The following is a 113,618-nucleotide window of genomic DNA, read 5'->3' as shown; positions in this document are numbered from 1 at the left end:
GTAGTAGCGTTCGGCGCCGGGATGGAGCGGGATCGGCACGGTGGAAAGCGCGTTGCCGAGCTGAATGCGCTTGGCCTCGGGTGGACCGTTGTCGAAGACGGCACGGGTGTTCTTGTGCCAGAGCGCCTTGGCGATGCCGAAGACGGTGTCGTCGTCCACCTTCGAGGAGACGACGAACAAGGCGCCGGTGGCGATGGTGGCGACCGGCTGGCTCACACCCTTATAGGCGTCCTGGGGGATCGTCGCCTCGGTGAAGAAGGGCTGGGAGGCGCGCAAGGCGTCGATCTCCGGGCCGGCGATCGGCACCAGGCGCACCGGCAGGCGCTGGGCCAGCTCGGCGATGTCGGCCGTGGGCACGCCGCCGACCTGGAACAAGGCATCGAGCTCGCCCGCCAGCATGCGATCCAGGGATTCGCCCACGCGCAGATAGCTCGGCTGCAGGGACGCTTCCTCGATGCGAAAGGCTCTCAGCACCATCTGCGCATCGACGAGCGTGCCCGAGCCGGGCTCGCCCAGGGACACGCGCTTGCCGCGGAGATCGGCCACCGTGTTGATCGGGCTGTCGGCGCGCACCACCAGATGGACGAAATCGGCGTAGAGATTGGCCACGGCGCGCAGCTCATGAATGGCGCCGGCCGGCGTATAGAGGCCGGCGCCGTAATAGGCCCAGAAGGCGATGTCCGCCTGGGTCAAGCCGCCATCGAGCTGGCCCTTGCCGATCTTCTCGACATTCTCCACCGAACCGGCGGTGGCCTGCGCCACCGCGATGAGGCCGGGCACGCCGCAGCTGCCGCCGCGCTCGCACTCGCGGCTGCCGGGGGGATTGGAGATGGCGCCGGCCAAGAGGCCGCCGATGGCGAAATTGGCGCCGCCGATGGGGCCGGTGCCGATGCGGAAGAAGCGGATGTCCTGGGCCGAGACGGCAAGCGCCGGGAGCCAGAGGGCAGCGAGGACGAGAAGAAGCCTTGCCCGGACCCGAGGCCTCTTGCCTGCGCTCGCCCTATTCGCGCCTGCCATCAGGAGGAGCCCCGTGATCGCTGTCCGGCATGATCAGACCATGTGAACCACTCTAACAGATTATTTGCCGATGGCATCCTCGGTGGGGCGATCGAGAGGCGATTTTCCGCTAGCGATCCCGCTCTCAATCGGGACGGTTGGCGAGCTCGACCAAGACCTCGGCCAGCACCCGGGCGCCGGCGGCGAGGTCGGACGGTGCGGCGTTCTCGATCTCGCTATGGCTGATCCCCTTCTCGCAGGGCACGAAGATCATGCCGGTCGGGCAGCAGCGATTGAGATAGATCGAGTCGTGGCCCGCGCCTGAGAGCATGCGCATCGCCGGCAATTTGAGGCGCCGGGCCGCGGCTTCGACCAGGTCCGGCACCAGGCCGGAGAAGTGTACCGGCTTGGTGGCCGAAGTCTGCTCGACCTTGACCCCGCAAGGCCCCTTCGCCGCTTCGCAGATCCGGGCCACACCGTCGCCCAGACGGTCCAGGACCGAAGGCTCGGGGTGGCGGAAGTCGACGGTGAAGATGACGCGGCCGGGAATGACCGCGGGTGCATTGGGCGTCACCACGAAGCGCCCGATGGTGAAGCGCACCACGTCTTCGGGGTCATGGAAATGCCGCTCGAGCGCGGCGGCCATGCGGATGGCGGCGAGGAACGCATCCTTGCGCAACGCCCGCTTGACCGTGCCGGCATGCCCGTCCTCGCCGGTGACCTCGATGAGGAAACGGCGGGCGCCCTGGATGACGGTGACGATGCCGATGGTCTTCCCCACCGCTTCCAGCTCCGGTCCCTGCTCGATATGCGCCTCGACGAAGGCCGAGAGCGGGAATCCAAGCGCGCGGTCGGCCGCCATCGGCACCGCGCGCCTGGTCTCTTCGATCGCGGTCGCGACGCTGACGCCGTCATAGTCCTTGGCGGCGAGCGCATCGGCCAAGGGTGTGGCGCCGGCGAACACGCTGGAGCCGAGGCAGCCCAGCTGAAACCTGGATCCGCCCTCCTCGCTGGTCCACACCGCCGCTTCGATCGGCCGACGGGTCTTGATGCCCGCGCGCTCGATCGCCTCCATCGCTTCCAAGGCCGCCAGCACCCCATAGATGCCGTCGAACTTGCCGCCGGAGGGCTGGGTGTCGGTGTGCGAGCCGCTCACCACCGGCAGCGCCGTCGCCTCGCTCCCCTCGCGGCGCACGAAGAAATTGCCGATGGGGTCGATGGCGCTGGTGAAGCCGATTGCCGCACCCCATTCGGCTAGGAGCGCCCGGGCCCGGTTGTCGTCGGAGGTGAGGGCCGGACGCCGGACCCCGCCCTTGGGCGTGGCGCCCAGCTTCGCCATCTCCATGTGCCGGCGCCAGAGCCGCGCCTCGTCCACCAGGGCGGCGGCGCGTCCTTCGAGCTCAGTCGCGGAGTCCATCGTCACCTCCTCGATCACACTCGAGCATCATGGACGCTACACCGCCAGCGTCAACCGGCAGCAGCTAGCGGTTGATGGCTTGGCCGGCGACATGGCCGAGCCACACGGCGACCAGGCACAGCACGACCGAATAGAGAATATTGGCGCCGGCATAGAGCCATTCGCCGTCGCGCACGAGGTTGAGCGTCTGCAGGCTGAAGGAAGAAAATGTCGTATAGCCGCCGCAGATTCCGACCATGACGAAGATACGCAGGGAGGGATCGAGAATGAAGCGCCCCTCCGGCAGCCCGAGGGCGCCGAAGAGGCCGATGACGAAAGAGCCGGTCACGTTGACGATGATGGTGCCCCAGGGGAAGGTTTCGCCGAACTGGGAGGCGATGAACCCCGAAGCCCAATAGCGCGCCGTGCCCCCCAAGGCGCTGCCGAGCGCCACCCAGAGATAGTTCATGTCCTTCCGACTCTCCGCTGCCGCCGTCCTCTGCCGGCATCGCCTACTTGATCACGATCGCAGCCGAAGCCGCTAGCCATCTGCATCGGCCGGCGGTCGAGAGCCAGGGCGCGCAACCGAGCTTCCTAGGGCCGTCTGGAAATCCCAACCGCAGGATGCTAAGTCTTGGCGTGATGGATGGGGATGGAGTTCCCCGATAACTGCCTAGAGAGGCTGATGACTCCTACCGCGCAAGATGGCGGAGGGAGGTCGATGACGACCCGCCAAGCCGGCGGGTTTTTTGTGGCCCGCCGCCCGAAACGGATGTGAGGTCACCATGACTCAGATTTGGACCCAGGCTGCGCTGTGGCTCGGGCTGGCGCTCGTAGCGACGCTCATATCCATTTGGCTCAGGATCGCGACCGCGCTTTCCGAGATCGTCGTCGGCACCATCGCGCAGCTCATCATCGGGGCGGCGATCGGCGCCGCCATCCTCGGCACGGACGAGACCTGGATCAGATTCCTCTCCGGGACCGGAGCCATCGTGCTCACTTTCCTCGCCGGCGCCGAGCTGGACCCGGTTGTGTTCCGAGCGCGCTGGAAGGAGGCCGGGGCTATCGGCTTCATCAGCTTCCTTGCACCCTTCCTCGGCTGCACGGCGGCCGCGCGCTACCTCCTCGGCTGGGATCCGATAGCGAGCTGGCTCGCCGGTGTGGCCATGTCCACGACCTCGGTCGCCGTGGTGTACGCGGTCATGCTCGAATTCGGCTTCAACGCCACCGACTATGGCAAGGTCGTGCTGGCGGCATGCTTCATCACCGATCTCGGCACGGTGCTGGCGCTCGGCCTCATCTTCGCCCCGTTCACGCTGAGGACGTTGATCTTCCTTGCCGCCGTCATCGCCGCGCTGGCGATCCTGCCGTGGTTCACCACGGAGTTCTTCCGGCGCTACGGCGGCCGCCCCTCCGAGCTCGAAACCAAATACCTCTTGCTGCTGCTGTTTGGACTGGGGGCGCTGGCGACCTGGGCCGACAGCGAGGCGGTGCTGCCGTCTTATCTCATCGGCATGATCCTCGCCGGCAGCGTCGGCAAGGACCATATCCTGATCCGCAGGCTCCGGACCTTGTGCTTCGGCTTCCTGACGCCGTTCTACTTCATCCGCGCCGGCTCGTTCGTCTCCCTGCCGGCTCTGATCGCGGCACCTTCTGCCTTCCTGGTGATGCTGGTCGTCAAGCTCGCGACCAAGTTCGTCGGCGTCTATCCGACCGCGCGGGCTTTCGGATCGCCTCGCCAGGAGGGCATCTACACGACTTTGATGATGTCGACCGGGCTTACCTTCGGCACGATCTCCTCGCTCTTCGGCCTCGCGCACGGCATCATCGACCAATCGCAATATTCGGCCTTGGTCGCAGCGGTGGTCGCCAGCGCCGTCGCACCGACGCTGATTGCCAATGCCTTCTATTTGCCGAGGCATCTGCTGCCGGCTGGCGTCGAGGATGAAGCGGCTTCTTTGCCGACTGCGGCGACGGCGACAGCAACGGCCGAGCTCGGACAAAAAGCGGATTAGCGCCGGCACCTTCCCGGGAGGAAACGATGCAGATTCCCAAGGACGCGGTCTTGCTCAGGATCTTCTTCGGCGAGAACGATCGCTTCGAGCATCAGCCCCTCTACGAAGCCATCGTGCTGAAGGCGCGCGAGGTGCATCTCGCCGGTGCCACCGTGCTGCGCGGGCCGATGGGCTTCGGCCATTCCAGCCGGCTCCATACCGCGAAGATCATGCGGCTATCCTACGACCTGCCGATCGTCGTCGAGATCGTCGACACCGAGGCCAAGATCAGGGGATTCCTGCCGGTCCTCGACCGGATGATGCAGAGCGGGCTGGTCACCTTGGAGAAGGTGCAGGTGCTGCAATACGGCAAGGAAGGGCTGAAGGAGCGCGCCGGCCTCGCCTCCTAGGGTTTGGCCAACGGCCGGACTTCGGATCAACCCTTCCGACGGCGCTGCGCCGTGCGGCGCACATTCTCGATGAGGATGGCAAGGCAGCCGAGAAACAGGATCGCCGCCATCGCCTCGGCGCCGAGCGGGGCTCTTGGCGCCAGCAGCCCGACCACGGCGAGCCACACGAGCAAGCCCACGGCGAGGCTGCCATCGTCGACGAAGAGACCGAGGAGCTCGCTGAGCCCGGCCAAGAGGCTAGCCATGGCGGGCGCTCCCCGAACCCAGGGTTCGCGCCTCCGGCTCGGCCGGCGCCGAGACGATGCGCCGGGCGAGCGCCACCGAGCCCAGCGCCACCGCCAGCAGGACCAGCGCCAGGACCGGGATGACGAGATCGTCGCCGGGCCAGGAGAGGCCCATTCCCTCGCCGACCCAGAACGTGCCGAAGGCGGAGATCAGCACGCCGACGGCGAATTTAAGGGTGTTCTCCGGGATCCGTGCCAAGGGCCGCGCCAGCATGATGCCGACGACGACCACCAGCAGGCAGGCGGCCAAGGCGCCGAGGCTGGCGGGCACGAGCAGCTGGCCGAAGGCGCCGACCGCAATCACGATGAACACCACCTCGAGCCCTTCCAGCATAGTGGCCTTGAAGGTGGTGACCACGGCCACCGCATCCCAGCCGGCGATCCGGCGCACGCGCTCGGCGCGCAGGAGGCTGGTCTCCTCGGCATAGGCCGCATCCTCGTCATGGAGGGCCACGATGCCGGAAGCCCGCAAGATCGCCTTGCGCAACCAGCGCATGCCGAAGAGGAGCAGCAAGGTGCCGACCAGGAGCTGCAGGAGCGACAGCGGCACCGAGGACAAGGCCGGACCCAAGAGCAGCACGATGAGGGCGAGCGCCGCGAGGCCGCCGGCCGCACCCAGGAGCGCCGGCGGCCAGCCGCGCACGGTGCCGACCGCCAAGACGATGGTGAGCGCCTCCACCGCCTCCACCAGCGAGCCTAGAAAGGCGGTCGCCACCGCCGGCCCGACGCTCAGCCAATCCATCGTTGCCTCCGCTATGCTGCTTGGCCGCCGCCGCCCGCAGCCACTATCAAAGACGATAAAGACATGACGAAGTTGCCGGTTGCCGGCAAGATCGACGATCCGTCGACCTTCCGCCACTGACATCAAGCCGCACTTGCAAGCTCCGGGGGAAATTCAAGTTGCGGAGGAGACCGAAAAGTGGTGCGGTCTCCGTCGGTGCGGCCGTCCAGACCGTCCAACGGGGGAATCCCGGTTGGCATGAAACCGAAAAGCCCTTGATTTGGGTTAATGCTCGAAGGGCCGAGTCGGATCCCAATTTATAAAGACAGATCCTTCCGGGAGTTGGCCAATGACGACGGTCAAACAGCTGCTCGATCAGAAAGGTCACAAGATTCATTCAATCCACAAGGGCGCCACGGTGTTGGATGCCATCAGGAAAATGGCGGACAACGACGTGGGCTCATTGTTGGTGATGGAGGGAGACAAGCTCATCGGCCTCGTCACCGAGAGACACTATGCTCGGAATGTGTTCCTGAAAGGGAAGTCCTCCCCGACGACGATGGTCGAAGAGATAATGCAAACTCATGTCCTCGTTGCGCGGCCAGAACAAACCGTTGAAGAATGCATGGCCGTCATGACCAAGAATCGCGTGCGTCATCTTCCCGTGGCTGATGGGTCGAAAATCGGCGGCATCGTTTCAATCGGCGATCTGGTCAACAGCATCATCGCCGATCAGAAATTTGTCATCGATCAGCTTGAGCACTATATCCGCAATTAGACGTATGACGGCGAGCCGGCCGTCTACGGTCGGCTCGGGCCAGGCGACGGAAGCCGAGCTTGTCCACCCGGACCGGCTGCACATGAGCCAATGGGGCTATCGCTGCCTCGCTCGGCAGCTCGTGGGCGCGATCGAGGCGGCGCTCGGTTGAGATACGCCCCTCTGTGTCGCTTCGGGGACTTTGGGGAGGTCAGCCCAACGCCCAAGCGAATGCCCCGGGCGGGCGCCAATACCCCGGGTTCCGGCCCGGTTTTGTTGCCCCAAGCCCGGTCTCCAGGCTTGCCTTAAGCCCGTCCCGCCGCTATAACCCTGCGCTCCGTCGCGACCGGGCTCATAAATCGGGCATGCCTGGCCGATGTGTTGCGGCTCTCCGGGGAGGTCCCGGAGGGGGTGGTCCCCACCCCCTCCGACAAGTCCACCCCCAGGCCGCCTCCAACCCCAGAGAAAGGGTTTGAAATGCCCAAGATGAAGACCAAGAGCGGCGCCAAGAAGCGCTTCTCGATGACCGGCACTGGCAAGATCAAGCTCAACCCGTCGCGCAAGCGCCATGGGCTCAGCAATCGCCCCCAGAAAATGAAGCGCCAGGCGCGCGGACCGGAAGTGATGAGCGAGCGCGACATGCCGCGCGTGCGCAAGTTCTTCCTGCCCAACGGCCTATAGCCGGGAGAAGCTGCCATGGCACGCGTCAAACGGGGTGTGACCGCCCACGCACGGCACAAGAAGGTCCTGAAGCTGGCCGAGGGGTTCCGCGGCCGCAATGCGACCAACTATCGGATCGCGCTGGAAAAGGTTGAGAAGGCGCTGCGCTATGCCTATCGCGACCGGCGCAACCGCAAGCGCGACTTCCGCGCGCTGTGGATCCAACGGATCAATGCCGGGGTTCGCGCCCATGGCTTGACCTATTCGAAGTTCATGGCGGGCCTGAAGCAGGCCGGCATCGAGCTCGACCGCAAGGTGCTCTCGGATTTGGCGATCCGCGAGCCGGCCTCGTTTAAGAGCTTGGTGGAACAGGCCCAGGCCGCTCTCGCCCAACCCGCCTAGCCGGCGGATCCTTCGAGCAAGCGACGAGAGGGGCCGCCTCACCGGGTGGCCCCTTTTTCGTGACGAGGATCATGGAGATGAAGCAACAGGTGGAAGAAGCCAAAGCCGAGCTCTTGGCCATGGTGGCCGAGGCCGGCGGGCTCGATGCCCTGGAGGCGGTCCGGGTGGCCGCCCTTGGCCGCAAGGGCCGCATCACCCAGCTGATGAAAGGCCTGGGCGGGCTCGAGCCCGATGCCAGGCGCGAAGCGGGCCAGGCCTTGAACGAGCTCAAGGACCAGATCGCCGAGGCGCTGGCCAAGCGCCAGGCCGCCCTTCACGGCCAGGCGCTGCAATCGAAGCTGGCCCAGGAGCGCGTCGATGTGAGCCTGCCCGCTCGCCCGGCTTCGATCGGGCGGCTGCATCCCTTGAGCCAGACCCTGGAGGAGCTCATCCAGATCTTCGGCGCCATGGGCTTCACCGTTGCCGAAGGTCCGGATATCGACGACGACTTCCATAATTTCACCGCGCTCAACATCGGCCCGCATCATCCCGCCCGGCAGATGATGGACACCTTCTATCTGCCGCCGAACAAGGTGGACGGCCCGCCGATGGTGCTGCGCACCCACACCTCTACGGTGCAGATCCGCACCATGACCACGGTGAAGCCGCCCATTCGCATCATCGTGCCGGGCCGGGTCTATCGCAGCGATTCCGATGCCACCCACTCGCCCATGTTCCACCAGGTCGAGGGCCTGGTCCTGGACGAGTCGACGCATCTCGGCCATTTGAAGGGCTGCCTCACCGATTTCCTCCGCGCCTTCTTCGCCATGGAGGATTTGCCGGTGCGCTTCCGGCCGAGCTACTTCCCCTTCACCGAGCCCTCGGCGGAGGTGGATATCGGCTGCTCGCGCAAGGGCGGCGAGCTCAAGCTCGGAGCCGGCGGCGACTGGCTGGAGATCCTGGGCTCGGGCATGGTGCATCCGAAGGTGATCGCCAATTGCGGGCTCGACCCCGCGCGCTATCAGGGCTTCGCCTTCGGCATGGGGATCGACCGCATCGCCATGCTGAAATACGGCATCCCCGACATCCGCAGCTTCTTCGATGCCGATCTCCGCTGGCTCAGGCAATACGGCTTCGTGCCTTTGGATCCACCCAGCGTTCCCGGGGGGCTGGCCAGATGAAGTTCACGCTTGCCTGGCTCAAGGCCCATCTCGAGACCAAGGAAACCGCAACCAGCATCGCCGACGCGCTGACCCGGCTCGGCCTCGAGGTCGAGGGAGTGGAGGACCGCGCCGCCAAGCTCGCGGCCTTCACCGTCGGCCATGTGATCGAGGCGAAGCCGCATCCCAATGCCGACCGGCTCCGGGTCTGCCTGGTCGACACCGGCCGGGACAAGGTGCAGGTGGTGTGCGGCGCGCCCAATGCCCGCACCGGCATGAAGGGCGTGTTCGCGCGCGCGGGCACGGTCATTCCCGCCACGGGGCAAGTGCTGAAGGCCGGCGTGATCCGCGGCGAGGCCTCCGACGGCATGCTGTGCTCGGCCTATGAGATGGGCCTGTCGGAGGATCACGAAGGCATCATCGACCTCCCGGCAGATGCGCTCGTGGGCGAGCCCTTCGCCAAGTTTCTGGGCCTGGATGATCCGGTGTTCGAGGTCGCGGTCACGCCCAACCGCGCCGACTGCCTCGCGGTCCGCGGCATCGCCCGGGATCTGGCGGCGGCCGGGCTCGGGATCTTGAAGCCCATCGATCTCGCCCCACCGGCCGTCGGCTCGAGGGAGGGCGGCTTCATGAGCCCCGTGCAATGGCGCATCGATCCCGCGGCTCTCGGCGGCTGCCCCTTGGTGGTCGGCCGCCTGGTGCGTGGGCTGAAGAACCGGCCGAGCCCGCGCTGGATGCAGGAACGGCTGACCGCCATCGGTCTCCGCCCGATCTCGGCCCTGGTGGACATCACCAACTTCGTCACTTTCGATCTCGGCCGGCCGCTGCATGTGTTCGATGCCGATAAGCTCGAGGGCGGCGACCTCACCATGCGGATGGCGCGGGCAGGCGAGCGCATGGCCGCCCTCAACGGCAAGACCTATGAGCTCGATCCATCGATGGTGGTGATCGCCGACCGCCGGACCGTGCAGGGGATCGCCGGGGTCATGGGCGGCGAGGCATCGGGCTGCACCGAGACCACCACCTCGGTCTTCATCGAATCCGCCTATTTCGATCCGATCCAGGTGGCGCAAACCGGACGCAAGCTCAATCTCCTCTCCGATGCCCGCTATCGCTTCGAGCGCGGCGTCGATCCGACCTCGCCCTTCTGGGGTGCCGACATCGCCGCCAAGCTCGCGGTCGAGCTCTGCGGCGGCGAGGCGAGCGAGCGGAGCGTTGCCGGCGCCGAGCCGAGCTGGCGCCGCAGCCTCGGCCTCCGCGTCGGGCGCGTGCAGAGCCTGGGCGGCATCGAGGTGCCGGCTGAGGAATGCCGGAGCATCCTTCGCTCCCTCGGTTTCACCGTCAAAGGCGAGGGCGAGGATCTCACCGCCGAGCCGCCGTCATGGCGCGCCGACGTGGAGGGCGAGGCGGATCTCGTGGAAGAGGTCGTGCGGGTCCACGGTCTCGATCGCGTGGCACCCGTCTCCTTGGCCCCGCCTTCGGTGATCCCGCCGCCGGCGATCAGCATCCAGCAGCGCCGGGCCATCGTCGCCAAGCGCGCCTTGGCCGGCCGCGGCTTCATGGAGGCGGTCACCTTCTCCTTCATGCCCGCGGCTGCGGCACGGCTCTTCGAGGGTGCGGGCGCGGCGCTCACGCTCATCAATCCCATCAGCGCCGATCTCGACGTGATGCGGCCTTCGATCCTGCCGAACCTGCTGGCGGCGGCGAAGCGCAACCTCGACCGGGGCTTGGGCGGGAGCCAGGGCGATCCGGCCTTGTTCGAGGTCGGCCCGCAATACGCCGACAGCACGCCCATGGGCCAGGCGCTCATCGCCGCCGCGATCCGCGTGGGCCACGTGGGTCCGCGCCATTGGCAAGTACCGCAGCGCGCGGCGGACGCCTTCGATGCCAAAGCGGACGCGCTCGCAGTCTTGGAGGCGGTCGGCGCGCCGGTGGAGAATCTGCAGGTCTCGACCGATGCGCCCGGCTGGTACCATCCGGGGCAGTCGGGGGCACTCCGGCTCGGGCCCACGGTGCTGGCCTGGTTCGGCATGCTGCATCCCAGCATCATCGAGGCCTTCGATTTGAAGGGGAAGGCGGCCGCGATCGAAGTCTTCCTGGCGAAAGTGCCGACGCCGCGTGGGCGCGGCACGGCGCGGCCGGTCTTGAAGCTGTCGGCGTTCCAGCCGGTGGAGCGCGACTTCGCCTTCGTGCTCGATGCCGCGGTCGCCGCCGATCAGGTGGTGCGCGCGGCCAAGGGGGCCGAGAAGGGCCTCATCAGCGATGTGCGCGTCTTCGACCTCTATGAAGGCGACCGCCTTGGACCCGGCAAGAAGTCGCTGGCCTTGTCGGTGGTGCTGCAGCCGACCGGGGCGACCTTGACCGAAGATGAGATCGAGGCGGTGGCGGCGAAGATCGTCGCCGCGGTGGCCAAGTCGACCGGCGGGGTCTTGCGGACATGATAGACGGATTGCTTTCGACCCACGGGATGAGGGCCTCATGCCGAGCTTGTCGAAGCATGAGGCCGGTTGCGGTCGCTTGTCTCCGACCCTACCTGTCATGAGCCGATGACCGACCTCGCGCATATCCGCAACTTCGCCATCATTGCCCATATCGATCACGGCAAGTCGACGCTCGCCGACCGGCTGATCGAGCGCTGCGGGGCGGTGACCTCGCGGGAGATGCGCGAGCAGATCCTCGATTCCATGGACATCGAGCGCGAGCGCGGCATCACCATCAAGGCGCAGACCGTCAGGCTCGCCTACAAGGCCCGGAACGGCGAGGACTATGAGATCAACCTCATGGACACGCCGGGCCATGTGGATTTCGGCTACGAGGTCAGCCGCAGCCTGGCCGCCTGCGAGGGCTCGATCCTGGTGGTGGATGCAACCCAAGGGGTGGAGGCGCAGACCCTCGCCAATGTCTACAAGGCGATCGATGCCAATCACGAGATCGTGCCGGTCCTGAACAAGATCGACCTGCCCGCCTCCGAGCCCGAGCGGATCAAGCAGCAGATCGAGGACGTGATCGGGCTCGATGCCTCGAACGCACTGTTGATCTCGGCCAAGACCGGCGTCGGCATCGACGACGTCTTGGAGGCGATCGTGCATCGGCTGCCGGCGCCGACCGGCGATGCCTCGGGGCCGTTGAAGGCGCTCCTGGTCGATAGCTGGTACGACAGCTATCTCGGCGTCGTGGCCCTGGTCAGGGTCAAGGACGGCACGCTTAAGACCGGCATGAAGGTCCGCATGATGGCGACCGGTGCGGCCCATCAGCTGGACCGTGTCGGCATCTTCTGCCCGAAGCTGCAGCCGACCGACATGCTGGGGCCGGGCGAGATCGGCTTCATCACCGCGGCAATCAAGACCGTGGCCGATTGCCGCGTCGGCGACACCCTGACCGAGGATCGTCGCCCGGCCGAGGCACCGCTGCCCGGCTTCAAGCCGAGCGTGCCGGTGGTGTTCTGCGGCCTCTTCCCGGTGGATGCCGCGGACTATGAGAATCTCCGCGACAGTCTGGCCAAGCTCCGTCTCAACGATGCGAGCTTCGCCTTCGAGCCGGAGACCTCGGTTGCCTTGGGCTTCGGCTATCGCTGCGGCTTTCTCGGGCTGCTGCATCTGGAGATCATCCAGGAGCGGTTGCACCGCGAGTTCAACCTCGACCTCATCTCCACCGCGCCCAGCGTCGTCTATCGAGTCAATTTGAACGACGGCATCACGCTCGAGCTGCACAACCCCACCGACATGCCCGATCCCGTGCGCATCCGCTCGATCGAGGAGCCGTGGATCAAGGCCACCATCTTCGTGCCGGACGAGTATCTCGGCTCGATCCTGACCTTGTGCACCGACCGCCGCGGCCAGCAGATCGACCTCACCTATGTCGGCAACCGCGCCATGGTGGTCTATCGCCTCCCCTTGAACGAGGTGGTGTTCGACTTCTACGACCGGCTGAAGTCGGTCAGCCGCGGCTATGCCAGCTTCGACTATCAGATCGACGGCTACCAGGAGGGCGACCTCGTCAAGCTGTCGATCCTCGTCAATGCCGAGCCGGTGGATGCGCTCGCCATGATCGTGCACAAGAACCAGGCCGATGCCCGCGGCCGGGCGCTGTGCGAGCGCTTGAAGGACCTGATCCCGCGCCAGCTGTTCAAGATCGCGATCCAAGCCTCGATCGGCAGCCGCATCATCGCGCGCGAAACGGTGAGCGCCTTGCGCAAGGACGTGCTCGCCAAATGCTATGGCGGCGACGTCAGCCGCAAGCGGAAGCTCCTGGACAAGCAGAAGGAAGGCAAGAAGCGGATGCGCCAGTTCGGCAAGGTCGAGATCCCGCAATCCGCCTTCTTGGCCGCCCTCAAGATGGGCGACGGCTAGGATGTCCCAGGATGGGAGTGCCTAAGGGATGGGACCGCGGGACGAAGGCAACCACTTGATTTTGCAGCAATAATTTTTAGGCCGCGGAGCATCCCCGGTCCCGGCGCCGGTGGCGCTCAATCGAAGATGCGGCCGCGCCGCCGGCGCTCGCGCCGGCCCCGGGTCAACAGCAAGAGGATAGCCCCCGGCAGGCCCAAAACCAGGGCCGCCGGCTGCAGCAGGACATAGTTGGTCACCACCGGATCCCAAAGCCAGGGCGAGAGGTAGCGCTGGGTTATCGCTTGGACGAGGTTGAGGCTGCCGCGGTCGAGCCGATACCAAAGCTCGCCGGTGGCAAGGAAGCGGAATTCTCCGGTCCAGCCCCAATCCCAAGCGCCCACCGCAAGCAGCGCCAGAGCGAAGATGACAAGAAGCCAACCGAGGAGCCGGAAGATCCGCCGCACGCATCCTCCCCAGCCGGTCCCGAACGGGCCGGCATTTCTGGGTAATCTATAGCACAGATTAGGAAATTCGGTTCAGGGATGGGTTAACGCGGGGGCGCAGGGAGAGAACCGGGCGGCGGTGGCGAGCGAGCGTTGCACCGGCCCGCTCACTTCGGTAGGTTCCGCGGTCTTGACGGAGAGATGGCCGAGTGGCTTAAGGCGCACGCTTGGAAAGCGTGTGTACGGGAAACCGTACCGTGGGTTCGAATCCCACTCTCTCCGCCAGCCTTCAGCTCCTGCGGAGTTACGGCTGGCGTGCCAGCCGGAAGCGGCCTGCCCACCGTAGCCTTGGCGAAAGCGGTGGCGCGCTTAGTTACTGCTATCTTCACGACAACGTCGCCCCTGCGGTGCTCCGGCTGGCAAGCCAGCCGGAGCGGAGCAGGAACGAAGGCTGCCCGCCGAGGTCCCCCATTGCCTTGGCGAAGGGGGGGCGACGACAGGCTCCCATGCGTCTGCCTCCTCGATCGCGCCCTTCCGTCATCCGGTCATCGGATGCCGGTGCCGCATCAAGGCTTGCTCAGACCGCCTTCAAATTCTCTGCGGAGGATTTGCCGCGCTTGGGGTCGCGCTGCTCCTCGTAGGAGATTTTCTGGCCCTCATTGAGCCCGCCCAGGCCAGCGCGCTCCACCGCCGAGATATGGACGAAGACATCCTGTCCACCGCCATCCGGCTGAATGAACCCAAATCCCTTGGTGCTATTGAACCATTTAACTGTGCCGACCGGCATTCTTGATCTCCGAAAGTTGGATGACGCCACAACGGGAGTGCATGGCAGGCCGCAGACTAGCGGAAATGTTGCCTTCTGTCCCATTAATGCCGGCCCGGCGGCATCGGGCGGACCGATCTATGCGAGATCGCCATATTGGAGGGATCGGATCGCGAGCCTTACCCGCCGCCAAAACGAGGCGCCGTCGTTCTCCGAGGCGTCGGCATGGAGCTTGGTCCGCTGTTCGGCCTCGTCGACGGCTTCCGCCGGCCCAAAGCGGTCGACGAACTCGCGGGCGACGGCGAGGACATGCTGGACATCTTCCATAGGAGATAGTGGCACGGTTTCAGCGACAAGGCGGAAACGAATCCGTGGCTTTCCAAGGAAACCTTGCTCCGGTCCACGGGGCTGGGCGGTCGCCATGCGCGCAAACGTTCCCTCGCCCGATGGCATCGCGGTGCGGGAAGAATACTGTGACCGTTGACCTCATTCATACCAAGGGTGCGCTCCAACGCCAGGACGACCATCAATGGGTTGTAAACGGCACGCCCCGCTCGGGAGCTCCCGAGCGGCTAGAACGCATGCCCGCGTAGGTCGGCGAAGCTCACGAGCTTCTGGCGATCTTCGTCCCACAGCGCCAGCGCGGGGCTCAGCAATGCCGAGCGCAGCGTCAGGATCGGGGTCGCGCGCAACTCCGGGATGCCGTCATGGCATTCCTGCAAGCGGTAGTTCGGCACGCGCGGGTTCAAGTGGTGCACGTGATGAAAGCCGATATTGCCGCTGAACCACTGGAGCAGCTTCGGCAGGCGAAGGTATGAGGAGCCCCTGAGCGACGCGCTGGTGGTGCTCCACTCGGGTTGGCGCGCCCACAGCGCATGCTCGAAGCGGTGCTGCACGGAAAACAGCCACACCCCGATGATCGAAGCCAGCGCCATCACCGGCACTTGCACGAGCAGCACCTGCCGGAATCCAAGCTCGAGGCCGAGCGCGATGCCGACGGCGCCGATCGCAAGATCCGTCCAGTAGACCGAGCGGCGATCGCGTTTCCAAGTCTTCGGCGTGTCGAACGGGACGCGATAGAGCAGCAGGAAGACGAGCGGCGGCAGGACCAGATTTGATATCGCGCGATGCCGTGTCAGGCGATAGAGCCAGCGATGCCGCCAGGTCAGCGCCCGATATTCCCCCACGGTGAGGCAGGTCGAGTAGATATCGCTCCCCGCCAGCCGTAGATCGAGATTGTTCCAGCTCCGGTGATGGCCGGCGTGCTGACGGCGCCAATTCCTGTAGGGCGTCAACGTCATGACGCTGCAGATCGCGCCCACGAGGTCGTTGAGGCGCCTGGTCTTGAAGAATGCGCCGTGGCCGCAATCATGCTGGATGATGAAGATGCGGACCAGGAATCCGGCGGCGGGCACCGACAAGGCGAGGGTGAGGGCGTAGGAGATGTCCAGCGCGCGATACATGAGGGCGCAGGCGAGGACGAACAGTCCGATCGAAGTCGCAAGCTGCTGCAGGCTGGCCCGCGGGTCGCTTTGCTGATAGTCGGCAACCCGCGCCTTCAAATGGCCATCCATTAGGTCTTGGCGGCCTCGTGCTCCGCCACCGGCTGGCGGGCGCCGGCGATCGAGCGCAGCACCGAGGCGCGGAGCGAGTCGGCGTCGAAGCCGGCGGCATCGCAGGTCCAGCGAAAATCGCGCCCATTGTCGTGGAACCAGGTGCGGGCTTCATCCTGCGCCCGCCGGCGGCTGCGCGGATCGCCGACCGCGGCGATGCTGCCGGCCGCGTCCTCATAGGCTCGGTGAATGACGGCACACCATAGTTGTTGCTCGGAACGCGATTCCATCGACCCCCCAGCTCTACACAGGAGCAGTAGCACGCCCCCCCATGCCGCGTCTGGTCTATTCAGGAGAAAACCTAGGTTCTGCTCGGTCGGCGAACGATGACAATGGCTTGAGGGCGCCGGACCGGATCGCGTCTCGGTTTGATCGGCCATGCCCAATTGGCTAACATTGCTCCATGGTCGTACGAGAAATCGAGTTCGGGGATTTGCCGCCCAGCCCGGGCTTCGTCGAGCGCGCGTTGGCGATCATGGGCTTGGAGTATCGTGCCAGCGTTCGCGGGCCCTCGCGCCTGAACGGCAAGGTCACCGGCTGCTTCGTCAGGTTCGAGTCCGAAGCCGACGCGGATAAATTCCTGAAGGCCTGGAGCGGCTTTCTCGAGCTTAGGAAGACCGGCCCGCTGGCGGGCTTCGGGCCGGCCTTTTCGCCTGTTCCGCCAAAGCCATAGAATCGGCCCGGAGCAGCGGCTCGCCGAGCTAGCCCCTAAGTCCGATCCCGCCAGAGCGACCGCGCCAGCACCAGCCACTTGCCGAGGATGCGGCCCTTGAAGTCTGCCTGCCCATGGCTTTGGGCAAGCGGCATTCTGCCGTCGCCCTCATGCTCCCGAGCCCTGGTGCGCATCGCGGCTCGGACGGCGCCAAGGTCGAGGGCTGTCGGCGCTTTCAAGGCATTGATGGTGGGCGGAGCGAAACGGGCGTAGCGACACGTCATGACGCGACCCCCTTCTAAGGTGCTTCAGCATGCATGGAGAAAAGAGGCGGCGCTGTGACCTATGTCACAGATGCTGCTGATGACCAGCACGCGCGAAAGCGCCATCCCCTGCGCGGGAATTTATCGCTCCCAATACAATTCCGGGGGTCGGATTTAGGAGGGAGTGGTCCCCGTCGGGGACGGCCGCGCCGGATCCTGCCGGCGCGGCGTTGGGGACGGAAGGACCCGTCCCCAACCGTCCCGACCCTCCTCGAGGCTCCCCCGGACGGCGGCCTGTATTTCTTAGGAGAAATGCGGGGCTAGTCCCTCGGCCAATGTCGGATAAACTTCCGGGCGGCCTTGGTCGGATTTTTTGAAAAGGCGGCGGATGGTCCCGGCGCTCGAGCTGCAGGAAGTGGTGCGGCGGTTCGGCTCGGTCACCGCGGTCGATCGGGTCAGCTTGCGCGTGGCGCCGGGCGAGTTGATGGCGCTTTTGGGACCAAGCGGCTGCGGCAAGACGACGACCCTGCGCATGGTCGCGGGCTTCGAAGAGCCGGACGCAGGCCACGTGCTGATCCAAGGTGCGGAGGTCACCGAGGATCCGCCCTACAAGCGCGACACCGGCATGGTCTTCCAGCAATACGCGCTGTTCCCGCATATGACGGTTTGGCAGAACGTGGCCTTCGGCCTGCGCATGCGGGGCGTGCCGAAGGACGACTGGCAAGCTCGGGTCGGCGAGGCCTTGGCTCTGGTATCGCTGGCCGGCCTCGAGGTGCGCTATCCGAGGCAGCTCTCCGGCGGCCAGCAGCAGCGCGTGGCGCTGGCGCGCGTGCTGGTCATCCGCCCGCAGCTGCTGCTGCTCGACGAACCCTTGAGCTCGCTCGACGCCAAGCTGCGCCAGGAGATGCGCCTCGAGCTGAAGGCGATTCAGCGCCGCGTCGGCATCACCGCTCTCTTCGTCACCCATGACCAGGAGGAGGCGCTGTCGATGGCCGACCGGCTGGCGGTGATGAACCACGGCCGCATCGAGCAGGTGGGAACGCCGGTGGAGATCTATGAGCGGCCGCGGACCCTGTTCGTCGCCGGATTCATCGGGCAGAGCAATTTCTTCGCCGGACGGATCGTCGATCCAGGAACCGGCGACGGTGCGGCCGTGCTGGAGAACGCCGAGGGAAGGCGTCTCCATGCCGGCAATCCCCTGGGCCTTGCCGGCGGCAGCCAGGCCGTGCTCTCGGTCAAGGATCAACGCACCCGTCTCAGCCCATCGCCGGCGCCGGGCCATGCCTTCGCCGCCACCGTCGAGTCCGTCGCCTATCTCGGCACCGCTATCCAGTATGTGTGCCGCAGCAACGGGCAGGCGGTGATGGCGCTCGTGAGCAACGACGGACAGAGCGCGGTTCTCAGTCCCGAAACCAATGTATGGATCGATTGGCAGCCGCGCGACGCCGTCTTGCTGCCGGAAACTTGAACGCTCGAACAAGAAGGGAGAGTGGCTCATGTCTCGCTCGAACCAAAAGAGGATCGCCAGGCGCACCTTCCTCAAGGCCTCCGCCGCGCTCGCCGGCATGCTCGCCGCCCCGCGGCTGGCCTTCGCGCAACTGCGGCAACTGTCGATCATGATCAATGCCGGCCAGTACCAGGATACGCTGACGCGTCTCGTCATCGAGCCGTTTCAGAAGAAGTTCAACGCCAAGGTGCTGGTGACGCCGGGAAGCAGCGTGGAGATGCTGGCGAAGCTCCGCGCCGAGAAGGCCAGCCCCAGCGTCGATCTGGTGGTGATCGCCGAGGCCGTCGCCGTCACCGGGCGGGCCGAAGGCATCTTCGAGAAGATGGACCGCGCGAAGATCGCCAACATGAAGGATGTCGATCCAAAGGCGCTCAATCCCGACGGCTTCGGCTTCGCCTCGCTCTACGCCACTGCCGGCATTCTCTACAACACCGAGAAGGTGAAGCCCGCGCCGAAGACTTGGAAGGACATGTGGAACCCCGCCTACAAGGGCGGCATCATGGGGTTGCACGACACCGCCGGCACCACCGGCGTGCAGTTCCTGGTGCAGGCGGCACGTATGAATGGCGGCTCGGAGAGCAATATCGAGCCGGGATTCAAGGCGCTGGCGGAGCTGAAGAAGATGGGTGCCTTCGTCCATTCAGGAAAACCAGCGGAGATCACCAACCTGTTCCTGACCGACGCCATGCTGCTCAGCCCCGGCATCGAGAACAGCTTCGCCAAGACCTTCGCCGAGAAGGACAAGCGCTACAGCTTCGTGCTCCCCGAGGACGGCTTCTTTCCGATCCCCTACACGGTCGAGATCGTCACCAAACGCAAGGGCGGCGACCTCGTCTATGACTTCATGAACATGCAGGTCGACGCCGAGGCGCAGAAGGGTTTCATGGAGTCGATCCTGATGACGCCGGTCAACAACAAGGTCGCGATCCCGAAAGAGCTCGCGGGCCTGGTGCCCACGCCCGACAAGGCGCTGGTGTTCAACTGGGCGATCATCGCCCAGAACCGCGCCGCCTGGCAGGAGCGGTTCAACAAGGAGATCGCCGCCTAGCCTTGGCGCACCCCGCCGCCAAGCGACGAGCGGCCGGCATCGCGCTCGCGCTGCCGTCCGCCGTCGCTCTCGGCCTCTTTTGCGTGGCGCCGCTGCTCTATCTCGGCCGCTACAGCCTCTTTGTCTACGATCCGGCCGATCCGCTCGCCCGCGGGGTCACGCTCGCCAGCTACATACGGTTCCTGACCGATTCCTACTATCTCGGCGTGCTGGCGCAGACGCTCGCCATCGCGTTCTCCGTCACCCTTGCGGCGTTGGTCCTGGGATTTCCCGTCGCCTACGGGCTGGCGCGGCAGAAGTCGCGCTGGCGGGCGGTCTGCCTGGTGCTGATCATCAGCCCGCTCTATGTGAGCGCGGTCGTGCGCGCCTATGGCTGGCTGGTGATCCTCGGCGACGGCGGCCTCATCAACAATCTCCTGATCTGGCTCGGCGTCGTCCAGCGCCCGATCCGCATGATGTTCACGTCCTGGGCGGTGGTCGTGGCGCTGACCGAGGTGGCGTTGCCCTTCATGATCCTGACCTTGGCCTCGACCTTGCAGAAGATCGACCCGATGCTGGAGGAGGCGGCGGCCAATCTCGGTGCCCGGCCCTGGCGCGTGTTCAAGGAGGTGATTTTGCCCTTGAGCATGCCGGGGATCATCGCCGGCTCGATGCTGGTCTTCATCCTCGCCGCCGGATCCTATGCGACGCCGGCGCTGATCGGCGGCAGGCGCGTGAAGATGCTGGTGACCGAGGTCTATCAGCAGATGACCGCGATCTACAACTGGCCCTTCGGGGCCGCGGTGTCGTTCATCCTCCTGATCCTGACCCTGCTCTGCGTGGCGGGCTTCAGCCGGGCGCTGAGCGATCGCTGGCGCATCGAGGCCGGGCGATGACGCGGGGGCGGCGGCTCTTCCTCGCGGCCAACGTCGCGATCTACGCCTTCATCCTGTCGGCGGTGGTGTTCGTCATCCTGCTGTCGTTCAGCCCATCGGGCATCTTCCGCATGCCGCCCGAAGGCGTCTCGCTGGTCTGGTATCGCAAGATGCTCGCCTATGAGCCGTTCTGGGACGCCATGACCCTGAGCTTGATCGTGGCTGTCGGTGCGACCGCGACGGCGATGCTCCTGGGCCTGCCCGCGGCACTGGCGCTGGTGCGCTACCGCTTTCCCGGACGCGATCTCCTGGCCGCCATGCTGATGGCGCCTATCGTCGTTCCGGCGATCATCCTCGGCGTCGGGCTGCTCATGCTCTACACGCAATTCTTCATCGAGAATTTCGACCTCGCCATCAACGGCACGGTGATCGGCCTCCTGATCGGCCATGCCATCGTCTGCCTGCCCTGGATCGTGCGCGTGCTCATCGCCGGCCTGCAGGGGCTGGAGCGCGACGTCGAGGAGGCGGCGATGAATCTGGGAGCACGGCCGCTCTCCGTGTTCTGGCACGTGACCCTGCCGCTCCTGCGCCCGGCGATGCTTGCCGCCGGCATCTTCGCCTTCATCGCATCCTTCGGGAATCTGGAGATCTCGCTGATGCTGAGCGTGCCCGGCACCAGCACCTTGCCGGTGGTGATCCTGATCTACCTCGACAACTACAACGACCCGTCGGTCGCGGCGCTCTCGACCTTGATGATCCTCGGCACCGCCGGGGTGATCGTGCTGGCCGATCGCTGGTTCGGGCTGGCGAAGCTGGTGTGAGGCGAGCCAGGGCGTAAGCGACCCGCGACCTCCACTCTCAAGACTGATGCGTTTCACCAATGGCGGGCATTGAACCGCATAGCCCGCGTCCGGCGACAGCACGCCATACAGCAGACCAACAATGGCGCCTACGACGGCTCTTTGCCCAAGGCGGTACTCATTGCAATTGCCGCGTGGGGCGATCCTGTCAGGCTGCTACACATCTGTGCCGCGCATGGACGTTTGTGACTGCTTTTGCAGCAACTGCTATTCACTATTGGCGGTGGATGCTATTGTTCACCACTCAACATTTTGGGGTGCGGGCACGACTTCAACGACATAGGGAGGGGGTAGGCCAATGGTTGAGTCTCGATCCGGAGTGATGATTACAAAACTGTTCGAGAATGACTCCGTGCGGGTTGAGAAGATCGCATTGAAGGCCGGTGCACGCACCGGCTTCCACGGGGATGGCATTCCCTACACCATGATCGCCTGCACTCCTGGGAGAACAGTCAGGTTCGATGAACAAGGGAAGTTCCTCGAATTGCTGTATTTGGAGCCAGGCTTGCAGTGGCGAAGAAGCGCCAGCTTCGCTCATGATGTCATGAACGTCTCCGATGGCGACGTTTTTATGCTCAAGGTCTTCGATAAACGGGCCGTTCGGAAGAAGAAGGCATCGCGAGGCAAGCGGCCGTAGCGCATCGCGTCGGACAGTCCTTTTCAAGCTATCGCGCGATTACGGACTTCTGCGGCTCGTTGCTGCCATAGCGGCATTTGCAGCTGGTCGAGCTCCACGCATGCCGTCTCGGCATAACGCCGAGCCTCGGCTCCGTCGCCGAGATCGAGCATGCAGTAGGCAAGCTCGACCGCGCAAATAGCCGCCAGGGGACGCATCGATGATCTGCGTGCCAGATTTTCGGCCCTAAGCATTGCGCTGCATGCCTTGTCGGCATCCCCCATCACCTCTCGAAAGAGGCGGCCGCGAAAACAAAGCGTCCAAGCCAACGAGCCGCGCTCCCGCTGCTGCTCGGCAAGACGTACCGCTTGCTCGGAAATCGCCAGTGCCGCCGGCCCGTCATTGAGCTTGGACCGACACTCGGCGAGAAACGCGAGGCGCAGCGGCTGTTGCGACAACACGCCGATGGCGCTTGCCTGGGTTACGCCCCGGTCGAGCCATTCCGCCGCGGCGGGTATGTTGCGTGCCAAGAGTTGCGCAAAGCCGAGGAATCCGGCCGTGACGGTCGACATCGTGACGTTTCGCAGCTTCGAAAAGCGTGCATGGGCGTCGGTCAACACATGGACCGCCCGACGCGGCTCGCCGCGCAAGAGAACGCAATATCCGAGCGACAGCCTTGTCATCGCCTCTGCGAATGTTTGCCCCGTCTCGTCGGCGACTCTTCTGATCTCCTCGGCGTGCGCCAAGGCTGAATCGAACTGGCCGACCTCCGCCAGCGATCGCACCAGATAGCTTCCTGCAAGGATGAACAGCGGCGCGTTGAGTCCGAACCGCTCCTGCCGCTCGGTGTCGACGAGATCAAGCAATCGCCCGAGTCGCCGGTTGGCTTCCGCATAGAACCCGAGATCCATAAGGACGAGCGCGTGGTGATATTGCGCAGGTATCGCTATTGGTCGGCTTCGACCCCGGGCTAGTCGCAGCGCGCGGCGCCCGTGCGTCAGAGCGCGCCGACAATCTCCGCTCGTCCAGAATGCGTGGGTCAGATAGGAGGCCAACTTGGCGCTCCTGTCGATGTCTCCGAATTCCGCCGTGATCGCCTCAGCATCCGCCAACGTCTTCAGGATCTTGCTTACCTCGCCCACAAGGAGGAGCGCGTTACGGAGGTCGAAGCATAGGTCGATCCGCAGCCTGTTACGATCGATCCCCGGCGGAGCGAGCGAGCACACCTGCAAGGCATCCTCCAGGAGCTGTGCCGCCTCCCGGTTGGAGGAGCGCGCATAGGCGATGCCGGCCGCCTGGCGCAGGTAGACGGCGCACTTGTCCCACACTTCGCCCCGGCGGGCGTGCTCGGCCAGGCGTTCAGCAACTTCCGCTGTGCGCGCTTCGTAGAGCTGCTCCATTGCCGCGAGGATCTGGCGGTGGAGCGTCCGACGCTCGCTGCGCAACAGCCCCGCATAGGCCACCTCTTCAATGAGGGGATGCTTGAAAAAATATTCATCCCCGGAGCCGGCTTGGGACTGGACGATGAACCCTCCGAAGACGAGCGGGTCGAGCAGAGAAGGCCAATTGGACTTGCCCAATACGATCTCTAGGAGCGTCGTGCTGAAGTTCGCGCCGATCACCGAAGCGCACTGCAAGAGCCGCTTGTCGGCTGGAGGGAGCTGATCGATGCGCGAGGAGAGCATCGACTGTATGGTGTGCGAGATTTTCACCCGCTCGAGCGGCGCGGAAAGAATGGTGCGTCCATCGGCTGTTACCAGGGCGCCGCTGTCAGCGATCGATCGCACGCTTTCTTCAATAAAGAGCGGGTTTCCGGCGCTTCGCGTGAGAACAAGTCGCTGGACCCCGGCGAGGCTTGGGTCGGTTCCGAGCAATGCCTCGATGAGTGCCCGCGCGTCATGGAAGGGCAAGGTCTCAATCGAAATCTCGTGCGCCCGCAATTGGCCTCGCCAGGGATTGCGGCATTCCGGACGGAAATTCGTGAGAATCAGAATCGGCGTGTTGGGGAGAGCTTGAACAAGCCGGTCGAGCAGCACGACGGTATCGTCAGACGCCCATTGGAGATCTTGCACGACGACGGCCATTGGACGCGTCAGCGCTGCGGGAGCGAGCAACGTGGGCAGCACGTTGCGCACGGAATCGCGCCGGAGCGGCGGGTCGAGGCCGTGCCAATCAAGATCCCCCTCCGCAAGCCCGAGAATGGACAGTATGGCTGCAGTCGTATGCGCATCCTGCGGAGCCGAGGAGCGTTCGATGCCGATCGCTGGACGGATCGCTTCAGCGGAATGCCCGTCGCGAATCCCGTAGAACGATCTCAAGAGCGCAGCCACCGGCGCAAGGTTGGTCGTCGCCCCGTGCATCGTGCAGTACGCCTCGACGATCCGCCAGTTGCGCCTGCGGAGGTCGGTGACGATCTCATGGACAAGACGCGACTTGCCGGTGCCAGGCTCTCCGACTATTGCCCACAGCTCGCCCGCGCCGACGGCCACTCTGTCTGCGGCGGCCAGCAACGCGCCCGCTTCCCGGTCTCTGCCCACGAATGGGCTCAAGCCGCGACTGATTGACAGTTCGAACGGCGTTGCAACCACATCCGCAGCGAGCGGTTCGAATATCTCGATTGGATCCACCAGACCCTTCACATGGATCGATCCGAGCGAACGCATCCTGATGAAGCCCGCGACTTGCCGTGCCGTCTCGGCGGAGATGCGGATGGTACCCGCGGGCGCGAGCGCCAGTATTCGAGCGGCGACATGCACGGTGCGACCAACCGCGTCGTACTCAGTGTGAATGTCCGTGGATACGGAGTGAACGACGACCTCGCCGGAATCCAGGCCGATATGCATTCGAATGCGCGCGCCATAGATGGGTTCCAACCGATGGTTCAGCTCGTCCAAGGCCCGCAGGATCTGGAGTGCCGCGGTCGTCGCCTTTACCGCGTGCTGCTCCAGCGAGGCCGGCGCGCCGAACAGCGCCATCACGCCGTCACCGAGGACGCGATTGATCGTCCCGCCATGGCTATGAACGACCGCGGTGACCGCTTCGATGGTGCGGTCGAAGATTGCGCGAGCATCCTCGGGGTCGCTGTCCTGAATCATGGCGAGCGAGCCGGCGATGTCGGCGAACAGCACCGTTACATGCTTGCGCTCGCCGGATTTGCCTCTGGCGCCCTCCGTGTCCACCTCGGGAAGGACGAGAAAGGCTCCGCACGCAACGCAGTGCCGGAATCGACGAAGATTGCTGGACCCGCAGTGCCGGCACCGCGTTAGACCGGCGCCACATCGGCTGCAAACGTCTTCTGCCCCCGGCGGGTTCTCGTTGCCACATGCTGGACACTGCATCTGCCGGCTGAGGGCATTGTCCATGATTTCAGCATTGTAGAACCTCGAAACGGACATTGCACGGTCTGCAAAATGAGGAATGGCCGCGATTCCCTCAGTGGTCTGGTTGCTTGCGGCTACAAGACTATCCGCCCCCGCAGTACCGGACCTGTGAACTGCTTCACAGGTCCTTGGGCCTCGAATGCGCTACGAGGCAGCTGGTCCCCAAGCCGACGATTTGGTCGCATAGAGGAGGATGCAGCGATGGCGCACGTTAAATCCGCATTTTGGTGGAACAGTGTCGCCCTACGGGCCGAGATCGATTGCCGAGTGCGCGTCAAGGACAGTCATTTCGAGCAATGCAAAAGACAGTGTACTCCGCAAGTAAGCGGGCAATCCAATCTCCCGTTTGATACGGAGCAGGCCTCGGAAAGCGCACGAGACCTCCTGGAGAGGACGATTGATAGCCTCTCGCTTGGCGTCCTCCTCGTCGGCGAAGGAGGGCGTGTCATCATTCTCAATTCGGCGGCAGAAGCTCTCTTGGCCAGCTGTGACGGGCTCATGCTGCTGGGGCAGACCCTGGCGGCAACCCGGCCATTTGAGGACGAGATGATGCGGCAGGAAATCGCCAGGACGCTGACCCGCGAAGATCGATGCGCCGGACCCTCCTATACGGTCGCCACGGCCTCACGGCTATCGGGGATGGCGCCATACCTGCTCCTCTTTGCTCCACTTGAGCGCGGCTTGACGGCTGCCGGCCCGAGCGAATCCGCCACTCTCATTGTGATAGAGGATCCGGAGCAGCCGTTACCCGACCTCTCGCAACAGCTTCGTGTTGCCTTCCAAATCGTCGAGGGCGGGTCCGAGGTTGTCACCCAAATCATGGAAAGCCATGGCTTGAGCGACGTGGTGGGGAGCCATGGAGCGCGGATCCGAACCATACGCGCGCTCGTGAAGGCCCTCTACGCGGGTACAAACGTTCCTCGCTAACCTCGTGGGAAAGCGTCAGCGAGGCCTACGCTAAGGCCCGAATCCAATCCTTGACGGCGTGCGCAAGTCGTCGTCGAGATCCCCCAGATTTGCCGGAAGGGGCAATCTTGAGGTAGATCCTTGGCATGACTGGTACTGCCAAGGACCATCGTCATATTCTCGAATCTCACGGGCTCTTTGGTGGCCTTTCGAGCGCTGAGCTCGACAGGGTTCTGAGTTTTGCTCGCATCGAAACCCATCGGGCCCGCGAGACGATCTTTCTTAAGGGATCACCCGGGCGCGGTCTCTTGGCGGTGCTCAAGGGGCGAGTTCAAATTCGGGCGCCCGGCGTCGATGGGCGTGAGGTGACTCTCAACATTATCGATCAGGGCGAGGTCTTCGGCGAGATTGCGCTCTTGGACGGCAGAGAGCGGTCCGCTGACGCAGTAGCTATGACGAACTGCGAGCTCCTCGTCATCGATCGGCGCGAGTTCGTCCCATTTCTGAAGCAGAATGCCGAGATTGCATTGCGTTTGATGGCAGTGCTCTGCGACCGCCTTCGGCGTACGACCGAGCAGGTGGAGGATCTGCTTTTCCTGAACCTCGCATCGCGGCTGGCGAAAAAGCTGTTGAGCCTCGCTGCGGGTGGTGACCGACACAAGAAGGGCGTCACGCTCAAGCATAAGCTCTCCCAGCGAGAACTCGCGAATCTCGTTGGCTTCTCCCGGGAGAGTGTCAACAAGCAGCTCGCCGCCTGGCAAAAGAGCCAGCTTATTTCTATTGCCGACGGAAACATCACGCTCCTGGACGAGACTCAACTACAAGGCATCGCGGATAGCCCCGACTAGATTTTGTGACGCGAGTCTCTGAATCGCCGCCAGATTTTCGTACCTGGCACGTGAGTGGGGCAAAGTGAGGGGGATGCGCTCCACCAGGTTGTGCTACAAATCTCTGCTCTGGCGGACGGCAACTTGCGACTGCGAGCTGCCGACCTTGGTGCAGTGTCCGTTCGTGGCACTTCAGCGACATTGCGAGACGCATGAATGAAGGTCGCTTCCAACCTGGAAGCGGTCATTGGCGGCCAGGTTGGCCAGTGCCCGCTTACGCGTTTACGCCCTACTCGGCCGCCGCCGCCCCGGCATAGACCGGCACCACATAGGGGCCTTCGGGAATGACGGCCACGCCGGGATCGCCGCTGCGCTCGATGCTGGCGCTGATTGCGCTTTCGAGCGATTGGATCGTCTCCACCCCGGTGATCGACAGCTCCTGGGGGCCGAGCCCGGCGGTGTAGAGCTGGATGCGGCCGCGGCGCATCGGCTTCAGCTGCATCTCGGTCTGCCACTCGTCGATGTCGGCCAGCGACTTCGCCGTCAAGGTGGCCAGGAAGCGGTCCGGTCCGAGCTCGACCAGGCGCTTCTGCGCTTCGCGGAACTCATCCGAGCCGAAGCCTTCCGAGCATTCCGAGGCGATGATGAGGGTGCCGCCGGGCGAGAGAATGTCGAGCGGCGTCACCATGCCCTTGACCGTCTGGTAATAGGTCTTATCCAAGGGATAGCCCGCGGCCGAGGTCAGTACGGTGCCGAACCGGCGGTCGATCGGGATGCGGGTCGCTTTCTCGACGAAGGCGACGGCGGAGAGGTGGCTTTCGATGATCTCGCCGAAGGAGACGAAGGCGAGGTTCCGCTCTTCGTCGATCACGGCATTGAGCGCGTAGATCTCCCCCAGCATGCCCATGATCTCGAGCTGCTCCTCATGCAAGGGGTTGCCCACGAGATTGCACTGGATCGCCAGCGGGTCTTCCATGAAGCGCGCGGAATGGAAGGTGCGGATGGTGGTGTGGTGCGCCACGCCGGGGGCGACCACCTTGCGGCCGCCGGACCAGCCCGCCATGAAGTGCGGCTCGACCAGACCGGTGGCGATGCGGAGATCGGCCAGCGCGAAGCGGCGGTCGATCTTGACCGGCGTCTTGCGCTTGGACGTGGTGCCGAAATCCACATGCGCGCCATCGTCGCGGGCGTCGTGGTTCACCACCTGGACGGTCTTCATGACCCAGGGATCGCCGACCAGCTCCTCCAGCTCCGCCCCCTCGTTCGGACGGTGCAATCCGGTTGCCACCAGGACGGTGATGCCGGCGGCCGGAATGCCGGAAGACGTGAGATCCTCGATCATCGGCCTGAGGAACAGGTGATTGGGGACGGGGCGGGTGATGTCGCAGATGAGGATGCAGGCGCTGCTGCGGCCGGCGGCGAGCGCCTTCAATGGCCTCGCACCGATCGGCCGATCGAGCGCGCCGCGGATGGCGGCTTCGGGATCGGGCAACCTCGGCAATTGCCGCTTGCGAATGACATGCACGTCCGAGTTCGCCGGCAAGGCGACGGCGAGCTGCGTGCGACCGAAGGCGATCTCGATCTTGGCGCCCATCAACCCTCACTCCTCGCCCAATCGGCGGCACGAAGTGCCCGAAGCGCCGCGCAGGCAGCACCATAGCCATTGTCGATATTAACGACCGGCACGCCGGGCGCGCAGCTCGCCAAGGCGGCATGAAGCGCGGTTTCGCCGCGATTGGCAACGCCGTAGCCCGATGAGGTGGGAACGGCGATGACCAGGCCCGGCACCAGCCCGCCCAGCACGCTGACCAAGGCCGCATCCATGCCGGCGACCGCGATCACCACGGGGTGACGGACGATCTCCGGCACGCGCTCCAGGAGCCGCCACAGCCCGGCGACACCGACGTCATAGACCTCGCTCGCCTTGACGCCGTGATAGAACAGGGTGCGGACCACCTCGCGGCAGACGGCCATGTCCGACGTGCCGGCGCCGACCACGGCGACCTGACCGATCTTGCCGAGCGGCGCCACCGGACCGAAATAAGCCGTGCCCGACAGCGCCTCGTAGTCGAGGTGCCGGCGCGTCTCCTCCGGCAGCAGGGCGAAGACCGCCGGCTCGAGCCGGGTCAAGAGCATGCTGCCGCCACGCTCGGCCACGCGCTCGAGGATGGCAGCGATCTGGCCCACAGTCTTGCCCGAGCAGAACATCGCCTCATCGAAGCCGAGGCGGCTGGTGCGATCGAAATCGAGGTTGATGCCGGTCTCGGTCATGAGTTGGGTTCGGTCATCGGCCGATCGGGGCGGGAGACGGCCGCAAGAAGGCGCTGCCCATGCGATAGGCCTTGAAGCCCACGGGGCGGTCGCCGCCGCGGGCGCGGGCGATCGCGCCGACCGCGGCTGCGAGGGTCTCGCGCTCGGCCGTCGGCAAGCTCTCGAGGCTCGTTTGGTCGAGCTCGATCACCAGACCGGAGCGGCGCAGACGGCAGCGCACGGTCGCGGCGCCGAGCCGTGCGGCAACGAACCTCTCCACCGCGTGCACCAGCGCCAGCTCCTCCGGGTCGATGGCGATTCCGGTCTCGATCCGGCTGGAAAGACAGGGCGAGGCCGGCAGCTCGGCGATCGGGCCGAGCTCAAGATGCCGGGCGATGGCGCGCACGCCCGCCTTGTCGATACCGATCTCGACATAGGGATGGCGCACGCCATGCTCGACGGCCGCCTTGAGGCCGGGGCGCCAATCGGCGAGATCGTCCTGATTGGTGCCGGAGAGAATGACGGCGTCGGTCGCCGCCGCAATGCCGCCATAGAGATTGGTCTTGCAATAGAAGCAGCGGTCGGCGGGATTGGCGCGGTAGCGCGGATCGGCGAATTCGCCGGCATCGAGGACCTCCAGGTGCCAGCCCTCGCTCAGAGCCAGCGCCCGCACGCGTTCGGTCGCTTCCGGGGGCACCGCCGGCGAGACCGCATGCATCATCGTGGCGCGCCGGCCGAGCCGGCGATGGGCAAGGGCGGCCAAGGTCGTGCTGTCGACGCCGCCGCTGACGGCGACCGCGACCGGAGCGAGGTGCTCCAACAGCGTCTCTAACGCCGCTGTCCGTCGAGCCGCCTCAGGCATCCCGGTCCTCCTCCCGGGCCAGCGCCACCCGCTCGATGCGCCGGCGTCGCCCCACGCGGTCGCTATGGTCGCCGGAGGTGGCGGCGATGTCATCCATCTCCGCCTTGGCGGTGACCCCTCCGCCTGGGCGCTTGGCGCGCTTGACCCGGATCGATCTGCCCTCCCCGTCGCCGACCGACGCAGTCTCGCGTTCGAGCGCCCGTCGCCTGACCCGCTCCAGCCTGACCCCGATTGTCGTCGTCTCGGCGAAGCAGCGCTCGGCGACCGCATCGAGCGAAGCGGCCTCGGCCAGCACCCGGATAGAGGCGACCAGCCGCCCCTTCTTGCCGAAGGCGGGCGCCTGCAGCACGTCGAGCACGCCCGGAAAGCCGCGCAGGCGATCGAGGCCGATCGCGAGATCTTCCGGCGTCTGGTCGTCCACCTCGAAGCTGAGAACGCCGATCTCCTGATCGGGCGCGTGGCCGGCCGTCTCGTCCAGCACCAGCACGCGAAGCACGTTGCTGATCCCCTGGAACCGCTTGGTGCCGAAGCCGTAGCCGACGCGCTCATGGCGGAAGATGCCGTGCGGCAACCGGGGCGCCGGCGCCAGATGCCGAAGGATGGCGGCGCCCGTCGGCGTCACCCGCTCGCCCGGGCGGCCGTCATCGAACACGGCGAAGCCCTGGAGCAGCAAGGCCACGGCCGGCGGCGGCACCGGCAGCTCGCCATGCCGGGTCTGCACCCGGCCGGAGCCGATCGGCAGGGGTGCGAGCGACCAAGTGCCGGCGCCGGCCCGCTCGATGAGGAAGGCGGCGGCGGCGATGTCCACAATCGAGTCCCAGGCGCCGATCTCGTGGAAGGCGACGTCGTCGACGGCAAGCCCATGCACTTTTGCCTCGGCTTCCGCCAGGACTTGGAAGATCAGGAGCGCGCGCTGGCGGATTGCGGCGGGAAGCGTTGAGCTCTCGAGGAAACGGCGAATGTCGCGGAAGGGACGATGCGTGTGTGCGTGGTCATGATTGGGGCCGTGGTCATGAGCGTGCGCGGCGGCGGAATCCGGCAGCGTCACCTCGAAGCGGGCGCCTGAGAGCGTGCCGTCGTCGAAGGTGACCAGCCTTGCCGCCACACCCTGGGGCAGCGCCAGGCCGGCCAGCGCCTCCATCAGCGTCTGGCGATGCTCCGGCAGGGCATTCAGCATCGCGGCCGCGAACATGTCGCCGGCGATGCCGCCCACGGGATCGAGGTGGATATGCAGGCCCATGCTTGCCTTGGCCTTCGCCGGTTTCCATCCAGAGAGGTGAGTGCTACATCATACTCGCCAGGCGGAGCTTGCCTATGCATTCCTCGGTTCCGCAGCCTCGCAAAGAACCCAGGCCCGGAGGGCGATGATGGCGATCGAAAAGCGGGTTTTCGGCCGCACCGGCCATAGCAGCTCGGCGGTCATCTTCGGCGCCGCGGCGCTGGGAAAGGTGGACCAGGATGTGGCCGACCGGGTGCTCGATCTCCTGATCGAGCATGACGTCAATCACATCGATACCGCGGCCAGCTACGGCGATTCCGAGCTCCGCATCGGGCCCTGGATGGGCCGGCACCGGGATCGCTTCTTCCTCGCCACCAAGACCGGGGAGCGGGACTACCAAGGCGCGCGGGACAGTATCCGCCGTTCGCTCGAGCGGCTGAGGACCGACCGCATCGATCTCATCCAGCTGCATGCGCTCTTCCACCCCGACGAATGGGAGCGGGCGCTAGGGCCGAAGGGTGCCTTGGAGGCCTGCATCGAGGCGCGCGATCAGGGATTGGTCAAGCATATCGGCGTCACCGGCCATGGCTGGACGGTGGCGGCCATGCATCGCCGCAGCCTGGAGCGCTTCGACTTCGACTCGATCCTGCTGCCCTGGAACTGGTTCGCCGCCCAGCACCAGACCTATGCGCCGGATTTCGAGCGGACGGTCCAGCTCGCCGGTGAGCGCAATCTGGCGGTGCAGACGATCAAGGGTGTCGCCAGGGGTCCCTGGGCGGCGGGAATCAAACGCGACCGCAACACCTGGTATCAACCCTTGGAGGCGATGGACGACATCCGCCCCGCCGTCCATTGGGTGTTGAGCCGTCCCGGCGTGTTCCTGTTGTCGGCGGGCGACGTGGCCCTCTTGCCGTCGATCCTGAAGGCGGCGGCGGAACCGGTGGTGAAGCCGTCCAACGAGACCATGGCGGCCTTGAGCCAGCGCACCGGGCTCGCCTCCATCTTCGGGATCTGACCGCCGCCCGGATGCAGGCCATGGCACAAGGCACGTGCAGCCGGTTGGGTGTGGCGATCACCACGCCGTCGGGCTTGACCTCGGTCAGCATGGAATCGAGATGGTCGAGCCACGGAACGCCCTCAGCGGCGGCCAGCTCCTTGGCGCCCGGCGCGGGATCGACGATGGCGACGAGCGCCGCATTCGGCTCGGCTTGAATCCGCGCCACATGCTCGCGGCCGATCAGGCCGGTGCCGACGACGGCGATGCGTGCGGGTCCGGCCATGGTGCGGCGTCCTCGTTCAGGCTTCGACGTAGCGGAGTGCAGTCCCCCGACACCTTTAGCAGAATGCGACCGCCCTTCGCACGCTCGAGCAGCTACAGGGCGTTGATGCGATCGAGCGCGCCCTTGGGCCAGTCTTTGGACAGATCGGATTCGAGATACATCTTTTGCGCGCGGGCGCGGAACGCGGCGACGTCGGGGGTATAGACCTCGAGGCCTTGGCTCTTGAAGAAGGCGGCCAGCTCGCCCTCTTCCTTCTTGATCTGCTCGGTGCTCCAGTCGGTGGCCTTGTCGGCGGCGGCTTGAATGCGGGCCTTCTGTTCGGCCGACAAGGTCGTCCACATCTTGTTCGAGATCGAAAACAGGTTGTAGCCGACCTGGTGGCTGGTGAGCACGATCTGCGAGGTGACCTCGTAGAACTTCATCAGCTTGTCGGCCGGCAACGGATTGTCCTGGGCGTCGATGGCGCCGGTCTGGAGGGCGGTATAGACCTCGGTGAAGGCCATCGGGGTCGGATTGGCGCCGAGCGCTTTGCCCATGAACTGCCAAGTCTCGCCGCCGGGCATGCGCAATTTGATCCCCGCCAGATCATCAGGCGTGCTGATGCGCTTTTTCGGCTTCAAGTTGATGTGGCGGGTGCCGTTATAGGGTGCCGCCAGAACGCGGACGCCGAGCTGCTTGTCGGCGATGTCGAGGAACTCCTTGCCGACATCGCTCTTGAACACCCGCTTCAGGTGCTCGGGATCGCGAAACAGATAGGCCGCGGTCATAAGGCTCCACGCCGGTACCTGATTGGCCATATCCTGGGGCGCCAGATTGGCCAGCTCGAGATTGCCGCGCTGCATGGCGACCAGCTCGGTGCCCTGCTTGAACAGGCTCGCGTTGAAGTAGCCCTGGAACTCGAATTCAGGGCCGATTTCTTTGGCGAAGATCTCGTTCAGGGACCGTGCCCGAAGGTCCTGCTCGGAGATGGTATCGGCATGCTTGAGCACGATCTTGTCGGCGGCCCCGGCCCTCGGCGCTGCCGCCGCGGCCAGTAGGCCGGTAGCGCCCATGAGCACGGCGCGACGATTCAGCAGAGATCCCATCGTATCCTCCCTTACCCCCGTGTGCCGGTCCGCAATGGCCAGCGGACTTCGTTGCTCGAAATGATGTACGAAACAGTTCGTACATGTCAATCCGAGGGGGAATCCTTTGCCCCGCCGGCGATCCGGCCCGGGGGATATCGAGTCAGCCCAGCCCGGTGCACTCGTCGGACGCAGTCGACCGGATCAGCCGCGTTGCCTCGCGCGCCGCGATGAAGCCAAACGTGATCGCCGGACCGAGCGTCACGCCAGGCGCCGGATAGGTGCCCCCCATCACCGAGCTCATGTCGTTTCCGCACGCATAGAGGCCCTCGATCGGGGCGCCCGATTCATTGAGGACGCGCGCGTTCGCGTCGGTGATGAGGCCGAGACTGGCGCCGATGTCTCCGGGATAGACGCGGATCGCGCAATAAGGCGGCGCTCCGATCGGCCCCAGGCATCGACCATCATGCCTCCGAAGAGCATGAACTCGCGAAGCGGCGGCCGCAGGCGCGCGAAATCCCGACCGAGCACGCGTCCGTCGAATGGGACCGGCTCCAGCACCCGCCCGCGCAGCGTCGCCCCTGGGGCGTCCGGATAGTAGTCGGGATGGTACGCGTAAGGTCGGAACGTGACGTGCGTCACGTCCTCGAGCAGCCGGATTGCCCTGGGACCCTGCGAGAGGAATGCCCGCCTCAGCGCGTCCGGAGAATGATTCCCGACGATTGCGTCGAGGTAGCGACTTGCGTCTTCGGGGCTGGCCTCCGCCCCTGGTGCCAGATGCGTCCCCGGCACCCAAACAGAACCCGCCGAGATCGCCGTCGTCCCTCCGATCCAGGGCGACTTCTCGATGACGATCGGACGAAGCCCGTCGATCGCCGCAATCAAGGCCGCGGTCAGCCCGGCGGCGCCGGAGCCCAGCACCACGACGTCATACTTGTCCGACAACGCGCCTTCCACGCCGCTCAGCTCCGTGATCGTCCGATCTCGGACAAGCTTTCAGGCTTGGTGCGGCTCGACCGCCTTTGCTCGGAGCGAGCCTCACCGCCGCGACGAGCCTGTGATCATTGAAGCAGACCGAGCATGGCCCGCACGGCGATCGAATAACCCTTGGCGCCGAGCCCGGCGATGATCGCGGTCGCGACCTTCGACACATAGGAATTGTGATAATGGGCTTCACGCTTGTGAATGTTCGAGATGTGCAGCTCGATGATCGGACCGGCCACCATCTTCAGCGCGTCGAGCAGCGCCAGCGAGGTGAAGGTATAGGCGGCCGGGTTGATGATGATTCCCGCACCCTCGTCGATCGCCTCATGCACCCACTCGATCAGCTGCGTCTCGCTGTTGGTTTGGCGAAATACGATCGCCCGATCGCCGGCTTCCGCACGGCACATCCTTTCGATGTCCGCGAGCGTGGCGGTACCGTAGATATGCGGCTCGCGCGTGCCGAGCCGGTTGAGGTTCGGCCCGTTGAGAATGTAGATCGGTTTGGTCATCCGGTTCCGCTTTCACGCCAGGGAAGGCCGCCCGCTCAGCCCTTGTAGCCCATCACCCTCGGCAGCCAAAGCACGGCGTCGGGTATCGCCGTTATGAGAACGAGAACGACGATCGCGGCAACGATAAAAGGAGTCGCCTCGCGCACGATCGCCGCCAGCGGCTGCTTCGTCATGTTGGCAAGGATGAAGAGCAGCAGTCCATAGGGCGGCGTGAGAAGCCCGATCATGATGTTGACGACGACGACGACGCCGAAATAGACCAGGTCTATGCCAAGCGCCTTCGCGGTCGGAATGAAGATCGGGACCACGACCAAAAGGATCGTGCTGCCTTCCAGCAGGCACCCGAGAATGAACAGAATGACGTTGACGAGCAGCAAGAACCCGCCCGCCGACAGGTCATACCCGCTCATGAAGTGCTGCAGGGACCGTGGAATGTTCTCGATCGTCACCACGTAGTTGAACACCAGCGCGCCGGCGATCAGGATGCCGACCGAGGTCGCCGCCTTGCCGCTGGCCAGGATCGCCTCGTAGAGCTGCCTCCACGTCACGGCGCGATAGAGCACGGTGGAGGCGAACAGCGCGTAGGCGGCCGCGGCGGCGGCACCTTCCGTCGGCGTCGTGACGCCGCCGTAGATTCCGAACAGCAGAATGACCGGCAGCATCAAGGCGGGGAACGCCCGGATGGTGATGCGGGGAATCTCGCGGATCGGGATCGACGGCTCGACCGGGTAGAGGCGGCGGCGCGCGATCAGGGAATTGATCACCATGAAGGCGATGCCGAGCAGCACGCCCGGCACGAAGCCGCCAAGAAACAGATAGCCGATCGATGCGTCGGAAATCAGCGCGTAGAGCACCATCGGAATCGACGGCGGAATGATCGGCCCGATGATCGCGGCCGACGCGGTGATCGCTCCCGCGTAGGCGATGGGATATTTCCCGCCCTTGGTCATCATGCCGATGATGATGCGGCCGATGCCGACCGCATCGGCGATCGCCGATCCCGACATCCCGGCGAAAATCATGTTCGCTACGACATTGACGTGTCCGAGCCCGCCGCGGAAGCGCCCGACCAGGACGAGGCAGAATTGCAGCAGCCGGTCGGTGAGGCTGCCGATGTTCATGAGGTCGGCGGCCAGAATGAAGAGCGGCACCGCGAGCAGCACGTAGCCGTTGAACAGGCCGTTGAGCATCTGCTCGGCGGCCGTCGCGGGGTCGAGGCCCGCCAGCAGCAAATAGAAGATCGATGAGACGATCATCGCGTGCCCGATCGGCAAGCCGAGCCCTGCCAGCGCCGTTATCGAAATGATGCAGATGGCAAATGGGGAGAGGATCATGGCTCAGTCGGGAAGCTGCGCGGGATCGGTGACCGGCGAGACCTCGCCGCGGATCGCGCGCCACACCAGCCAGCTATAGCGGCAGATGCAGGCGACGGCGAAGATGACGTAGATCGAATAGAGGTAGTTCATCGGCACCCGCAGATAGGCCGATCGCTCCACCTTCATGAAGGCGACTTAGCTGTACGCCGCGGGCAGCGATGCCCCGTAGAGGCCGATGAGCGACATGCCGGTGATCACCGTGAATGCCCGCCGTTTGCCCTCGGAGATGTTGCTGTAGATGATGTCGAAGCGGACTTCCTCCTTTTCCGAGACCACGAAAGCGGCGCCCCAGAGCACCACCCACAGCCACGTCGCGATCTCGACCTCCTCGGTCCACCCCGCCGGATTGTTCAGCACATAGCGGGCGAAGATCTGGATGATGAAGCAGACGAACATCGTCGCAAGGAGGACAACCGCGACGTTCTCCGCTCTTCGGCGCAGCCATCGGCCGGCCGCAGCCAGATCAGAGAGCCCGAATCGCATGGATCGCCACCCCGTCGATCGTCCGCCCGGCGAGTCTCGCGCAGTCCCTTTCGCGCATCATCGGCCGCCCCCGCGACGCGGTCGATGATCGTCGATCGCCGGGCGCTTACTTCACTGCGTTGATGCGCTCCAGCGCGCCCTTGGGCCAATCGGGGCCGTATTTGTCCAAATACTTCTTCTGTGCGAAGGCGCGAAACGCGTCCTGGTCCGGCGCATAGACCTTCTTGCCTGCCGCCTTGAACGCCGCTGCGACTTCCGTCTCCTGCGCCACGTATTTAGCGGTGGAGGCGTCGATCGCCTTTTCGGCAGCCGCCTGAAGCTTTGCCTGCCGCGCGGGCGGCATCGCATCCCAAAGCTTCGAGGTGATCGCCATCACGTCGTAGCCGATGACGTGGCCGGTGAGCACGAATTGCGTGGTCACCTCGTCGAATTTCATCAGCTTGCTCAGCACCAGCGGGTTGTCCTGACCGTCGACGGTTCCGGTTTGCAGCGCCGTGTACAGTTCGGCGAAGGCGACCGGCGTCGGATTGGCACCGATCGATTCGCCGAGAAACTGCCAGAACTCGCCGGGCGGCATGCGCAGCTTGATGCCGGCCAAGTCCGCCGGCGTCCTGATCAGCTTGTCCGGTTTCAGATTGACGTTGCGGGTTCCGAAGAACACCGGCGTGATGATCTGGATGCCGAGCTGGTCCTTGGCCATTTTGACGAATTCCTTGCCGACGTCGCTGCGGAAGGTCTTCGTCATGTGCTCGGCGTCGCGGAACAGATAGGCCGACGTCATCAGCGACCAGGCCGGGATCTGCTTTGAAATGTCGGCCGGCGCCAGGTTGCACATTTCCAGATTGTCGCGCTGCATGGCCACCAGCTCGGCGCCCTGCTTGAACAGCGTGTTGTTCCAGTACGGCTCGAAGTCGATGTCGTCCTTCATGTCCGCGGCAAATGCCTTGTAGGCTTCGGCGCGCAGATCCTGTTCGGTGAAGGCGGCGGAGAATCGCACTTTCGGCTTGGCTTGCGCCCGCGCAGTTCGGGTCGCGCCCAACGCGATCATCGCGGCGCCACCAGCCACAACCGTACGGCGATCGATCCCGTTCATGTCCGTTTCCTCCCCTTTTGCCGGTCCGCAAGGCGGCCATGCTTCGTTGTCGCGAATGATGTACGAAACAGTTCGTACATGTCAACTCAAGGCGAGGCTGATCCGCCCCGCCCGCCGGGGCGAGGGCGCGGTGGCCTACTTCGCCATGTAGCGGAGAATCGTCTCCACCACCTGGGCCCGGCGCTTGGCCAGGGCCTGGCGGGAGGTCATGTCGTGGTCGAAGATCAAGGAGAAGGTGGCGCGATTCGAGACGTTGAAGAAGGAGAGTGCGCTGATCGACATGTGGATGTGGATCGGGTCGAGACCCTTGCGGAAGACGCCGTCGGCGACACCGCGCTCATAGAGCCGCTCGATCGCATCGATCACGGTCACGTTCAGATTGCGAATGCCTCGGGATTTCTGCAGGTGAACGCCGTTGTGGATGTTTTCAACCATCACCAGCCGGATGAAATCCGGATTGGCGTTCTGGTAGTCGAAGGTGAATCCCACCAGCTTCTTGAGCGCGTCTTCCGGAGACAGATGATCCAGGTCGAGGGAATTCTCGATCGTGCGGATGCGCCGATAGGCTTCCTCGAGAACGGCGACGAACAGCCCGTCCTTGTCGGTGAAGTAGTAGTAGATCATCCGCTTGCTGGTGTTGGTGCGCGCCGCGATCTCGTCGATGCGAGCGCCGCTGAAGCCCTTCTCAGCGAACTCCTCGGTGGCGATGTCGAGGATGTTGCGCCGGCTGCCCTCGGCGTCGGGAGCGCGAACGCCGTCGGCGCGCTCGTCGAGCTTTCTCAAATTGCCGTTGCGAGCCATCATGGTTCCCGTCTTCGTTGCGACGTCGAATTGCGCGGCAGTATATCCGAGTTGCGGGCGACGACAGCCTTGACTGAACGAACTAGTTCGTACATGGTTTGCCTCTCGCGGCTCGACCGTTCCGCTCCGAGGCGCGATCCGGCGGAGAAACGGGATGCCGGCGCTCGCGATCCCGCGAGCGGGGCCGGCCGGCGAGCGCCGAAGAGTCCCCAGGAATGGCCGTCAACGCTGCCGATTCGAGCCTGGTTCTGCCCTTAGGCCCCGATGCTGGCGCTACCGGGGTCGATAGGACGCCTGCGTCGACGCGTGGAGGCCGGTCGCTCCTGCTCGGACTCATCGGCGCCGGCATTCAGGCATCGCGCTCGCCGGCGCTGCACGAGGCGGAAGCCGCCGAGCAGGGCCTTCGCTGCATCTACAAGCTCATCGATCTCGCCGCGCTCCACCTGACCGCCGATGACTTGGACGAGCTGCTGCTGGCGGCGGAACGTCTGGGTTTCGCCGGCCTGAACATCACCTATCCCTGCAAGCAGGCCGTGCTCTCGAAGCTGGACCGGCTCTCGCCGGAGGCGGACGCGATCGGCGCCGTCAACACCGTCGTCTTCGGGGATGGCCGCAGAATCGGCCACAACACCGATTGTCATGGCTTCGCGGAGAACTTCCGCCGCGGCATGGGAGATGCGCCCCGGCGCATGGTGGCTCAGCTCGGTGCCGGCGGGGCAGGTGCGGCGGTGGCGGTGGCAGCACTTTCGCTCGGCGCCGGCGCGCTGATGATCGTCGACACCGACGGAGCGCGGAGCGCCGCTCTGGCCGAGACGCTGAACCGGCGGTTCGGACCGGGTCGGGCCATGGCCAGCGACGATCTCGAACGGGTACTGACCCTGGCCGACGGCATCATCAATACGACGCCGATCGGCATGCCGAGTCATCCGGGATCGCCGGTGCCCGAGCGTCTGCTTCGCCCAAGCCACTGGGTGGCCGACATCGTCTACGTGCCGCTGGAGACCGAGCTTCTCCGATCGGCACGCCGCCTTGGCTGCCGCACGCTCGCCGGCGGCGGCATGGCCGTCTTCCAGGCTGCTGCGGCATTCGAGCTCTTCACCGGGCTAGCACCCGACACCGAGCGCATGCTCCGTCACTTCGCGAGGTTGTGAGCCGACGCCAGCGCGACCGGTCGATGAGAACCGGCAGCCGGCAGCCCAAAGCCGCTCGGCTGCGACGACAGGAGGGAACCCGTGCAGACCGCAATCGCCACCGTATCGCTGAGCGGGACGCTCGCCGAAAAGCTGGATGCCATCGCGGCCGCCCAGTTCAAGGGCGTGGAGATCTTCGAGAACGATCTCCTGTCGTTCAACGGCACGCCCGGGGACGTCCGCCGGATCGTCGAGGATCTCGGTCTCAAGACCATTACCTTCCAGCCCTTCCGCGATTTCGAGGGCATGCCGGAACCGCACCGGCAAAAGGCCTTCTCCCGAGCCGAGCGGAAGTTCGACCTCATGCAGGATCTCGGCTGCGATCTCCTGTTGATCTGCAGCAATGTCTCCCCCGACGCGCAGGGCGGCATCGACCGGGCCGCCGCCGACTTCCACGAGCTCGGCGAGCGTGCGGCCAAGCGCGGACTCCGGGTCGCCTTCGAGGCGCTGGCCTGGGGCCGGCATATCAACGACTACCGGGATTCCTGGGAGGTGGTTCGGCGCGCCGATCACCCCGCCATCGGCCTGGTCCTCGACACCTTCCATATCCTGGTGCGCCAGACCGACCTCATGCCCATCCGCTCGATCCCGAAGGACCGGATCTTTCTGGTCCAGGTCGCCGACGCGCCGCTTCTGCAGATGGACTATCTATCCTGGAGCCGGCACTACCGCTGCTTTCCCGGCCAGGGCGACCTGCCCTTGGCGGAGTTCATGGAAGCCCTCCAGGCGACCGGCTTCGACGGGCTGTTGTCGCTGGAAATCTTCAGCGATCGGTTTCGCTCGGGCTCGGCCCGGCATGTCGCCGTCGACGGCCAGCGCTCTCTCCTCGTCATGCTGGACGCGCTCGCCTGCAAGACCGGCATTCCCGTGCCCGGCGCGCCTCGGCTGCCGCCGCGCTCCCGCCCAGAGGGTATCGAGTTCCTCGAGTTTGCGATGGACGAGGCGCAGGCACCGGAATTCGAGCAGGTCTTGAACGGGCTCGGCTTCGCCAAGGTGGGCATCCATCGCTCGAAGGCGGTCACCCGCTGGCGCCAGGGCGACATCAACATCGTGGTCAATTGCGACAAGGAGGGCTTTGCCCATTCCTTCTCCATCACCCACGGGGTCTCGGTCTGCGCGATGGCCCTCAGGGTCGACGATGCGGCGGCGACGGTGGAGCGGGCAGCAAAGCTCCTGGACCAGCCGTTCCGGCAGCGCTCGGGCCCCGGAGAGTTGGACATCCCGGCCGTCCGCGGCGTCGGCGGCAGCGTCGTCTATTTCGTCGACCACAAGACCGATCTCGGCCGGCTTTGGGACATCGACTTTGAAGGCCTCGCACCGTCCGCCGGCAAGGATGCGGGTCTCATCCGGTTCGATCACCTTTCGCAGACGATGCAATATGAGGAAATGCTGACCTGGCTCCTGTTCTATACCTCGCTCCTCGATCTGAGAAAGACCGCCGTCCAGGACGTCATCGATCCAGGCGGGGTGGTGCAGAGCCAGGCGGTCGAGGCCGCGGACGGGTCGTTGCGCCTGGTTCTCAACGCCTCGCAGAGCCGGCAGACCCTGGCGGCACGCTTTATCCACGACTTCTTCGGCTCAGGCGTGCAGCAGATCGCGCTTGCGACATCCGACATCTTCGCCACCGTCCAGGCGCTGCGCAGGGGCGGCATCCAGCTCCTGCCGATACCCGACAACTACTATGACGACCTCGCCGCCCGCACCGATCTCGCCGCCCCTGAGATCGCGCGGCTGCACGCCGAGCAGATCCTCTACGACCGCGAGGGCAGCGCCGAATTCTTCCACGCCTACACCAGAACCCTGGAGGGGGGATTCTTCTTCGAGATCGTCGAGCGCCGCGGCTACAGAGGCTTCGGGGCGGTCAATGCTCCGATCCGGCTGGCGGCCCAAACGCGGCTTTTTCAGCAATCGACGATTCCGGGCCTTTGAGGCTGACAAAAGCCGATGCGGAGCCGGCTCCTTCGGCGCTATCCTGCTCCGTAGAACCAAGGCAAACGCATCAAGGGAGGAAACGGGTGAAGACATTGCTGAAGGGGATCCTCGCGGCCGGGATCATCCTGGCGCCCGCCACCGCGAACGCGCAGACGACCGTCTACATCCCCAACATCGTGGAGCTTTCCGGGCCGGGTGCCGTCTCGGGCACCAATTGGCGCGACGGCATCATCCTTGCCATCGAGGAGATCAACGCCAAGGGCGGCATTCTCGGGCGCCGGATAGACACCCCGCATCTCGACACCCAGAGCGATGCCGGCATCAGCCGCGCCCAGATGCAGAAGGTGCTCGACAACAATCCCTATGTGGTGCTGGGTCCGGTGTTCTCCGGCTCGGTCCTGGTGGACATGGCGCTGACCCAGGCGGCGGAGGTTCCCGAGATCGTCGGCGGCGAGGCGGCGGCCATCACCCAGAAGGGCGATCCTTATGTGTTTCGCACCTCCTTCGGCCAGCAATTCAGCATGCCGAAGATCGCCAATTATCTCCGCGATGGGCTGAAGGCCAAGTCGGTGGCGATCCTCTGGGTCAACAACGACTTCGGCAAGGGCGGGCGCGACACCTTCCTCTCCGAGATGAAGACCCGCAACATCCAGGTGGTCGCCGACATTTCGACCGAGCAGGGCCAGGCCGACTTCTCCGCCGATGTGGTGAAGATCAAGGCGGCGAATGCCGAGGTGATCTTCGTCTATACCAACGAGGAGGAGAGCGCCCGGTTTCTGAAGGAGGCGAAGAAGCAGGGCATCAAGGCGCCGCTCATCGGCGAGACCACGCTTCTGAGCCAGAAGGTGATCGAGCTCGCCGGCGATGCCGCCAATGGCGTCAAGGGCCATGTCGGTCTGAGCGCGGACGCGCCGGTGCCCGCCGTGCAGGAATTCGCCGCCAAGTTCAAGAAGAAGTTCGGCTATGCCAACGACCACAACGGCATCAAGGGCTACATCGCCATCTACACGATCAAGCATGTGACCGAGAAAATGGGCAAGTTCGATAAGAAGCTGTTCGTCGAGACCCTGCACGGCCTCACCATCAAGCCCGAGCAGGAGCCGGGCATCTTGATGGAGGCCACTTGGGACAAGAACGGCGACATCGACCGCGCCAGCTTCCTGGCCGAGGTCGTCGACGGCAAGCAGAAGATCGTCGAGGTCCTGCCGAAGCTCGGGAAGTAGTGGGGATGGGATTCAAGGCACAGGCCCAATAGCACTGACCCTCACCCGCCTCGCCAGCGCTCGGCACCCTCTCCCGCAATGCGGGAGAGGGGGGACCCGCGCGATAGCGCGGGTGGGTGAGGGTCTGCGTGCTGTGAGCTTGTAACTCCGGGCCGCGGGCCATGGCCGCCTTTATCCAGCTTTTCGTGTCGGGTCTGGCGACCGGGGCGATCTATGCCTTGGTCGCTGTCGGCTTCACCTTGCTCTGGCAGACCTCGCAGACCATCAACTTCGCCCAGGGCGAGTTCGTGATGATCCCGGCCTTCTTCGCGCTGGCGGCGATCAAGTTCATCGGCCTGCCGTTCTGGGCGGCTTCTCTGGTCGGCCTCGTCGTTTCCGTGGCCGTTCTCGGATTCCTGTTCAAGCGCATCATCGTCGATCCGATGGTGAGCCATGGGGTGTTGCCGCTGGTCATCTCCACCATCGCGCTCTCGCTGTTTCTCAAGGAGTTCGCCAAGGACTTCTACAGCTCCCAGGCGCAGCCCTTTCCGGCGCTGATCGAGACCAAGGACATCCTGATCCTGGATGCGGTCATCTCCAGCCAAAGCGTGATGATCGTGGCCGTCGCCATCCTCGCGGTCGGGGGCTTGCATCTCCTCTTGCACCATACGCGCCTCGGCCGCTCCATGCAGGCGACCGCGCAGAACCCGACCGTGGCCCGCATCCTCGGCGTGCCGGTCGAGCGGATGATCCTCTACACCTTCCTCATCAATGCCGGCCTGGTGGCGCTGGCCTCGATCCTCATTAGCCCGATCTATCTCGCCAAGTTCACCAATGGCGAGACCTTGGGGCTTGCCGCCTTCATCGCCGCCATCATCGGCGGCTTCAATCAGGTCAGGGGCGCCATCCTGGGCGGCGTCATCCTGGGCGTGCTCGACAATCTGTCGGCGGCCTACATCTCCGCGCAATACCGCGGCGCCTTTCCGCTCTTGATCCTGATCGCCGTCATCCTGTTTCGGCCCCAGGGCATTCTGGGCGTGGTCGAGGAACGCACCGTATGAGCCCGTTGCCGCGGTGGCTCACCCTTGCCTCGGTCGCCGGCGCCGGTGCGGTTCTGATCGTGCTGCCGTTCTTCCTCAAGCCCTTCGGCATCTATCTCTTGAGCCTGTGGGCGGTGATGGCGATCGCCGCACTCGGGCTCAATCTCACGCTGGGATATGCCGGCCAGATCTCGCTGTCGCAAGGCGCCTTTGTCGGCATCGGCGCCTATACGGCGGCGCTGATGACCATGAATGGCTGGCCCTATCCCTTGGCCTTCATCGCCGCCGGTGGCGTCGGCTTCGCCATCGGCTGGGTCTTGGGCTACCCGGCGCTCCGGGTGCAGCATCACTACCTCGCCTTCGTCACGCTGGCCTTCTCGACCCTGGTTTTTCTCTTCCTGCGCAACGAGCAATGGCTCACCAACGGCATCTACGGCCTCAGCAACATCCCGCGGCCGAGCTTCTTCGGCTGGTCGACGACGAAGGCGATCGACTTCTACGGCTTCTGCCTCCTCGTCCTCGGCGCGATCAGCCTCGCCTTGTGGTGGATGGTCCGCTCGCCCTGGGGCCGAGCCTTCATGGCCTTGCGCGAGAATCCGATCAGGGCCTTGTCGCTCGGCGTCGATACCAGGCGCTATACGCTGATGGCGTTTGCCATCGGCTCCTCGGTCGGCGCCCTGGCGGGTGCCGCCTATGCGCCCTTGGTGCAGTTCATCGAGCCGAACTCCTTCGGCCTCGGCCTCTCCTTCACGCTTCTGCTGATGGTCATCGTCGGCGGCGCCGGCTTCTTCCTGGGGCCGTTCATCGGCGCCGCCGTGTCGATCCTCCTGCCGGAGTGGCTGCGCATCGCCGAGGGCTACTATCTTCTCTGCTACGCGATCATGGTGATGGTGCTGATGGCGTTCTGCCCGAGCGGCATCATCGGCCTCCTGCAGAAGCTCGCCCGCACCCTCGTCCACCGGCAGCGCGGGGTGGCGCTCGGCACCGGGGAGACCGGCGGATGAGCCCGGTGCTCGAGGTCTCCCATCTCTGCAAGTCCTTCGGCGGCATTCGCGCCGTCGACGACGTCTCCTTTGCTCTCGGCGAAGGCGAGATCCTCGGCATCATCGGCCCCAACGGGTCGGGCAAGTCGACCTTGTTCAACTGCGTGCTGGGCCAATTGAGGCCGAGCTCGGGGGCGGTCCATGTCAACGGCAGGCCGATCACCGGCATGCGACCCTGCGATCTGAATAGGCTCGGCGTCGGCCGCACCTTCCAGCTCCTGCAGGTCTTCCCTGAGCTCTCGGTCCGCGACAATCTGATCCTTGCCGGCCAGGAGCATCGGGGCTCGATGCTCTCCCGCCTGTTGGGACGCGCCGATGCGGGCTTGAGGCCCGAGGCCGAGACCATGATCGAGTTCTTCCGCCTCACGCCCGTGGCCGCCGAGCGGGCGGGCCGCCTCAGCTATGGCCAGCAGAAGCTGCTCGATGTCGCCATGGCGTTCATGGCGGGTCCGCGGCTGGTACTGCTCGACGAGCCGGCGGGCGGCGTCAATCCGACCATGCTGGGCAATCTCCGCGACCGGCTGCAGGCGATCAACGAGAGCCAGAAAGCCACCTTCATCGTGATCGAGCACAACATGGACTTCGTCATGGCCCTCTGCAGCCGCATCCTCGTCTTGGCGGAGGGCCGGATCATCGCCGAGGGCACGCCCCGGGACATCCGCAGCAACGCTGAAGTGATCGATGCCTATCTCGGCCACTGAGGACCCGCAGCCGATCCTGGAGCTGGACGAGGTCACCGCCGGCTATGGGGCGATGACGGTCTTGAACGGGCTCAGCCTCCGCATCCGTCGCGGCGCCATCACCACCATCATCGGCCCCAACGGCGCCGGCAAGTCGACGGTATTCAAGACCGTGTTCGGCCTCCTGGCGCCGCGCCAGGGACGCATCCGCTTCGATGGCACCCTGACCACGGGGGCCACCCCGCGGCGTCTCATCGATCTCGGCATGTGCTACATACCCCAGGGCCGCAACATCTTCCCGACCTTGAGCGTGCGGCACAATCTCGAGCTCGGTGCCGTGGCACTCACCTCGGCGGCGGAGATCGGCAGCCGCATCGAGGCCTCGATCCAGCGCTTCCCGGTGCTGGCGGCGAAGGCCGACCGCCAGGCCTCGACCTTGAGCGGCGGCGAGCAAAAGTTGCTCGAGATCGCCCGCGGCCTCCTGACCCAGCCGAAGCTGCTCTTGATCGACGAGCCCTCCATCGGCCTCTCGCCGATCATGGTCGAGCGGATCTTTTCGATCCTCAGCGAATTGCGTGCCGGCGGCACCTCGATCCTGATGGTGGAGCAGAACGCCCGGAGCGCCTTGCAGATCTCCGATGACGGGTTGGTGCTGGAGCTTGGCCGCGTGCGCATGGCGGCCAGCGCCGAAGCGCTTCTGAACGACCCCCGCGTCGGCCAGCTCTTTCTCGGAGGGACCAGTGGCGCGTCCGCGGCCTAAGCGCACATCGAAGCCGCTCGCAGGGCAGGTCGCGATCGTGACCGGCGGCGCCCGCGGCATCGGCCTGGGCATAGCACTCCGCCTCAATGAGGACGGCGCCCAGGTGGTGATCTGGGATCGGGACCTGACACCGCTCCGCAAAGAGGCGCGGCACTTCAAGCCGGCTCAGGCAAGGTGCGTGGATGTGAGCGACCTCGCGGAGGTCGAGCGCGCCTTCGCCGAAGCCATGGCGCTCGCCGGTCAGGTGCACATCCTCATCAACAATGCCGGGATCAACGGCCCGGTGGCGCCGGCTTGGGAATACCCGGTGGAGGCCTGGGCCGATGTGCTCGCGGTCGACCTGACCGGGGTCTTTCATTGCTGCCGTCCGGCCGCAGCGCATATGCTGAAAGAGGGTTATGGGCGCATCGTCAACATCGCCTCCATCGCCGGCAAGGAGGGGATGCCGGGGATCGCCGCCTATTCCGCGGCCAAGGCCGGGGTGATCGGCTTCACCAAGGCGCTCGCCCGCGAGCTCGTGACCACGGGAGTCACCGCCAATTGCATCACGCCGGTCATCACCGAGACCAAGCTGTTTCGCCAGATGACCGCGGCGCACATCAAGAGCGCGCTCGCCCGCATTCCCATGGGGCGCTTCTGCTCGATCCAGGAGATCGCGGCGATGACCGCCTATGTCGCCAGCCCCGACTGCAGCTTCACCACCGGTGCGGTGTTCGACATCTCCGGCGGCCGCGCCACCTATTGATGCGGCTATGAGCAACCTTCTAGTCTCAATAGCGACTGGCCCGGACACGATGCCCTCACCCGCCTCGCTGTCGCTCGGCACCCTCTCCCGCAATGCGGGAGAGGGAGGGACCCGCGCTTGCGCGGGAGGGTGAGGGCCCGCGGTCGCTAGTCGTGTATTGGCGGCAAAGAGAAAGTAACCGATGGCGCACCCCGATCGTTTTCTGATGGCCGGCGTCATGGGCTGGCCGGTCATGCATTCGCGCTCGCCCAAGCTGCACAACTACTGGCTGGCCAAGCATGGGCTGGTGGGCACCTATGTGCCGCTGGCGATCAAGGCCGAAGGGCTCGAGGCAGCGCTCCGCGCCCTTCCGGCCCTGGGCTTCTCCGGCTGCAACCTCACCATCCCGCACAAGGAGGCGGCCTTCGCCATCGTCGACCGGGTGGATCCGGCGGCCAAGCGCATCGGCGCAATCAACTGCGTGGTGGTTGAGGCGGACGGATCCCTCGACGGCCGCAACAATGACGGCTTCGGCTATATCCACAGCATCCTCGATGCCGATCCGAATTGGCGCGCCGACGCCGGCCCGATCGTCGTCATCGGCGCCGGCGGCGGCGCCCGGGCGGTTCTGGTCGGCTTGGCCGAGCGCGGCGCCAAGGAGATCCGCGTCATCAACCGCACCTTCGAGCGCGCGAAGACGCTCGAGGCGGAGCTGGGCCAGCCGATCCGGGCCTATGCCTGGGCGGACCGCGCCGATGCCCTCGACGGCGTGGCGATGCTGGTCAACACCACCAGCCAAGGCATGGCGGGCCAGCCGGCACTCGAGCTCACGCTCGACCGGCTGCCGCGAACCGCATTGGTCTCCGACATCGTCTATATCCCGAAGGAAACGCCGCTCTTGGAGGCGGCGCGCAAGCGCGGCAACAAGACGGTGAACGGGCTTGGCATGCTGCTCAACCAGGCGCGGCCGGCCTTCCATGCCTGGTTCGGGGTGATGCCCGAGGTGACGGCGGAGCTCAGGGCAATGATCGAGGCGACGATCTGAGCGGGCGGCGGCGTTTGCCCGAGGTATGATCGACGGGACATCGGGAGGTCTCGCAATGACCCGCTTATTGTCCGAGGCTGAGGTTCGGCGCTACCACGAGACCGGCTATCTGGCGCCGATCCCGGTGATGCCGCCCGAGGAAGCGATTGGGCTCCGGCGGCGGCTCGAGGCCTTCGAGCGCCGAGAGGGCGGGCCGCTCAAGGGCGCCCACCGGCACAAAGCGCATCTGCTGTTTCCCTGGCTGGCCGAGCTCGTTCGCCATCCCCGCATCCTGGACGCGGTCGAGGACGTGCTCGGCGGCGACATCCTGGTATGGACCACCAACTTCTTCACCAAGGAGGCGATGACCGAGGATTTCGTCTCATGGCACCAGGATTCGACCTATTGGGGCTTATCCGCGACCGACGTCGCCACCGCCTGGATCGCCTTCACGCCGAGCACGGTCGAGAGCGGGGCGATGCGGGTCATTCCCGGCAGCCATAAGCAGGACCAGCTGCCGCACCGGGATCGCCACGATCCCTTGAACCTCTTGACCCGCGGCCAGGAAGTGCAGGTCGAGGTGGATGAGCGCGAAGCCGTCGATCTCTTGCTGCAGCCGGGCGAGATGTCGCTGCACCACATCCGCATCGTCCACGGCTCCTCGCCCAACCGGTCGGCGGACCGGCGCATCGGCTTCGCCATCCGCTACATCCCACCTTCCATCCGCCAGATTGCCGGAAGGGATTCCGCCTCGCTGGTGCGCGGGATCGATCGCTACGGGCATTTCGAGCCGGAACCGACGCCGAGGGACGAGTGCGGGCCGGAAACCCAAGCCGCGCACGCAGCAGTCATCAAGCGCCACACCGCGCTGTTGATGGCGGGCTCGGCCAAGTCTGAGCTGAAATAGCCCGAAGGACGCACGCCCCAGTCAACGCCGCCCGCGCGCGACCTCGATCCCACTGAGCCAATCGCCCCCGCTTTCCCGCATCGATCACCACAGAGGCAGGCCCCCGCCATGCTGATCCAGCCGATCGACTACCTGCTCGTCGTTTGGTTCGCTCTGGCCGCGCTATCGACCGGCTACGTCGCCTACGACCAGTACCGCAACAACCCCGAGCCGGTGGTGATGAAGTGGGGCTTCATCCTGGTGACTCTCTATATGGGTCCGCTCGGATTGCTCATCTACGTGCTGGCCGACAAGGAGCCGCGGCCGGGCGAGCACGAGGCGTTCACCCAACCGCTGTGGAAGCAGGGGGTCGGCAGCACCATCCACTGTGTCGCCGGCGATGCCACCGGCATCATCTTGGCCGCGGTCGTCACCGCCGCACTCGGCCTCCCCATGTGGCTCGACCTCATCGTCGAATACCTCGCCGGCTTCGCCTTCGGCATCTTCATCTTCCAGTCCTTGTTCATGAAGGAGATGATGGGCGGCTCTTATTGGGAGAATGTGCGCCGGACCTTCCTGCCGGAGCTCATCAGCATGAATGCCATGATGGCCGGAATGGCGCCGATCATGAGCCTCCTGATGATGGGCCGCGATATGCGCGCCATGGATCCGACCGAGCTCGTGTTCTGGGGCGTCATGTCGTTCGGCGTCGCCATCGGCTTCGCCACCGCTTTCCCGGTCAATGTCTGGATGGTGAAGCGCGGGCTGAAGCACGGGCTCATGACCGAGCGGGCGCCCGGCTCGCCGTTCGATTTGACCGCAGCCGCGCCCAAGCCCGCTCGGCACCGAGGCCATAAGGCCGCCCCAAAACGGGCAGCCGCCGCTCAGCACCAGGGGCACAATCCCGGCCGTAAGCAAATGGCCATGGCCATGCCCGGTTCCGGCCATCACATGGGGAGCGATGCGACGTTGCCGCAGATCGCTGCCGTCGCCGGGGTTACCACGCTCATGCTGCTGGCCGGGCTGATCGTGCCGGGATTCTATGTGAACCTGTCATTGAACCTCAGCGATGTTGGCGGCGCGATCATGCCGTCGGGCATGGTCATGGGCTTCGATACGCCCGCGGGCGCCATGCGTGACATGAGCGCCATTCACCCGCGCCTGGTTTCCTACCAGGCCCCGGCCGACGCGCAGGGCGACCAGATCCTGCCGCCGCGGCTCGAGAGCGGGGTGAAGGTCTTCGACCTCGAGGCCGCGGTGATCCGCTGGAACATCCTGCCCGGCGTCACCGTCGATGCCTACGCCTTCAATCACCAGATCCCGGGGCCGCGCCTGCAGGTGGTCCAAGGCGACCGCGTCAGGATCAATCTCCGCAACAACCTGCCGGAATCGACCACGGTGCATTGGCACGGGCTGATCATCCCGAACGGGATGGACGGCCCCGCCAAGATCACCCAGAAGCCGGTGCCGCCGGGCGGCAGCTTCACCTACGAATTCACCGTGCGCCAGTCCGGCACCTATTTCTACCACACCCACGACCATTCCGATCGGCAGCAGGCCTTCGGCCTCTACGGCGCGCTCATCGTCGCCGCCAAGGACGGCGGCGAGCCCAAGGCCGATCTCGAATACACCGTTCAGATCCAGGAATGGCTGAAGCGCGACTGGCTCACCTATCCGGCGATGCTGATGGAGGGGGGCCTGCCCAACTACTTCACCATCAACGGCAAGGCCTACCCGGCGACCGACACGATCAAAATGAAAATCGGTCAGACCGTGAAGCTGCGCTTCATCGGCACCAACAACAACTTCATCCACCCCATGCATGTGCATGGCGGGCCGTTCGAGGTGGTGGCGCGCGACGGCGAGATCCTAAAGCCGGCCGCCCGCTATCTGGCCGACACGGTCAATGTCGGGCCCGGCCAGCGCTACGACGTCATCTGGAAGGCGCGCCTGCCGGGCAAGTGGCTGATCCACTGCCACATCCCCCATCACACCACGAACTACAACGTCGAGGAGCAGGGCGGCGGCGGGCTCACCATGGTGATCGAGGTCGAGAGCTGAGACGGGTGCCACACCGCCCAGCTGCGCTGCTCAGCGCGGTCCGAGTTATCGTGCGGCTCGCGCCGCGAAGTAGTTGTAGATGGGGGCGAACACGAGGGCGACGTACCAGCCCCAAGCGAAGCTTTCGATGAGGCCGAGCAAGAAGCTCTGCAAACTCAGGAGCGCAAAGCCGGGAAGGAAGATGGCGAGCGCTGAGTGCTCGATGGGTAGGCCCGGGAACAATAGATAGCCGAGCACGCACAAGACATAAGAAATCGCCAGAAATGAGCTTAGACCCATCCCGAGCGCGAAAACCGGGATGCGCCGGCGATCGCTGGTCTCACCTTGCTCGAGATCGATATGAGATGTGCTTGCCTGCGCCATGGCATCCTCCATTCGTGGAAATCCGAGGTCAGCGAGAGACTATGTGGCGCGCGAATGGACTCGGTCACCTGGTCCTTAAACCTTGCCATGCGCATCCGCCGCGCTTCGCCCGATCAACCGCGGCACCCACCGCGCCGTCGTTGCGGCATATCGGTCGTAAGCCTCACCGAATGCGCGTCTGGCATCGTTCTCTTCTGAGAGCGCCAACCGCACATACATCGCCACCAACAACGGGAACATCACGACGGTCAGGATCGTCGGCCACTGCAAGAGGAAGCCAAGCATGATGGCGATGAAGCCAATGTACTGCGGATGACGCACATAGGCATAAGGACCGGTGACGGCGAGACGGTGCTGCTTCTGAGCCCGGTAGAGCGCACGCCAGGCGGCCGACAGCAGGATGAAGCCCGCGGCTATCATCACGTTGCTCAGGATGTGCAGAACGCCGAAGTGCGGGTTGCCCTGCATCCCGAAAACCGTCCACCAGAGATGTCCGGCGTCGTGCGAGAGCGGATCGAGGCCAGGATATCGACCTTGCAGCCATCCCGAGAGCAGGTAGATCGTCAGCGGGATCCCGTACATCTCCGTGAACAGGGCGACGATGAATGCGCTGAACGCCCCAAAGGAACGCCAGTCGCGGGTCGATTGTGGTTTGGCGAAGCTATAGGCGAAGATGATGAAAGCGGCGGAATTGATGACGACAAGCGTCCACAGCCCATAGGCCGGCATAGCGTCGGTCATCGCGCATCTCCTGAGGATGGGTCTCGCTTGTCATGTTCGTGCCCGGCCCCATGACGGCTGTGGTGACCGTGTCCGTGGTGCATGAATAAATGCATCAGCGGGCATGCCGCTAAGAGCAGATACGGCAGAGCACCGAAGACATGCGCCGTATGCTCTGTAATGAGGAAAAACGCCGCGACGCCGAGGAAGCCGCAGAGCACGATCCCGTACGGGGTGCGCCACCAGGGCGTTTGGGCTTGCTCGTCCATTCGTTGGGTTCCTTCGATCCGATGCCGGTCGCATCATGCCCGTCGGGCTGAACTTCAATTCGTCGGCAAGCTTCTCTTGCTCATGGTCGCCGCCAAAATGAGAGTGAGCGACCAAATCGGCGAGCGAGAATTCATGATTTCCAACTCCTCGACTTTAGCCGGATCCGGAGCATGCCCACCGGTCAATGTCCCCTTGAGGGCATCCTTACGCGGTGCGTCGAAACATGCGTTGATCTACGTCAAACGACGACCAGCCGCGCGCGATGGAATTGTTCAGAAATGTCAGAGCGCTAACCGCCATGCGCCGGAAGACTTTTCGAGGCTGTCGAATCGTTTCTGCGAGCAAGGTGCCGGATCGCCGTCACCGAGCGCCGAGACCATCGGCACGCTCAGGCTCGCCCTAGCCGGCGCGCTGCGAGCGCTTGAAGCGCGCTGAAGCCCGCCATGCCGGCGAGCATTGCCGCCAGAAAGAGATGCGTCCCCGAGTTTCCGAGCCCCAGGCCGGCAAGGGCTGGGCCGGGGCAGTAGCCGACCAGTCCCCAGCCGATGCCGAATAGGATGGCGCCGCCAACGAGGCTGCCATCGATCCTGCCCTGGGTCGGCGCCGCGTAAGCCGGGGCGCAGAAAGGCGCGGCCGAGGCACGCGCGAGGCGATATCCGATCGCCGCTACAGGAATGGCCCCCGCCATGACGAAGGCGAGACTCGGATCCCAATCGCCAAGCAGATCGAGAAATCCCAGAACTTTGCCGGGATTGACCATCTGCGACACGACGAGGCCGAGACCGAAGAGGAGGCCGGCGACGAGCGCAACGAGGATGCGTGCCATGGCGATCAAGCTCCGAAGAGATGGCGGGCGAGCCAAACCGTGGCGAAGCCGCTCGCCATGAAGAGAAGAGTGGCGCCAAGGGAGCGAGGCGAAAGGCGCGCAAGACCGCAGACACCGTGCCCGCTTGTGCAACCGCCGCCGAGGCGGGTGCCGAAACCAACGAGCAGCCCGCCGGCGGTGACGAACGCCAATGAGCCTGGGAGAACGATCTCCGGCAGAGAGCCGCCGGCAATGCCGTAGAGAAGCGGAGCCGAGATGAGACCGGCAAGAAAGGCCGCGCGCCAGGCGAGGTCTCCGGCGTGCAGTGTCAGCAGGCCTCCGAGGATGCCGCTGATCCCGGCGATCCGACCGATGCCAAGCCAGAGCATGGTCGCCGACAGGCCGATCAGGACGCCGCCAATGGCGGCGGAGGCGGGCGTGAAATGCTCCATGCGATGGTGCCCTCGGAAGGAAGCTTTTGCGATCTGTACTGCAAGCCGGTCGAGCTCGGCAAGGATGGGCGGCCGCTCCGAGTACAGATCGAATTACGTCACGATCTACGCCGCGCGCGCCCTTGGGATGCGCTTGACCTCTTCGGCCATCGCGATGCTGGCCTTGGCGACGTCGTGCGCGGCTTGCATCCTGATCCAGATGCCGGGGCCGTCGCCGCAGAATTTACCGAGCCGTACCGCCATTTCGGGCGTTACCGGCCCCTGCTCCGCGAGAATCTTATGCAGTGTCTGACGCGATACGCCGAGCGCGCCGGCGACCGCCGACACGCTCATGCGGAGCGCCGGAATGACATCCTCGCGCAGGATCGCACCGGGGTGAGTGGGAATCCGAACGAACATGCTATGGCTCGGACCCGCCATTGGCTTCCTTCAGCTCGTCACCGGCTGAATCTCGGCTGCTATTCGCTCTCCGTGCTCGGCCTCGGCGGTCGACAAGTCGTAAGCGGCCTGTAGGCGCAGCCAGAAGCTGGCATTGTTGCCGAAGTAGCGGGCGAGGCGGAGCGCCGTTTCCGGCGTCACCGCCCGGCGGCCGCGAACGATCTCGCCGATCCGGCTCGCCGGCAACCGAAGCGCGATCGAAAGCGCGTGCGCCGACATTCCGCGGGCATCGAGCTCGTCACGGATCGCATCGCCCGGATGGACTGCAGCACCGACCAAACGCTTCGTGCGAGAAATGGGCATTGTCGTCTCTCAATGATAATCGACGATTTCAACGTTCCAAGCGTGACCGTCGTGGAACTCGAAGATGATCCGCCATCGTCCGCCAGCCGAGATCGCCCATTGTCCCTTGCGATCACCGGAGAGCTTATGCAAGCCAATTGAAGCAAGGCCAACGAGGTCGCCGAGAGTCTCCGCTTCATCGAGCATTTTGAGCCGCCGCAGAGCCAGCACCTTGTTGAGCCCGGAAAACTTGCTCTTGGCCTCTTCGGCAAATCGTTGGGTCGCGCGGGTGCCCCAAGACTTGATCACGCATGACATATAGACTGTTTGACGTTTAACGTCAAGCAGTCAAGAACTGAGATCGCGGCGGTCGCCCTCCAAGCGCGGTCTGTCGCCGTCCGTCGAAGGAAGGCGTGGATGCCCGGATCAAGCTGGGGGTGGCCTTTAGGAGGGGGTGAGGATCACCCCCTCCTTGGACCTCCCCGGGCATGACGAAGGAGAATGTGAGAGCCGACCGGCTCCGGCCTTACCTGAGCGCGGCGTTCAGCCTGTCCAGCAAGGCCTTGCCCGGCACCAGCTCGCGCTCGGAGAGCTCGTTGAAGGGCTTCGCCACCGTGTTGAGATGGGCGTGGAGATCCATCGGCTCGGGATCGACGTAGAGGAGCCCGGTCACCACCTCGCCCGCGGCCTGGCGCTGCATCAGGTAGTTCATCGCCTGGATGCGGTCATGCGGGTCGTAGTCGGCGTCGAGCTTCCTCAAGCGCAAGGTCGAGCCATCGTGCTGCTCGACGGTCTCGACCGTGCCCGGCTGATAGTCGACGGTGATCGGCGCCCTGGGCGTCATCACATCGAGGCTGTTGACCGCGATGTTGTGCTCGCGCACATAGTCGAAGCTCTTGGTCGAGCCCAGATGATTGTTGAAGGCGACGCAAGGGCTGATGCAGTCGATGAAGGCTGCTCCCTGGTGCAGGAGGGCGGCCTCGATCAAGGGGACGAGCTGCACCTTGTCGCCGGAGAAGCTGCGGGCGACGAAGGTGGCGCCGAGCTGGAGGGCCATGCTGATGAGATCGATGGCGGAGTCGGAATTAACGACGCCGCGCTTGCTCTTCGAGCCGCGGTCCGAGGTGGCGGAGAACTGCCCCTTGGTCAGGCCGTAGACGCCGTTGTTCTCCACGATATAGACCATGTTGACGCCGCGGCGGATCGAATGGGCGAATTGGCCGAGGCCGATCGAGGCGGAGTCGCCGTCGCCCGACACGCCGAGATAAATGAGATCGCGGTTGGCGAGGTTGGCCCCGGTCAGGACCGAGGGCATGCGCCCATGCACGCTGTTGAAGCCGTGGGAGTGGCGCAGGAAGTAGGTCGGTGTTTTGGAGGAGCAGCCGATGCCCGACAGCTTGGCGATCCGATGCGGCGGCAGCTCCAGCTGGAAGCAGGCCTGCACGATGGCCGCACTGATCGAGTCGTGCCCGCAGCCGGCGCAGAGCGTCGAGACCGCGCCCTCGTAGTCGCGCTTGGTGAACCCCAGCTTGTTGGTCGGCAGCTTCGGGTGGTGCAGCTTGGGCTTGGCGATGTAGGTCATGACACAACCTTGAGCAAGGGCGTGAGGTTGAGGGCGCCCAGGCGCTGGGCGATCTCGGCGGAGATGAAGCGCGCGGTGATCGGCGTGCCGTCGAAATGCAGGATCGGCGTCAGCTTCGCCGGATCGACGCCGCATTCGTTGACGACGAGGGTGCGCAGCTGGCCGTCGCGGTTCTGTTCGACCACGAAGACGCGCTCATGGGCGGCGATGAAGTCGACGATGTCGTCATGGAACGGGAAGCCGCGCACCCGGCAGGTATCCAGATGCACGCCCTGGCGCTCCAGGATCTGCAGCACCTCCTCCATGGCCGGGCTGGTGGAGCCGTAATAGAGCGCGCCGACCCTTGTGGGCGCGGCCGCCGGCCTGATGATCGGATGCGGCACCAGCGATTTCGCGGTCTCGAACTTCTTCAGCAGGCGGCGCATGTTGTCGGCGTAGTCCGGGCCTTCCTCGCTGTATTTGGCGTAGCGGTCCTTGGAGGTGCCGCGGGTGAAGAAGGCGCCGCGGGAGGGATGGACGCCGGGGAGGGTCCGATAGGGAATGCCGTCGCCGTCGACGTCGAGGTAGCGGCCGAAATTCTTGCCCGCCTCCAGCTCGTCTGCCGTCATCACCTTGCCGCGGTCGAGCTTGCGCGCGTCATCCCACTGGAAGGGCTGGCAGAGGCGCTCATTCATGCCGATGTCGAGATCGAGCATGACGAAGATCGGCGTCTGCAGGCGGTCGGCCAGATCGAAGGCATCGGCACCCATGGTGAAGCATTCATGCGGGTCTTCGGGGAAGAGCAGCACATGCTTGGTATCGCCATGGGAGGCGTAGGCGCAGGAGAGCAAGTCGGCCTGCTGGGTGCGGGTCGGCATGCCGGTGGACGGCCCGCCCCGCTGCACATCGAAGATGACCGCCGGGATTTCGGCAAAATAGGCGAGCCCGATGAATTCCTGCATGAGCGAGATGCCGGGGCCCGAGGTCGCGGTGAAGGCCCGCGCGCCGTTCCAGGCGGCACCAATGACGATGCCGATGGAGGCGAGCTCGTCCTCGGCCTGGATGATCGCGTAGTTGTTCTTCCTGGTCTCGCGGTCGACCCGGTAGCGCCGGCAATGGGCGGAGAAGGCCTCGGCCAGCGAGGATGACGGCGTGATCGGATACCAGGCGGCGACCGTGGCCCCGCCATAGACCGAGCCGAGCGCGGCGGCATTGTTGCCGTCGATGAAGATACGGTCGCCGACCTTGTCGGCGCGCCTCACCTTGAGTCCGATCGGGCAGCTGAACGCCTCAAGGGCGTGCTCGCGGCCCATGTGGAGGGCCTTGACGTTCGGCTGGATCAGCGTGTCCTTGCCCTTGAACTGCTCGCTGATCAGCGCTTCCACCACCTTGATATCGATGTCGAGAAGGGCCGCCAGCGCGCCGACATAGATGATGTTCTTGAAGAGCTGGCGCTGGCGCGGGTCGGAGTATTCGCGGTTGCAGATCTCGGTCAACGGCATGCCGAGGAGGTTGATGTCCTCGCGGAACTTCGACTGCGGCAGGGGCTTGGAGGAATCGTAGAAGAGGTAGCCGCCGGGCTCGATCTCCGCCACGTCCTTGTCCCAGGTCTGGGGATTCATCGCCACCACCATGTCGACGCCGCCGCGGGCGCCGAGATGGCCCTCCTCGGAGATGCGCATCTCGTACCAGGTGGGCAAGCCCTGGATGTTGGAGGGGAAGATGTTGCGCGGCGTGACCGGCACGCCCATGCGCAGGATCGACTTGGCGAAGAGCTGGTTGGCGCTCGCCGAGCCGGAGCCGTTGACGTTGGCGAACTTGATGACGAAATCGTTGGTGCGGCTTATCGGCTGTGACATGCGTGGCTCGCTTGCGCCATGTCGAGAAGGAACTTTTGCATGTCCCAGGCGCCGGTCGGACAGCGCTCCGCGCACAGCCCGCAATGCAGGCACAGATCCTCGTCCTTGGTCATGATGCGGCCGGTCTTCAGCGCGTTGGAGACGTAGAGGTCCTGGGTCAGGTTGAGAGCCGGCGCGCTCAGGCGCTGGCGCAGCTCGTTCTCCTCGCCGTTCTCGGTGAAGGTGATGCAGTCCAAGGGGCAGATGTCGACGCAGGCATCGCACTCGATGCAAAGCGAGGTGGCGAACACCGTCTGGATGTCGCAGTTGAGGCAGCGCTGCGCCTCGGCAAAGGCGAGCTTGTCGTCGAAGCCGAGCTCGACCTCGACCTTGATGTCCTTGAGCGCGACGGCCTGGTCCTTCAGGGGCACCCGGTAGCGGAGATCGTTGGAGATGTCGTTGTCGTAGCTCCACTCATGGATGCCCATCTTCTGGCTCGACGCCTGGACCAAGGGCGGCGGGCGCTGCTTTACGTCCTCGCCATTACAGAACTTGTCGATGGAGATGGCGGCATCATGTCCATGGGCCACCGCCCAGATGATGTTCTTCGGGCCGAAGGCCGCATCGCCGCCGAAGAAGACCTTGGCGAGGCTCGACTGCATAGTCGCCTTGTCGACGAGCGGCATGCCCCATTTGTCGAAGGCGATGCCGGCGTCGCGCTCGATCCAGGGAAAGGAGTTCTCCTGGCCGACGGCGACCAGCACGTCGTCGCATTCCATGTGCACATCCGGCTCGCCGGTGGGCGCCAGGTTGCGCCTTCCCTTCTCGTCGTATTTGGCTTCCACCTTTTCGAAGGTGACGCCGGTGAGCTTGCCCTTCGCGTGGGTGAAGGCCTTCGGCACGTGGAAATTGATGATCGGGATGCCTTCATGCATGGCGTCTTCCTTCTCCCAGGGAGACGCCTTCATCTCCTCGAAGCCGGAGCGCACCACCACCCGCACGTCCTCGCCGCCCAAGCGCTTGGAGGAGCGGCAGCAATCCATGGCGGTGTTGCCGCCGCCCAGCACGATCACCCGCTTGCCGATGCGGGTAACATGGCCGAAGGAGACGCTGGAGAGCCAGTCGATGCCGATATGGATGTTGGCGGCCGCCTCCTTGCGGCCGGGAACGTCGAGATCGCGGCCGCGGGGGGCACCACAGCCGACAAAGACCGCGTCATAGTTCTCGGCCAGCAGCGCCTTCAGGCTGTCGATGCGTTTGCCCGCCCGCATCTCCAGGCCCATGTCGAGGATGTAGCCGACCTCCTCGTCGATGACGCTCTCGGGCAGGCGGAATTTCGGGATCTGGCTCCTGATCATGCCGCCCACATGCGGATCGGAGTCGAAGGCGACCACGTGGTAGCCCAAGGGCAGGAGATCGCGGGCGACCGTGAGCGAGGCCGGCCCGGCGCCGACCAAGGCGACGCGCTTGCCGTTCCTCTGGGCCGCCGGCTTCGGCAGGCGCGCCTTGATGTCGCCCTTGTAGTCGGCGGCCACGCGCTTCAGGCGGCAGATCGCCACCGGCTCCTTCTCCACCCGGCCGCGCCGGCACGCCGGCTCGCAAGGCCGGTCGCAGGTGCGCCCGAGGATTCCCGGGAACACGTTGGAGGCCCAGTTGACCATGTAGGCGTCGCCGTAGCGCCCGGCGGCGATCAGACGGATGTATTCGGGAACCGGCGTGTGCGCGGGGCATGCCCACTGACAATCCACGACCTTGTGGAAATAGTCAGGATTGGCGATGTCGGTGGGCAGCAAAGCGGCGCTCTCCTGTCGAAGGCTTGAAGCCCGGTTATGACGAGATGCGGGAAGGGGTCATGGGGGCAAGGGCTCAGAACGGACCCGAGGCGCTCCATTCTTCGACGCGCTCAAGAGGAGGACGGAACCCCCAGCTCCTCGCCCATCTCGGCTCGACGGGCCTCCCGGACAGAGACTCGGGATCGCTCGATCCCGGCGCTCCAGCATCCGTCATACGCGCATGTCCCCTAGTGGCCCGATTCCGGGCCTTCTCCGCCCATAATGCGGCCCTCTTTAGAGCCCTTGCCGGCGCCGCCGTCAAGTAAAGTCCGGCTGAGCCGACGCATGGGCACGACGATGCCACCGCATAGCTGCAATTGCCCGATTTTCGGGCGCGAATCCCGACTTATCTCCCCACGCGCGATATGGTTTTTGAGCGGGTGCAGCAGGACCGCCGGCCCGGATGGGCGAGCCAAGTCGCCCATCCGGGGAACGACCTGGCTTAGACGGAGACCGCCTGTTCACGCCCGACCGCGCTCGCCACTGCCTGCAAGGACGCCGTCACGATATTGGCGTCCATGCCGACGCCAAAGAGCGTGCGGCTTCCCACGGTCATTTCGACGAAGGCGACCGCAGTCGCATCGGCGCCGCCGGTGACCGCGTGCTCGCGGTAGTCGACCAGTGCCAGCGCCTGCCCGCTTGCCTGGCGCAAGGCCTCGACGAAGGCGGCGATCGGCCCGTTGCCGCTGCCGGCGACTTTGCGCTCGGCCCCGGCAAGGCGGATGCGGGCTTCGATGCGGACCTGGCCCGGGCGCTCCGGCGACGGCCAAGTCTCATGGCCGAGATAGACGGTGCGTCCCGGCTTGAGATACTCCCGCTCGAACTCCGTCCAGATCGCCGCTGAGGCGATCTCCTTCTCGGTGCTGTCGGCCAAGCGCTGGATCAGGTGCGCGAATTCGATCTGCAGGCGACGGGGCAGATCGATGCCGTAATCGGCGAGCAGCACATAAGCGACACCGCCCTTGCCCGATTGGCTGTTGACCCGGATCACCGCCTCGTAGCTGCGGCCCACATCCTTGGGATCGATGGGGAGATAGGGCACCTCCCAAAGCCCGCTATTGCTTCCCTCCATGGCGGCGAAACCCTTCTTGATCGCATCTTGATGGGAGCCGGAGAAAGCGGTGAACACCAGCTCGCCGGCATAGGGGTGGCGGGGGTGCAGCGGCAGCCGGTTGCAATGCTGGGCGGTCTCCACTGCCTTCTGGATGTCGGAGAAGTCGAGGCCGGGGTCGACGCCCTGGGTCACCAGGTTCAAGGCCAAGGTCACCAGATCGACATTGCCGGTGCGCTCGCCATTGCCGAAAAGCGTCCCTTCGATGCGCTCGGCCCCGGCCATCACCGCGAGCTCGGCGGCGGCGACCGCGGTACCCCGGTCGTTGTGGGGATGCACGCTGAGCACGACCCTCTCGCGGCCGGCGACGGTGCGGTGGAACCATTCGATCTGATCGGCGAACACATTGGGCGTGGCCATCTCCACGGTGGCCGGCAGGTTGACGATCATTTTGGCCGCTGGCGTCGGCTGCCAGATCGCCGCCACCCTCTCGACGATCTCCTTGGCGAAGTCGAGCTCGGTGCCGGTGAAGCTTTCGGGCGAGTATTGCAGCACGATGTCGGTCTCCGGCACGGCATCGGCGAGCCTGCGGATGAGCGTGGCGCCATTGACCGCGATGGCGACGATGCCCGGACGGTCGAGGCCGAAGACCACGCGCCGCTGCAGGGTCGAGGTCGAGTTGTAGAGATGCACGATCGCGCGCCTCGCCCCTTTGATCGCCTCGAAGGTGCGGCGGATGAGCTCTGGGCGCGCCTGGGTCAGCACCTGGATGGTGACGTCGGCGGGAACCAGGTTCTCCTCGATGAGCGCGCGCACGAAGGCGAAATCCGTCTCCGAGGCGGACGGAAAGCCGACCTCGATCTCTTTGAAACCGGTATCGAGGAGGAGCTGGAACATCCGGCGCTTGCGCTCCGGCCCCATCGGCTCGACCAGAGCCTGGTTGCCGTCGCGGAGATCGACGCTGCACCAGATCGGCGCCGCCTCGATGCTGCGCGACGGCCAGCTTCGATCCGGCAGATTGATGGGCGGGAAGGCGCGGTATTTGTGGACGGGCATGGCGGTCATTGGGCTGCTCCTCGGCGTTGGGACATGACGTCAAATCCGGCCGCTGAACGGCAGAAGGCGATCAGCGGCCGCGACTAAGTCGTGTCCGGAGTCGGCCCAGGACGATGCTGGACGGAGCCCAAACGGCGATGGGTAGACGGGATGGGTGGACGATCACGGGGGGAGAGGCTTTCGATCAGGGCGCGCGAGACGACGGCTCCGCCCTTTTCAGGCGGCGTCAGCTAAGTCGAAGCGCCGTAAGTCGGAAAGCCATGGCCGAAGATTTAGGGTAAAGCGCCGGGGGCGTCAACCGGCCCGTGCATCGGCTTATGGGGCAGCTTGAAAGATACCGGGTTGGATCAAGGCGTGATCGTATGGCTAAGGTGTGGTTGCTGGAAGATGGTGTTCGCGTGGTCGGTGACCGGGAGGCGGCACGATGACTATTGATGAATACGCCGAATGGGCGGCTCGGGTCGCTCAGGTTTCCGCCTCACCCAGCAATGAAAAGCTTTCATATCTCGGCCTTGGCTTAGCGGGAGAGTCCGGCGAGGTGGCGGAACGAATAAAGAAGCTGTTGCGTGATGGGACATTGGACAAGGATGGGCTGGCTGGGGAGCTTGGTGACGTTGCCTATTATTGGGCGTGCCTCTGCATCGCTTCAGGTCGGCGGCCGTCGGAACTGCTCGCCGAGAGTCAGCGTAAAATTGCCGGCAGAATCTCTGCCACCTCAAACTGACCCGCTAGCGTGGGCCGGGGCGCCAGACATAGAGACATCGGTTCATGGCGGGCAGGAAGCGCACTTGCTTGAATCCGTTCTTCTCCAAGACCCGTCGGGAGGCGGTATTGTCGGGAAGGGCGAAGGCTTTGACCTCGCCAAGACCGAGCTGTTCGCTTGCAAGCGTGAGACAGAATTTCGTTAGCTCGCTGGCATAGCCCTTGCCCCATGCCGCGGGAGCAAAGCGATAGCTCACCTCGATGCCCCATCCTGGCTCGAACGGGTCGTCATAGAGTCCGCCGAAGCCGACGATCCTGCCGTCGCTCTTGTCCAGAACCACCCAGGGCCCGTATCCCAATTTCCGCCGCTGGCAGGCATGGGCGGCGAGATAGCGCCGGCATTCCCGGAGATCCCGAAGCCGTTGGGTCAAACGCATGGAATCGGCATCGCCCATGAAGGCGAAGAGAGCCGCGGCGTCCGCCAGGCGCGGCCAGCGCAGCCGCAGCCGCTCGCTCTCGAATTCGGCAGCATGAAGTGCCATGGCGCATTCGATACTAGAGCGCGCGTTGTGCGGTTGGAATCACCCCCACCCCATCCCTCCCCCCTTGCCTGGGGAGGGTCGGGGAGGGGGTGCGCCGTACCCCCTCCCAAAGTCCACCCCCCGGAGGGTTAGGGAGGGGGGTGTCGTCGGTCTAAACGGAATTTGGCCTAAACGCATCAATCCTTCAGCGGCGGCGGGACATTGCCGGCGATCGCTACTTCGAAGACATTGAGGACCATGGAGATGAGCGAATAGTAGCCGAGGAGCCCGACAAGCTCGACCACTCCCGCCTCGCCGAAGCGTTCGACGGCTTGGCGGTAGAGCCCATCCTCGACGGCGTGGCGCTCATGCACGGCAAGCGCGAAATCGTGCACCAGCCGCTCGTCGTCGTCGGTAAAGTTCGGGCGCTGGCGCGCCGCCACGGCCTCGATCACCGGTTCAGACAGGCCGGCCTTGAGGGCCAGCGCCCGATGGGCAAACCACTCGTACTGCGCGGTCCAGCTCCGGGCGGTCACCAGGATCGCCAGCTCGCGCAGCCGCTCCGGGATCGAAATGCGGTAGCGGACTTCCTCGCCGAAGCGATGCACATGGGTCGCCATTTCGGGGCTGCGGATCAGACTCTGGAACGGCAAGGTCAACCGCCCACGCGGACCGGCGGCGATCTCCTCGGCGAGGCGACGCTGCCCCTCGGTCATTGCCGCCTCGCTCAAGGGCGCCAGTCTCGTCATGGTTATCCTCGCTGCTTCAGAGGTGCCGCTCGGCCTTCATAGCGCCGTCACCATCTCCTGATCTAATCTTCAAGACACGGCAACCGGAGTCGGAAGATCATGGTCGCACCGCGCAGCCTCGCCATCGCCTTATGCCTGATGGCCGCCTCCTGCGCGTCCCCCGAGCCGGACCGCCGCACCTCCGCCCTTGCCTTCGACGGCTTCATTACCGGCGAGCTGCTGCCGACGGGCCAGCGCATCACGCCGACCGCGGCGGCAGGCGCCGTCTTCCGCAGCCTCAATCCGAACCTGGCCGAGCTGCCGGACTACACCGCCGGCCAAGCGGTCGAGCTCCAGGTCAGCCCCGACGGCTCGACCATGCTGGTGCTCACCAGCGGCTACAATGTCATCTACGGTCCGGACGCCAAGCCGCGGCGCGCGCTGTCGAACGAATATGTCTTCGTCTACGACATCGCCGGCAAGGAGCCGGTGAAGCGCCAGGTGCTGCCGGTGCCCAACAGCTATAGCGGCCTCGCCTGGCGTCCCGACGGAGCCGGTTTCTTCGTCTCCGGCGGCGTCGACGACGTCGTTCACGTCTTCAAGCGCGACGGCGCCGGCTTCCGCGCCGACGGCCCGCCGATCCCGCTCGGGCACAAGTCGGGCAACGGCATCGCAGTGCAGCCGATGGTGGCGGGGCTGGCCGTCGATCCGGCGGGCCGACGCCTCATCGTCGCCAATTTCCAGAACGACTCGGTGAGCCTCATCGACCTCATCGGCGGCCGGGTGGTGGCCGAGCGGGATCTGCGTCCTGGCAAGATCGACCCGGCCAAGGCGGGCGAGCCCGGCGGCACCTATCCCGTCGCCGTCGCCTGGGCCTCCGATCGGCTTGCCTATGTCTCCAGCCAGCGCGACCGCGAGCTCTTGCTGCTGGCGGTCGGCCTCGACGGCATCGAGGTCGTCAAGCGCATCAAGCTCGCAGGCCAGCCGACCAAGATGATCCTCAGCAAGGATCGCAGGCGCCTCTTCGTCGCCGCCGACAACAGCGACACGGTGGTGGCAATCGACGCCAATGACGGCGACATCCTGGCGGAGATACCCACGGCAGCGCCGCCTTCGGTCTTCGCCAATCCGGGCGGGCTCAAGGGCGCCAGCCCGAATAGCTTGGCGCTCTCGCCGGACGAGCGCACGCTCTTCGCCACCAATGGCGGGCTCAATGCCGTTGCCGTCATCCAGCTCGGCCGCGATGTGGTGGCGGGCGATGGCGACGACGGCGCCCCGGTTGGCGCCAATGGGGGTGCCGCCGATGATGACGACGACAAGCGTCTACCGGCGAAGAGCCGGGTCATCGGCCTCATTCCCACGGGATGGTATCCGAACGCGGTGGCGCTCGTCCGCGGCGGAAGCAACCTCTATGTGGTCAACGGCAAGTCGAATGCCGGCCCCAATCCTCAGGGTTGTCGCGACGTGCTCTCGACCGCTCCGGACGCCCTCAATCCTTGCCGCTCGCAAAACGAATATGTCTGGCAGCTGTCGAAGGCCGGGCTTCTGTCGCTGCCCCTGCCGAAGCCGGCCGAGCTCGCGCGCCTCACCCTGCAGGTCGCGGCCAACGACAATTACCTGCCGGTGGCTCAGCGCCGGCGGAACGACGAGATGATGAGCTTTCTGCGCCAACGCATTCGTCACGTCGTCTACATCGTCAAGGAGAACCGCACCTACGACCAGGTGCTGGGCGATCTCGAGATCGGCAATGGCGACCCGTCGCTGACCCTCTTCCCCGAGCCGATCACGCCCAACCACCACGCGCTGGCGCGGCGCTTCGTCACCCTCGACAACTTCCTCGACTCGGGCGAGACCAGCAACACCGGCTGGCTGTGGACGACGGCGGCGCGCACCACCGACTACACCGAGAAGGCAGGACCGGTAAACTATGCCGGTCGCGGCCTGCAATACGACCAGGAAGGCGACAACCGGAACATCAATGTCGGACTGGCGACGCCTTCGGCGAGGCAAAACGCCAACCCGGCGACGCCGGCCGATCCCGACCTTGTCGCCGGAACGGCGGATGTCGCCGCACCCGATCCCGCAAGCGAAAGCGGCGGCGCCGCCGGCACCGGCTATCTCTGGGATGCGGCGCTGCGCGCCGGCTTGAGCCTGCGCAACTACGGCTTCTACGGCGATCTCAGCCGCTATTTCGCCAAGGACGCGACCGTGATCCCGCCGATCCGCGAGCCGTTCACGGAGTCGAAGCAAGTCTTCTTCGCCACCAAGGCCTCGCTCATCCCGCACACCGACATCCACTACCGCGGCTATGATCTGGCCTATCCCGACTTCTACCGGGTCCGGGAATGGCAAAGGGAGTTCGCCCTACAGGTCGCCAAGAAGGCGATGCCGAGGCTGACCTTGCTCAGGCTCGCCAACGACCATTTCGGCCAATTCGGTACGGCCATCGATGGCGTGAATACGGTCGAGACCCAGATGGCCGACAATGACTACGCCGTCGGCCGTGTGGTCGAAACCATCGCCGCCAGCCCGTTTGCCGCCGATACCCTCATCTTCATCGTCGAGGACGATGCCCAGAACGGCGCCGACCATGTCGACGCCCATCGCAGCATCGCCTTCATCGTCGGTCCCTATGTGAAGCAGGGTGCGCTCGTCTCCAGGTCCTACAACACCGTCAACATGCTGCGCACCATGGAGGATGTCTTAGGGCTGCCGCCCTTGGGCTTGAACGACGGCTTGGCCGAGCCGATGACCGAGGTGTTCGACCCCAAGCTCGAGCGCTGGACCTATGCGGCTTTGCTGCCGCGGATTCTGCGCACCACGAAGCTGCCGCTGGGACCCGCCACCCAGGCCGAGCTGGCGGAGACCGGCGGCACCTGCTTCGCCACGCCGCGGCGCAGTGCCGCCTGGTGGGAGGAGGCGATGGCGGGCCAGGATTTCCGCGAGGAGGATCGCCTGGACACGGCAAGGTTCAATGCCGCGCTCTGGCGCGGTCTCAAGTCCGGCCCCGAGCCCGGCCGCTCGAATGCCGATCTTAGCGTCGGCCGCGATCTCCTCCTCGCCGCGTGGCGCCGGCAAGAGGGTTGCGAGTAGCGAGCCGCGCAATCGACCCTCACCCCGTCCCTCCCCTGCCCTCCCAGGGCGGGAGAGGGAGGGACCCGCGCAAAGCGCGGGAGGGTGAGGGTCTTAATCCAGCCTCAGCGCTTCAGATCGATGAGGATCTCGCGCGCGGCGTTGTAGCCGGGGATGCCGGAGACGCCGCCGCCGGGATGGGTGGAGGAGCCGCACTGGTAGAGCCCGGCGATCGGGCTGCGATAATCGGCGTAGTGCGGCACCGGCCGCTGGAAGAAGAGCTGATCGGCCGACAGCTCGCCGTGGAAGATATGGCCCTGCGGCAGCGCCAACAGCTCTTCCAGATCGGGCGGCAGCAGCACCTGCATGTCGATGATGCCGCTGGAGAAGCCAGGCGCGAAGCCGTCGATCACGCCCATGACCTTGTCGACGAAGCGGCCGCGCTCATTGCCCCAATCGCCGCCCGACAGGCTGTAAGGCGCGTGCCCGCCGAAGAGATTGACCACATGCTTGCCCGGCGGGGCGAGCGAGTCATCGACGATGGTCGGCACCACCGGGGTGACGAAGGGCCGCTCCGAGTACCAACCGTACTTGGCATCGTCATAGGCCTTCTCGAGATAGTCGATGCTGGGCCCGAGATGCACATAAGTGGGATAGTCGAAGCCGGCCTTGGCCCGATCGAAGGCCCGGTAGTTGGGCGGGCGCTCGCAGGCGACATTGATCTTGAAGGCGGTGGAGAAGGTGCGGAAGCTTTCGATCTCCGCCACGAACTCGGCCGGCAGCAGGCTTCGGTCGACCAGCTTCAGGAACAACAGCTTGCAATGGGCATTGGAGGCGACGATTCCGGCTTCGATCTCTTCGCCCGATGCGAGCACGACGCCGGTGGCGCGGCCCTCTCGGACACGGACTTGGGCCACCGGCGCCTCGGTGCGGACTTCGAGCCCGAAGCGCCGGCCGGAGTCGGCGATGGCATTGGAGATCGCCCCCATGCCGCCCTTGACGAAGCCCCAGCCCCCCGCCCCTTCATGCTCGCCCATGAGGTGGTGCATCAGCACATAGGCCGTACCCGGCGATTTCGGACCGGCGAAGGTGCCGATCGAGGCGTAGTAGGCCAGCACCGCCTTGGTCACGTCGCTCTCGAACCAGCGCGAGAGATAGTCGTAGACGCTCTGGGTCATGAGATCGACGATGCGATAGAGCTTTCCGTGCACGTCGCGGTAGCGCCACAGCAGCTGCGCCAGGTCGCGGAACGTCTTCCAGTCGCGGCGGGTCGGATCGATCGGCGTCTCATAGAGCAGGCGCCGAACGATGCGGGTCGATTCGAGCAAATAAGCGTTGAAGGCAGGATAGATCTCGGCGTCGTGGCGCGAGAAGCGGGCGAACTCGGCTTGCGTCTTCTTGACGTCGTCGTGGAAGAAGATGTGGCCGCCATCCTCCAAGGGACAAAAGAGATCATTCGCCGGCAGCACGGAGAGGCCGAAGCGGGGCAATTCCAGCTCGCGGATGATGCGCGGGCTGAGCAAGCTCATGACATAGGAGGCGACCGACCAGCGAAAGCCCGACACCACCTCTTCGGTGACCGCGGCCCCGCCGATCAGATGGCGGCGCTCGAGGACCAGCGTCCTCAGCCCGGCCTTGGCGAGATAAGCCCCGCAGGTGAGGCCGTTATGGCCGGCACCGATGATGACCGCGTCGTATCTCTCAGCCATGCGCCCCCGCGCCAGCGTCTTTCTGACGCAGTCTAATCGGACTCGCCGGCGTATTGCACCGCGCTCTCGGGAATGGGTCGGGTCCGGTACGTCGATTCAGCGACGTTCAGCGAGCAACGGGCAGCCATACCTGACATGACGTGTCAGGATAGGGTCCTTATCCTCGGGCGGATGCCGAGTCCCCACACCGCCCTTCCCCGCGACCCGCCGTTCCGAGGCTTCTTGCTCGGCTTTCTCGTCGCAGCCGTCGGCGACGAGCTGACCACGGTCGCCGGAGTCTCGTCCTCGACCCTACGGCAAGCGATTCCGCGGATTTGAGCGGAGCGGCAGGGCATTATGCGTCATCCGATACAGGCAGTGGTCACGCGCCATTCCTCGCAGCCGAAGCGCTTCGGCACGCGCCTCAGGTGGTGGCGCGCGCGGCGTGGACTGTCGCAGCTCGATCTCGCCGGCATTGCCGGCATATCCCAACGCCATCTGAGCTTTCTCGAGTCCGATCGCACGATCCCCAGCCAAGAGATGGTGCTGCGGCTCGCGGCCGCGCTCGATCTGCCGCTCCGTCAGCAGAATGCCCTGCTGCTCGCAGCCGGGTTCGCGCCTTACTGGCATGAGAGCCCGCTCGCGGCCCTCGAGCTTGCTCAAATCAATCGCGCGCTCGATTTCATGTTGGCGCAGCAGGAGCCGTTTCCCGTCTTCGTGGTCGATCGCCGCTGGAACCTGATATGCGCGAACAAGGGTGCGGCGCGGCTGACCCGGTTTCTCACCGGCGCTCAGCCGACCGAGGCGGCGGCGGAGGCTGTCAATCTCGCCGACGCGCTGGTCTCTCCGGACGGCTTGCGTCCGTTTATCGTCAACTGGGAGGAGGTTGCGCTGCAGTTCCTGCGCAGCGTTCAGGCCGACGCCATCGTCGACGGGACCAAGGAAACGGCAGAGCTGCTGCAGCGCCTCAGCATCTATCCGGCGGTTCCCTCGCTCGCTGAGGTGCCGTGGCTGGAAGAGCCGGCCGGCCCGGTCCTCAACATCCATTTCCGGAAAGGCGAGACCTCGCTCAGACTGTTCACGACCATTACCACGCTCGGCACTCCGCAGGATGTGACGCTTCAGGAGATCCGCATCGAATGTTTCTTTCCAGCGGACAGGGAAACGGAGCAATTCTTTCGCGATAACGGCGGGTCCCAGAGAAGGGTGGTATCGGGACCCGGCGCGTCGTGAGATGGCTCCGCACCATCGACTTTGCTCGGGCGATGATGCTTCGCTCAATCATCAATGGCGCTTTGATCTGAGGGTCTTTGTGAGTACTCCGATGCGATGGCATAACCCCCTCACCCTACCCTCTCCCCCACTGGGGGAGAGGGTTGCGAAGGGTTGGCGTGGCGCTAGCCACGCCTTACCCGGTCGGGACGGTTGGGGAAGGATCCGGCGCGGACGTCCCCGACGGGTGAGGGGGATTCTACCTCAACGGAACGCCCTCTAGCGCGAAGATCCAGTCCGACCTGCAGCGCGTCGATCTTTAAGTTCCATGGTCGTCATCTCGCCGAGTGCGGTATCCGGGGCGCCATCCATACCAATACTCGGCGTGATGACCGGTCCAATACTCGGCGTCCCTACCGGCAAAACCGTCGCCGGCGGTGCCTAGACGGCGGCCTCCGTCGGTCGATGCAATCCAGATGCCGGTCAGAACCGCGGCCATGCCGATGATGAGATTAAGGCCGATCGGCTCGCCCAGAATGAAGGCGGCGAGCGCCGAGGCGGTGACCGGGTTGAGGGTGAGCGTGCTCGCCACCCGGGTCGGCGTCGTGCGTTCGAGAGCGGAGACCCAAAGAAAGAACGACAGCGAGCTGGCGATCGCACCCAGATAGAGGAGCGCCAGCCATTGGGGCATGCCGTATTCGCCGAGGGCGGCAAAACCGCCATCGATCCAGGCGATGGCGGCGAGACACGAGGCGCCGGCGCCCATCGTCGCGGTGACAAACGCCAGCGCGTCCGACCGCTTGATGAAGGGCCGCGACCAGACATTGTAGAGCGCCATGCAAAGCGCGGCGGCGAGCATGATGAGATCGCCGCGCCAGGCACCCGAAGGGGCCGCGGCGAGACCGGTCACCAGCGCGAGCGAGGTTCCGGCGATCGCCACGAAGACGCCGAGCGATTTGCGGAGAGTGAGCCGCTCGACGCCGAGCAGGGCGCCGGCGAGCATGGTCAGCAGCGGCAGGGTCGACATCGCTAAGGCGCCGCGCCCGGCCGTGGTGAAGCTGAGCGCCCAATTGAACAAGGCGAAGCACAACCCGAAGAACAGGATTCCGAGTCCGAGGACGCCGGCCCAGTCGCGGCCTCTGGGCCAGGGGCTGCGCAGCCAGAGCGCAACGGGGAGGAGCAGGACGAAGCCCGATCCGAAGCGAAGCGCGGCAAGCATCACCGGATCGGTCGATCGGATCATGAACCGGATCAAGGCGGTTGCCCCGCCGCCGAGGGCGCTCGACAGCATCGCCATCAGAATGCCGATCCGCTCTCCCATACCCGCCCTCTCGCATTCGGGAGAGGTGGTTTGCCTCGGCCCCTGGGGGTTCGCAATTACGCGGCGGGTAATAATCGGCAGGCGCATCCGGCGACTTCGGAACGCGTCTGCTTTCAAGCGCCAGGCATCGGGTCACGCTTGTCCCGAAGCGCTCAATGAGGACGTCCTATGGCTCCAAAAAGTTTTTGAGTTGTCCTAATCGGATCGCGGATCCCTACAGCGGCTCTCGCATCCCAGAATCCGCGCCGGAAGCGACCTCCTCCGCGCCGCGTGGCGCCGAGAGCGGGGATCCGGTGTCGGGATCGCTCCTACTCACACCGAGGCGACCCGAAACCGCAGAACCGGCCCGTTCCATGCCGTGGATCGAACGTCGGTTTCTTCCGGATCGCGGATTTGCGGATGCTGCAAGATCGTGCGCCGCCAAAAGGCGAGAGCGCCCACATTCCGACGCGCCACGGCGATCTCCCACAAGCCGGGGTAGCGGCTGAAGAGCGCGCCCACCGCAGCCTTCCCCAACCCGGCCCGGCGGTGCTTTCGTGCCACGAAGAACTCGGCCATGTTGCGATCGACGGGATCGCCGAGATGGGAGGTTCTGTTCAGGAGCGCGAAGCCGGCGAGGCGCCCCTCCACCCTGAGAAGCAGCGGAATGTGATCCTTGTCCTGCCAATAGGGATCGAGGACATAGGGCGAAAAGCGGCCATCCTCGTCGAGCTCGCCCTTCGGCGTTCCCGACCACTGCTCGGAGAAGTCGTGGGTGTAGAGCTGAATGAGATTCTCCAAGGCGCCCCTCTCTTCCGCCGAGGCGACTCTCAGATCGACATCCGCCATGATCGCCCCTCGGGTGGAGAGCTTAATCCGCCTCATCGGCGTGTTGCTCGGCGCCCTTGGGAATGTTCACGCCCTCGAGCTTGCGCTTGGTCCAGTAGTGCGCCGCTTCGCGCAGATCCACGGGCTCGTCCAGCGAGCCGGCCTTGACGCTGATGATCGGGCTCGGCTCCTTCTCGCCAACCCTCTCATGCCAAAGCCGCGAGCCGCAATCCGGGCAGAAGGCGCACGCGAGCGTGCGGCCGCTGTCGGTCGCCCTGGTCCAGGTCTTGAAGGTGCCGCGGGTCACCCGGAACCCGGCGCGCGGAACGAAGAGCGAGATGCCGAAGGCGGAGGATGACTGCTTGCGGCATTCCAGGCAATGGCAGACGCAGAGCTCGGTCGGCGACGCCGTGATCGCGTAGCGAACCCGGCCACATTGGCAGCCGCCGGCGAGCGGCTTTTCCGGGCTGGCTTGGAGCATGGTGATGTCTCCTCCGCGTGTTCCGATCATGGATCGGCTTCGCCTTGGCGATCTTCTTCAGCTTCGCCTCAAGCACCCGCTCGTCGTCATCGCACTCCAGCTCGCATGCTTTCTTGATGAAGCGGCGGGACCGTTCGGCGTCGGTAATCGGGCTCTTGCTGGCGGGCATGCGCGTTTCTCCAACGCGCCGATCGTGTACTACGCCAGATGAGTATTCCCCGCCGTGGTTGCATGATCGAGGTGATCGGGCCACCCTGCGGCGCGCATGACCAAGTCCATTGCCGAGCTGATTGATGATCTCCTCGCCGCGCGCAAGGAGTTGGTCGGCATTCCAGGATGGCGAGAAGGCCCCCACCCCGATGAACATCGATTGGTGATGCCATTGCATATCGATGGCGTGAGCACTGGGGCAGAATTTCTAGTAACTGCGTATCCGTTAGTCGGTCACGGAAAGTTTAGAATTATGATCTGTGCGCCGAAATGCGTATGGAAAATAGATCATACAACCGATGAACTGCACGTTAATTCCTTCGATCGTCCATCAGATATTTTGGAACATTCGTTCATGCAGCCGCATTACCATTCCTGGGCTGACAATCGACGATTTAGTACTAGGTCGGTATTGCCAGAGCAGCTAAAGAATGCTAGGATAATGCCAGAGGGGGTGCGCTCATTTGACAGCTCCCTCCGTTGGTTTTGCGGAGATACAAATATTGAGCAACCGGCGAAGGGCTTAATTGTTCTTCCGCCAAGGACGAGGCTCTTGTGATCACACCGCGGGCCATCATCGAAATGCTATCTCGCACCGTCGAGGCGATCCAGCTCGACGATGGCGTGCGCGTGTCTACGCACGTCCTATATCCGTCGAACGGCGCGGTCTCTGTTGTGGTCCGCGGCGGTGAAGACGAGTTCATTGTGTCGGATGAAGGTGGCGCAATTGCAGAAATGATCGGTTCTGGGCTAAAGGCCGAGGTATCGGACAGCACAATCCGCACAAGGATCAAGTATTATGGCTTAGGCGTAAGCGCCGGATCGATCGTTTCCCCGGCAATCCCAATCGATGCAATTCCCGCGGCGATCATGCTGGTTGCGAATGCATCGAAGGAAGTTGCGGATTGGGCGCTAAAGAACCTTCGTTTTCGTACGCCTCGTAACTTCCGAGAGGACTTGGCCGCTCTTCTCGGCAGGTATTTTCACGACAACCTTAAGAGGGACGCGCCGATCATCGGAGCCAGCGCGAAGTTGCACAAATTCGTTCACGTAGTCTATCTGAGCGGCGACCGGAAATTGCTGATTGATCCTGTGGTCAGTGAAGCGTCTTCAGTGAATGCTCGATTGGTGGCGAACCTCGATGTGAAGTTGGCGCATAATCCATTGCTTGATCAGTTGATCATCTATGACGATAGCCTTTCGTGGCAGTCGTCAGATTTGAAGCTGCTGGAAATGGGCGCGCGCACGGTCGCATTCTCGCGAGCAGAGCCCGAGATCGCTAAGCGCGCCGTGTAGGCACGCTATTCATTCTTCGAGTTTATGCGCCAGATCGCTCTAGACGGATCTGGCCGGATTTTGCTCGGTGCCATCCCATACGTCTTGCGACTGTTTGATTGCTCTTGCCTGTCAGAGTAGGAGAACCGGCATGCGAATCACCTCGAAAGGCCAAGTGACGATCCCCGCTCATATCCGCGAGCGTGCTGGACTACGGCCGCATACCGAGGTGGACTTCATCCTTGATGGCCGGTCGGTGCGGATCGTCCGCGCCAGGACGCAAAAACACGAGAGCCGCGGTGAGAATGTGGTACGCCGCCTCTGGGGAAGCGCGACCGTGCGCATGTCGACCGATGAGATCATGGCGCTTACGCGGGGTAAATGACACCCGTCCTCGTCGAGGAGACCCTAATCGCACCCTGATACGCGTAACGTTGGCTCAGGGCGAGAGCCGAGCCGTGGCCGCCCATCGGCCTCAGGCTGCGACCTTCCCGGCAAAGTGGCTGATGAAGCGGGCACAGATTTCCGTGAGCTGCTCGGTCATCTGGGCCCCCGTGTCGGCCGAGCAGAGGCGCGGATCGCCCTTGCCGACGCCGGTCCAGTAGACCTCGTCATATTCGTTCGGCATGCCGACTTCCGCACCTTCGAAGCTGGCGGAGCCCAGTGCGGTGAACGGCAGGTCGAGGGTCTTGTCGCGCTTCAGCGGCTTTCCTTCCGGAATGAGATCCGGGCGCATCAGCTCGGGGAAGAGATGCATGGCGGTGCTGGTCACCGGATCGGCGCCGTGGCCGGAGACCTTGGCGGATTTCTCGGCGCCGACGATCTTCGGCAAGAGCGCGTAGCCGATCCGCCAGAGATAGAGGCTCGGTATGACGAGGCCGTCGCGACGATAGTTTTCGCGCGCCACTTCCGCGATCGGGCCGACATTGCCGCCATGGCCGTTGATGACGATGAGCCGGGTGAGCCCGTGGCGGCGCAGGTTCTCGATCATCTCGTCGATGAAGATCGTCAGGGTCGCCTGGGAGATGGCGATGCCGCCGGGCATCGCTCCGAACCAGTCGGCGCCGCCGAACGGCAGCACCGGGGCGACCACCGTGCGCACCCCGCGTTCGCAGGCGCGCAGAGCCGCCAGCTCGGCGATCTTCTCCGCCAAGAGATAGTCGCCCATGGGCGCGTGCGGCCCCTGATCCTCCTGGCTGCCCATCGGCAGCAGAACGATGGGGTTTCGTTGATAGAGCTCGCGTCCCTCGCCGCCGGTGAGGGTTCCCATATGGACCTTGGGAGTCGTGTGAGAAACCACCTATGTGCTCCTTTGAGAGAATGTTGATGGTGCTGCCGGCCTGAATCAGGCGATCTCGTCGGCGCGGAGGCAGGCGACGCGGCGCGCCTCGCCGAAGGGACTGAGCTCCGGCACGGTTTCCGCGCAGCGCGGGACCGCATGGGCGCAGCGCGTGCGAAAGACGCAGCCCGACGGCGGATTCGACGGGCTCGGCGGATCACCCGCGAGAAGAATGCGCGTTCGGCGCTGGGCGCGATGCAGGCGCGGCGTCGCCGAAAGCAGCGCCCTTGTGTAGGGATGCGCCGGTGCCGAGAAGATCGTCGCCGCGGCACCTTCCTCCACCACGCGGCCAAGATACATCACCATGACGCGGCGGCAGAGATGCCGCACGACCGACAGATCGTGGCTGATAAACAGCATGGCCAGCCCGAGCTCCAGGCGCAGATCGGCCAACAGCCGGACGATCTGCGCCTGGATCGAGACGTCGAGGGAACTCACCGGCTCATCGGCGACGAGAAAGTCGGGCCCGGTGGACAAGGCGCGCGCGATGCCGATCCGCTGCCGCTGGCCGCCGGAGAACTCATGGGGAAAGCGCTCGGCGTGCTCAGGGTCGAGTCCGACCTTGACCAGGAGATCGGCCACCCGCGCCCGGCGCTCGCCCGGCGGAACGATGCGATGAATCGCCAGCCCGTCCCCGATCTGCGCGCCGACGCGACGGCGCGGATCGAGGCTGCCGAAGGGATCCTGGAAGACGATCTGCATGCGCCGCCGCTGCCGGCGCAGAGCGGTCCGCGTCATGGCCTCCAGCGGCTTGCCGTCGAAGCGGACGGAGCCTTCGGTGGCGGCGAGCAGGCCGAGCAGCAGCCGGCCGAGCGTGCTCTTGCCGGAACCGGATTCGCCGACCAAGCCGACGGTCTCGCCGCGCGCCACCCAGGCGTCGACGGCGCGCACCGCCTGCACCGGGCGGCCGCGGCGAAAGAGCCCGCCGGCGAGGAAGGTCTTCGATACGACCCTCGCTTCGACCAGCGGCGTCGCGGCGGCGGTCTCGCTCATGCCACCTTCTCCCGCCTCAGGAGCCTGTCTGAGTGATGGACGCGGCCGCGACGCTGCCGCGTCCATCACTCAGACAGGCTCCTAAGCTCAGCTCCGCCCAGCGGATGCAGCGCGTGCGGCGACGGGCTCGCGCCTCCAGGAGCGGGATCGGCGCCTGCGTGCAACGCGATGCGGCATGGGCGCACCTGGGAGCAAAGCGGCAGCCCGGGGGAAACGCGTTCGGCAGCGGCACGACCCCCGGAATTCCCGTCGGCGTCTCGTCGCCTTCCGGCAATGCCGCGAGCAAGGCGCTCGTATAGGGATGCAGCGGTTCCTGAAACACCTCCTCGACCAGACCGTCCTCGACCACCTGGCCCGCATACATCACCGTCACCCGATCGGCGACTTCGGCGACGACGCTGAGGCTGTGCGTGATGAAAATGAGCGCGGTGCCGGACTCGCGCTTTAGCTCCATCAGGAGATCGAGAATCTGCGCCTGCACCGTGACGTCGACCGCCGTGGTCGGCTCATCGGCGATGAGCAGCCGGGGCCGGTTGGCCAGCGCCATCGCGATCATGACGCGTTGGCGCATGCCGCCCGACATCTCGTGCGGATATGCGGCGAGCCGCAGCTCCGGATCGGCGATGCCGACGCGGCGGAACAGCATCAAGGCTTCGGCGCGTGCCGCTTCCATCGAGAGCGCGCGATGGGCGCGGATCGCTTCGGTGACCTGATCGCCGACCCGAAGCACCGGATTGAGGCTGCTCATCGGGTCCTGGTAGATCATCGCGATGGCGCCGCCGCGCAACCGGCGCAGCGCCGGCTCGTCCAGCCGGAGCAGGTCCTTGCCCCCGAACCAGGCGGATCCCGCCACCGGCCTGGCGACCGGCGGCAGCAGCCCCATGACCGCCAGCGCCGTCAGCGACTTGCCGGAGCCGCTTTCGCCGACGATCGCCAGCATCTCGCCGGCCTTGACCGAGAGGCTGACATCCTCGACCGGGCGCAAGCGTCCGTGGGGCAGGTCCAGCTCGATCGTCAGGTCGCTGACGGCAAGTGTCGCCTCGGCCGCCTGCGACAGCGGTGGCGCCAGTCCCGGCAGCAGGTGGTCGACCAGGCGTAGCCTCGGCCGCGCCGAGGGCGTACGCGGGTCGACCGTGTCGCGCAGCGCATCGCAGAGGCGATTCATCGCAAGGATGGTCAAGGTCAGCGCCGCGCAAGGCCAGAGGAGCAGCAACGGCGCCTGCTCCATCGTGGCACGGGCGCCGCGAATCATCAGCCCCCAGGACGGCGCCGGCGGCACCACGCCGAGACCGAGGAAGGACAGTCCGCTCTCCAGCACGACCGCGGCCGCCACCGCGAGCGAGAGCTGCACCAGGACGGGCCCGGCGATGTTCGGCAACAGCGTGCGCATGAGGATGCGTCCCGTGGGCGCGCCCAGCGCGCGCACCGCTTCGACATAATCGTGGCTCTTCGCCGACAGGACCTCGCCATAGGCGACCCTGACGAAACCCGGCAGATAGAGCACCGACACGACCAGGATCAGCGTGGCCGCACCGGGCCCGAGCAGGGTTACGACGAGGAGCGCCAGCAGGATCGGCGGAAAGCAGAGGATGACGTCGGCGCTGCGCAGTGCCAAGAGCTCGCCCACACCCCTGAGCCAGCCGCCGATCAGACCGAGCGCGGTGCCGAGGAGGCATGCCAGAAGCGCCGAGGCGAAGGCGACGGCGAGGCTAGTGCGGGCACCCCAGATCAGCCGCGACAGCACGTCGCGCCCGAATTCGTCCCGCCCCAGCCATGACCCCGGCGCGGTGCCGGACAGCCTCTGCGGAACGTCCTGGCGAACCGGATCCGGCAGGCCCAAGAGCGGAGCCGCAAGGGCGATGAAGACGATGAACCCGACGCATGCGCCCGGCACCCACAGCCGCTTCATGCGACGCGTACCCCTCATGCAGCGCGAACACGGGGATCGAGCACGGCGTAGAGGATATCCATGATGAGGTTGATGAGCAGGAACAATACGGAAATCGTCAGCACGATGCCGACCACCATCGGATAGTCGCGGGCTTCGACCGCGCGCAGGAGCGGCGTCGAGAGACCCGGCCAGTTGAACACATATTCGACCAGCACCGTGCCTCCCAGAAGAGTGCCCATCTGCAGGCCGAGCACAGTCAAGACCGGCGTCAACGCGTTGCGGAGCACGTGGCGGACCAGCACGCGCCGCGGCGACAGGCCCTTGCCGCGTGCCGTGCGCACGAAGTCGCGCGAGAGCGCGTCAAGGACCGAGGCGCGGGTCATGCGGAAGATAATGGCGGCAAGGCCCTTGGCGATGGCAACTGCCGGCAGCGCCAGCAAGGTGAAATGCTGCGCCGGATTTTGCGCAATCGGCGTGTAGCCGCCGGCCGGCGTCAGGCGGAGCGTCTGCGCCAGCAAGAGGACGAGCAGCGTGCCCAGCACGAACACCGGAACCGCCAGCAGCAGACCCGCCGTCGCCGAGGCGATGCGGTCGAAGGTCCCGCCCTGGCGCAACCCGGCATAGGCGCCGCCGGGAATGCCAAGCGCGATCGCGATGAGGGAACCCGCTAAGATGAGCTCGAGGGTCCGCGGCAGGCGAAGGGCGATCTCGCTAGAAACCGGATAGTCGTCGACCAGCGACTTGCCGAGATCGCCCTCGAGCACGCCGCCGAGGAACGCCGCATATTGCTCGATCAGCGGCCGCTCCAGTCCCAGCCGCTGGCGCAGCTCCGCCACGATCGTCGGATCGGGTGCCGCACCCCCGGTCGCCAAGAGCAGCTCGGCCGGATCGCCGGGAACCAGATGGAGCGCCAGAAAGACGATGGTGGCCACGACCCAGGCGAGCGCCACCGAGACGGCGACCCGCCGCAGCAGCCACTGCGTCATCCGAAATAGGTCTCCTCGAGCATGCCGCCGGATGAGTTGGTGAGCGCGCCGGGCAGATTGGTGAAGCCCTTGACCCGGCGATCCATCCCGTAGCCCTGGCTGCGCCAAGCGAGGCCGACGAGCGGCACCTCCTCCAAGGCAGCGCGCTGCATGTCCTTGTAGATCTGGACGCGCTTGGCTTGATCGAATTCGCCCCGGCCGCGCGCCAGCGCCGCCGCCGTGCGCGGCGCCGCGAGCTGGAAGGATCGGCTGTAGGTCGTCGGCAGCGAGGTATCGAGCACCACCGTCAGCCCGTCGGGATCGTTGTTGTCGGCGCTGACGCCATGGATCGCGATGTCATATTGACCGCGCCCTCCGAGCGTGACGCGCGTCGACCAGTCCGGCAGCTTGAGCTCGCTTTGGATGCCGATCGCGGCCAGGTATTGCTGCACCACCTCGGCGGTATCCTTGTGCATGCCGAACTGCGCGGTCGACAGCATCGTCGTCTGGAATCCGTTCGCGTAACCCGCCTCGCTAAGCAGCGCCTTGGCACGGGCCGGATCATAGTTCCAGCCGCGCGCCAGCTCCTTGTCGTACCAGGGCGTGCCCTCGACGACCGGCACGCCCTCGAGCGGCTTGCCGCGGCCGAAGAAGGCCACCTTGACGATGTCGTCGCGCTTCACCGCATGCGCGACCGCGCGCCGGACGCGCGGGTCGGAGAAGGGCGGCTTCGAGCCGTTGAACAGAATGTCCATGAACGGCCCTTCGACGGAATCGAGCTTGAGCCGCGGATCCTTCTCGACCGCGTCCATCGACTGCCAGGGCACGTATTCGATCATGTCCACATCGCCCGACATGAGCGCCGCGTTGCGCAGATTCTCGTCGGCATAGACGATGAATTTGATGCCTTTCAGCTTCGGATATCCCTGCTTGTAGAACTTGTCGAAGGGCGCCAGCTCGAGCGAGGTGCCGCGCTCCTGGCCGACCAGCCGGAACGGACCGGCGCCGATCGGCTCGTTTGCCTGCGATTTCCGCCAGATGATGAAGGTGTTGTAGTTGGCGAACCAGCTCGGCAGCGTCGCCACGGGCTCCCTGGTCACGACGCGCACCGTGCGTGGATCGGCGATCTCGACCCGGGCGATCGCCTGGAACTGGCCCTTCATATAGGCGGTCGAGGTCTCGGCGGCCATCTGATCGATCGACCATTTGACGTCGTCCGCCGTCACCGGCTCGCCATTGTGGAAAACCGCGCCCTGCCGCAGCTTGAACACCCAGGCGCCGTCGCCGTCGATCGACCAGGATTCGGCCAGCTCGCCGCGCAGCTCGCCCTTGCTGTCATAGGCGACGAGGCTGCGATGGATGAGAAGCTTGACGGTGCCGGCCGATGCGCCGGTGCTGACCCAAGGCTGCAGATTCGGCGGCGAGGCCGACAGGCCGAACCGGAGAATGCCCGTCGTCGATTGCGCCCGCGCGGTGACGGAAAGGATGGGAAGAGCGACACCGGCCTGGATGAGGGTCCTTCGGGTGATCGTCATTGGCTTCGCCTCCGCAATGCGCCTTCTTGGCCTGAGCGAGGATCGCCCTGGCAGGCACTAGCGAGACTATATGGACTGAATCGAGGGGACGGTATGCAGAACTAAATCGACACGGCGCCCAGCCGAGAGGTGCCGGCCCCGGGCCGCTTCTAAGCCGCTGGGAAGCAATCGGATCTCAGCGTCCCCGCCTCGCCCCGCGGAGCGCCGCCGCCAGCACGGCGAGAGCCGACAAGGCCGCCAGCGCCACCAGCAGCATCGACCACAAGGCCGCACCATGGCCCCAGCGGTCGATCACCGCGGCATGGACGAGCGGGGCCACCGCCGAAGCGATGAGCGCCGGGCCTGCCATGGTGCCGAGGAGCTGGCCATAGCCTTCCGCCCCGAAAACGACCAAGGGTGCGGCCCCCCGGGCGATGGTGACGAGGCCGTTGGAGGCCCCTTGGCCGAGGGAGAAGACGGTGGCGATGACGAAGCCGCCGCCGAGGAAGAGGACGACGAGGGCGAGCGGCGTCAGCCCGACGGCGATGATGGCGAGCCAAACCGGATCGAGCCCGGCGGCAAAGAGGAACTCGCTCACCCGGGCACCCACCTGCCCGAAGCCGCGCAGCGAGGCGACCGACACTGCTTCCTTGCCGCTCAAGCCCATCGCTACCAGCGTGTCGATGATGTGCGCGGAGAGGGCCGAGTTGACGTAGGTCATGAGCGCGAAGGCGAGCGTGAAGGCGACCATCGCCAGGCGGCGCAGCGTCCCTTCGAGGCGACCGCTATCGCCGTTGGTGCTGCCGGGAGAGGCGGCCTTGGTCGCCCTCGGCTTTCGCGCCGGCAAGCACCAGAGATGGAGCGGCAGGCAAACCATGAGGTTGAGAGCCGCGAAGATGACGAGCGCGCCGCGCCAGCCGACCCAGCTCGCCAAGGCCCAGCCCAAGGGCCAGAACACGCTGGAGGCAAAGCCGCCATAGAATGTCAGCGCCGAGATGGCGCGGCGCGCCTCGGTGCCGGCGATCTCGGTCAAGGTGGCGAAGGCCGCTTCATAGAGGCTGAGCCGCATGCCCACGCCCAGCACCAGCCAGCCCGCGAGATAGACCGGGAGCGAGGGGGCGAGGCTCAGCACCAAGAGGCCCAGCGCACACACCGCCGATCCCATCGCCATCAGAGTCCGTCCGCCATGGCGGTCGAGGGCGCGGCCGGCCGGCCGGGAGACGAGCGCGCCCAGGATGAGACTCAAGGAAAAGGCGCCGAACACCTCGGTGCGCGACCAGCCCATCTCGGCGATGATCGGATCGGATATCACCGCCGGCGCATAGAAGGTGGTGCCCCAGCAGACGATCTGGGTGATGCCGAGGGCATGCACGCTGCCGCCGATCGCCGGCGGCAAGGCGAAGAGCGAGAAAAATCGGCCGAGAGAGTGCTTGAAGGCGGTGCGGTGGACGAAGGCCATTATCTGCGGCACCAAGACATGCGGCCGGCGCCGACAGCCCCCACCCTCCCGCTCGCGCGGGCCCCTCCCTCCCCCGCCCTTCGGCGAGGGAGGGAATTATGGCAGGTCATCACCCTCCCCCGCCGACAGGTGGGGGAGGGCCGGGGTGGGGGCATTGTCATCGCTGTTTAAAATCCGGCGGCGCACCGCCGCCGAAACCCAGCGCGCGCTCATTCGCCGCAGCCATTGCCAGTCTGCTCGACACCGATTTGCTTCCCCATGCCTCGCCGCAGCATCCCATCCGCCCCTGCCAAAGGGAAATTCATTTGTTCTATCTCCGATATAAGCGAAACTTTGGCATGCGTCGTCTCAACCTCGACCAGCTGCAGGCGCTGAATGATGTGGTCCAGCTCGGCAGCTTCTCGGCTGCCGCCGAGCGGCGCGGCTTGACCCAGCCGGCCGTCAGCCTGCAGGTCAGGCAATTGGAAGAGCGCCTCGGCATTCGTCTGGTCGAGCGCGGCGGCAAGCGCGTGCGCGCGACGGCGGCGGGGCTGGTGCTGATCGAACGCGCCAAGCGCATCGACGAGGCGGTGGCGGACGCGCTGGAATCGGTGGCCGAGCACCGCTCCGGCATCAGCGGCCGGGTCAGCCTCGGCACCGGTGCCACGGTTTGCATCTATGTGCTGCCGCCGATCCTGAAGGAGCTGCGTCGCGCCTATCCCGGGCTGGAGATCGTGGTCAGCACCGGGAACTCGCCGGAGATCCTGAAGGCGCTGGAAGAGAACCGCATCGACGCCGCCCTCGTTACCATGCCCGTCCCCGGCCGCAGCCTACGGGCAACCCCGGTGTTGAACGACGAGCTGGTCGCGGTCTTCCCCATGGCCGAGGCGCCGATGCGGGCCAGCGTCACCGCCGCCATGCTGGCGGAGCGGCCGGTCATCCTCTACGAGGCCGGCGGCCATGCCCGCGGCGTGATCGACCGATGGTTCAAAGCGGGCGGCCGCCGGTGCCGCCCGATCATGGAGCTGGGCAGCGTGGAAGCGATCAAGAAGCTGGTGGAGGCCGGGCTCGGCGCCGCGGTCCTGCCGCGGCTTGCGGTCGCCGATCCGAGCCTGACCGAGGGCATGGCGATCCGCCCGCTCCGGCCCAGGGTCTATCGCCGGCTGGCCCTGGTGCTCCGCCGGGACAAGCATGTGGATCGCGGGCTCGGCGAGCTGGTGCGGGCGATCGGCGCCTTGGCCCCGTCCGCCGGCCGGGGTGCGGGCGCTACTGCTCGACCTTGAGCCTGGGATCGATGAGGTCTCTCAGCCCGTCGCCCAGCAGGTTCAAGCCCAGCACCGTCAGCGAAATCGCGATGCCCGGAAACAGGCAGATCCACCAGGCCTCGCGCAGATAGTCGCGGCCGTCGGCGATGATGTTGCCCCAGCTCGGCGTCGGCGGCGGCGGGCCCAATCCGAGAAAGCTCAAGGCCGCCTCGGACAAGACCGCGATGGCGAAGACGAAGGTGAGCTGCACGATCAAGGGGGCGAGGCAGTTCGGCAAGATGTGGCGGAAGACGATGCGGACATCGCCGGCGCCGATCGCGCGGGCAGCGCTGACGAAGTCGAGCTCGCGCACGGTCAATGCCGAGGCGCGGACAAGGCGCGCCGTGCGCGGCACGTAGGGGACGAAGATCGCCAGCACGACATTAGTGGCGGACGGCCCGAGGGCGGCCGCGATGGCGAGCGCCAGCAAGACCGGCGGGAACGACATGAGCGCGTCCATGAAGCGCATGATCGCGTCGTCCCACGCCATGAAATAGCCGGCGAGCACGCCAAAGAGCACGCCGAACGCGCCGGAGAGCACGACCGTGCTCAAGCCGATGGCGAGCGACACGCGGGCGCCGTAGACGACCCGGCTGAAGATGTCGCGCCCCAGGCTGTCGGTGCCGAAGAGATGCGCCGCCGATGTCGTCTGAAAGGCTTCGCGCATGCGGATGCGCACGGGATCGTGGGTGGCGATCACGTCGGCGAAGAGCGCGCAAAAGAGCACGATCGCGCAGAGCACGAAACCGACCATGAACAGCCGGTGTCGGGAAAAGCGCCGCAGCGTCGCCTGCCAGCCCCGGCGCCGGGGCCGCGCCAGGCCGATCCTCTGGGCCGCGGCGAGCGCGTCGCTACTCATAGCGGATCCTGGGGTCGATCGCGGTGTAGAGCACGTCGACCGCGAGATTGATGAGCACGAACATCGAAGCCGTGATCAGGAGCCCACCCTGGATCAAGGGATAGTCGCGGGTCAGGATGGCGTTCACCAGCAACTTGCCGAGGCCGGGCAGCGAGAACACCGTCTCGATCACCACCGTGCCGCTCAATTGCAGGCTGAAGATGATGCCGATGACGGTGATCACCTGCACCAGCACGTTGGCGAAGGCATGGCGCGCCAGCACCAGCCATTCCGGCAGGCCCTTGGCGCGGGCGGTGCGGATGTAGTCCTGGCACAGGACCTCGACCATGGCGGCCCGGGTGATGCGGGCGAGCAGTCCCACCTGCGACAGCGACAGTGCGATGGCGGGGAGCACCAGGCTGCGGAACCAGTCGAGCGGCGCTTCGGTGAAGGTCACATAGCCGCCGGCCGGCAGCCAATCCATGATCACGGCGAAGAAGATGATGAAGATGAGGCCGAGCCAGAAGCTGGGCACCGACACCCCGATCACGGCGGCGGCCATGATCGCCTGGTCGACCCAGGTGTTCTGCCGCCAGGCGGCGACGATGCCGGCCGGCACGCCCAGGACCAAGGTGAGCGCGAAGGCAAGGCTGCCCATGGCCAAGGTCGCCGGCAGCCTTTCCACGATGGCCCGCACCACCGATCGGCTCAGCATGATGGATTGGCCGAGGTCGCCCTGGACGACGCCGGCGGTCCAGCGGGCGAGCTGGATCGGGAAGGGCTGGTCCAAGCCGAACTGCTCGCGGATGCGCTGCACCTGGTCGGGCGGTGCTGCGACCCCGGCCATCACCGTGGCGGGGTCGCCCGGCACCAGCTGCATGATGCTGAAGGAGATGAGGGCGACGATGATGAGGACGACGAAGCTCGCTAGCAAGCGCCTGACGATGTAGCGGGCCATCACTCCTCCCCCGGCGCCCTCTTTGTCCCCGAGCCTATTCGAGCCACACGTCCCAGAGCCGCTCGGCGCCGATATAGGGCCGGTAGCCGCCGACCTTGGCAGAGACGCCGATCAGGAACGGCTGATTGCCGAGCTTCACAATATAGACCTGATCATAGGTGCGCTGCTGCACCTTCGCCCAGGCGGATTTGCGCTCGGCCAGGTTGAGCGAGGTGTTGAAGACGGCCCAGGCCTCCTCCATCGGCGGATCGGATTTGATATGCGGCCAATTGGTCGGGCCGGTGAACAGCGGCTGATAGGCATAAGCGCCCAACAGCGGCTGCGAGCTGAAACCGGCGGTGGCGACGTTCCAGCCCTTGTCCTTGCTTGCGAGATCGACCATGACCGGCCATTCCATGCGCTCGACCTGCACGTTGATGCCGATCGCCTTCAGATTCTCCAAGATCACGCTGCCGATCTTCACGTGGAAACCGATATTGTTGATCGCGAGGATCATCGGCTCGCCCTTGTAGCCGGACTCGGCCAGGAGCTGCTTGGCGCGGGCGAGGTTGTTCTGGTTGTACTTGTCCTTGCCGGCGTCGCTGGAGAAGGCGTTGCCCGGCCACAGCCACGACGCATCCAGCTCGAAGACGCCGTCGGTCGCCGCCGCCATCGCCTCGCCATTGTCGACGCCCGCCTGGATCGCTTGCCGGAATTTGAGGTTGTCGGTCGGTGCCTGCGCGTGGTTGAGGAACAAGACCGGCATGTTGAAGGTCTTGAGCTGGTGGATCTTGAGCTTGGCATTGTCGGCCAACCGCTTGGCGGCCGGGACCGGAATGTCCTGGGCGAGATGCACCTGGCCGGATTCGAGTGCCGCCACCCTGGCGCTCGCCTCGGTGGTGACGCGGAAGGTCGCCGTGTCGAGATAGACCGTCTTCTTGCCGCCGAAGCCGCTCGGGGCGGCGTAGGCGGTGTTCGGCTGATAGTCATCGAAGCGCTTCAGCTTGATGTGGCTGTCGGGGACCCATTCGACGAATTGGAACGGGCCGGTGCCGATGGCATTCGTCTTGTTGAGATCCTTCCCCGCCTCTTCGGCCGGGATGACCGCAACCGGCGTGGTCGCCGAGGCCAGGCGATCCAGGAAGGAGGCGCTCACCTGCTTCAGGCGAATGACGAGGGAGTAAGGATCGGGCGCGTCGATCCCCACCACCGGCGCCATGGTGATGCGATCCGGGCTCACCCGGGCGAAGCGCTCGAGCGAGGCCTTGACGTCGGCGGACGTCATCTCCTTGCCGTTGTGGAACTTGACGCCGCGGCGAAGCTGGAAGCGATAGGTGAGGCCGTCCGGCGAGGCCTCCACGCCGCTCGCCAGCATCGGCGTGGCCGTGCTGTTGTCGTCGACCGCCAGCAGGGTCTCGTAGGTGCCCAAAAGCATGCTGCGGGAGATGTGCGAGGCCTGGAAGTTCGGGTCGATGCTGTTGGCGTTGCCATAGACCATGGCGATGAAATCGCCGCCCCGCTTCTGCGCCTCAGCCGGCATGGCGAGCGCCAGTGCCAGGAAGAGGCTCAGGCTCCAAAGGCGGCTCGATCGATAGGACAGCATGGTTCGCCTCCTGGTTTGTGGTTGCAGATGAGAGTTCAGCGCCTTGGCATGATCGACAGCAGCACATAAGACGGACGCCTGGCGCCGAGATGGAGCGTGTTCTGGGCGCGCGTGAGCTTGGTATGGCGGCCCAAGGGCTCGCCGGTGTTGGGATTGACGTCGAAATGCGGAAAATTGCTGGACGCGATGTCGAGACGAAGGCGGTGGCCGGCCTCGAACAGATTGGCGATCGGCGGCAGCTCGATCGAGATCTCGTAGACCCGGCCCGGCTTCATCATCTCTTCGCGCTCGAGGCCGGAGCGGAAGCGCATGCGCAGGATCGAATCGGCGAGGTTCATGTGGAAGCCCTCGGGATAGTCCGGAGACGGCGGATACACATCGAGGAGCTTCGCGGTGAAATCCGTGTCGGGGGCGCTGGAAGCGACGAACAGGTGCACGTGGATCGGCCCGGTCACCTCGATGGCGCGGGCCAAGGGCTCGCTCTGGAACACGATCACGTCGTGGCGCTCGGACATGAGTGGATAGGGGGCACGGCAGCCGATGAGGTCCTGGCGTTCGCGCTGATGCATCGGTCCGTCCGGTACCACCGAGCGCATGCGTGCGCGGGGCGGCAGATAGGCCCCGTCCATGCCGGAAGGCACCGGCATCCATTCAAAAAACGGCGCGATCGCTGCCCCCACGGTGGGGACCGGGTGGCTCGGATCATGGGTCCAGGTGAGTGAGGAGGCCTTCTCGCTCGGCGCTTCGGTGGTGAGGGCGCCGCCCGCGCGCAGATAGAATTGTGTCGGCACCGCGCGCTTCGGCGGCCAGGTCTTCTCCTGGCGCCAGGCACCGCCATGGTGGAGATGGCCACGCGCGGTCTTCGCCCCCCTGCCGCCGCCCATGATGAAAAGCCGGACCGCCGCCTCGCCGTCGACGCCGTTCTTGCGGCCCTTCAGCCAGCGATCGAACCAGCGCAGCCGCTCGGCGTTGTAGACGCGGTAGCCCCAGGAGGCCGCCTTGCCGAACTCGACCTCGCCCACGACCGAGCTGCCGCTGCGCATGGCGGTGTGGTTCCAGGGCCCGACGACCAGGCGCAGCTTCGACTTGTTTTGGCGCGCGAGACGCCGGAACTGGTCGGTCACTTCGGCGACGAAGCAATCATACCAGCCGGTGGAGAACACCGTCGGCACGTCGGCGTAGCGTTCGAGGCGCGACTTCTGGTCCATCACCTCCTGGGTCCACCAGGCGTCGCTCACACCGTTTTCCTGGTAGCGCATCAGCACCCGCTCGAGATTGGGCACGGCGGTGAGCGGGGTGTGCCCCACCTTGAACGGCATGGTCTCGATCAAGCGGCGGATGTTCATGGCGCCGTCCTCGATCCGCTTGCGGGCGGCTGGATCGTCGCGGATCTCCGGCGCGTCATGGGCGTGCACGAACAAGGCCGGCACCATGTGGAGACGCATGGCCCCACCCTGGCGGGACTCCCAGCCATTGCCGGTAATGGGTGCTGCGTCGACCCAGAGCGCCTCGAGATGCGGCGGCCGGTGGATGGCTGCCACATTCTGCACGCAGCCGCTATGGGAGCTGCCGACCATGCCGATCTTGCCGTCCGACCAGGCCTGGGCGGCGATCCACTCGATGGTATCGTAGCCGTCGGGACCTTCCTTGGGATTGGCGCGGTGGTGATAGTCGCCGACCCCTTCTGAATGGCCGCGGCCGCGCAGATCCTGGATCACCACGGCATAGCCGTGGCGCGCGAAGAACATGCCGACCGGCTCCACCTGCATCACCGGGTTCGCCTTGTCGTAGGAGGTGCGCGTCAGGATCGTCGGCAAACGGCCTTCAACCGGCTCGCCCGCTGGCGTGGCCGGGCGATAGAGGTCGGCGGCAAGGCGCACGCCGTCGCGCATCTTCATCATCACGTCGTGGGCGACGACGACTGGGCTCATCGCTTCATGCCCTCCTCGCCTTCTTCGGCCGATGGCCATAGTCGCGCCGTGCCGCTTCCTCGCTGACCGTGCCCTCGGCGAGGTCGCGCAGGATCGCGTCTTGGGCCCGCCGCTCGGGCGGGCCGTAGCCGCCGCCGCCGGCCTCGAAGGTGGCGATCACGTCGCCTGGCTCGAGCCGATAGCGGCCCTTGGGGTGCACCGTCTTGCCGTTGATCTGGATCTCGCGCCGCCGACCCGGCCCACCGCCATTGAGGCCCATGGGCGGGAACTCGGTGCGGCCGGCGAGGATGGACACGGTCATCGTCCCGCCGGAATCGTTCCGGAGCACGATCTCCTGACCGAGCCCGCCCCGGTATCGCCCGACCCCGCCGGAATCGACGAGCAGCGCCTTCCGCTCGATGGTCATGCCGGTCAGGTTCTCCCAGGCTTCGATCGGCGTCCCGGTCATGTTCGAGGGGGACGGCGTGGTGGCCCAGCCATCCATGCCGGCGAGCGCGCCGAAGCCGCCCGAGGCGAAGAAGATGCTGGAGACGCCGCCGCCATCGGGATGGGTTCCCTGCACGTTGATCAGGTTCAGCATGCCGGAATCGGCTTGCACGCGATCGGGCAGCGCCGGGGCCAGCGCGCCGAAGATCAACGGATTGATGAAATGCCCGATGATGTGCCGACCGCCGGTCGGCGAGGGCGGCAGCGCGTTCAAGACCGAGCCCTCCGGCGCCGCCACCAGGATCGGCCTGACCGAGCCTTCATTGTTGGGGATCTTCGGCGTGGTCAGGCACTTGATCGCATAGGCGGCAATAGCGCGCGTGTAGCAATAGGGCACGTTGATGGCAGCGCGAACTGCGGGGCTCGAGCCGGCAAAATCGATGCTGGCCTCGCCATCGGCGATCGCCACCGACGCCGCCAAGGTCAAGGGCGCCTGATCGCCCTCGACCTCGATGCGATTGCGGTAGACGCCGGCCGGCACGCGGCGAAGCTCGGCGCGGATCGCTTCCTCCGAGAAGCCGATGATCGCGTCCGCCAGCGGCGCCAGGTCGGCGATCGCGTACTCCTCCATGAACTCGGTCAGCATGCGGCCGCCCACCTCGTTGCAGGCGACATTGGCCATGATGTCGCCCAGGGTCTGCTCCGGGACGCGCACATTGGTGCGGATGATCTCCATGAGCTCTTCATTCAGCCGCCCGGCCTTCGCCAGCCGGCAGACCGGCAGCCGGAGGCCCTCCTCATAGACCTCGCTCGCCGCGGCCGAGAAGCCGCCGCCGCCGATATCCGGCAGGTGCGTGATGCTCATGGTGTAGCCGACGAGCCGGCCGGACTTGAACACCGGGCGCATGACATTGATGTCGAAGAGATGCCCGGTGCCGAGCCAGGGATCGTTGGTGGCGATGATGTCGCCCTCCGCCAGCGTGTCGGGCGGGAAGCGCTCGAGCATATGGCGCATGGTCAAGGGGGCGGTGCCGGTGAAGGACGGCACGCTGTAGGCGCCCTGGGCGAGCGCACGGCCCTTGGCGTCGAAGAGGATGCAGGAGAGGTCGTAGCTTTCCCTGACATTGGTCGAAAACGAGGTGCGCACCAGCGCGGTCACGATCTCATCGGCGATCGAGATCAGCCGGTCCCAATGGATGCCGAGCGCGATGGGATCGTAGCCGCTCATGCCGCGATCCCCATCTCGGCCACGAGATTGAGCCGCGCGTCGACTTCGATGCGGTCGCCACCACCCAAGACGCAGGTGGATTCCCGCTCCTCGATCAAGGCCGGGCCGATCACCACCGCGCCGGGCACAAGCGCGTAGCGGTCATAGACCGGACAGTCGCGGTAGCCGCCCGCCTCGGGCACATAGGCCGGGCGAACGCCCTTTTGGGCGGCCTTGGCCGCCTCGCCGCCCTCGAGCCGGAAGTCGGCGGCAGCTGGATCCGGTCCGATCGCCTCCACCTTCCAATTGACGATCTCGATCGGGCGCTCGGCAAAGCTGGAGCGGAAGACCCGCTCATAGGCTGCAGCGAACAACGCCGCCAGGCGCGCCGGCAGCCGCGCCGGCTCGGCCTCGGGCAGCAGCACCTCGATCTCGTAGCCCTGGCCGACATAGCGCATATCGAGGCGCCGGATCATGCGGATCTGGCGTCCCTCGATGCCCGCCTCGGCGAGCGGCAGCGCGGCCGACCGTTCGAGCGCCGCGAAGATCTGGGCGAAGGAGTCCGGCGTCAGGCGCTCGAGCCCGACCCGGTGCGAGCGGAAGGTTTCGAAGGAGAGCGGGCTCACCAGGAGACCGAAGGCGGACATGACCCCGGCGCCGGCCGGGCAGATGACACGGGCGATCTTGAGCTTGCGGGCGATGCGCAAGGCATGCACCGGCCCCGACCCGCCGAAGGCGATCATGGCGCAGCGCCGGTAGTCGACGCCGCGCTCGGCCGCGTGCACGCGGAAGGCGCGGGCCACGTCCTCGTTGATCACTTCCTGGATGCCCCAGGCGGCGCGGGCGAGATCGACGCCGAGCGGTTCGGCCACGTCGCGGGAGATCGCCCGCACGGCGGCGCTCCGGTCGATCGCCATGCGGCCGCCCAAGAAGGAACCGGCATCGAGATAGCCCAGCACCAGGCTGGCATCGGTCAAGGTGGCGCGCTGGCCGCCGCGGCCGTAGCAGGCGGGACCGGGATCGGCGCCCGCACTCTCCGGTCCGACCCGAAGCACGCCGCGCGGGTCCACCTGGGCGAGGCTGCCGCCGCCGGTGCCGATCTCGATCATGTCGATGACCGGGATCTTCACCGGCAAGCCGGAGCCGCGCTTGAACTCGTGCGCGCGCGCCACTTCGAAGTCGTATTTCTTCAACGGGGCGCCGTCGCGGATGACGCAGCCCTTGGCGGTGGTGCCGCCCATGTCGAAGGCGAGCACCTGGCTCTCCCGCAAGGCGCTGCCGTGGCGGGCCGACATCAAGGCGCCGGCGGCGGGGCCGGATTCCAGCATGCGGATCGGAAAGCGGCGGGCCACCGCAGCGGTCAAGGTGCCGCCATTGGACGCCATGACATAGATCCGGCCGCGGAAGCCCTGGCGCGCCAGCCCGGATTCCAGCCGGTCGAGATAGCGCTCGACGATGGGCTGTACATAGGCGTTGAGGCAGGTGGTGGTCCAGCGCTCGTATTCCCGCATCAGCGGGAAGACCGCGGAGGAGAGCGAAACCCTGAGCTCGGGATGACGCTCGGCGAGCCAGGCGCCGATCGCCTGCTCATGGACGGGGTTGGCATAGGAGTGCAGCAGGCAGACGGCGACGGACTCGATGGCGCCCGCGCGTTTGAGGCGCGCCAGGTCCGTCTCCAGGGTGGCCAGGTCGAGAGGTTGGCGGATCTTGCCGTCATAACCGATGCGCTCGGCGAGCTCGAGCCGCTGCCGGCGCGGGACCACGGGTAGCGGAAACACCAGCCGCAAGTCGAACAGGTCGTAGCGGCGCTCGAAGCCGATATCGAGCACGTCGCGGAAGCCCTGGGTCACGATCATCGCGGTGGAGGCGCCCTTGCGCTCGATGATGGCGTTGGTGACCAGCGTGGTGCCGTGCACGACGGAATCGATCCGGGACAGCTTGAGGCCGGCCTTGGCGATGAGCACGGAGATGCCGTCCAGCACCGCCAGGGACGGATCGGCAGGTGTGGTCAGCTGCTTGTGCGTGGCCACGTGCCGGGAGGCTTCGTCCAAGAGCGCGAAGTCGGTGAAGGTGCCGCCGATGTCGATGCCGATGCGGTGGCTCATCGGCCTCGACCCTTGCCGCCGCGCACCGGCCGCGCCACGGAGGCGAAGGCGCGGACCGTGCGCTCGATCTCCCGTCGCCCGATGCCGCGATGGACCGCCAAGCGAATCCGCCCCGGACCGAAGGCAAGCGCCAACAGGCCGGCATCGGCCAAGCGCCGGACCGAGGCGGCCGCCTCGATGCCGAAGGCTTCGGTCAGGACGACGACGAGATTGGTTTCCACGTCTTCGCAGGCGACGCCGATCTCGGCCAGAGCGCGGGCGAGACGCTTGGCATTGGCGTGATCCTGGCCGAGGCGGTCGATCATCGTCTCGATCGCGATGAGGCCGGCGGCCGCGACCGCTCCCGTCGGCCTGATGCCGCCGCCCAGTCGCTGGCGCACGGCGAGGGCTTCGGCGATGAAGCCTTTCGGCCCGGCGAGCATGGCTCCCAAGGGCGCGCACAGGCCTTTGTTGAGGCTGAGCGCCACCGAGGTCATGGGACGGGTGAAGTCCCGGACCGGGCGGCCGGCGGCCACCGCGGCATTGAACAGGCGTGCGCCGTCGAGATGGATCGGGATGCCGGCGCCGGCGGCGAGACGGCGAACGCGCCGATGGTAGGAGGGCGGCAGCACGCCGCCGCCGGAGCGGTTGTGGGTGTTCTCCAGCACGATCAAGCCCGGCCGCGCTCTCAGCGCATCGGCGGGTGCCGCCAACGCCGCGGCGAGAGCCGCTGGATCCATGCGCCCCCGCTCCGCCGGCACCGGCTGCAGCGTGAGCCCGGCCAGTGCCGCGGGTCCGCCCGCTTCCGAGGTGGCGATATGGGACGTCGCATCGAGCAGCACGGTTCTACCGGGACGGCAGAGGGTCTGGATCGCCGCCTGGTTCGCCATGGTGCAGGTGGGAAACAGGAGGGCATCCTCCATGGCCGTAAGATCGGCGACCCGCTCTTCGAGCGCCCGTTGCTGCTTGTCCTCGCGCAGCCCGAAGACCTGAGGACGTCGCATCGCCGCCGACATCGCGCGGATCATGGAAGGTGTGGGCGGCGACAGAAGATCGCTGCGGAGATCGACGAGGACGGCCATGCGCTATTCGAAGGCCGGCGACGCCACCCAGTCAATAAAAGACGATGCCGAGATTATCTCGATAAATCGTCAGCGATTTCGCGGTCGCCGACAAAGAGGAGTTCACCACGGAGACACGGAGGACACGGAGAAGAAAGGAAGTCTATGCGCAGCGCTTGCGCGTGAGATTCTTCTCTCTTCTCCGTGTCCTCCGTGCCTCCGTGGTGCATCGTCTTCCTTCTCAACCGCGGCGGCGAGTGAGAGCACCTCACTCCGGCGCGGCGGGCACCGGGGCGTTGGCGACGGTGGCAAGCCGCGCGGCTTGCTCGTAGAGCGCCGACATGGCGCGCAAGAAGCTCGCGGCATCGAGGATGGCGTTGTGGCCGCCGCCGATCCACGCCAGGCTCTTCACCAGATGCAGCTCGCGCACGCGGCGATAGCGCTGGCAGAGCGCATCGCCCGGGCGCGTGCTGGCGTAGTGCTTCTCGCGGCCCTGGCGCTGGATCTGCACCAGGCCGCGGGCGACCAGCTTCTTCAAGGCGTACGCGACGATGTGCGGATCTTCCAGATTCATCACCATGCAGATTTCCGACAGCCGCTTGCCGCGGGCGCGGTGGTTCACCGCATGCAGCACCAGCGCGTCCTGGTAGTTGAGCCCGTTCTCGCCGGCCGCCGCCATGCAGCGCTCGACCCAGCGCATGAAGCCATTGCCGGTGACGATCAAACCGAACTCGAACTCGCTCAGATCCTGGCTGGTGCCGGAGCCGGCGGAGCGGCGCTTGGCCCCGGGCTGGGCAGGCTTGCTTGGCTTCGCCATGGCACGTCCTCGACAGCCGATGAAAAAGGGTGCGCGGGGAAAACGTTACGCCGGCGACCGGCTCTGCGTCCATGCGGGCGGCGACGCCATGGCGACGGCCCCATGGTGACGGCGGCTTGCTCCGGGCTAAGCTCTCCTGTGGACATCAAGTTCACCGCAACCGCTTCACCTATGCGAGCGCGGTGAAGAGCTGAGCGACGAGAGAGCCCCCTCATGGATCAGCAAGCAAGCCTGCCACCGCGCCTGACGGCAGCGGACTACGCCCGCGCCGAAGCGTTCCTGCCGTGGAACATGAAGAAGCGCGTGCGGAACGCCGAGATCCGGCCCTACTGGATCGGCGACAGCGACCGCTTCTGGTATCGCCGCGAACGCGTGGACGGGCATGAATTTGTTTTGGTCGAGGCTGCGAGCGGCGAGCGTGGTCCGGCCTTCGACCATGCGGCCTTGGCGAAAAGCCTGGCTGAGGCGACTGGTCAGTCGGTGCGGCCGATGCGGCTGCCCTTCGATTTCATCGAGCCCGAGAATGCGGGCATCGGCTTTGCCGCGCTGGGCGGACGCTGGTTCTTCGACGCCAAAACCGCGACCTGCCGGAAGGTGCGGCCGCCGCCGGCGAGCCCCAGCGAGAGTGCCTCGCCCGACGGCGTGTGGGTGGCGTTTGCCCGCGAGCACAATCTCTGGCTCCGCAAGGTGGCGAGCGGCGCCGAGCGGCGGCTGACCCAGGACGGCATCGAGGCCTACGCCTACGCCAAGTCGCCGGATTCCAATCTCTCGGCCATTTCCCACCGTCTCGCCGGCATCGCCTTGCCGCCGGCGGTCCTGTGGTCGCCGGATTCGCGCCACCTCGTCACCCACCGCTTGGATGAGCGCGCGGTGGCGACGCTGCATCTCTTGCAATCGGTGCCGTCGGGATCGGCGCGGCCGGTCTTGCACATCCAGCGGATCGCGATGCCCGGCGAGGCCCATGTGCCCCTCCTCCAGCATCTGGTGATCGAGGTCGCGAGCGGCCGGATCGTCGAGGCGCTGACCGCGCCGCAGCTTGCCGGACAAGGCAGCAGCATCGAACGCGGCCATGTCTGGTGGGGTGACGGCGCCACCGTCTACATCCTCGATTTCGCCCGGGCCGAGAAGTCCGTGCGCCTGCTCGCCCTCGATGCCGCCGGCGGCGGCGTGCGCACGGTCATCGAGGAAAGGGCGGAGACCTTCGTCGAGCTTCGCCACGGTCCCGGCGGACGGCCGAATGTGCGGGTCATCGGCGGCGGCGCCGAGGTGATTTGGTTTTCCCAGAAGGATGGCTGGGGCCATCTCTATCTGCATGATGGCCGGACCGGGGAGCTCAAGAACCGCATCACTGAAGGGTCATTTCTGGTGCGCTCGGTCCTGCATGTCGATCCGGCGCAGCGAGAGATCTATTTCACCGCCGGCGGTCGCGACCGAGGCATCGATCCCTATTGGCGGAAGGTCTATCGCGCCTCCCTCGACGGCTCCCGCCTCGAGTGTCTCACCCCAGACGACGCCGACCACACGGTCTTCCAGCAAGCACCGGTGGCACCCCGCGACTTCACGCCGGACAAGGTGCTGCCGCAGCCGACCGGCGTGGCACCCAGCGGCCGGTTCTTCGTTGCCACGGCGTCCCGCATCGATGTGCCGTCGGTCACCAGCCTCAGCCGAGCCGACGGCACCCTGGTCGCAACCCTGGAGACGGCCGATGTGGGCGAGGCCTTGGGCCAGGGCTGGCGTTGGCCCGAGCCCTTTACCGTCAAGGCCGCCGACGGCGTGACCGACCTCTATGGTGCCATCTGGCTGCCGAGCCATTTCGATCCGGCCCGCCGCTATCCCGTCCTCGACCTGATCTATCCCGGGCCGCAGCGCACGCAGACGCCAAAGCGTTCCTTCGCCGCCGACGAGCTCACGCAATACTGCATGCCGCAGGTGTTCGCCGAGCTCGGCATCGTCGTGGTGGCGATCGACGGACGCGGCACGCCCTATCGCTCCAAGGAATTCCACGACGTCGCCTACCAAACCCAGCACGATCCCGGCAATCTCGGCGACCACATCGCCGGCTTGCAGGCGCTGGCGAAGCGGCGGCCCTATATGGACCTGGAGCGGGTCGGCATCACCGGGCATTCCGGCGGCGGCTTCGCTTCGGTCAGAGCCATGCTGGCGCATCCGGATTTCTACAAGGTGGCGGTCGCCTCCTCGGGCAACCACGACCAGCAGGGCTACTCCTTCGTCTGGGGCGAGAAATACATCGGGCCCGTGGTGCGCCGGCCCGACGGCACCTCGAACTACGACAGCCAGGTGAACCTCAGGCTGGCCGAAAGGCTGCAAGGCAAGCTGATGCTCGCCTATGGCGACATGGACGACAACGTCCACGGGGCGCTCACCCTCCAGCTCGCCGACGCTCTCATCAAGGCGAATAAGGATTTCGAGCTGGTGGTGCTGCCCAACGCCAACCACCCCGGCGTCTCCTCGCACCCCTATTTCATCCGCCGCAAGATGGACTTCTTCCTCCGCCATCTGGTCGGCGCCGAGCCGCCGGGGGAATACAACCTCAAGGGGCCGGGGAGTTAGACGGGCGGCACGATGCCCCCACCCTGACCCTCCGGGGGGTGGACTTCGGGAGGGGGTGCGGCGCCCCCCCTCCCCAACCCTCCCCGGGCATCCGCGGGGGAGGGAGCACGAGAGGCGCTCTTGTCCCCTCCCTCGCTGTCATCGGCGGGGGAGGGTCAGGGTGGGGGCAATCGTTACCGCCGCCCGCCCGCGATCGCCGCCCGCGCCCGTTCGGCGCTTTCGGGATCGAGGAAGCCACGGACCGTGGCCGCCGTCTCCAGCGCCAAGGTCGCTGCCAGATCGCTGTCTTGGGCATGGAGCAGGACCTGGCGCAGATCGGCGACTGCGCCTTGCGGCAAGGCGGCGATTCGCCGTGCGGTGGCCATCGCGGTGGCCATGACCTCGCCGTCGGGCACCAGATGGCGCCGATCACCATCTTGCCGCCGCCGAGAAAGGCACGGGTCACGTCTTGGATCTGCTCGACATAGGCGCGGACGGTCTTCTCGTCGCGGGACTGTTCGCCGAACTCCTTCAGATCGTCACCGGCGCAAAAGGCGCGGCCGGCGCCGGTCAAGATGATCGCCTTGGTCGCCTTGTCCGCGCCGCACGCCGTCAGCGCCGCCAGCAGATCCTCGAGCAGTCTCGGGTTGATCGCATTAAGGCGCTCGGGCCGGTTGAGGGTGACGGTGGCGATGCCGTCGACGACGGCGCAGGTGACGGTCGCTGGCATGGCGGCTGCTCCGTTTATTGGCGGATGACCCAGCGCGGCAAGCGATAGGGGTCGAAATTTTATTACTCTGACCGGACTTTCTAAGCCTTTGTATTAGCAATAGTGGTGCAGGAAAACCAAAGCGCCGAGAGAAAATGTATCCCCAAATCATTTCAGTTATCCACAGAACAAAATAGGTACTGATATAACGATTCGAATATCTGTCAATAAACGTTAACAGTATATATCATTCCGATATATCTGCCTAATATTGATTGTGGATCAACGGTGTAGAGATGGGGCCACCCGATGTCCGCGGGCGACCGGCGAGGCGCCCTTAGTCGATCGCGGGGGTGGCGTTCCGGTCGGTTTCCGGCGGCTTCCGGCCATAGACATCGCGGAAGGCCTGACGGAAATCCATGTCGCTCAGGCCCGGCAGCTCCTTCTGGGCGGCCTCCTGCAGAATCTTGCGGGACTCGTCCCCGCGCAGCGATTTGCGGGTGGCAAGCCAGACCCGGCAGGCCTGCAGCAAATCCCGGAGGACGCTCCCGTCCGGCCAGAAATCCGGCGGCGTCGTGCCGGTGCGCTCGCACCAGGCGCGGAACCCCGCCCGGGTGATATGGGCGCCGTCGATATAGACCCGGAGCAGGCGCGAGCGGATGCGGTCGTAATCGTCCTTCTTCCAATGGACGAGGGCGACGATGCCGGCGGACCCCGGCTCGGCCACGCCGGAAACGAACCGGCCAAGGGACTCCTCGCCGTCGGCGAGGCCAAACAGGCCCCCCGGTCCGGTCGGCGGCATGGCGACGAAGGTGCCCTTGTCGGGGGCGGCGCGAACCCAGAATTGGAAGGCTTCGGCCAGGAACTCGCCCCGCCAATAGCCGACCCAGAGCCGCGCATAGAGCTGCTTTGCCCTGACCTCGTCGCCCCCGGCCCAGCGCCGGGCGATGTCCCACAGCGGCAGCCGATCGTCCGCCGGCGGCGGCGCCAGCGGCTTTACCGGGACGTCGGACATGGCGCGGCAACGCCGATGCGTGCGGTTGAGGCGCAAAAAGAGAGTCCGGTGGCGACGCGCATCCCCTCCCCCCTGGGTCGCGGAGTCTACCATGCGAGGCCTCTGTGTACCCCTATCAGTGAAAATTGCAACAAATTCGTAGTGAATTAACGGTAACTATCCAGAAAATGCAGAAAGGACCAGTGCCGCCGCGATCAGGCGGCCCGCACGCCCCCGGCTCTGGCGCCGCTCAGCGATGACATCGTCCTCTTCCAGGGTCATGGCGTCCTCCTGGAGCGGATTCTAAGAGCATTTTAGTTAATTATTACTGAACTGCCTCCCCGGACCGGCTTTTCCCCCCTGGCATTCCCCTCCCTGGGGGTGAGGATCATCCCCTCCCATACCCTCCCTGGGCATTTCCCTGGGCCGCCCGGATCCCCATATCCTGGGCTTTGCCGCGTCCGGCTCCGAGGCGGCCCCGAGGAGATCATCCACACCGATGCCACAGCAAGAAATCCTGCCGCCGCTCCGGGACGACCGGGGCCGCCCGCCGCTGGAGCCCAGCCTCTGGCAGCGCCTGGCCTTCATGATCGGCGCCGCCATCATCGGCGCCGTGGCGCTCGGCCTGGCGCTCATCGTCTTTGCCTTCGGGCTGGCGCTTTCGGTGGGCATCGCCGCCTTCATCATCGGCGCGATCATCCTGCAACGAATCCTACGCTGAACGGGGGTAAGCGATGGCTCATGACCATGCACCGAACTGGCGCGAGGAAGGTGTGAAAGTCATTCCCGGCGACCAGCTCGACACCAACACCGCCCAGACCCCGGGGATGAATCGCGCCGCCGCCATCACCCGGGCCCGCGCCGGGGCGGAGAAGCTGTGGGCCGGCACGGTCACCATCCATCCCAACGCCAAGACCGGCGCCCACCACCATGGCGACCTCGAAAGCGTCATCTACGTGGTCAAGGGCCGCGCCCGCATGCGCTGGGGCGAGCGGCTGGAATTCATGGCCGAGGCCGGCCCGGGGGACTTCATCTATGTGCCCCCCTATGTGCCCCACCAGGAGATCAACGCGCTCGCAGACGAAGCGCTCGAATGCGTGCTGGTGCGCTCCGGCCAGGAGCCGGTGGTGGTCAACCTCGACATTGCCGCGGCCGAGCCGCCCGAAGCGGTGGCTTGGGTCGACAGCATCCACAAGGCGGGCTGAGCGGATTGCCCCCACCCCAGCCCTCCCCCAGCGGAGCTGGGGGAGGGAGTTAGAACGTGCGCCTCCGACTCCCTCCCCCAACTTGCTTGGGGGAGGGTCGGGACGGTTGCGGACGGGTCCTCCCGTCCCCAACGCCGCGCCGGGAGGATCCGGCGCGGCCGTCCCCGACGGGTGGGGGCAACGGTTGACGCAATTCGCCACTAATGCCGGCGGCTTTGTCCCTTGCCCGGCAATGGGCTAGGTTAAGGGAGTCGCACGCGACAAGGGCGGGGTAACCGACCCGTTGCGGTTGGGGGAGAACGCCGATGGCCACGCGCCAGAAACCCGAGGATCTCAAGGCCGCGCTTATCGATCAGGTCGCCGGGCTTGCCCGCGAGCGTCTGCCCGCGGCGAAGAGCCAGGAAGGCGAAGCCTTCATCCGGCGCTTCTATCAGAATGTGCCGCCCGACGACGTGCTCGGCGCCGACCCGCTCGAGCTCTTCGGTGCCGCCATCGCGCTCTGGCGCTTTGCCGAAACCCATCAAAAGGGCGAAGCCAAGGTCCGCGTCTACAATCCGCGCTTCGAGGAGGTGGGCTGGCACTCGACCCACACGGTCATCGAGGTCGTCAACGACGACATGCCGTTCCTCGTCGACTCGGTCACCGGCGAATTGAATCGCCAGGATCTGAACGTGCATCTGGTGATCCATCCGGTGATCGCCGCCAGGCGCGACGCCAAGGGGCATCTCCTCGAGCTGCTGCCGCCGACCAAGCAGGCCGACGATGCCCGCAAGGAATCGGTGATTCAGGTGCGCGTCGATGAGCGCACCTCGCCCGACGTGCTCGCCCGCATCCAGGCCTCGATCGTGGGCGTGCTCAAGGATGTGCGCGCCGCGGTCGAGGATTGGCGCCAGATGCGGGGGCGCGTGGTGGACGTGATCAAGGCGGTCGAGGCCTCGCCGCCGCCCTTGCCGGCGGAAGAGGTGAAGGAGGGGATCGAGTTCCTGCGCTGGCTCGAAGCCGATCACTTCACCTTCTTGGGCGCCCGCGAGCATCTCTATGAGGGCAAGGGCGACAAGGCGAAGATGGCGGTGGTGGCCGAGTCCGGCCTCGGCATCCTGCGCGATTCCGCCTACCACGTCTTCGAAGGCCTCCGGAACCGCGGCACCTTGCCCGACGAGCTGCGCCGGCTCATGGAGAAGCCGGCGATGCTGGTCATCGCCAAGGGCAATCGGCTGGCGACCGTGCATCGCTCGGTGCCGCTCGACTCGATCGCGGTCAAGAAATTCGACAAGGACGGCAACGTCGTCGGCCAGACCCAGGTCGTCGGCCTCTTTACCTCGGTCGCCTACAACCAGAGTCCCCGCGACATCCCGCTCCTCAGGCGCAAGATCAACGAGACCATCGCGCGCTCCGGCTTCGCCCCCAACAGCCACAGCGGCAAGAACCTCATCACCATCCTCGAAAGCCTGCCGCGCGACGAGCTCCTGCAGATGGGGCTCGACGATCTCTACGAGATCAGCGTCGGCATCCTCAATCTGCAGGAGCGCCAGCGCATCGCCTTGTTCGTGCGCAAGGACGACTTCCAGCGCTTCGTCTCCTGCCTCGTGTTCGTGCCGCGGGACTCCTACAACACCGACCTCAGGCTCAAATTCCAGGCCATCCTCGAGCAGGTGTTCAACGGCACGGTCACCAGTTTCTACACCCAGCTGACCGAATCGGTGCTGGCCCGCCTGCATGTGATCGTCAAGACGACGCCGGGCGCCATCCCCGAAATCGACATCAAATCGGTCGAGCAGCGGCTGGTGGAAGCGGCGCGCTCCTGGCGCGACCGGCTGAGGCAGGCCCTGCTCGAGGCCAAGGGCGAGGAGCGCGGGCTCGAGCTGTTCCACCGGTTCTGCGACGCCTTCCCGGCCGCCTATGTCGAGCGCTTCCCCGGCCAGTCGGTGCTGCCCGACCTCGAGCACGTCGATGAGGTCTTGAAGACCGGCCGGCTCGCCATGAACCTCTACAGCCCGCTCGAGGCGGAACCCGGCGAGCTGCGCTTCAAGATCTTCAATCTGGGCGACCCGGTGCCGCTCTCCGACGTGCTTCCGATGTTGGAGAACATGGGGCTCAAGGTGATCAGCGAGGTGCCGTTCGAGGTCAAGCCCGGCGGTACCGACAAGCATGTGTGGATCCACGACTTCGCCATGCGGCAGCGGGGCGCCGGCGAGGTCGACATCGCCAAGGTGCGCCAGCGCTTTCACGACACCTTCGAGCGGGTGTGGTCCGGCGAGATCGAGGACGACCGCTTCAACCGGCTGGTGCTGGGCGCCGGTCTCGCCTGGCGTGAGGTCGTGGTGCTGCGCGCCTATGCCAAATATCTGAAGCAGACCGGCTTCACCTTCAGCCAGCCCTATATCGAGGACGCGCTCACCGAGAATCCGGGCATCGCCCAGCTCCTGGTCAAGCTGTTCGAAGCGCGCTTCGACATCGAGGCGCGCAAGGACGCCGTTTCCGAGGTCGCCGGCTTGACCGTCGAGATCGAGCATGCGCTGGACGCGGTGACCAATCTCGACCAGGACCGCATCCTCCGGCGCTTCGTCAATCTCATCCGCTCGACCTTGCGCACCAACTACTACCAATCGGCCGCCGGCGGCGGACCCAAGGCCTACGTCTCCTTCAAGCTCGACAGCCACAAGGTGGAGGAGCTGCCGCTGCCCAGGCCCTTGGTCGAGATCTGGGTCTACTCGCCACGGGTGGAGGCGGTGCATCTCCGGGGCGGCAAGGTCGCCCGCGGCGGCATCCGCTGGTCCGACCGGCGCGAGGATTTCCGCACCGAGGTGCTGGGCCTGATGAAGGCGCAGATGGTGAAGAACGCCGTCATCGTGCCGGTCGGCTCCAAGGGCGGCTTCTTCGTCAAGCGTCCGGCCACCGAAGGCGGCCGCGATGCGGTCATGGCCGAGGTGGTGCGCTGCTATCAGACGATGATGCGCGGCATGCTCGACATCACCGACAATTTCGTCGCCGGCAAGGTGAAGCCGCCCGCCGACGTGGTGCGCCACGACGAGGACGATCCCTACCTCGTGGTCGCCGCCGACAAGGGCACGGCCACCTTCTCCGACATCGCCAACGGCGTCTCCTTGGAATACGGCTTCTGGCTCGGGGACGGCTTCGCCTCGGGCGGCTCGGCCGGCTACGACCACAAGAAGATGGCGATCACCGCGCGCGGCGCCTGGGAGAGCGTCAAGCGCCATGCGCGCGAGGCCGGAATCGACATCGCCAACCAGCCCTTCATCGCCATCGGCATCGGCGACATGGCGGGCGACGTGTTCGGCAACGGCATGCTGCGCTCGGACAAGATGAAGCTGGTGGGCGCCTTCAACCACCAGCACATCTTCCTCGATCCCGATCCGGATCCGGCCAAGAGCCTCGCCGAGCGCCAGCGCCTCTTCAACCTGCCGCGCTCGACCTGGTCCGACTATGACGCGAGCCTCATCTCCAAGGGCGGCGGCGTGTTCGAGCGGAAGGCGAAGTCGATCAAGCTCTCGGCGGAGACGAAGACCTTGCTCGGCCTCGAGCGCGAGCAGGCGACGCCGAACGAGGTGGTGCAGGTTCTCTTGCGCCGCCAGGTCGACCTCATCTGGTTCGGCGGCATCGGCACCTTCATCAAGGCGAGCGCCGAGCGCCACGTCGAAGTGGGCGACCGCGCCAATGACGCGGTCCGGGTCAATGCCGACGAGGTCAAGGCCACGATCATCGGCGAGGGCGCCAATCTCGGCATGACCCAGCAGGCGCGCATCCAATACGGGCGTACCGGCGGCCGGCTCAACACCGATGCCATCGACAATTCCGCCGGCGTCGACTGCTCCGACCACGAGGTCAACATCAAGATCCTGTTGAACGAGGCGGTCGCCGCCGGCGACCTCACCTTGAAGCAGCGCGACAAGCTCCTGGCGGAGATGACCGAGGAAGTCGGTCACCTCGTGCTGCAGGACAATATCGGCCAGAACCTGTCGATCTCGGTGACCCAGGCCGAAGGCGTGGACGGTCTCGAGGATCAGGCCCGCCTCATCCGCGCCCTCGAGCGGAGCGGGCTCCTCGACCGCGCGCTCGAAGGCTTGCCCAGCGAAGAGGCGATCGCCGAGCTCATGGCCCAGCGCCAAGGCTTGGCGCGGCCGGAGCTGGCGGTGCTGCTGGCCTATTCCAAGATGTCGCTCTACAACACGCTGCTCGCCTCCGATCAGCCCGATGATAAGCTGCTGGCGGTCGATCTCGCGGCGTACTTCCCCCACGCCTTGCGCGAGCGCTTCCCCGCCGAGATCGGCCGGCACCGCCTCAGCCGCGAGATCGTCGCCACCGTGATCGCCAACAGCATGGTGAACCGGCTCGGGCCGACCTTCGTCAACTCCATGCAGGAGAAGACCGGCTCGGGTGCGCCCGAGATCGCCAGGGCCTATCTGGTGGCGCGGGGCGCTTTCGGCCTGGACCGGCTCTGGCAAGATCTCATTGAGCTCGACCCCAAGGTGCCGAGCCAGATCCAGCTCAAGCTCTTCCGCGAGGTGAACCAGCTGGTCGAGCGGGTGACGGTCTGGCTGTTGAGCCACCGCAGCCCGCCCATCGCGGTCGAGCGCGAGATCGGCTCGCTCCAGCCGGCGGTGGCCGCCCTTGGCGACGCGCTGGCAAAGGTGCTGCCGGAGGCGGAGCGGATCGAGCTCGAAGCCCGCGCGGCGGCGGCCGCGGGCGTGGGCGTTGTCAAGGACCTGGCCTGGCGCGTGGCCGGCCTCGATTGGCTCGCGGCCGCTCCCGACATCGTGCGCCTGGAGGGCGATGTGATCGAGGTGGCGCGCATCTACTACGCCGTCGGCCAGCGCTTCGGCTTGGATTGGCTCCGGCATGCGGCATCGACCTTGCCGGCCGCCGGCGCCTGGGCGCGCCAGGCGATCTCGGCGGTGACCGACGATCTCTTCGGCCACCAAACGGCGCTGACCCGCCAGGTGCTGGGCAACGGCTCGAAGAACTCGAAATCCCTCGATGTCTGGGTCGACCAGCACAAGCCGGCGGTGGAGCGCGCCGACCGGCTCCTCTCGGAGATCAAGGCCGCCCCCGGCGTCGATCTCGCCATGCTCGCCGTCGCCAGCCGCCGCTTGCAGGATCTGGTGCACGCGTAACGACGGGTTTCCGCACTGTATTCGCCAATGCCTCGCTCGCGCGCATAACGCCGATGCCCCCACCCCAACCCTCCCCCGCATTCGCGGGGGAGGGAGCAGAACGCGCGCTTGCTGCTCCCTCCCCCAACTTGTTGGGGGAGGGCTGGGGTGGGGGCATTGCGCGCATCAATTGCATTCGCCCGTGACGGCCCGCCTCTCCGCCCTCATCGCCTGGTGCCTGTTCGACTGCGCCACCGCGGGCTATTTCGCCGTGATCGTGACCTTCGTCTTCGGCGCCTATTTCACCCAGGCGGTGGCGGCCGAGGCGACCTTGGGAACGGCACTCTGGGGCCAGGCCTCCAGCGCCGCCGGGCTCGTGGTGGCGCTATCGGCGCCGGCTCTGGGTGCCATCGCCGATCAAGGCGGGCGCCGCAAGCCCTGGATCGGCCTCTTCATCCCGCTGGCCGCCCTTGCCAGCCTTGCGCTGTGGTTCGTCAGGCCCGATCCGGCCTATGTGCCCCTCGCGCTCGGGCTCGTCGTGCTGGGCACCGTCTCGACCGAGTTCGCCCATGTCTTCTACAACGCGCTGCTGCCGACCTTGGTCAGGCCTGAGCGCCTGGGCCGGCTTTCCGGATTGGGGTGGGGGACCGGCTATGTCGGCGGCATAGTCTGCCTCGGCCTCGCCTTGACCCTGTTCATCCAGCCCGACGTGCCGGCCCTCGGCCTCGACAAGGCGACAGCCGAACAGGTTCGCATCGTCGGACCGTTGGTGGCGCTGTGGTTTCTCCTCTTCGCCGTCCCGCTCTTCCTGCTGACGCCGGACGTGCCACGGACCGGGCTTGCCGCGGCGGCAGCCTTGCGGCTGGGCTTAGCCGAGCTTGCCGGCACCCTTCGCCAGGCCCGCGCCCAGCCCAACACGCTCCGCTTCCTCATCGCCAACATGCTCTATATCGACGGGCTCACCACGCTCTTCGCCTTCGGCGGCATCTACGCCTCGGGCACGTTCGGCTTCAGCTTGGCCGAGGTCATCCGCTTCGGCATCGCGCTCAACGTCACTGCCGCACTCGGTGCCGCCCTCTTCGCCTTCATCGACGATCGGATCGGCGCCAAGCCCACGGTCATGATCGCGCTCGCCGGCCTGATGGCGAGCGGTGCTGGGGTACTGCTGGTCCACAGCGTCGCCTGGTTCTGGGCCTGGAGCCTCTTGCTCGGCACCTTCGTCGGCCCGGCCCAGGCGGCGAGCCGCAGCTTGATGGCGGCACTGGCACCCCAGGAGAAGCGCGCGGAGATGTTCGGGCTCTTTGCGCTCTCCGGCAAGGCGACGGCCTTCACCGGCCCCGCGGTGCTGGGCTGGGTCACCTATTGGACCGACAGCCAACGCTGGGGCATGGCGACCATCCTCGTCTTCTTCGCCGTCGGCTTCCTGATGCTGACCACGGTCACGCCGCCCAGGCGTGCGGGAATTTAGACCGCGCTCAGACCGTCGATTGCCCCCACCCCAGCCCTCCCCCGCCTGCGGCGAGGGAGGGAGCACGACATCGTCACTCCCTCCCCCACGAATGTGGGGGAGGGTCGGGGTGGGGGCGTCGGTACCGAATGCCTTCTACGTCCGCAACAGGGCGTAGAGCGTGATCGCGTCGGACTTGCCGCGAAGCGGTACCGGTCCAAGGGGCTCGACCGAGAGTCCGGCAGGCATGGGCGCCCGCTCGACCACGGCGGCCGAGGCGAGATAGGGGCGGTCGAGGGCGCGGCATGCATCCTCGATGCGGGCGGTCGTGTTCATGGTGTCGCCCAGCATGGTGATCTCGCGCTTGACGGCACCCAGCTCGCCGACGACCAGCGGGCCGGCATGGAGGGCGGCTCTGAACCGCGGCAGCGTGCCGAAGTCGCGCTCCCAGGTGCCACGGCGGGCGAGGACCGCCGCTTCGACGGCGAAGATGGTGGCGATCGAGCGGCCCTCGGCGATGCCGCGCTCGAATGGCCAGGTGACGATGATCTCGTCGCCGACATAGCGATAGATCTCGCCCTTGGCCGCCAGGATCGGCTCGGTGGCGGCCGCGACGAAGCGGTCGAGCATGAGGAGGAAACGCTCGGGCCCGATGCGCTCGGCGATCGCGGTCGAGCCGACGATGTCCAGCATCAGCACGACCCGCTCCTCGGTGCGCGGATGGCGGTAGCGCCCGGTCAGGAGTGCCACCAGGGTCCAGCCGCCGATGAGGCTGCGGATGGTGAAGGCGAAGTTGAACAGAACCGAGACGGCGAGCGCGAATACCATGCTGTTCAAGATTGGCAGCCGCATGCCGGTAGCACCGGGTGCGGCCAATGGCACGAGGATCAGCACCGGCAGGATGATGGCGGTGTAGAGCGCGATGCGCGCCAAGAGGGCCACGCCGAGGGAGAGACGGCGGAGAGCCTCGCCGGCCGGAGCGGTGAGGATGAATGCTTCGAGGCTCGAGATCCCGAAGCCGATCAGGCCACCGATCGCCGCGCCGACCCCGTCATCGCCAACGCCCGCGCCGCCGGCGCTCCGCGTCATGGCGATGCCCACGAGCGCGCCGAGGCCGATCGACCTGAGGACGATGCCCCAGCGCTGCCTGGTGATCGCACGCAAAATCCGTCTCCCGCCGCATCCGGCGCCCAACCATACTGGCGGGTCCGGATCCGCGCTATGCTCGAGCCGCTACTCTTGCGAGGTTTGCATGCGCCTCTTTACCGCCATGATCGCAACCGAGACCAACACCTTCTCGCCGCTGCCGGCCGGCCTCAAGCTCTACGAGGAGTGTTATCTCGTGCGCGGCGGCAGGCATCTCGAGCCCTACGAGCTGTTCGCGCTGCCGCTGGTGCGCTTTCGCGACCATGCGCGCAAATTGGGATGGCAGGTGGTCGAGAGCCTCGCCACCTTCGCCCAGCCGGCGGCGGCCACGCAACGGATTGTCTACGAGGATTTCCGCGACGAGGTGCTGGAGGATTTGCGCCGCGCCATGCCGGTCGACGTGGTGCTCCTGAACCTGCATGGCGCCATGGTCGCCGAAGGCTATGAGGATTGCGAAGGCGATCTCCTGACGCATATTCGCGCCATCGTCGGGCGCACGGTGCCGATCGGCGTCGAGCTCGATCTGCATTGCCACCTGACGGATGAGATGGTGGCCGCCTCGACCGCGATGGTGATCTACAAGGAATACCCGCACACCGATATCGGCGAGCGCGCCGACGATCTCTTTCGCATCATCCTGGATGCGCTGGAGGGCCGCACCAGGCCCAGCCAAGCGCTGTTCGACTGCCGCACGATCGGCCTCTATCCAACCACGGTCGAGCCGATGCAGAGCTTCGTCCAGCGCTTCTCGGCGCTGGAAGGCCGGAACGGCGTGCTGTCGGTCTCGGTCGGCCACGGCTTTCCCTGGGCCGATGTGCGCGAGGTCGGCAGCAAGGTGCTGGTGGTGACCGACGGGCGCGAGGAGGAGGCCGCGCGTCTTGCCGAACAATTAGGCCGCGAGCTCTACGCCATGCGCGAAGCGATCGAGCCGCCCTGGCTGGAGCTGGGGCCCGCCTTGGACCGCATGGCCGCCTTGCTGGCGGGCACGGAGAAGGACACCACCTTGGGCAAGGGCAGCCACAACGGTCCGGTGGTGGTGGCCGATGTCGCCGACAATGCCGGCGGTGGTGCCCCCTCGGACTCGACTCCGGTGCTGCGCGGGCTCCTCGCCCGCGGCATCGCCTCGGCCGCCGTCGGCTGCTTCTGGGATGCGAGCGTGGTCGAGGCGGCCGAGCAGCTCGGGGCCGGCGGTCGGCTCGCGATCCGGCTCGGCGGCAAGATCGGACCGGTTTCAGGCGATCCCATCGATCTCCAGGTCAGGGTGATCGGGGTCACGAACGATCTCCGCGACACTCTGAGCGGCGCCAGCATCGCGCTCGGCCGCGCCGCCGCCTTCCGCATCGAGGGCACCGAGATCGACCTGGTTGCCAACACCACCCGCTGCCAGGTCTTCACGCCGGCGGTCTTTAGCCGCTTCGGCATCGACGTCATGGCAAAGCAGGTGGTGTCGGTCAAATCGATGAACCATTTCCGCGCCGGCTTCGCGCCGATTGCCCGCGGCATCGTCTATGCGGCCGCTCCCGGCTGCATCGACGTCCACTACCGGCGGCTGCCCTACAAGAATGTGCGCCGGCCGATCTGGCCCCTCGACGCCAAACCTTGGGGGTGAGGATGATGATCGAAAGGATTCACCACGGAGGCACGGAGTGCACGGAGATGAGAAGACGCTTTACCGCGCTACGCGCGGAACGGTTCATTTCGTCTCCGTGATCTCCGTGTCTCCGTGGTGAACCCCTTCGTTCTCACCATCCACCTCGCGGCCACGCTCACGGCTTTGGGTCTCGGCGCCTGGCAGCTCGCGAGCGTCAAAGGCACCGCGCCGCACCGGTTGCGTGGCCGCGCTTGGGCGGCGCTGATGGTGGTCGTCGCCGTCAGCTCGTTTTGGCTGAGCTCGCCCAATAAGATCCCAAATTTCCACGGCTTCAGTCCGACTCATGGGCTTTCCGCATTCACCCTCTTCTCGCTCGCCATGGGAATCCACGCCATCCGCAGGGGCAGGCAGCGGGCGCATCGCTTCTGGATGATCGGGCCTTATATCGGCCTCATCGGCGCCGGCACCGCCGCGGTGCTGGTGCCCGGTCGCTTTCTCTATCTGCTTCTGTTCGGGTGATGCGGATCATTCAAATCTGATTTGTGAGATCGCATCGACGAATGCTTGATCTGCGGCTGAGTGCGGGCTCTTCGCGATCAGTCGGCACTGGCGCCGAGCCTCGGCCGCGAATTTCGGAGACCTCGTGTCCAGAACCCAAAATTGGACTGGGCGCAGCCCCTGCGCCCGCAGCGATTCGCGATGCGCGCGGGCCTTGTCACGGGATGCTTGCCGCGTTCGCCCTCGCGCCCGTCGCCTTTCTGATGCCATTGCCGCTGCCTCAACTCGATCTCAATCGCGCCTAACTCAATTGAGATCGGTGAAGCTGACGCGTGCCACGCCGTCGGGATAGGGGACATAGCCGGAGAGGCGCTGGCTCATCCCGTAGAACCATTTCTGGTGATAGAGGTAGATGAGCGGCCGGTCGCGGCCGGTGGTGAGCTGGGCGATCTTGCCCAGGGCCGCCACCCGGCCCTTGAGATCGGCGGTCATGCGTTCCTGATCGAGGAGCCGGTCGACCTCGGGGTTGCAGTATTTCGAGTCGTTGAGCGAGCCGGTGCAGTGGACCATGGCGTAGATGTTGCGGTCGACGTCCGACGCGCCGCTCCAGCCGATGAGGAAGGCTTCGAAGTCGCCTTTGGACGAGCGGGCAAGCGCGCTGGCGAACTCCATCACCTCGAGCCTGACGTCGAAGCCCGCCTCCCGCGCCAATTGCTGGATGACCTGGCCCACCTGCTGCGCCTCGGTGCCGTTGGGGACCATCAGATTGACCACGGGGTTGGGCTTGCCGGCTTCCTTCAAGAGCGCCTTGGCGCGCTCGACATTGCGCGCCGGCATCGGCCAATCGGCGTGATACTTGTTGCCCGGCGGGACCCATTGATTGCCCGGCGTGAATTCGCCGTTGAACACCACCTGGTTAATGGCATTGCGGTCGAGGGAGAGCTCGAAGGCCTCGCGCACCTTGGGGTCGCTGCCGATGGCGCTCTTCGCCCGCTCGCCATTGTTCAAATTGATGGTGATCCCCTGGTAGCCGATGGAGGTGATCTCGGCCAGGCGCAGCTTGGGATCGCTTTTGACCTGCTGGATGTCGGTCGGCTGGATGCGCTCGACGAAATCGAGGTCGCCCGACCTGAGATTGGCGAGCCTGACCGCGGCATCGGCGATCGGCCGGAAGACGATGCGATCCAGATGCACCCGGTCCTTGTCCCAGTAGCCGTCGAACTTGTCGACGACGATGCGGTCCTGCTGCACCCGCTCGACGAATTTGAACGGGCCGGCGCAGACCGGGCGATTGCCGAATTCGGGTCCGGCCGCCTTGGCCGCCGTCGGTGAGACCATCATGCCGCGGTCGCTGAGCGCGCCCAGGAGCGGCACGAACGGGGTCTTCAAATCGAGACGCACCGTCAGCGCATCGATGACGGTCGCCCCCTCGACCGCGGCGATCTCGCCTTTGCGGTTGGAGCCGGGGAAGGTCAGGTTGCGCTCGATGTTGAACTTGACCGCCTCGGCGTTGAAGGGGGTGCCGTCATGGAAGCTCACACCCTTCCTGAGATGGAAGGTGACGGCGCGGTTCTCCGGCGCCCATTCGTAGCTGGTGGCGAGCTGGGGCACGAAGTTGAGATCGGGATCGATCTCCAAGAGCTTGTCGCAGAGCGCTGCGAACACCATGCGCCCGACATAGGTGCGCCCAAGGGTGGGATCGAGGATGTCGGGATCCTCGGCCAGGCCGAAGCGGAGCGTCTTCGCCTCGGCGGTACCCAAGGATCCCGCGGCAAGCGTCAGCAGGGCGGCTAGTGCAAAAACGATTGAGCGCATGCGCTGTCTCCTGCGGCGATTGCCCCTCCTCAACACGAGCGAGGGGGCGGCCAGAGAGGCTAGTCTGGACCCGCCGATGGCGCCCTTCACTTCTTGGCGATGTTCCACAGCACCAAAGTCGGCGTTGAGAGCACGCCGTCCAGGCTCTTGCGCCAAGCGGCCGGGGCCGAGGCTTGGCCGACATTGACGTAGGGCACGGTCTCCGCCAGGCGCTTGTGCATGGCCTCGATGAGCAGGCGCTGCTTTCCCGCATCCGGCTCCCTGGACCACGCCAGGCGCATGCGCTCCATCTCCTGATCGCAGAACCAGCCGAACCACGCCTTGTCGCAGGCGCCGCTCATCGGCGTGAACTGGATGGGGTTGCTCAAGAGCCCTTCCCAGCGGGTATGGAAGATCGACCAGCCGCCATTGGCCGGATCGTTCTTCGAGGTGCGCTTGGAGGTGAGTGTGGCCCAATCCATCGCCTCGATGCGCACGGTGAACCCCGCCTTCTTCAGGTTCTCGGCAGTCAGCAGCGCGGCCCCTGCGGTCGGATGGTCGGTCGGATGCATCACCACCACCGGCTCGCCCTTGTAGCCGGCCTCCGCCAAGAGCGCCTTCGCCTTGGCCAAGTCGGGCTTGCCCAAGGGCGGATCGCCCGCGTGCGATTCATAGGGGCTGCCGCAATAGAAGAACGAGGTGCAGTTCTTCCAGAAATCCTCGTTCGAGCCCATCGCACCCATATAGGCGTTCTGGTCGATGGTGTAGACGAGCGCCTGGCGTGCCTGGAGCTTGTCGAAGGGCGGCTGCAGGTGATTGGGCCGGAGCACGATCATCGAGCCCAATTTGGTGATGACCTGGACCACGACCTCCGGATTCCGGGCGAGGATCGGCACCAGGTCCAGGGGCGGCACCTCCATGAGATCGACTTCGCCGGCATTGAGGGCCGCCACCGCGGTCGCCGCATCGGGGATGTAGCGCCACTCGACCCGATCGACGCGGGCAAGCTTGCCGCCGGCCAGCATGCTGGCCGGCTCCCGCCTGGGCACGTAGTCAAGGTTGCGCTCATAGGCGACGAGATGGCCGGGCGACCAATCCTTGCTCGCGAACTTGTAGGGGCCGGAGCCGATGTTCTCGGTGATCTGGGTGAAGCCGTCGGTCTTCGCCACCCGCTCGGGCATGATGAAGGGCACGGCGGCGCCGATCTTGGCGAGATTGTCGATGAGCTGCCCGTAGGGCTCCTTCAGCTGCCAGACGATGCTGCGATCGCCTTCGGCCTCGAGCGAGGCGGTGAGGCTGAAGGCGATGCGGCCTTCATCGTCGCGCTGCGCCCAGCGCCGGAGCGAGGCCACGACATCGCGCGCGGTGACCGAGGGACCGTCATGCCATTTCAAGCCGGGCCGCAAGGTCAAGCTGTAGCGCAAGCCGTCGGGGCTCACCTGATAGGATTCCAGCATCTGCGGCTGCGGATGAAAGCCGTCATCCATCGCCAAGAGCGTGTCGTAGATCATGAAGGCGTGCGTGGTGGTGATGGTCGCCGTCGTCCAAATCGGATCGATGTTGCGGAGATCGGCGTAGGGCACGACCTTGAGGGTCTTCTGGTCCAGGGCCTGGGCCGGGACGAGGCCGCCGGCAAGCATGAGCACGGCGCCGAAGAGCTGGGGTGCCAGTCGCATTGCCATCCTCCCTTTTGTCTTATTTCGCCATGCTATCAGCTGCCCCGCCGGCCGACGATGCCGGCCTTTGCCATAAATCCCGAGTTTTACTTCCTGTTAAGAGCTTGCCCCTAGGGTTGCATTCAGCAACCGCGATCGAGGAGCGCGCGATGGACGGCGAAGACGGGACGCTCACGCATCAGCGCCGTGTGCAGGAGATCGGCGGCTGGCTGTCCTTAGCCGGAAGGCTGCCGCATCCGGTCGACCGGCCGGGCCCGGTCAAGACCGCGAAGCAGGCCCTGGAAGGCACCGATGAAAAGCTGAATCCGTTCCCGTCTGGCTTTAGGGTCTGATAGCGACCCTCACCCGCCTCGCTATCGCTCGGCACCCTCTCCCGCGGTGCGGGCGAGGGGCCACGAACCCGATATCCTGCTCCCTCTCCCGCACCGCGGGAGAGGGCTGGGGTGAGGGTCTTGCTCCTCTAGGCCGAACTTTACCCATTTTTCGAGCAAGGCGCTGATGTGACTCGCATTTGGTTGCGGGTCCTGACTACAGCGTCGGTTGGAGGGCGAGCAGATCGAAGGCGCGGCGCTGGGTTTG

105 protein-coding genes, 1 tRNA gene and 2 pseudogenes (1 of these 108 running past the window's edge) are annotated in these 113,618 nt (G+C 65.7%); 47 read left to right on the top strand and 61 right to left on the bottom strand.

Annotated elements, in window-relative coordinates; genetic code table 11:
- From HY058_13385 to crcB, 3 genes are all read right to left on the bottom strand, one after another.
- Window positions 1–1,017: the 5' portion of a TAXI family TRAP transporter solute-binding subunit gene (locus HY058_13385; protein MBI3498291.1), read on the bottom strand. 24 nt of this gene lie to the left of the window's left edge; only the first 1,017 of its 1,041 coding nucleotides appear in the window; its start codon is at window positions 1,015–1,017; its stop codon lies off the left edge, out of view.
- Window positions 1,018–1,141: 124 nt separating this feature from the next.
- Window positions 1,142–2,413, bottom strand: coding sequence for a hydantoinase/carbamoylase family amidase (locus tag HY058_13380; GenBank protein ID MBI3498290.1), 1,272 nt, complete (start codon window positions 2,411–2,413; stop codon window positions 1,142–1,144).
- Window positions 2,414–2,477: 64 nt separating this feature from the next.
- The gene (gene crcB / locus HY058_13375) at window positions 2,478–2,861 is read right to left on the bottom strand and encodes a fluoride efflux transporter CrcB (protein ID MBI3498289.1); all 384 of its coding nucleotides are present in this window, start codon (window positions 2,859–2,861) and stop codon (window positions 2,478–2,480) included.
- A gap of 316 nt (window positions 2,862–3,177) precedes the next feature.
- Here crcB and HY058_13370 point away from each other — a divergent pair, with 316 nt between their 5' ends.
- Window positions 3,178–4,407 (top strand): cation:proton antiporter, encoded by a 1,230-nt coding sequence (locus HY058_13370; protein MBI3498288.1) that lies wholly within the window; start codon window positions 3,178–3,180, stop codon window positions 4,405–4,407.
- A 26-nt stretch (window positions 4,408–4,433) separates the two neighbouring features.
- Complete coding sequence (locus HY058_13365) at window positions 4,434–4,796, top strand: DUF190 domain-containing protein (GenBank protein MBI3498287.1); 363 nt, start codon at window positions 4,434–4,436, stop codon at window positions 4,794–4,796.
- A 26-nt stretch (window positions 4,797–4,822) separates the two neighbouring features.
- Here HY058_13365 and HY058_13360 read toward each other — a convergent pair whose 3' ends face one another.
- A complete protein-coding gene (locus HY058_13360; protein MBI3498286.1) occupies window positions 4,823–5,041 on the bottom strand; it encodes a hypothetical protein in 219 nt (72 codons plus the stop codon).
- Window positions 5,034–5,822, bottom strand: coding sequence for a TMEM165/GDT1 family protein (locus HY058_13355; protein ID MBI3498285.1), 789 nt, complete (start codon window positions 5,820–5,822; stop codon window positions 5,034–5,036). Before HY058_13355 ends, HY058_13360 begins: the two co-directional genes overlap by 8 nt.
- A 328-nt stretch (window positions 5,823–6,150) precedes the next feature.
- Here HY058_13355 and HY058_13350 point away from each other — a divergent pair, with 328 nt between their 5' ends.
- The 7 genes from HY058_13350 to lepA all read left to right on the top strand — a co-directional run bounded on the left by HY058_13350 (window position 6,151) and on the right by lepA (window position 13,108).
- Window positions 6,151–6,579, top strand: a complete 429-nt coding sequence (locus HY058_13350) for a CBS domain-containing protein (protein ID MBI3498284.1) — start codon at window positions 6,151–6,153, stop codon at window positions 6,577–6,579.
- Window positions 6,580–6,583: 4 nt separating this feature from the next.
- A complete protein-coding gene (locus tag HY058_13345; protein MBI3498283.1) occupies window positions 6,584–6,730 on the top strand; it encodes a hypothetical protein in 147 nt (48 codons plus the stop codon).
- Window positions 6,731–7,035: 305 nt separating this feature from the next.
- Window positions 7,036–7,239 carry a 50S ribosomal protein L35 gene (gene rpmI / locus HY058_13340; protein MBI3498282.1) on the top strand — a complete coding sequence of 68 codons (204 nt, stop codon included), beginning with the start codon at window positions 7,036–7,038 and terminating at the stop codon, window positions 7,237–7,239.
- Window positions 7,240–7,254: 15 nt separating this feature from the next.
- Window positions 7,255–7,620: a 50S ribosomal protein L20 gene (gene rplT / locus HY058_13335; protein ID MBI3498281.1), complete on the top strand. Its 366-nt coding sequence runs from the start codon at window positions 7,255–7,257 to the stop codon at window positions 7,618–7,620.
- Between the two features lie 77 nt (window positions 7,621–7,697).
- Window positions 7,698–8,780, top strand: a complete 1,083-nt coding sequence (gene pheS, locus HY058_13330) for a phenylalanine--tRNA ligase subunit alpha (GenBank protein ID MBI3498280.1) — start codon at window positions 7,698–7,700, stop codon at window positions 8,778–8,780.
- Window positions 8,777–11,200: a phenylalanine--tRNA ligase subunit beta gene (locus tag HY058_13325; GenBank protein MBI3498279.1), complete on the top strand. Its 2,424-nt coding sequence runs from the start codon at window positions 8,777–8,779 to the stop codon at window positions 11,198–11,200. The genes pheS and HY058_13325 overlap by 4 nt, the downstream gene beginning before the upstream one ends.
- A gap of 105 nt (window positions 11,201–11,305) precedes the next feature.
- Window positions 11,306–13,108 (top strand): elongation factor 4, encoded by a 1,803-nt coding sequence (gene lepA / locus HY058_13320; protein MBI3498278.1) that lies wholly within the window; start codon window positions 11,306–11,308, stop codon window positions 13,106–13,108.
- A 116-nt stretch (window positions 13,109–13,224) separates the two neighbouring features.
- On the opposite strand, the gene HY058_13315 is transcribed toward lepA, so the two are convergent.
- Window positions 13,225–13,551 carry a hypothetical protein gene (locus HY058_13315; GenBank protein MBI3498277.1) on the bottom strand — a complete coding sequence of 109 codons (327 nt, stop codon included), beginning with the start codon at window positions 13,549–13,551 and terminating at the stop codon, window positions 13,225–13,227.
- 174 nt (window positions 13,552–13,725) lie between these two features.
- Here HY058_13315 and HY058_13310 point away from each other — a divergent pair.
- Window positions 13,726–13,815: transfer RNA gene (locus HY058_13310), tRNA-Ser, on the top strand.
- Between the two features lie 292 nt (window positions 13,816–14,107).
- Here HY058_13310 and HY058_13305 read toward each other — a convergent pair.
- The 4 genes from HY058_13305 to HY058_13290 all read right to left on the bottom strand — a co-directional run bounded on the left by HY058_13305 (window position 14,108) and on the right by HY058_13290 (window position 16,139).
- A complete protein-coding gene (locus HY058_13305; GenBank protein MBI3498276.1) occupies window positions 14,108–14,317 on the bottom strand; it encodes a cold-shock protein in 210 nt (69 codons plus the stop codon).
- A 117-nt stretch (window positions 14,318–14,434) separates the two neighbouring features.
- On the bottom strand, window positions 14,435–14,719 hold the full coding sequence (locus tag HY058_13300) for a hypothetical protein (GenBank protein MBI3498275.1): 285 nt from the start codon (window positions 14,717–14,719) through the stop codon (window positions 14,435–14,437).
- A 149-nt stretch (window positions 14,720–14,868) separates the two neighbouring features.
- The gene (locus tag HY058_13295; GenBank protein ID MBI3498274.1) at window positions 14,869–15,870 is read right to left on the bottom strand and encodes a fatty acid desaturase; all 1,002 of its coding nucleotides are present in this window, start codon (window positions 15,868–15,870) and stop codon (window positions 14,869–14,871) included.
- The gene (locus HY058_13290) at window positions 15,870–16,139 is read right to left on the bottom strand and encodes a hypothetical protein (GenBank protein ID MBI3498273.1); all 270 of its coding nucleotides are present in this window, start codon (window positions 16,137–16,139) and stop codon (window positions 15,870–15,872) included. The genes HY058_13295 and HY058_13290 overlap by 1 nt, the downstream gene beginning before the upstream one ends.
- A 173-nt stretch (window positions 16,140–16,312) precedes the next feature.
- On the opposite strand from HY058_13290, the gene HY058_13285 reads away from it, so the two are divergent.
- Window positions 16,313–16,582 (top strand): hypothetical protein, encoded by a 270-nt coding sequence (locus HY058_13285; protein ID MBI3498272.1) that lies wholly within the window; start codon window positions 16,313–16,315, stop codon window positions 16,580–16,582.
- 35 nt (window positions 16,583–16,617) lie between these two features.
- Here the strand turns inward: HY058_13285 and HY058_13280 are convergent, their stop codons facing one another.
- A complete protein-coding gene (locus HY058_13280) occupies window positions 16,618–16,845 on the bottom strand; it encodes a hypothetical protein (GenBank protein MBI3498271.1) in 228 nt (75 codons plus the stop codon).
- A gap of 367 nt (window positions 16,846–17,212) precedes the next feature.
- On the opposite strand from HY058_13280, the gene HY058_13275 reads away from it, so the two are divergent.
- The 5 genes from HY058_13275 to HY058_13255 all read left to right on the top strand — a co-directional run bounded on the left by HY058_13275 (window position 17,213) and on the right by HY058_13255 (window position 21,730).
- Window positions 17,213–18,292, top strand: coding sequence for an ABC transporter ATP-binding protein (locus HY058_13275; GenBank protein ID MBI3498270.1), 1,080 nt, complete (start codon window positions 17,213–17,215; stop codon window positions 18,290–18,292).
- A gap of 28 nt (window positions 18,293–18,320) precedes the next feature.
- Window positions 18,321–19,379 (top strand): extracellular solute-binding protein, encoded by a 1,059-nt coding sequence (locus HY058_13270; protein MBI3498269.1) that lies wholly within the window; start codon window positions 18,321–18,323, stop codon window positions 19,377–19,379.
- A 2-nt stretch (window positions 19,380–19,381) separates the two neighbouring features.
- Window positions 19,382–20,254 carry an ABC transporter permease gene (locus tag HY058_13265; GenBank protein MBI3498268.1) on the top strand — a complete coding sequence of 291 codons (873 nt, stop codon included), beginning with the start codon at window positions 19,382–19,384 and terminating at the stop codon, window positions 20,252–20,254.
- Window positions 20,251–21,054 carry an ABC transporter permease gene (locus HY058_13260; GenBank protein ID MBI3498267.1) on the top strand — a complete coding sequence of 268 codons (804 nt, stop codon included), beginning with the start codon at window positions 20,251–20,253 and terminating at the stop codon, window positions 21,052–21,054. The genes HY058_13265 and HY058_13260 overlap by 4 nt, the downstream gene beginning before the upstream one ends.
- Before the next feature lie 337 nt (window positions 21,055–21,391).
- Window positions 21,392–21,730: a hypothetical protein gene (locus tag HY058_13255; protein MBI3498266.1), complete on the top strand. Its 339-nt coding sequence runs from the start codon at window positions 21,392–21,394 to the stop codon at window positions 21,728–21,730.
- A gap of 23 nt (window positions 21,731–21,753) precedes the next feature.
- Here the strand turns inward: HY058_13255 and HY058_13250 are convergent, their stop codons facing one another.
- Window positions 21,754–24,837, bottom strand: a complete 3,084-nt coding sequence (locus tag HY058_13250; protein ID MBI3498265.1) for an AAA family ATPase — start codon at window positions 24,835–24,837, stop codon at window positions 21,754–21,756.
- A 453-nt stretch (window positions 24,838–25,290) separates the two neighbouring features.
- Here HY058_13250 and HY058_13245 point away from each other — a divergent pair, with 453 nt between their 5' ends.
- Together HY058_13245 and HY058_13240 are read left to right on the top strand one after the other, a co-directional pair.
- Window positions 25,291–26,016 (top strand): hypothetical protein, encoded by a 726-nt coding sequence (locus tag HY058_13245; GenBank protein ID MBI3498264.1) that lies wholly within the window; start codon window positions 25,291–25,293, stop codon window positions 26,014–26,016.
- A 125-nt stretch (window positions 26,017–26,141) separates the two neighbouring features.
- Complete coding sequence (locus HY058_13240) at window positions 26,142–26,843, top strand: Crp/Fnr family transcriptional regulator (protein MBI3498263.1); 702 nt, start codon at window positions 26,142–26,144, stop codon at window positions 26,841–26,843.
- 268 nt (window positions 26,844–27,111) lie between these two features.
- Here the strand turns inward: HY058_13240 and larA are convergent, their stop codons facing one another.
- The 4 genes from larA to larC are packed head-to-tail and all read right to left on the bottom strand — an operon-like array spanning window position 27,112 to window position 31,168.
- Complete coding sequence (larA, locus tag HY058_13235) at window positions 27,112–28,416, bottom strand: nickel-dependent lactate racemase (protein ID MBI3498262.1); 1,305 nt, start codon at window positions 28,414–28,416, stop codon at window positions 27,112–27,114.
- A complete protein-coding gene (gene larB / locus HY058_13230; protein MBI3498261.1) occupies window positions 28,416–29,093 on the bottom strand; it encodes a nickel pincer cofactor biosynthesis protein LarB in 678 nt (225 codons plus the stop codon). The genes larA and larB overlap by 1 nt, the downstream gene beginning before the upstream one ends.
- 13 nt (window positions 29,094–29,106) lie before the next feature.
- Window positions 29,107–29,934: an adenine nucleotide alpha hydrolase gene (locus HY058_13225; protein MBI3498260.1), complete on the bottom strand. Its 828-nt coding sequence runs from the start codon at window positions 29,932–29,934 to the stop codon at window positions 29,107–29,109.
- Entirely contained in the window at window positions 29,927–31,168 is a 1,242-nt protein-coding gene (gene larC / locus HY058_13220) for a nickel pincer cofactor biosynthesis protein LarC (protein ID MBI3498259.1), read from the bottom strand. Before larC ends, HY058_13225 begins: the two co-directional genes overlap by 8 nt.
- Window positions 31,169–31,301: 133 nt before the next feature.
- Between larC and HY058_13215 the strand changes: the two genes are divergently transcribed.
- Together HY058_13215 and HY058_13210 are read left to right on the top strand one after the other, a co-directional pair.
- Window positions 31,302–32,168, top strand: a complete 867-nt coding sequence (locus tag HY058_13215; GenBank protein ID MBI3498258.1) for an aldo/keto reductase — start codon at window positions 31,302–31,304, stop codon at window positions 32,166–32,168.
- 20 nt (window positions 32,169–32,188) lie between these two features.
- The gene (locus HY058_13210; protein MBI3498257.1) at window positions 32,189–32,365 is read left to right on the top strand and encodes a hypothetical protein; all 177 of its coding nucleotides are present in this window, start codon (window positions 32,189–32,191) and stop codon (window positions 32,363–32,365) included.
- 160 nt (window positions 32,366–32,525) lie between these two features.
- Here HY058_13210 and HY058_13205 read toward each other — a convergent pair whose 3' ends face one another.
- The 7 genes and pseudogenes from HY058_13205 to HY058_13175 form a co-directional block, all read right to left on the bottom strand.
- Window positions 32,526–33,518 (bottom strand): sialic acid TRAP transporter substrate-binding protein SiaP, encoded by a 993-nt coding sequence (locus HY058_13205; protein MBI3498256.1) that lies wholly within the window; start codon window positions 33,516–33,518, stop codon window positions 32,526–32,528.
- Window positions 33,519–33,660: 142 nt separating this feature from the next.
- Window positions 33,661–34,472 (bottom strand): annotated as a pseudogene (locus HY058_13200) (FAD-binding protein).
- Between the two features lie 86 nt (window positions 34,473–34,558).
- On the bottom strand, window positions 34,559–34,990 hold the full coding sequence (locus HY058_13195; protein ID MBI3498255.1) for a 3-dehydroquinate dehydratase: 432 nt from the start codon (window positions 34,988–34,990) through the stop codon (window positions 34,559–34,561).
- Window positions 34,991–35,025: 35 nt separating this feature from the next.
- Window positions 35,026–36,324, bottom strand: coding sequence for a TRAP transporter large permease (locus HY058_13190; protein ID MBI3498254.1), 1,299 nt, complete (start codon window positions 36,322–36,324; stop codon window positions 35,026–35,028).
- A gap of 3 nt (window positions 36,325–36,327) precedes the next feature.
- Window positions 36,328–36,849: pseudogene (locus tag HY058_13185) on the bottom strand (TRAP transporter small permease subunit).
- 106 nt (window positions 36,850–36,955) lie between these two features.
- Complete coding sequence (dctP, locus tag HY058_13180; GenBank protein ID MBI3498253.1) at window positions 36,956–37,942, bottom strand: TRAP transporter substrate-binding protein DctP; 987 nt, start codon at window positions 37,940–37,942, stop codon at window positions 36,956–36,958.
- A gap of 135 nt (window positions 37,943–38,077) precedes the next feature.
- Window positions 38,078–38,746, bottom strand: coding sequence for a TetR family transcriptional regulator (locus HY058_13175; protein MBI3498252.1), 669 nt, complete (start codon window positions 38,744–38,746; stop codon window positions 38,078–38,080).
- A gap of 212 nt (window positions 38,747–38,958) precedes the next feature.
- Here HY058_13175 and HY058_13170 point away from each other — a divergent pair, with 212 nt between their 5' ends.
- From HY058_13170 to HY058_13120, 11 genes are all read left to right on the top strand, one after another.
- The gene (locus HY058_13170) at window positions 38,959–39,894 is read left to right on the top strand and encodes a shikimate dehydrogenase (protein ID MBI3498251.1); all 936 of its coding nucleotides are present in this window, start codon (window positions 38,959–38,961) and stop codon (window positions 39,892–39,894) included.
- 81 nt (window positions 39,895–39,975) lie between these two features.
- Window positions 39,976–41,862, top strand: coding sequence for a sugar phosphate isomerase/epimerase and 4-hydroxyphenylpyruvate domain-containing protein (locus HY058_13165; GenBank protein MBI3498250.1), 1,887 nt, complete (start codon window positions 39,976–39,978; stop codon window positions 41,860–41,862).
- A gap of 98 nt (window positions 41,863–41,960) precedes the next feature.
- Window positions 41,961–43,088, top strand: a complete 1,128-nt coding sequence (locus HY058_13160; protein MBI3498249.1) for an amino acid ABC transporter substrate-binding protein — start codon at window positions 41,961–41,963, stop codon at window positions 43,086–43,088.
- Between the two features lie 161 nt (window positions 43,089–43,249).
- Window positions 43,250–44,128, top strand: a complete 879-nt coding sequence (locus HY058_13155; GenBank protein ID MBI3498248.1) for a branched-chain amino acid ABC transporter permease — start codon at window positions 43,250–43,252, stop codon at window positions 44,126–44,128.
- Window positions 44,125–45,111 carry a branched-chain amino acid ABC transporter permease gene (locus HY058_13150; GenBank protein MBI3498247.1) on the top strand — a complete coding sequence of 329 codons (987 nt, stop codon included), beginning with the start codon at window positions 44,125–44,127 and terminating at the stop codon, window positions 45,109–45,111. The genes HY058_13155 and HY058_13150 overlap by 4 nt, the downstream gene beginning before the upstream one ends.
- Window positions 45,108–45,851 carry an ABC transporter ATP-binding protein gene (locus tag HY058_13145; GenBank protein ID MBI3498246.1) on the top strand — a complete coding sequence of 248 codons (744 nt, stop codon included), beginning with the start codon at window positions 45,108–45,110 and terminating at the stop codon, window positions 45,849–45,851. The genes HY058_13150 and HY058_13145 overlap by 4 nt, the downstream gene beginning before the upstream one ends.
- The gene (locus tag HY058_13140) at window positions 45,832–46,590 is read left to right on the top strand and encodes an ABC transporter ATP-binding protein (GenBank protein MBI3498245.1); all 759 of its coding nucleotides are present in this window, start codon (window positions 45,832–45,834) and stop codon (window positions 46,588–46,590) included. The genes HY058_13145 and HY058_13140 overlap by 20 nt, the downstream gene beginning before the upstream one ends.
- Window positions 46,571–47,335, top strand: a complete 765-nt coding sequence (locus tag HY058_13135) for an SDR family oxidoreductase (protein ID MBI3498244.1) — start codon at window positions 46,571–46,573, stop codon at window positions 47,333–47,335. The genes HY058_13140 and HY058_13135 overlap by 20 nt, the downstream gene beginning before the upstream one ends.
- Before the next feature lie 181 nt (window positions 47,336–47,516).
- On the top strand, window positions 47,517–48,359 hold the full coding sequence (locus tag HY058_13130; GenBank protein ID MBI3498243.1) for a shikimate dehydrogenase: 843 nt from the start codon (window positions 47,517–47,519) through the stop codon (window positions 48,357–48,359).
- 55 nt (window positions 48,360–48,414) lie between these two features.
- Window positions 48,415–49,245 carry a phytanoyl-CoA dioxygenase family protein gene (locus HY058_13125; GenBank protein MBI3498242.1) on the top strand — a complete coding sequence of 277 codons (831 nt, stop codon included), beginning with the start codon at window positions 48,415–48,417 and terminating at the stop codon, window positions 49,243–49,245.
- A 108-nt stretch (window positions 49,246–49,353) separates the two neighbouring features.
- Window positions 49,354–51,285, top strand: a complete 1,932-nt coding sequence (locus HY058_13120) for a DUF4396 domain-containing protein (GenBank protein ID MBI3498241.1) — start codon at window positions 49,354–49,356, stop codon at window positions 51,283–51,285.
- 45 nt (window positions 51,286–51,330) lie between these two features.
- Here the strand turns inward: HY058_13120 and HY058_13115 are convergent, their stop codons facing one another.
- From HY058_13115 to leuA, 12 genes are all read right to left on the bottom strand, one after another.
- Window positions 51,331–51,564 (bottom strand): hypothetical protein, encoded by a 234-nt coding sequence (locus HY058_13115; protein MBI3498240.1) that lies wholly within the window; start codon window positions 51,562–51,564, stop codon window positions 51,331–51,333.
- Window positions 51,565–51,723: 159 nt separating this feature from the next.
- Window positions 51,724–52,389 carry an isoprenylcysteine carboxylmethyltransferase family protein gene (locus tag HY058_13110; protein ID MBI3498239.1) on the bottom strand — a complete coding sequence of 222 codons (666 nt, stop codon included), beginning with the start codon at window positions 52,387–52,389 and terminating at the stop codon, window positions 51,724–51,726.
- On the bottom strand, window positions 52,386–52,637 hold the full coding sequence (locus tag HY058_13105; protein MBI3498238.1) for a DUF2933 domain-containing protein: 252 nt from the start codon (window positions 52,635–52,637) through the stop codon (window positions 52,386–52,388). The genes HY058_13110 and HY058_13105 overlap by 4 nt, the downstream gene beginning before the upstream one ends.
- 389 nt (window positions 52,638–53,026) lie before the next feature.
- On the bottom strand, window positions 53,027–53,464 hold the full coding sequence (locus HY058_13100; GenBank protein ID MBI3498237.1) for a YeeE/YedE family protein: 438 nt from the start codon (window positions 53,462–53,464) through the stop codon (window positions 53,027–53,029).
- Window positions 53,465–53,469: 5 nt separating this feature from the next.
- A complete protein-coding gene (locus HY058_13095; GenBank protein MBI3498236.1) occupies window positions 53,470–53,895 on the bottom strand; it encodes a YeeE/YedE family protein in 426 nt (141 codons plus the stop codon).
- 105 nt (window positions 53,896–54,000) lie between these two features.
- Window positions 54,001–54,294, bottom strand: coding sequence for a HigA family addiction module antidote protein (locus HY058_13090; protein ID MBI3498235.1), 294 nt, complete (start codon window positions 54,292–54,294; stop codon window positions 54,001–54,003).
- Window positions 54,295–54,324: 30 nt separating this feature from the next.
- A complete protein-coding gene (locus HY058_13085; protein MBI3498234.1) occupies window positions 54,325–54,636 on the bottom strand; it encodes a HigA family addiction module antidote protein in 312 nt (103 codons plus the stop codon).
- Between the two features lie 9 nt (window positions 54,637–54,645).
- A complete protein-coding gene (locus HY058_13080; protein MBI3498233.1) occupies window positions 54,646–54,933 on the bottom strand; it encodes a type II toxin-antitoxin system RelE/ParE family toxin in 288 nt (95 codons plus the stop codon).
- A gap of 208 nt (window positions 54,934–55,141) precedes the next feature.
- Window positions 55,142–56,197, bottom strand: coding sequence for a 2-oxoacid:ferredoxin oxidoreductase subunit beta (locus tag HY058_13075; protein ID MBI3498232.1), 1,056 nt, complete (start codon window positions 56,195–56,197; stop codon window positions 55,142–55,144).
- Window positions 56,194–58,035, bottom strand: a complete 1,842-nt coding sequence (locus tag HY058_13070) for a 2-oxoacid:acceptor oxidoreductase subunit alpha (GenBank protein ID MBI3498231.1) — start codon at window positions 58,033–58,035, stop codon at window positions 56,194–56,196. The genes HY058_13075 and HY058_13070 overlap by 4 nt, the downstream gene beginning before the upstream one ends.
- Window positions 58,020–59,807 carry an FAD-dependent oxidoreductase gene (locus tag HY058_13065; GenBank protein ID MBI3498230.1) on the bottom strand — a complete coding sequence of 596 codons (1,788 nt, stop codon included), beginning with the start codon at window positions 59,805–59,807 and terminating at the stop codon, window positions 58,020–58,022. Before HY058_13065 ends, HY058_13070 begins: the two co-directional genes overlap by 16 nt.
- Window positions 59,808–60,288: 481 nt before the next feature.
- A complete protein-coding gene (gene leuA / locus HY058_13060) occupies window positions 60,289–61,962 on the bottom strand; it encodes a 2-isopropylmalate synthase (protein MBI3498229.1) in 1,674 nt (557 codons plus the stop codon).
- Between the two features lie 415 nt (window positions 61,963–62,377).
- Between leuA and HY058_13055 the strand changes: the two genes are divergently transcribed.
- Complete coding sequence (locus tag HY058_13055; GenBank protein ID MBI3498228.1) at window positions 62,378–62,677, top strand: nucleoside triphosphate pyrophosphohydrolase family protein; 300 nt, start codon at window positions 62,378–62,380, stop codon at window positions 62,675–62,677.
- A gap of 4 nt (window positions 62,678–62,681) precedes the next feature.
- Here HY058_13055 and HY058_13050 read toward each other — a convergent pair whose 3' ends face one another.
- Both HY058_13050 and HY058_13045 read right to left on the bottom strand, forming a co-directional pair.
- Window positions 62,682–63,197, bottom strand: a complete 516-nt coding sequence (locus tag HY058_13050; GenBank protein ID MBI3498227.1) for a GNAT family N-acetyltransferase — start codon at window positions 63,195–63,197, stop codon at window positions 62,682–62,684.
- A gap of 176 nt (window positions 63,198–63,373) precedes the next feature.
- On the bottom strand, window positions 63,374–63,892 hold the full coding sequence (locus tag HY058_13045) for a carboxymuconolactone decarboxylase family protein (GenBank protein MBI3498226.1): 519 nt from the start codon (window positions 63,890–63,892) through the stop codon (window positions 63,374–63,376).
- 132 nt (window positions 63,893–64,024) lie between these two features.
- Here HY058_13045 and HY058_13040 point away from each other — a divergent pair, with 132 nt between their 5' ends.
- Window positions 64,025–66,997: a hypothetical protein gene (locus HY058_13040; protein ID MBI3498225.1), complete on the top strand. Its 2,973-nt coding sequence runs from the start codon at window positions 64,025–64,027 to the stop codon at window positions 66,995–66,997.
- Window positions 66,998–67,101: 104 nt separating this feature from the next.
- On the opposite strand, the gene HY058_13035 is transcribed toward HY058_13040, so the two are convergent.
- Window positions 67,102–68,685 carry an NAD(P)/FAD-dependent oxidoreductase gene (locus HY058_13035; protein ID MBI3498224.1) on the bottom strand — a complete coding sequence of 528 codons (1,584 nt, stop codon included), beginning with the start codon at window positions 68,683–68,685 and terminating at the stop codon, window positions 67,102–67,104.
- A gap of 336 nt (window positions 68,686–69,021) precedes the next feature.
- Between HY058_13035 and HY058_13030 the strand changes: the two genes are divergently transcribed.
- Window positions 69,022–69,897, top strand: coding sequence for a helix-turn-helix transcriptional regulator (locus tag HY058_13030; GenBank protein MBI3498223.1), 876 nt, complete (start codon window positions 69,022–69,024; stop codon window positions 69,895–69,897).
- A 298-nt stretch (window positions 69,898–70,195) separates the two neighbouring features.
- On the opposite strand, the gene HY058_13025 is transcribed toward HY058_13030, so the two are convergent.
- The 3 genes from HY058_13025 to HY058_13015 all read right to left on the bottom strand — a co-directional run bounded on the left by HY058_13025 (window position 70,196) and on the right by HY058_13015 (window position 72,485).
- Window positions 70,196–71,197, bottom strand: a complete 1,002-nt coding sequence (locus HY058_13025; protein ID MBI3498222.1) for a DMT family transporter — start codon at window positions 71,195–71,197, stop codon at window positions 70,196–70,198.
- Window positions 71,198–71,509: 312 nt separating this feature from the next.
- Window positions 71,510–72,025, bottom strand: coding sequence for a GNAT family N-acetyltransferase (locus HY058_13020; protein ID MBI3498221.1), 516 nt, complete (start codon window positions 72,023–72,025; stop codon window positions 71,510–71,512).
- A 22-nt stretch (window positions 72,026–72,047) separates the two neighbouring features.
- Window positions 72,048–72,485, bottom strand: coding sequence for a GFA family protein (locus HY058_13015; protein MBI3498220.1), 438 nt, complete (start codon window positions 72,483–72,485; stop codon window positions 72,048–72,050).
- Between HY058_13015 and HY058_13010 the strand changes: the two genes are divergently transcribed.
- The 4 genes from HY058_13010 to HY058_12995 all read left to right on the top strand — a co-directional run bounded on the left by HY058_13010 (window position 72,484) and on the right by HY058_12995 (window position 74,355).
- Window positions 72,484–72,696 (top strand): hypothetical protein, encoded by a 213-nt coding sequence (locus tag HY058_13010; GenBank protein ID MBI3498219.1) that lies wholly within the window; start codon window positions 72,484–72,486, stop codon window positions 72,694–72,696. The genes HY058_13015 and HY058_13010 overlap by 2 nt on opposite strands.
- Before the next feature lie 54 nt (window positions 72,697–72,750).
- Window positions 72,751–73,254 (top strand): hypothetical protein, encoded by a 504-nt coding sequence (locus tag HY058_13005; protein ID MBI3498218.1) that lies wholly within the window; start codon window positions 72,751–72,753, stop codon window positions 73,252–73,254.
- Entirely contained in the window at window positions 73,251–73,991 is a 741-nt protein-coding gene (locus HY058_13000) for a hypothetical protein (protein MBI3498217.1), read from the top strand. Before HY058_13005 ends, HY058_13000 begins: the two co-directional genes overlap by 4 nt.
- 130 nt (window positions 73,992–74,121) lie before the next feature.
- Window positions 74,122–74,355 carry an AbrB/MazE/SpoVT family DNA-binding domain-containing protein gene (locus HY058_12995; GenBank protein ID MBI3498216.1) on the top strand — a complete coding sequence of 78 codons (234 nt, stop codon included), beginning with the start codon at window positions 74,122–74,124 and terminating at the stop codon, window positions 74,353–74,355.
- Window positions 74,356–74,445: 90 nt separating this feature from the next.
- On the opposite strand, the gene HY058_12990 is transcribed toward HY058_12995, so the two are convergent.
- The 6 genes from HY058_12990 to HY058_12965 form a co-directional block, all read right to left on the bottom strand.
- Complete coding sequence (locus HY058_12990) at window positions 74,446–75,240, bottom strand: creatininase family protein (GenBank protein MBI3498215.1); 795 nt, start codon at window positions 75,238–75,240, stop codon at window positions 74,446–74,448.
- 75 nt (window positions 75,241–75,315) lie between these two features.
- Entirely contained in the window at window positions 75,316–76,302 is a 987-nt protein-coding gene (locus HY058_12985) for an ATP-binding cassette domain-containing protein (protein MBI3498214.1), read from the bottom strand.
- Between the two features lie 16 nt (window positions 76,303–76,318).
- The gene (locus HY058_12980; GenBank protein MBI3498213.1) at window positions 76,319–78,211 is read right to left on the bottom strand and encodes a dipeptide/oligopeptide/nickel ABC transporter permease/ATP-binding protein; all 1,893 of its coding nucleotides are present in this window, start codon (window positions 78,209–78,211) and stop codon (window positions 76,319–76,321) included.
- A gap of 14 nt (window positions 78,212–78,225) precedes the next feature.
- Window positions 78,226–79,179: an ABC transporter permease gene (locus tag HY058_12975; protein MBI3498212.1), complete on the bottom strand. Its 954-nt coding sequence runs from the start codon at window positions 79,177–79,179 to the stop codon at window positions 78,226–78,228.
- Window positions 79,176–80,693 (bottom strand): peptide ABC transporter substrate-binding protein, encoded by a 1,518-nt coding sequence (locus HY058_12970; protein ID MBI3498211.1) that lies wholly within the window; start codon window positions 80,691–80,693, stop codon window positions 79,176–79,178. The genes HY058_12975 and HY058_12970 overlap by 4 nt, the downstream gene beginning before the upstream one ends.
- Window positions 80,694–80,868: 175 nt before the next feature.
- Window positions 80,869–82,143 carry an MFS transporter gene (locus HY058_12965; GenBank protein MBI3498210.1) on the bottom strand — a complete coding sequence of 425 codons (1,275 nt, stop codon included), beginning with the start codon at window positions 82,141–82,143 and terminating at the stop codon, window positions 80,869–80,871.
- A 326-nt stretch (window positions 82,144–82,469) separates the two neighbouring features.
- Between HY058_12965 and HY058_12960 the strand changes: the two genes are divergently transcribed.
- The gene (locus HY058_12960; protein MBI3498209.1) at window positions 82,470–83,393 is read left to right on the top strand and encodes a LysR family transcriptional regulator; all 924 of its coding nucleotides are present in this window, start codon (window positions 82,470–82,472) and stop codon (window positions 83,391–83,393) included.
- Here HY058_12960 and HY058_12955 read toward each other — a convergent pair.
- The 8 genes from HY058_12955 to HY058_12920 all read right to left on the bottom strand — a co-directional run bounded on the left by HY058_12955 (window position 83,377) and on the right by HY058_12920 (window position 94,318).
- Complete coding sequence (locus HY058_12955) at window positions 83,377–84,273, bottom strand: ABC transporter permease (GenBank protein MBI3498208.1); 897 nt, start codon at window positions 84,271–84,273, stop codon at window positions 83,377–83,379. The genes HY058_12960 and HY058_12955 overlap by 17 nt on opposite strands.
- Entirely contained in the window at window positions 84,266–85,210 is a 945-nt protein-coding gene (locus HY058_12950; protein MBI3498207.1) for an ABC transporter permease, read from the bottom strand. The genes HY058_12955 and HY058_12950 overlap by 8 nt, the downstream gene beginning before the upstream one ends.
- A 34-nt stretch (window positions 85,211–85,244) precedes the next feature.
- Window positions 85,245–86,792 carry an ABC transporter substrate-binding protein gene (locus tag HY058_12945; GenBank protein MBI3498206.1) on the bottom strand — a complete coding sequence of 516 codons (1,548 nt, stop codon included), beginning with the start codon at window positions 86,790–86,792 and terminating at the stop codon, window positions 85,245–85,247.
- A gap of 35 nt (window positions 86,793–86,827) precedes the next feature.
- Window positions 86,828–88,723: a CocE/NonD family hydrolase gene (locus HY058_12940; protein MBI3498205.1), complete on the bottom strand. Its 1,896-nt coding sequence runs from the start codon at window positions 88,721–88,723 to the stop codon at window positions 86,828–86,830.
- Window positions 88,724–88,727: 4 nt separating this feature from the next.
- Window positions 88,728–90,377, bottom strand: coding sequence for a hydantoinase B/oxoprolinase family protein (locus HY058_12935; GenBank protein MBI3498204.1), 1,650 nt, complete (start codon window positions 90,375–90,377; stop codon window positions 88,728–88,730).
- The gene (locus HY058_12930) at window positions 90,374–92,461 is read right to left on the bottom strand and encodes a hydantoinase/oxoprolinase family protein (GenBank protein MBI3498203.1); all 2,088 of its coding nucleotides are present in this window, start codon (window positions 92,459–92,461) and stop codon (window positions 90,374–90,376) included. The genes HY058_12935 and HY058_12930 overlap by 4 nt, the downstream gene beginning before the upstream one ends.
- On the bottom strand, window positions 92,458–93,522 hold the full coding sequence (locus tag HY058_12925) for an aminotransferase class I/II-fold pyridoxal phosphate-dependent enzyme (protein MBI3498202.1): 1,065 nt from the start codon (window positions 93,520–93,522) through the stop codon (window positions 92,458–92,460). The genes HY058_12930 and HY058_12925 overlap by 4 nt, the downstream gene beginning before the upstream one ends.
- A gap of 247 nt (window positions 93,523–93,769) precedes the next feature.
- Window positions 93,770–94,318: a winged helix DNA-binding protein gene (locus HY058_12920; protein ID MBI3498201.1), complete on the bottom strand. Its 549-nt coding sequence runs from the start codon at window positions 94,316–94,318 to the stop codon at window positions 93,770–93,772.
- 213 nt (window positions 94,319–94,531) lie between these two features.
- On the opposite strand from HY058_12920, the gene HY058_12915 reads away from it, so the two are divergent.
- Window positions 94,532–96,889, top strand: a complete 2,358-nt coding sequence (locus tag HY058_12915; protein MBI3498200.1) for a DPP IV N-terminal domain-containing protein — start codon at window positions 94,532–94,534, stop codon at window positions 96,887–96,889.
- On the opposite strand, the gene HY058_12910 is transcribed toward HY058_12915, so the two are convergent.
- Complete coding sequence (locus tag HY058_12910; GenBank protein ID MBI3498199.1) at window positions 96,870–97,598, bottom strand: enoyl-CoA hydratase/isomerase family protein; 729 nt, start codon at window positions 97,596–97,598, stop codon at window positions 96,870–96,872. The genes HY058_12915 and HY058_12910 overlap by 20 nt on opposite strands.
- A 316-nt stretch (window positions 97,599–97,914) precedes the next feature.
- A complete protein-coding gene (locus tag HY058_12905; GenBank protein MBI3498198.1) occupies window positions 97,915–98,592 on the bottom strand; it encodes a hypothetical protein in 678 nt (225 codons plus the stop codon).
- Between the two features lie 478 nt (window positions 98,593–99,070).
- On the opposite strand from HY058_12905, the gene HY058_12900 reads away from it, so the two are divergent.
- The 4 genes from HY058_12900 (at window position 99,071) to HY058_12885 (ending at window position 106,355) form a co-directional block, all read left to right on the top strand.
- Window positions 99,071–99,292: a hypothetical protein gene (locus tag HY058_12900; GenBank protein ID MBI3498197.1), complete on the top strand. Its 222-nt coding sequence runs from the start codon at window positions 99,071–99,073 to the stop codon at window positions 99,290–99,292.
- Between the two features lie 13 nt (window positions 99,293–99,305).
- Entirely contained in the window at window positions 99,306–99,776 is a 471-nt protein-coding gene (locus HY058_12895; protein ID MBI3498196.1) for a cupin domain-containing protein, read from the top strand.
- 305 nt (window positions 99,777–100,081) lie between these two features.
- Window positions 100,082–104,908 (top strand): NAD-glutamate dehydrogenase, encoded by a 4,827-nt coding sequence (locus HY058_12890; GenBank protein MBI3498195.1) that lies wholly within the window; start codon window positions 100,082–100,084, stop codon window positions 104,906–104,908.
- Window positions 104,909–105,089: 181 nt separating this feature from the next.
- A complete protein-coding gene (locus tag HY058_12885; GenBank protein MBI3498194.1) occupies window positions 105,090–106,355 on the top strand; it encodes an MFS transporter in 1,266 nt (421 codons plus the stop codon).
- Window positions 106,356–106,490: 135 nt separating this feature from the next.
- On the opposite strand, the gene HY058_12880 is transcribed toward HY058_12885, so the two are convergent.
- Window positions 106,491–107,498: an adenylate/guanylate cyclase domain-containing protein gene (locus HY058_12880; GenBank protein MBI3498193.1), complete on the bottom strand. Its 1,008-nt coding sequence runs from the start codon at window positions 107,496–107,498 to the stop codon at window positions 106,491–106,493.
- An 88-nt stretch (window positions 107,499–107,586) separates the two neighbouring features.
- Between HY058_12880 and HY058_12875 the strand changes: the two genes are divergently transcribed.
- On the top strand, window positions 107,587–109,089 hold the full coding sequence (locus HY058_12875; protein ID MBI3498192.1) for a M81 family metallopeptidase: 1,503 nt from the start codon (window positions 107,587–107,589) through the stop codon (window positions 109,087–109,089).
- Window positions 109,090–109,203: 114 nt separating this feature from the next.
- Complete coding sequence (locus tag HY058_12870) at window positions 109,204–109,590, top strand: DUF2306 domain-containing protein (GenBank protein MBI3498191.1); 387 nt, start codon at window positions 109,204–109,206, stop codon at window positions 109,588–109,590.
- 6 nt (window positions 109,591–109,596) lie between these two features.
- Here HY058_12870 and HY058_12865 read toward each other — a convergent pair whose 3' ends face one another.
- From HY058_12865 to HY058_12855, 3 genes are all read right to left on the bottom strand, one after another.
- Window positions 109,597–109,839, bottom strand: a complete 243-nt coding sequence (locus HY058_12865; GenBank protein ID MBI3498190.1) for an antitoxin MazE family protein — start codon at window positions 109,837–109,839, stop codon at window positions 109,597–109,599.
- Between the two features lie 36 nt (window positions 109,840–109,875).
- Complete coding sequence (locus HY058_12860; GenBank protein ID MBI3498189.1) at window positions 109,876–111,384, bottom strand: ABC transporter substrate-binding protein; 1,509 nt, start codon at window positions 111,382–111,384, stop codon at window positions 109,876–109,878.
- An 86-nt stretch (window positions 111,385–111,470) separates the two neighbouring features.
- A complete protein-coding gene (locus HY058_12855; GenBank protein MBI3498188.1) occupies window positions 111,471–113,039 on the bottom strand; it encodes an ABC transporter substrate-binding protein in 1,569 nt (522 codons plus the stop codon).
- 149 nt (window positions 113,040–113,188) lie between these two features.
- Here HY058_12855 and HY058_12850 point away from each other — a divergent pair, with 149 nt between their 5' ends.
- Window positions 113,189–113,371, top strand: a complete 183-nt coding sequence (locus HY058_12850; GenBank protein ID MBI3498187.1) for a hypothetical protein — start codon at window positions 113,189–113,191, stop codon at window positions 113,369–113,371.
- Window positions 113,372–113,618: the final 247 nt, after the last annotated feature.

The organism is Pseudomonadota bacterium (genome assembly GCA_016195085.1).
In the GTDB taxonomy this organism is placed as follows: Bacteria; Pseudomonadota; Alphaproteobacteria; order SHVZ01; family SHVZ01; genus JACQAG01.
Note: the sequence above shows the minus strand (reverse complement) of the source record. Positions and strands in the feature narration are given on the sequence as shown.

Excerpts from the sequence above, each read along its gene's own strand:
- HY058_13350 (MBI3498284.1), top strand. The coding sequence starts at position 6,151 with ATGACGACGGTCAAACAGCTGCTCGATCAGAAAGGTCACAAGATTCAT.
- lepA (MBI3498278.1), top strand. The coding sequence starts at position 11,306 with ATGACCGACCTCGCGCATATCCGCAACTTCGCCATCATTGCCCATATC.
- HY058_13095 (MBI3498236.1), bottom strand. The coding sequence starts at position 53,895 with ATGGAGCATTTCACGCCCGCCTCCGCCGCCATTGGCGGCGTCCTGATC.
- HY058_12860 (MBI3498189.1), bottom strand. The coding sequence starts at position 111,384 with ATGCGCTCAATCGTTTTTGCACTAGCCGCCCTGCTGACGCTTGCCGCG.
- HY058_13045 (MBI3498226.1), bottom strand. The coding sequence starts at position 63,892 with ATGACCGAGGGGCAGCGTCGCCTCGCCGAGGAGATCGCCGCCGGTCCG.
- HY058_13365 (MBI3498287.1), top strand. The coding sequence starts at position 4,434 with ATGCAGATTCCCAAGGACGCGGTCTTGCTCAGGATCTTCTTCGGCGAG.
- pheS (MBI3498280.1), top strand. The coding sequence starts at position 7,698 with ATGAAGCAACAGGTGGAAGAAGCCAAAGCCGAGCTCTTGGCCATGGTG.
- HY058_12975 (MBI3498212.1), bottom strand. The coding sequence starts at position 79,179 with ATGACGCAGTGGCTGCTGCGGCGGGTCGCCGTCTCGGTGGCGCTCGCC.
- HY058_13090 (MBI3498235.1), bottom strand. The coding sequence starts at position 54,294 with ATGTTCGTTCGGATTCCCACTCACCCCGGTGCGATCCTGCGCGAGGAT.
- HY058_13355 (MBI3498285.1), bottom strand. The coding sequence starts at position 5,822 with ATGGATTGGCTGAGCGTCGGGCCGGCGGTGGCGACCGCCTTTCTAGGC.
- HY058_13285 (MBI3498272.1), top strand. The coding sequence starts at position 16,313 with ATGGTCGTACGAGAAATCGAGTTCGGGGATTTGCCGCCCAGCCCGGGC.
- HY058_13130 (MBI3498243.1), top strand. The coding sequence starts at position 47,517 with ATGGCGCACCCCGATCGTTTTCTGATGGCCGGCGTCATGGGCTGGCCG.
- HY058_13055 (MBI3498228.1), top strand. The coding sequence starts at position 62,378 with ATGACTATTGATGAATACGCCGAATGGGCGGCTCGGGTCGCTCAGGTT.
- HY058_13080 (MBI3498233.1), bottom strand. The coding sequence starts at position 54,933 with ATGTCATGCGTGATCAAGTCTTGGGGCACCCGCGCGACCCAACGATTT.
- HY058_13020 (MBI3498221.1), bottom strand. The coding sequence starts at position 72,025 with ATGGCGGATGTCGATCTGAGAGTCGCCTCGGCGGAAGAGAGGGGCGCC.
- HY058_13215 (MBI3498258.1), top strand. The coding sequence starts at position 31,302 with ATGGCGATCGAAAAGCGGGTTTTCGGCCGCACCGGCCATAGCAGCTCG.
- HY058_13005 (MBI3498218.1), top strand. The coding sequence starts at position 72,751 with ATGACCAAGTCCATTGCCGAGCTGATTGATGATCTCCTCGCCGCGCGC.
- HY058_12875 (MBI3498192.1), top strand. The coding sequence starts at position 107,587 with ATGCGCCTCTTTACCGCCATGATCGCAACCGAGACCAACACCTTCTCG.
- rplT (MBI3498281.1), top strand. The coding sequence starts at position 7,255 with ATGGCACGCGTCAAACGGGGTGTGACCGCCCACGCACGGCACAAGAAG.
- dctP (MBI3498253.1), bottom strand. The coding sequence starts at position 37,942 with ATGAACGGGATCGATCGCCGTACGGTTGTGGCTGGTGGCGCCGCGATG.
- HY058_13015 (MBI3498220.1), bottom strand. The coding sequence starts at position 72,485 with ATGCTCCAAGCCAGCCCGGAAAAGCCGCTCGCCGGCGGCTGCCAATGT.
- HY058_13195 (MBI3498255.1), bottom strand. The coding sequence starts at position 34,990 with ATGACCAAACCGATCTACATTCTCAACGGGCCGAACCTCAACCGGCTC.
- HY058_12865 (MBI3498190.1), bottom strand. The coding sequence starts at position 109,839 with ATGGCATCAGAAAGGCGACGGGCGCGAGGGCGAACGCGGCAAGCATCC.
- HY058_13260 (MBI3498267.1), top strand. The coding sequence starts at position 20,251 with ATGACGCGGGGGCGGCGGCTCTTCCTCGCGGCCAACGTCGCGATCTAC.
- HY058_13190 (MBI3498254.1), bottom strand. The coding sequence starts at position 36,324 with ATGATCCTCTCCCCATTTGCCATCTGCATCATTTCGATAACGGCGCTG.
- HY058_13205 (MBI3498256.1), bottom strand. The coding sequence starts at position 33,518 with ATGGGATCTCTGCTGAATCGTCGCGCCGTGCTCATGGGCGCTACCGGC.
- HY058_13305 (MBI3498276.1), bottom strand. The coding sequence starts at position 14,317 with ATGCCGGTCGGCACAGTTAAATGGTTCAATAGCACCAAGGGATTTGGG.
- larA (MBI3498262.1), bottom strand. The coding sequence starts at position 28,416 with ATGGGCGCCAAGATCGAGATCGCCTTCGGTCGCACGCAGCTCGCCGTC.
- HY058_12980 (MBI3498213.1), bottom strand. The coding sequence starts at position 78,211 with ATGAAGCGGCTGTGGGTGCCGGGCGCATGCGTCGGGTTCATCGTCTTC.
- HY058_13150 (MBI3498247.1), top strand. The coding sequence starts at position 44,125 with ATGAGCCCGTTGCCGCGGTGGCTCACCCTTGCCTCGGTCGCCGGCGCC.
- HY058_12910 (MBI3498199.1), bottom strand. The coding sequence starts at position 97,598 with ATGCCAGCGACCGTCACCTGCGCCGTCGTCGACGGCATCGCCACCGTC.
- HY058_13280 (MBI3498271.1), bottom strand. The coding sequence starts at position 16,845 with ATGACGTGTCGCTACGCCCGTTTCGCTCCGCCCACCATCAATGCCTTG.
- HY058_13255 (MBI3498266.1), top strand. The coding sequence starts at position 21,392 with ATGGTTGAGTCTCGATCCGGAGTGATGATTACAAAACTGTTCGAGAAT.
- larB (MBI3498261.1), bottom strand. The coding sequence starts at position 29,093 with ATGACCGAGACCGGCATCAACCTCGATTTCGATCGCACCAGCCGCCTC.
- HY058_13225 (MBI3498260.1), bottom strand. The coding sequence starts at position 29,934 with ATGCCTGAGGCGGCTCGACGGACAGCGGCGTTAGAGACGCTGTTGGAG.
- HY058_13300 (MBI3498275.1), bottom strand. The coding sequence starts at position 14,719 with ATGGCGACCGCCCAGCCCCGTGGACCGGAGCAAGGTTTCCTTGGAAAG.
- HY058_13145 (MBI3498246.1), top strand. The coding sequence starts at position 45,108 with ATGAGCCCGGTGCTCGAGGTCTCCCATCTCTGCAAGTCCTTCGGCGGC.
- HY058_13170 (MBI3498251.1), top strand. The coding sequence starts at position 38,959 with ATGGCCGTCAACGCTGCCGATTCGAGCCTGGTTCTGCCCTTAGGCCCC.
- HY058_12940 (MBI3498205.1), bottom strand. The coding sequence starts at position 88,723 with ATGAGCCCAGTCGTCGTCGCCCACGACGTGATGATGAAGATGCGCGAC.
- HY058_13175 (MBI3498252.1), bottom strand. The coding sequence starts at position 38,746 with ATGATGGCTCGCAACGGCAATTTGAGAAAGCTCGACGAGCGCGCCGAC.
- HY058_13210 (MBI3498257.1), top strand. The coding sequence starts at position 32,189 with ATGGCACAAGGCACGTGCAGCCGGTTGGGTGTGGCGATCACCACGCCG.
- HY058_13275 (MBI3498270.1), top strand. The coding sequence starts at position 17,213 with ATGGTCCCGGCGCTCGAGCTGCAGGAAGTGGTGCGGCGGTTCGGCTCG.
- HY058_13360 (MBI3498286.1), bottom strand. The coding sequence starts at position 5,041 with ATGGCTAGCCTCTTGGCCGGGCTCAGCGAGCTCCTCGGTCTCTTCGTC.
- HY058_13295 (MBI3498274.1), bottom strand. The coding sequence starts at position 15,870 with ATGGATGGCCATTTGAAGGCGCGGGTTGCCGACTATCAGCAAAGCGAC.
- HY058_12900 (MBI3498197.1), top strand. The coding sequence starts at position 99,071 with ATGCCACAGCAAGAAATCCTGCCGCCGCTCCGGGACGACCGGGGCCGC.
- HY058_12915 (MBI3498200.1), top strand. The coding sequence starts at position 94,532 with ATGGATCAGCAAGCAAGCCTGCCACCGCGCCTGACGGCAGCGGACTAC.
- rpmI (MBI3498282.1), top strand. The coding sequence starts at position 7,036 with ATGCCCAAGATGAAGACCAAGAGCGGCGCCAAGAAGCGCTTCTCGATG.
- HY058_13110 (MBI3498239.1), bottom strand. The coding sequence starts at position 52,389 with ATGACCGACGCTATGCCGGCCTATGGGCTGTGGACGCTTGTCGTCATC.
- HY058_13010 (MBI3498219.1), top strand. The coding sequence starts at position 72,484 with ATGGTGATGTCTCCTCCGCGTGTTCCGATCATGGATCGGCTTCGCCTT.
- HY058_12950 (MBI3498207.1), bottom strand. The coding sequence starts at position 85,210 with ATGGCCCGCTACATCGTCAGGCGCTTGCTAGCGAGCTTCGTCGTCCTC.
- HY058_13140 (MBI3498245.1), top strand. The coding sequence starts at position 45,832 with ATGCCTATCTCGGCCACTGAGGACCCGCAGCCGATCCTGGAGCTGGAC.
- HY058_12850 (MBI3498187.1), top strand. The coding sequence starts at position 113,189 with ATGGACGGCGAAGACGGGACGCTCACGCATCAGCGCCGTGTGCAGGAG.
- HY058_13290 (MBI3498273.1), bottom strand. The coding sequence starts at position 16,139 with ATGGAATCGCGTTCCGAGCAACAACTATGGTGTGCCGTCATTCACCGA.
- HY058_13070 (MBI3498231.1), bottom strand. The coding sequence starts at position 58,035 with ATGTCACAGCCGATAAGCCGCACCAACGATTTCGTCATCAAGTTCGCC.
- HY058_13115 (MBI3498240.1), bottom strand. The coding sequence starts at position 51,564 with ATGGGTCTAAGCTCATTTCTGGCGATTTCTTATGTCTTGTGCGTGCTC.
- HY058_13105 (MBI3498238.1), bottom strand. The coding sequence starts at position 52,637 with ATGGACGAGCAAGCCCAAACGCCCTGGTGGCGCACCCCGTACGGGATC.
- HY058_12935 (MBI3498204.1), bottom strand. The coding sequence starts at position 90,377 with ATGAGCGGCTACGATCCCATCGCGCTCGGCATCCATTGGGACCGGCTG.
- HY058_13040 (MBI3498225.1), top strand. The coding sequence starts at position 64,025 with ATGGTCGCACCGCGCAGCCTCGCCATCGCCTTATGCCTGATGGCCGCC.
- leuA (MBI3498229.1), bottom strand. The coding sequence starts at position 61,962 with ATGACCGCCATGCCCGTCCACAAATACCGCGCCTTCCCGCCCATCAAT.
- HY058_13125 (MBI3498242.1), top strand. The coding sequence starts at position 48,415 with ATGACCCGCTTATTGTCCGAGGCTGAGGTTCGGCGCTACCACGAGACC.
- HY058_13245 (MBI3498264.1), top strand. The coding sequence starts at position 25,291 with ATGGCGCACGTTAAATCCGCATTTTGGTGGAACAGTGTCGCCCTACGG.
- HY058_13270 (MBI3498269.1), top strand. The coding sequence starts at position 18,321 with ATGTCTCGCTCGAACCAAAAGAGGATCGCCAGGCGCACCTTCCTCAAG.
- HY058_13025 (MBI3498222.1), bottom strand. The coding sequence starts at position 71,197 with ATGGGAGAGCGGATCGGCATTCTGATGGCGATGCTGTCGAGCGCCCTC.
- HY058_12970 (MBI3498211.1), bottom strand. The coding sequence starts at position 80,693 with ATGACGATCACCCGAAGGACCCTCATCCAGGCCGGTGTCGCTCTTCCC.
- HY058_12960 (MBI3498209.1), top strand. The coding sequence starts at position 82,470 with ATGCGTCGTCTCAACCTCGACCAGCTGCAGGCGCTGAATGATGTGGTC.
- HY058_12855 (MBI3498188.1), bottom strand. The coding sequence starts at position 113,039 with ATGCGACTGGCACCCCAGCTCTTCGGCGCCGTGCTCATGCTTGCCGGC.
- HY058_13050 (MBI3498227.1), bottom strand. The coding sequence starts at position 63,197 with ATGGCACTTCATGCTGCCGAATTCGAGAGCGAGCGGCTGCGGCTGCGC.
- HY058_12920 (MBI3498201.1), bottom strand. The coding sequence starts at position 94,318 with ATGGCGAAGCCAAGCAAGCCTGCCCAGCCCGGGGCCAAGCGCCGCTCC.
- HY058_13155 (MBI3498248.1), top strand. The coding sequence starts at position 43,250 with ATGGCCGCCTTTATCCAGCTTTTCGTGTCGGGTCTGGCGACCGGGGCG.
- HY058_13240 (MBI3498263.1), top strand. The coding sequence starts at position 26,142 with ATGACTGGTACTGCCAAGGACCATCGTCATATTCTCGAATCTCACGGG.
- HY058_12925 (MBI3498202.1), bottom strand. The coding sequence starts at position 93,522 with ATGGCCGTCCTCGTCGATCTCCGCAGCGATCTTCTGTCGCCGCCCACA.
- HY058_12955 (MBI3498208.1), bottom strand. The coding sequence starts at position 84,273 with ATGAGTAGCGACGCGCTCGCCGCGGCCCAGAGGATCGGCCTGGCGCGG.
- HY058_12995 (MBI3498216.1), top strand. The coding sequence starts at position 74,122 with ATGCGAATCACCTCGAAAGGCCAAGTGACGATCCCCGCTCATATCCGC.
- HY058_12890 (MBI3498195.1), top strand. The coding sequence starts at position 100,082 with ATGGCCACGCGCCAGAAACCCGAGGATCTCAAGGCCGCGCTTATCGAT.
- HY058_13120 (MBI3498241.1), top strand. The coding sequence starts at position 49,354 with ATGCTGATCCAGCCGATCGACTACCTGCTCGTCGTTTGGTTCGCTCTG.
- HY058_13100 (MBI3498237.1), bottom strand. The coding sequence starts at position 53,464 with ATGGCACGCATCCTCGTTGCGCTCGTCGCCGGCCTCCTCTTCGGTCTC.
- HY058_13085 (MBI3498234.1), bottom strand. The coding sequence starts at position 54,636 with ATGCCCATTTCTCGCACGAAGCGTTTGGTCGGTGCTGCAGTCCATCCG.
- HY058_13030 (MBI3498223.1), top strand. The coding sequence starts at position 69,022 with ATGCGTCATCCGATACAGGCAGTGGTCACGCGCCATTCCTCGCAGCCG.
- crcB (MBI3498289.1), bottom strand. The coding sequence starts at position 2,861 with ATGAACTATCTCTGGGTGGCGCTCGGCAGCGCCTTGGGGGGCACGGCG.
- HY058_12895 (MBI3498196.1), top strand. The coding sequence starts at position 99,306 with ATGGCTCATGACCATGCACCGAACTGGCGCGAGGAAGGTGTGAAAGTC.
- HY058_13370 (MBI3498288.1), top strand. The coding sequence starts at position 3,178 with ATGACTCAGATTTGGACCCAGGCTGCGCTGTGGCTCGGGCTGGCGCTC.
- HY058_12985 (MBI3498214.1), bottom strand. The coding sequence starts at position 76,302 with ATGAGCGAGACCGCCGCCGCGACGCCGCTGGTCGAAGCGAGGGTCGTA.
- HY058_13075 (MBI3498232.1), bottom strand. The coding sequence starts at position 56,197 with ATGACCTACATCGCCAAGCCCAAGCTGCACCACCCGAAGCTGCCGACC.
- HY058_13035 (MBI3498224.1), bottom strand. The coding sequence starts at position 68,685 with ATGGCTGAGAGATACGACGCGGTCATCATCGGTGCCGGCCATAACGGC.
- HY058_13345 (MBI3498283.1), top strand. The coding sequence starts at position 6,584 with ATGACGGCGAGCCGGCCGTCTACGGTCGGCTCGGGCCAGGCGACGGAA.
- HY058_12905 (MBI3498198.1), bottom strand. The coding sequence starts at position 98,592 with ATGTCCGACGTCCCGGTAAAGCCGCTGGCGCCGCCGCCGGCGGACGAT.
- HY058_12945 (MBI3498206.1), bottom strand. The coding sequence starts at position 86,792 with ATGCTGTCCTATCGATCGAGCCGCCTTTGGAGCCTGAGCCTCTTCCTG.
- HY058_12990 (MBI3498215.1), bottom strand. The coding sequence starts at position 75,240 with ATGGGAACCCTCACCGGCGGCGAGGGACGCGAGCTCTATCAACGAAAC.
- HY058_13325 (MBI3498279.1), top strand. The coding sequence starts at position 8,777 with ATGAAGTTCACGCTTGCCTGGCTCAAGGCCCATCTCGAGACCAAGGAA.
- HY058_12930 (MBI3498203.1), bottom strand. The coding sequence starts at position 92,461 with ATGAGCCACCGCATCGGCATCGACATCGGCGGCACCTTCACCGACTTC.
- HY058_13380 (MBI3498290.1), bottom strand. The coding sequence starts at position 2,413 with ATGGACTCCGCGACTGAGCTCGAAGGACGCGCCGCCGCCCTGGTGGAC.